This window comes from Burkholderia sp. JKS000303, from assembly GCF_002563755.1.
Lineage (GTDB): Bacteria > Pseudomonadota > Gammaproteobacteria > Burkholderiales > Burkholderiaceae > Burkholderia > Burkholderia anthina_B.
In genome coordinates, this window is sequence record NZ_PDBZ01000004.1 from 115,055 (window position 1) to 229,856 (window position 114,802).

Below are 114,802 nucleotides of genomic sequence, written 5' to 3' on the forward strand. Positions count from 1 at the left end.
CTACAAGGAATCGCAGACCGGCCAGATCCTGCAGGAAGGCATCAACGAAGCGGGCGGCATGTGCGACTGGATCGCGGCGGCGACGTCGTATTCGACGCACGGCGAGATCATGGTGCCGTTCTACATCTTCTACTCGATGTTCGGCTTCCAGCGGATCGGCGACCTGGCATGGGCGGCGGGCGACATGCGCTCGCGCGGCTTCCTGCTCGGCGGCACCGCAGGCCGCACGACGCTGAACGGCGAAGGCCTGCAGCACGAAGACGGTCACTCGCTCCTGTGGGCGGCATCGGTGCCGAACTGCGTGAGCTACGACCCGACGTTCGGCTACGAACTCGCCGTGATCATCCAGGACGGTCTGCGCCGCATGGTGCAGGACCAGGAAGACGTGTACTACTACGTCACGGTGATGAACGAGAACTACGAGCACCCGGCGATTCCGCAGGGCGAGCACGTGGCGGCCGACATCATCAAGGGCATGTACGCGTTCAAGAAGGCCGACGCCGACAAGAAGGCGCCGCGCGTTCAACTGCTGGGCGCAGGCACGATCTTCAACGAAGTGATCGCTGCCGCCGACCTGCTGAAGAACGACTGGGGCGTCGCGGCCGACCTGTGGAGCGTGCCGAGCTTCACCGAACTCGCGCGTGAAGGTCACGAAATCGAGCGCTGGAACCTGCTCCATCCGACCGAAGAGCGTCGCCTGTCGCACGTGCAGACGTGCCTGAAGGACACGCAAGGTCCGGTCATCGCGTCGACCGACTACGTACGTGCGCTGGTCGACCAGATCCGTGGTCAGATCGACCGCCGCTTCGTCGTGCTGGGCACGGACGGCTTCGGTCGTTCGGACACCCGCGAGAAGCTGCGTCACTTCTTCGAAGTCGACCGTCACTGGGTCACTGTCGCCGCGCTGAACGCGCTGGCCGACGAAGGCACGATCGAGCGCAAGGTGGTCGCGGAAGCGATCGCCAAGTACAACCTCGATCCGTCGAAGCCCAACCCGATGACCGTTTAACGCACACGCGCCGTGTGACGCCGCGCGCCGCTTCCGGGAGGGGCGCGCGCGGCCATGGAGACACAACAAGATGAGTCAAGCGATCGAAGTGAAGGTGCCGGATATCGGCGATTACAAGGACGTGCCCGTCATCGAGGTGCTGGTGAAGGTGGGCGACACGGTCGAGCCCGAGCAGTCGCTCGTCACGCTCGAGTCGGACAAGGCGACGATGGATGTCCCGAGCCCGGCAGCCGGCACGGTCAAGGAAGTGAAGATCAAGGTGGGCGATTCCGTGTCGGAAGGCTCGCTGATCATCCTGCTCGACGGCGGCGCCGCAGCGCAGGTGAACGGCGCAGCTGCACCGGCTCCGGCCCCGGCGGCAGCGCCCGCACCGGCCGCCGCCGCTCCGGCTGCGGCACCGGCTGCATCGGGCGGCACGCTCGAAGTGAAGGTGCCCGACATCGGCGACTACAAGGATGTCCCGGTGATCGAGATCGGCGTGAAGGTCGGCGATACGGTCGAGAAGGAGCAATCGCTCGTCACGCTCGAATCGGACAAGGCGACGATGGACGTGCCGAGCCCGGCCGCCGGCGTCGTGAAGGAAATCAAGGTCAAGGTGGGCGACTCGGTATCGGAAGGCACGCTGATCGTGCTGCTCGAAGCCGCAGGCGCACCGGCTGCCGCCGCACCGCAGGCAAGCGCTCCGGCGCCGGCCGCTGCGGCTCCGGCGCCCGCTGCCGCACCGGCACCCGCGAAGGCTGCACCGGCTCCGGCTGCTGCCGCGCCGGCCGCCGCTGCGTCGGGCGAATACCGCGCAAGCCACGCGTCGCCGTCGGTACGCAAGTTCGCGCGCGAACTCGGCGTCGAAGTCGCACGCGTGCAGGGTAGCGGTCCGAAGGGCCGTATCACGAAGGACGACATCACGGGCTTCGTGAAGGGCGTGATGACGGGGCAGCGCGCAGCGCCGGGCGCAGCAGCTGCGCCGGCAGGCGGCGGCGAGCTGAACCTGCTGCCGTGGCCGAAGGTCGACTTCTCGAAGTTCGGCCCGTTCGAGGCGAAGCCGCTGTCGCGCATCAAGAAGATCTCGGGCGCGAACCTGCATCGCAACTGGGTGATGATCCCGCACGTTACGAACAACGACGAAGCGGACATCACCGAGCTCGAAGCACTGCGCGTGCAGTTGAACAAGGAACACGAGAAGGCGGGCGTGAAGTTCACGATGCTCGCATTCGTGATCAAGGCGGTCGTCGCTGCGCTGAAGAAGTTCCCGACCTTCAACGCGAGCCTCGACGGCGACAACTTGGTGTTCAAGCAGTACTACCACGTTGGTTTCGCCGCGGACACGCCGAACGGTCTCGTCGTGCCGGTGATCCGCGATGCGGACAAGAAGGGCCTCGTCGATATCGCGAAGGAAATGGCCGAGCTGTCGAAGGCCGCGCGTGACGGCAAGCTGAAGCCGGACCAGATGCAGGGTGGTTGCTTCTCGATCTCGTCGCTCGGCGGGATCGGCGGTACCAACTTCACGCCGATCATCAACGCGCCGGAAGTGGCGATCCTCGGATTGTCGCGCGGCCAGATGAAGCCGGTGTGGGACGGCAAGCAGTTCGTGCCGCGCCTGACGCTGCCGCTGTCGCTGTCGTATGACCATCGCGTCATCGATGGCGCGGAAGCCGCGCGGTTCAATGCGTATCTCGGGGCGTTGCTCGGGGATTTCCGTCGCATCATTCTTTGATGAGCGTGGGAGTGGCTCGCGGGGGCGTGGGTTTTGTGTGTGTGGTCCGCGCCCTGTCGTTGAACCTGTATTGCTGACGGTCTATTAGCGTCGCCCCTGCGCGGGGCGGCGGTTACTTTTCTTTGTCTTCCAAAGAAAAGTAACCAAAAGAAAGGCGCGTCCTTGGGCGGACGGCAAAGGTGGTTCTGCCCGGGTTCGCGTTCTTTTGCCAGGCCTCGGTTAGGTTCTACGCGAGTCTCTCCCCCTCTCTGTCTGCAGCTAATCAAGAAGGGGACAGTAATGAGTCTCATCGAAGTCAAGGTTCCGGATATCGGCGATTTCAGCGGCGTCGATGTCATCGAAGTCAACGTGAAGCCGGGCGACGTGGTCGAAAAAGAGCAAACGCTCATCACGCTCGAATCGGACAAAGCCTCCATGGAAGTGCCCAGCGACGTCGCCGGCACGGTCAAGGAAGTCAAGGTCAAGGCCGGCGAGAAAGTCTCGCAAGGCACGGTCATCGCCATCGTCGAAGCATCGGCAGGCGCAGCCGCTCCCGCGAAAGCACCCGAAGCGGCGAAGCCCGCAGCCGCCGCACCGGCACCGGCCGCCGCCGCTCCGGCAGCAGCGCCGCAAGCCGGCAGCTACGCCGGCGCAGCCGACATCGAGTGCGACATGCTCGTGCTCGGCGCCGGCCCCGGCGGCTACTCGGCTGCCTTCCGCGCAGCCGACCTCGGCATGAAGACGGTGCTCGTCGAACGCTACTCGACGCTCGGCGGCGTGTGCCTGAACGTTGGTTGCATCCCGTCGAAAGCACTGCTGCACACGTCGCTCGTCGTTGAAGAAGCTGCTGCGCTCGCGTCGCACGGCATCACGTTCGGCGCGCCGCAAGTCGACCTCGACAAGCTGCGCGACTTCAAGGGCGGCGTCGTCAAGAAACTGACGACGGGCCTCGCCGGCATGGCGAAGGCGCGCAAGGTCGAAGTCGTGACCGGCGTCGGCGCGTTCGTCGATCCGTTCCACATGGAAGTGCAGGGCGAGAACGGCAAGAAGGTCGTCAAGTTCAAGCAGGCGATCATCGCCGCCGGCTCGCAAGCGGTGAAGCTGCCGTTCATGCCGGAAGACCCGCGCGTCGTCGATTCGACGGGCGCACTCGAACTGCGCCAGCTGCCGAAGCGCATGCTGGTGATCGGCGGCGGCATCATCGGCCTCGAAATGGCAACGGTGTACTCGACGCTCGGCGCCGAGATCGACGTGGTCGAAATGATGGACGGCCTGATGATGGGCGCGGACCGCGATCTCGTGAAGGTCTGGGAAAAGTACAACGCGAAGCGCTTCGGCAACGTGATGCTGAAGACCAAGACGGTTGGCGCGGAAGCGAAGGAAGACGGCATCTACGTGAAGTTCGAGGGCGAAAAGGCCCCGGCGGAAGCGCAGCGCTACGACCTCGTGCTGGTCGCGGTGGGTCGCAGCCCGAACGGCAAGAAGATCGGCGCCGACAAGGCCGGCGTCGCGGTTACCGACCGCGGCTTCATCGACGTCGACAAGCAGATGCGCACGAACGTCCCGCACATCTTCGCGATCGGTGACGTCGTCGGTCAGCCGATGCTCGCGCACAAGGCCGTGCATGAAGGCCACGTCGCAGCGGAAGCCGCACACGGCGAGAAGGCCTACTTCGACGCGCTGCAGATCCCGTCGGTAGCCTACACCGATCCGGAAGTGGCGTGGGCCGGCAAGACGGAAGACCAGTGCAAGGCCGAAGGCATCAAGTACGGCAAGGCGGTGTTCCCGTGGGCCGCATCGGGCCGCGCGATCGCGAACGGCCGCGACGAAGGCTTCACGAAGCTGATCTTCGATGAGGAAACCCATCGCGTGATCGGCGGCGCCATCGTCGGCCTGAACGCGGGCGACCTGATCAGCGAAGTGTGCCTCGCCGTCGAAATGGGCGCGGACGCGGAAGATATCGGCAAGACGATCCATCCGCACCCGACGCTCGGCGAATCGGTCGGCATGGCCGCCGAGCTGTACGAAGGCGTCTGTACGGACCTGCCGCCGCAACGCAAGAAGTAACGCGACCGGCACGGCCGGCTTCGCGCCGGCCAGGAAAAACGCCACGTCCCGAAAGGGACGTGGCGTTTTTTTTATCGGTGCGTAACCGGGAGCCGGGGAGGGCGGCCGATGCCGAGGGCGGGTACAGCGCGCCGTACGCGAAACGGCGCGAGCGACTTCCTGCTTCTCCGCCGAAACAAATGTCGGAACGGTGCCGGGTTTTTCACCGAGTCGCTTCGCAAATGAAAAAGCCGCGCAGTGCGCGGCTTTTTCAGGAGCAGGGGACGCTTACGCGGCCGGCTTGCTCGTGCGGCGCGATGCAGCAGCGCTTGCAGCCTTCGTCGCGACAGCGGCAGCCGCGTTGAAGTTCGTTTCAGCGATCTCGACGGCTTGCTTGGCAGCCTTCTGGACCGTTTCGTACGTCGTGTTCGCAGCGTTCAGTGCCGACTTCAGCGCGGCAACAGCCGTTTCCGAACCGGCCGGAGCGTTCTTCGCGACGTTGTCGACGAGTGCCTGGACCTTCTTGTTCTGCTCTTCGAATTGCGCTTCTGCAACCTTCGCGAATTCGGCTTGCGTCGACGATGCGATTTCATACAGGTGACGGCTGTACGACAGAACCTTTTCCGCGACCGGCTGCGACAGGCTGGCTTGCAGCGCGATCAGTTCTTGCGCGTCCTTCACCGACAGCAGGCGCTGTGCGTTTTCCTGGCTCTCCGTCAGCGTCGACTTCACGACCTGCAGGTTCAGTTCGATCAGCTTTTCGACGCCTTCGAACGCCTTGGTCGTCAGACCGAACAGGCTTTCGAGGTTGGCTTTCTGGGCGGCGGCGATTTGCTCGGGGGTCAGCAAGGACATGTCAAGCTCCTGAAAAGCGATCGCGTCGATCGCAGGGGTAAAGGGCACTACGCAGGGGAACCTCGGATCTGCGTGCTTTGTGCAACGCAGCAATGAGTCGTATTTTAGGGCAGAGAAAAGTCTTGTCAAGTATTTTTTGTGCGTTGCACAATCACGACAAATTATTGATAAAACAACAAGTTATCGTGGGCGTCCGGAATCGGTTTCAGGCGTGATCCCAGATGGTGCGCACCGGGGCGGGGCAGGCGCGCCGCACCATGATCATGCACAGGTAAACCTGACAGGCGTGTGGAACGTTATGCTTCTGTTCCTGTCGAAAACGCGTCGTTTCAATGCGCGTGCCGTGGCGACGTGCCGCCGCCGCAGCCAAGACCGGTGCTGATGGCACACCGAGCGCCGGATACGTACTTTCCCCGCTTTAATTCGTCGCCGAAGTGACGTTATCTCAATTAACCGAGTGGTAATCGAGAAACGGGTACTGTCGGGCAGCGCATCCCATGGATTTTTCCAATGGGAGCGGGAGGGTCGATCGATCACGGTCGAGTGACCCTTACATTCCGGTTTAACGACGATCGGTAAGTGCCTAATATTGCTCTTTTTTTCAGCTTTAACTACACTTGCGGAAACCTCCCGCCCGCTTTGTCCAGACCCCAATGAAAGCCGAATCGTTTTCACCGCGCAGATTGTTGCAGAGCATGACGCTCGGCACGGCTGTGTCGGTCGCCGTCGCCTTGCTGGCGACCACCGCGCCCGCTGACGCCTTTGCCGCCACTGCGAGCACTCACCACGCCGCCAAAAAGACTGCCTCCGCTTCGTCCGCGAAGAAGAAGTCGGTCAAGGCCGCGTCCGAAAAATCCGCCAAGGTCGCATCGGCCGAGGCGCCGCGTGCAAAGGCGTCGCGCAAGCGCGTGACGCTCGCGTCGAACGTGCACGGCCATCGTGGCGCGGTCCGCAAGGTCGCGTTCCAGCCGCGCCGGCCCACCGTCGGCCAGGCGTTCGGCCTGCACGACACGCCGGACGCGCTCGCGCTGCGCTCGAGCGTCGCGTACGTGGTCGACCAGAACACCGGCGAGCCGCTGTTCGACAAGAATTCGCACGCCGTCGTGCCGATCGCGTCGATCTCGAAGCTGATGACGTCGATGGTCGTCCTCGACTCGAAGGCGCCGATGAACGAGCAGATCGAAGTCACCGACGAAGATCGCGATTACGAGAAGAACACGGGCTCGCGCCTGTCGGTCGGCTCGATCCTGTCGCGCGAAGACATGCTGCACATCGCGCTGATGGCATCGGAAAACCGCGCGGCGGCTGCGTTGTCGCGTTACTACCCGGGCGGCCGTCCGGCATTCATCGCCGCGATGAACGCGAAGGCCAAGGCGCTCGGGATGAACGACACGCACTTCGAGAATTCGACCGGTCTGTCGAGTTCGAACGTGTCGAGCGCGCGCGACCTCGTGAAGATGGTCAACGCCGCGTATCAGTACCCGATGATTCGTCAGTTCTCGACCGATCGTACGTACGACGTGAACACAGGCAAGCGCAATCTGGTCTACAACAGCACGAACGCGCTGATCCGCGGCAATGGCTCGTGGGACATCGGTCTGCAGAAGACGGGCTTCATCAACGAAGCAGGCGAATGTCTCGTGATGCAGGCGACGATCCACGGCCGGCCGATGGTGATGGTGCTGCTCGATTCGTTTGGCAAGTACTCGCGCTTTGCCGATGCAGCGCGCCTGCGCAACTGGCTCGACGCCGGCGGCGGCGAGCGCCTGACGGCGGCCAATACGGCGAACGGCGGTACCTGATCAGGCTCCGGCGGCTTGCCGCCGTGTGCCGGTGTCGCCGCAATGAAAAAGCCCCGCAATCGCGGGGCTTTTTTTGTTCGGCTGCGGCGCAGCGGGTGGCAGGTGCCGAGGGCGGGCGCTTATGCGTGCCGCTGCAGCCCGTCCGTATCCTTCACGGGCGCGGGCCGGTAGCCGAGCGATTCCGAGATGGTGAGCGCGGTGCGACTCAACTGGCCGAGCCAGGCGTCCTGCAGGCGGTCGGCCGGGGCCGACAGCGACAGCCCGGCGACGAGCTTGCCCGAATCGTCGTAGATGCCGGCCGCGATACAGCGCACGCCGAGCTCCAGCTCCTCGTTGTCGCGTGCGCACGATTGCTGGCGAACGAGCGTCAGCTCGCGCTCGAGCTTCGCGATGTCGGTAATGCTGTTCTGCGTGTGGCCGGACAGTCCCGTGCGCGTTGCATAGGCGCGCACGCGCGAGGTTTCGTCGACCGCGAGAAACAGCTTGCCGACCGACGTGAGGTGCAGCGGCGCACGGCCACCGATCGCGCGGACGACCTGCATCCCCGAGCGCTCCGAATACGCACGCTCGATATAGACGATCTCGTCGCCCTGGCGTACCGACAGGTTCACGGTCTGGCCGGTGAGGCGGTGCAGCTCGCGCATCGGCATCAGCGCCGCGTCGCGCACCGACAGGCGCGCCTTCACGAGGTTGCCGAGCTCGAGCAGCCGCATGCCGAGCCGGTATGTACCGGGATCGGAGCGGTCGACGAGGCGGCAGGTCACCATGTCGTTGAGGATACGGTGCGCGGTCGATGGATGCAGATCCGTGCGCTGCGCTAGCTCCTTCAGGCTGACGGGGTCGCTGTGCGAGGCAAGCGCGTCCAGCAGCCGCATCATGCGTTCGATCACCTGGATCGACGTTTTGGAATCCGGGGTGGGTTGGCTCATGTCGGGGGGAGAATCGGTTGACGCGTCCAGCGGTGTTGCGTCGATTGTATCTCGTATTGTGAAAAAAGCGAACGCCGTTCGAGGAAGTCCTCACATCCGGCCGTATGCACTTGCGTGCGCGCCGGCGTTGGTCTTGCCGGCCAAACGGCGGATAATGAGAGCCGTTTTCTCGAAGGAGCGCGTATGCGAGTCGGTTTGTTCGTGACCTGCCTGGTCGACCTGATGCGTCCGGAAATCGGTTTTTCGGCGCTGAAACTGATTCGCGATGCCGGCTACGAGGTGTTCGTGCCGCCCGCGCAGACGTGCTGCGGCCAGCCGGCCTACAACTCGGGCGACCGCGTGCTTGCGCGGGATCTCGCGGAAAAGACCCTGCGCGAGTTCGAGCAATTCGATTACGTCGTCGCGCCGTCGGGTTCGTGCGGCGGGATGATCCGCGCGCACTACGGCGACCTGTTTCGCGACGACCCGGAACTGATGGGGCGCTATGCGCGGTTCCAGCAGAAAGTCTACGAACTGACCGATTTCCTGGTGAACGTCGCGAAGGTCACGCTCGTGCCCGGTGAATTCACGGGGCCCGTCACCTATCACGACTCGTGCTCGGGGTTGCGCGAACTCGGCGTGAAGGCGCAGCCGCGCGCGCTGCTCGCGCAGCGCGGCGTCGCCGTGACCGAAATGAAGGATTGCGAGCACTGCTGCGGCTTCGGCGGCACGTTCTCGGTGAAGTACGGCGATATCTCGGCGGCCATCGCGGACGAGAAATGCGCGAACGTGCGCGCATCGGGCACGGGCGCCGTCGTGCTCGGCGATCTCGGCTGCATGCTGAACATCGAAGGGCGGTTGCGCCGCACGGGCGACCGCGATACACGCGTGCTGCACGTCGCGCAGGTGCTGGCGGGCGACGTCTGACGCCCGGTTCCGCTCACTTTTCCCCGATACCGCGATGCAAGTCCAATCGATGCATTTCAAGGCGCGCGCCGGCCAGAAGCTGGCCGACCAGCGCCTGCAGCAGAACCTGAAGAAGCTGTCGACGAAGTTCGTGTCGGCACGTGCCGACGCGATGACCGCGATCGACTTCCAGGCGACCCGCGCCGCGCTGAAAGCGCGCCGCAACCGTGCGCTCGAGAACCTCGACGTATGGCTCGAGGCATTCGAGCGCGAGGCGACGCGGCGCGGCACGACGGTGCTGTTCGCGGAAACGACCGCCGACGCCGCGCGGCTCGTCGCCGACATCGCGCGCCGCCACGACGTGAAGAAGGTCATCAAGACGAAGTCGATGGTGTCCGAGGAAATGCGCCTGAACGCGGTGCTCGCGGAGATGGGCGTGCAGTCGATCGAGACGGACCTCGGCGAATACATCCTGCAGATCAACGACAACGAGCCGCCGAGCCACATCATTGCGCCCGTCGTGCACAAGGACAAGGACGAGATCGCCGACCTGTTCGCCCGCACACACCACCGCGAGCGGCTGACCGAGATTCCCGACATGACGCGCGAGGCGCGCGAAGTGCTGCGCCCGCATTTCATGTCGGCCGACATGGGCGTGACGGGCGGCAACTTCGTGATCGCCGAGACGGGTTCGGTCGCGGTCGTCACGAACGAAGGCAACGAAGGGATGTGCACGGTGATGCCGCGCGTGCACGTCGCGGTGACGGGCATCGAGAAGGTGCTGCCGACGCTCGAGGATCTCGCGACCGCGATGCGCCTGCTGCCGCGCTCGGCGACCGGGCAGAAGACGTCGAACTACTTCTCGCTGCTCACCGGCCCGCGCGGCCCCGGCGACGAGGACGGCCCGGAACACAATTACGTGGTGCTCGTCGACGGCGGCCGCACCGGCCTGATCGGCGGCGAGTTCCAGGAGATGCTGCGCTGCATTCGCTGCGGCGCGTGCATGAACCATTGCCCGGTCTACCAGAAGGTCGGCGGCCACGCGTATGGCTGGGTCTATCCGGGGCCGATGGGCTCGGTGCTGACGCCGAGCTACGTCGGGGTCGAGCAGGCGCTGGACCTGCCGCAGGCCGCGACGCTGTGCGGCGAGTGCGACAGCGTGTGCCCGGCCGGGATTCCGTTGTCGCATCTGCTGCGCACGCTGCGCGAGAAGCAGGTCGAGCGGCACCTGCGGCCGTGGCGCGAGCGCGCCGGGCTGGCCGCGTGGGGCTTTTTCGCGCGCCGGCCGGTGCTCTACGCGCTGACGACCAAGCTCGCGGTGCGCATCCTCGAGCGGCTGGGCAGCGGCGGCACGCTGCGGCGCCTGCCGATGATGGGCGGCTGGATGGACACGCGCGACATGCCGACGCCGACCGGGCGCACGTTCCGCGAGCTGTACGCGGCGTCGAAGAGCCACCTCGGCTGACGACTGTTCATCGGGTCGCAACAGTGCGTTCGCTATTCGTGTATTTATCTCGATAGATGAGGTCTATAGAATCTTGCCTATAGTCCCCGAAATTGGGTTTCGGGGAATCAGGTCAAGGAGCCGCATCATGAAAAAGACAATATCGATGTACTGGCCGCTGGCAATCGTCGTCCCGCTCGCGGCGGCCGCCTATCTGTACGCGATGGCCGACGCGCCGTCGCGTGGCCCGCTGGCCGTTCATCAGGCATCGGCCGAGCTGGCGCGCGCGGTGTCGTTCGGTCTGGTCGACGACGCGACGAAGTCGTTGCCGCCCGCATCCAGCGACGTCGCGCTCGCCGCACCGAAGGCGCTGTAACGCATGCCGCCGTCGCTTTGCGCGACGGCGCGATTCCGGGCGCCTTTGTATAATGGCGTGCTCTGCTCCCACGCGGTTCGCCGCGGCTTTCCGATAGTGCGATGAACCGCGTTGCGATCTGTTTCGTCTGTCTTGGCAATATCTGCCGTTCGCCTACGGCAGAAGGCGTGATGCGCCACCAGGTAGGCGCGGCCGGGCTGGCCGACCGGATCGCGATCGATTCGGCCGGCACCGGCGACTGGCATGTCGGCGAGCCGCCCGACACGCGCGCGCAGGCTGCCGCGCATACGCGCGGCTACGACCTGTCTGCGCTGCGGGCGCGGCAGGTGAGTGCGGCGGACTTCGAGCGTTTCGACCTGCTGCTCGCGATGGACGAGGCCAATCTCGCGGAACTGCGCCGGCGCTGCCCGCCGGAGTATCGCGACAAGGTGCGCCTGTTGATGGAATTCGCGCCGGGCACGGCCGAGACCGAAGTCGCCGATCCCTATTTCGGCGGCGCGCAGGGTTTCGAGCAGGTGCTCGATCAGGTCGAGCGCGCATGCGCGGGCCTGCTGGACACCCTCAAGGCGTGCACCGCGCGCTGATCGCGGCAGGGAATTCAGTGGTCAGCGAATACCCTGTCAAAGACATGGATACTTGACTAAAAACGTCAAATATTTATACTTGACCAAAATCGTCAAGATTGCAGTCCCCTAGACACCATGAGACTCACCACCAAAGGCCGTTTCGCCGTCACGGCGATGATTGACTTGGCACTGCGCCAGGAGCAGGGCCCGGTGACGCTTGCAGGCATCAGCCAGCGCCAGCGGATTTCGCTCTCGTATCTCGAACAGCTGTTCGGCAAGCTGCGCAGGCATGAAATCGTCGAATCCGTGCGCGGCCCGGGCGGCGGCTACAACCTCGCGCGCCGCGCGCAGGACGTCACCGTCGCCGACATCATCATCGCGGTCGATGAACCGCTTGACGCCACGCAGTGCGGCGGCAAAGGCACGTGCGACGGCTCGAAGCAGCCCGACGGCCATTGCATGACGCACGAGCTGTGGTCGACCCTGAATCAGAAGATGGTCGAATACCTCGATTCGGTGTCGCTGCAGGATCTCGTCGATCAGCAGCGCGCGAGAGAGGGCGCCCCGGCGGTATTGCGCGACCGACGCGCGCCGGAGCCCGCCGCGGCACCGGCCGAACCGGTGCGCACGATGCCCCTCGGCCCCAATTCGGTGTTCAACATCGCGAGTTCGTGAGCGCGTACGCGCCGCACACCCCATAACGCACACAGTCCCTGCACAGAATACCCGGAGCGACAGATGACCCAAGAGACTCTCCACCTGCCCATCTACATGGATTACAGCGCGACGACGCCGGTCGATCCGCGCGTGGTCGACAAGATGGTGCCGTACCTGCGCGAACAGTTCGGCAATCCGGCATCGCGCAGCCACGCGTACGGCTGGGATGCGGAACGCGCGGTCGAAGAAGCGCGCGAGCAGGTGGCCGCGCTCGTGAACGCGGATCCGCGCGAGATCATCTGGACGTCCGGCGCAACGGAGTCGGACAACCTCGCGATCAAGGGTGCCGCGAACTTCTACAAGGGCAAGGGCAAGCACATCATCACGGTGAAGACCGAGCACAAGGCCGTGCTCGACACCTGCCGTGAGCTCGAGCGCGACGGCTTCGAAGTCACCTATCTCGACGTGAAGGAAGACGGGCTGATCGACCTCGACGTGTTCAAGGCCGCACTGCGCCCGGACACGATCCTCGTATCGGTGATGCACGTGAACAACGAGATCGGCGTGATCCAGGACATCGAGACGATCGGCGAGATCTGCCGCGAGAAGGGCATCGTGTTCCACGTCGACGCCGCACAATCGACCGGCAAGGTCGAGATCGACCTCGCGAAGCTGAAGGTCGACCTGATGTCGTTCTCGGCGCACAAGACCTACGGCCCGAAGGGCATCGGCGCGCTGTACGTGCGTCGCAAGCCGCGCGTGCGCATCGAAGCGCAGATGCACGGCGGCGGTCACGAGCGCGGGATGCGTTCGGGCACGCTGGCGACGCACCAGATCGCCGGCATGGGCGAAGCGTTCCGCATCGCACGCGAAGAAATGGCGACCGAGAACGAGCGCATCCGCATGCTGCGCGACAAGCTGCTGCGCGGCCTGTCGCAGATCGAGGAAACGTACGTGAACGGCGACATGGAGCACCGTGTCCCGCACAACCTGAACATCAGCTTCAATTTCGTCGAAGGCGAGTCGCTGATCATGGCGATCAAGGACGTCGCTGTGTCGTCGGGTTCGGCGTGCACGTCGGCGTCGCTGGAGCCGTCGTACGTGCTGCGTGCGCTCGGCCGCAACGACGAACTGGCCCACAGCTCGATCCGCTTCACGGTCGGCCGCTTCACGACGGAGCAGGACGTCGACTTCGTGATCGACCTGCTGAACAGCAAGATCGCGAAGCTGCGCGAGCTGTCGCCGCTCTGGGAAATGCACCAGGAAGGCGTCGATCTGTCGACGATCGAATGGGCCGCACACTGAGCGCCGCATCCAATACATTCGCGGGCGCATTCACGCACGCAGACGTAACGAGTCAAGGAGTCTGAGTCATGTCTTACAGCAACAAGGTTCTGGATCACTACGAAAACCCGCGTAACGTCGGTTCGTTCGCGAAAGACGACGACGCGGTCGGCACGGGTATGGTCGGCGCGCCGGCCTGCGGCGACGTGATGAAGCTGCAGATCCGCGTCGGCGCGGACGGCGTGATCGAAGACGCGAAGTTCAAGACGTATGGCTGCGGTTCGGCCATCGCGTCGAGCTCGCTCGTGACCGAGTGGGTGAAGGGCAAGACGCTCGACGAAGCACTGTCGATCAAGAACACGCAGATCGCCGAAGAGCTGGCCCTGCCGCCGGTGAAGATTCACTGCTCGATTCTCGCGGAAGACGCGATCAAGGCAGCCGTGGCCGACTACAAGAAGCGCCACGACACCAAGGAAGGCGATCAGGCAGCAGCCTGAGCGGCATCGAGCGGCTTGTGAAGGAACGCGGCAGCCCTGTGGGGCGCGCCGCGGCAAGGACATCATGGCAATTACACTGACCGAAAAAGCAGCACAGCACGTCCAGAAATACCTCGTCCGTCGCGGCAAGGGTGTGGGCCTGCGGCTTGGCGTTCGCACGACCGGGTGCTCGGGGCTCGCGTACAAGCTCGAGTATGTCGACGAGCTGGCCCCCGAGGATCAGGTGTTCGAGAGCCATGGCGTGAAGGTCATCGTCGACCCGAAAAGCCTCGCCTACATCGACGGCACCGAACTGGACTTCGCTCGAGAAGGCCTGAACGAAGGGTTCAAGTTCAACAACCCGAACGTGAAGGACGAGTGCGGCTGCGGCGAATCGTTCCGCGTGTGACGCGGGTTTCCGCGCGATGCGGGCAAGAGGCGGCACGGGCCGCCTTTTTAATGTGCGGCGTTTGCCGCGCGACGAACCGGAATTGAACGCGACGATGGTTTCGCTGAAAGACAGCCACTTCGACCTGTTTCACCTGCCGGCGCAATTCGCGCTCGACGACGCGGCGCTCGACAGCGCCTATCGCACCGTGCAGACGCAGGTGCACCCGGACCGCTTCGCGGCGGCCGGCGACGCGCAAAAGCGTATCGCGATGCAATGGGCGACCCGTGCGAACGAGGCGTACCGCACGCTGCGCGATCCGCTGAAGCGCGCGACCTATCTGCTGTCGCTGCGCGGCGTCGACATCGGCGCCGAGAACAACACCGCGATGGAGCCCGCGTTCCTGATGCAGCAGATGGAGTGGCGCGAAGGCATCGAGGATGCCGCGGCTGCTCGCAACGTCGACGCGCTCGATGCGCTGCTCGCCGAACTGCGTGGCGAAAAGCGCGTGCGTCTCGAACGCCTCGGTACGCTGCTCGACAGCGGTGCCGATCAGGCGGCCGCGGAGGCCGTGCGCCAGCTGATGTTCATCGAGCGGGTCGCGTCGGAAGTGGGCGCACAGATCGAGCGTCTCGAAACTTAACCGCGTGCCTCGCGGCACGCGCAGCAAACGGGCCGAGCGCCCGAACGAACCAAGATGGCTTTACTGCAAATTTCCGAACCGGGCATGGCGCCGGCGCCGCATCAGCGGCGACTCGCTGTCGGGATCGATCTCGGCACGACGAACTCGCTCGTCGCCGCGGTGCGCAGCGGCGTGCCCGAAGTGCTGCCCGACGAAGCGGGCCGCGCGCTGCTGCCGTCGGTGGTCCGTTACCTGGAGAAGGGCGGCCGCCGCATCGGTCACGAAGCGAAGGAACAGGCCGCGACCGATCCGCGCAACACGATCGTGTCGGTCAAGCGCTTCATGGGCCGCGGCAAGGCCGAGGTCGAAGGCGCGGCCAACGCGCCGTACGAGTTCGTCGATGCGCCGGGCATGGTGCAGATTCGCACGATCGACGGCGTGAAGAGCCCGGTCGAAGTGTCGGCCGAGATTCTCGCGACGCTGCGTTACCGCGCGGAAGATACGCTCGGCGACGAACTGGTCGGCGCGGTGATCACGGTGCCAGCGTACTTCGACGACGCGCAGCGTCAGGCGACCAAGGACGCCGCGCGTCTCGCGGGCCTGAACGTGCTGCGCCTGCTGAACGAACCGACTGCGGCCGCGATCGCCTACGGTCTCGACAACGGGGCCGAGGGCCTCTACGCGGTGTATGACCTCGGTGGCGGCACGTTCGACCTGTCGATCCTGAAGCTGACGAAGGGCGTGTTCGAAGTGCTGGCCGCAGGCGGCGATTCCGCGCTCGGCGGCGACGATTTCGACCATGTGCTGTTCGGCCATGTGCTCGCGCAGGCCGGTATCGACGCGCAGACGCTCGCGCCCGAGGACGTACGCCTGCTGCTCGACCGCGTGCGCGTGCTGAAGGAAGCGCTGTCGTCCGCGCCGCAGGCGTCGCTCGACGTGACGCTGTCGAGCGGCGCGCATCTCGTGCAGACGATCTCGCACGACACGTTCGCCGCGCTCGTCGAGCCGCTCGTCCAGCGTACGCTGACGCCGACCCGCAAGGCCTTGCGCGATGCGCAGGTGAGCGCGGCCGACATCAAGGGCGTCGTGCTCGTCGGCGGCGCGACGCGCATGCCGGTGATCCGCGACGCCGTCGCGAAGCATTTCGGCCAGCCGCCGCTCGTGAACCTCGATCCGGATCAGGTTGTCGCGCTCGGCGCGGCGATCCAGGCCGACTTGCTCGCCGGCAATCGCGGCAGCGGCGACGACTGGCTGCTGCTCGACGTGATCCCGCTGTCGCTTGGTGTCGAGACGATGGGTGGCCTCGTCGAGAAGATCATTCCGCGCAACTCGACGATTCCGATCGCGCGCGCGCAGGAATTCACGACCTTCAAGGACGGCCAGACCGCGATGGCGATCCACGTCGTGCAGGGCGAGCGCGAACTCGTCGCCGACTGCCGGTCGCTCGCGCGCTTCGAGCTGCGCGGCATCCCGCCGATGACGGCCGGTGCGGCGCGTATTCGCGTGACCTATCAGGTCGATGCGGACGGGCTGCTGTCGGTGTTCGCGCGCGAGCAGCACTCGGGCGTCGAGGCGTCGGTCGTGGTGAAGCCGTCGTACGGCCTCGCCGACGACGACATCGCGCAGATGCTCGAGGACAGCTTCAAGACCGCCGAGATCGACATGCGCGCCCGCGCGCTGCGCGAAGCGCAGGTCGAAGCCCAGCGGATGATCGAGGCGACGCAGGCGGCGCTCGCGGCCGACGGCGAACTGCTCGACGCGGCAGAACGGACGCAGGTCGACGCGCTCGTCGCGGTGCTGGGCACGATCGCGCAGGGTGACGATGCGAGCGCGATCGAAACCGCGACCAAGGCGCTGGCCGACGGCACCGACGAATTCGCGGCGCGCCGGATGGACAAGAGCATCAAGCGCGCACTGTCGGGCCGACGGCTCGACGAAATCTGAACGAACGACCTGCATGCGGGCCGGCGACGGCCCGCGCGATATTGAACCGTGCGGCGCCCGCCGCCGCACCCTGACTGACGGAACGGACATGCCTCAACTGGTGGTGCTGCCTCACGTCGAACTGTGCCCGGACGGCGCAGTGATCGACGCGACGCCCGGCAAGAGTATTTGCGACAACCTGCTCGACAACGGGATCGAGATCGAGCATGCATGCGAGAAGTCGTGCGCGTGCACGACCTGCCACGTGGTGATCCGCGAGGGCTTCAACGCGCTCGAGGCGTCCGACGAGGACGAGGACGACTTGCTCGACAAGGCGTGGGGCCTCGAGCCGACGTCGCGCCTGTCGTGCCAGGCGATCGTGAAGGAAGATTCGGACCTGGTGGTCGAGATCCCGAAGTACTCGATCAACCACGCGAAGGAAAATCACTGACGGATCGGTGGGTCGGGCGGCGCGCGGCATGGTCGCTGCGCCCGGCGGACCCGCTACCTACACGGGAGAGCAGGCCATGAAATGGACCGATTCGCGCGACATCGCCATCGCGCTGGCAGACAAGCATCCGGACATCGATCCGCAGCGGATCAATTTCGTCGACCTGCGCCAATGGGTGATCGAACTCGACGGCTTCACCGACGACCCGGCACACTCGGGCGAGAAGATTCTCGAAGCGATCCAGGCCCACTGGATCGACGAATCCGACTTCGACGACGAAGACTGAGATTCGCGCCGGCATCGGCGCTCGCGTGGCTCCCGCAACAAGAAAAGGCTCGTGATGCTTCACGAGCCTTTTTCGTTTCCGCGCGGTGCGTTATGCGCCGACCAGCGTGCCGTTCTCGATCCGTACGCGCTGGCCCTGGCCGAACGGCGGCGCGTTGTGGTACGTGAACGTGCGCGTCGCGCCGCTCTCCATCTGGACCTGCACCTGATAGTCGGTTTCCGCGCGCACCTGTTTTTCGACCTGGTTGCCGGCCAGGCCGCCGCCCAGCGCACCGATGATCGTCATCGCGGTACGGCCGTTGCCATGCCCGAACTGGTTGCCGAGCAGGCCGCCGGCCGCGGCGCCGCCGACCGCGCCGATCCCCGAGCTCTGGCCCGGCGTACGGCTCTCCGTGATCGCGACGATCGTGCCGCAAGACTGGCAATACGTCGGTTGCGCGGGCGCGTACGGCTGCTGCGCATATTGCGGCGGCTGCGGCGCCGGCGTGTGGCGATGATGCGTCGTCACCGGGCGCGGCGCGGGCTTCGGTGCGGCCTGCGCGGCAGCCTTTTGCTGCGCGGCCAGCTCGGCTGCCTGCTGCTGCGCCTGCGCGGCGAGGGCGGTGCTGGCTGCCGCGGCCGTGTCGACGGCCGGCTGCGACGCGTTCAGCGCGGCCTGGGTCTGGGCGTTCTGTTCGTTGCTGCTGGCCTTCGGGAAGATGCCCGTGATCGCGGCGGTCGCGGCGAGGCTGGCGACGATGACGGCACCGGCGGCGGTGGCGATGAGCGGGTGGAGGCGTTGTTTTTGCGGCGTGGTTTGATTCTGGTTGTCCATTTTTTTCTCCGGTGTCGACCCGGCCCCTGCACGTTGGCGTCGGGGCGGATCCCACGCTTCGGGATCGAGCAGACTCGGCGTTCCGGCGCTTCGTTCTGGTCCCGTGGTCATGCGTGGTGACGCAACGGGAGTGTCGTCGACCGGCGAGGCGGGCACCGTATCAAGGTGTAACGAATTGCAGCGGCGCGCAGGCGATCGCGACCGGGAAAACCCGGGGAAGGTCGCTGCGGCGTGAGAATAAAACGGGGGAGGATCAAAGGCCGGCGGGCGCCGGCAGGCGGGATTTACGCGTGGTTACAAAGCCGGCGCGTGCGCACCACGAGACGCGGCGCACACGCGAGGCAGGCCGTCAGTCTTCGCGGCGCAGGTGCGGGAACAGCAGCACGTCGCGGATCGTCGGGCTGTCGGTCAGCAGCATCACGAGACGGTCGATGCCGATCCCGCAGCCGCCCGTCGGAGGCATCCCGTGTTCGAGCGCGCGGATGTAGTCGGCGTCGAAGAACATCGCTTCCTCGTCGCCGGCATCCTTCTGCTCGACCTGCTTCTTGAAGCGCGCGGCCTGGTCTTCCGGATCGTTCAGCTCCGAGAAGCCGTTCGCGATCTCGCGGCCGGTCATGAACAGCTCGAAACGCTCGGTGATGCCCGGCACCGTGTCCGATGCGCGCGCCAGCGGCGACACCTCGACCGGGTAGTCGATGATGTAGGTCGGCTCCCACAGCTGCGCTTCGGCGGTTTCCTCGAACAGCGCGAGCTGCAGTGCGCCGATGCCGGCGTTCAGGAAGGCCGGTTGCGACACGTCGACGCCCAGGCGCTTCAGTTCGGTGCGCAGGAACGCGTCGTCCGACAGCTGGCCATCGGTGTACTGCGGCGCGTACTTCTGGATCGCCTGCGTGATCGTCAGGCGGTGGAACGGCTTCGCGAGGTCGAGCTCGCGGCCCTGGTACTGGATCGTCGCGGTGCCGAGCGCATCAATCGCCGCCTGGCGGATCAGTTGCTCGGTGAAGTCCATCAGCCAGCGGTAATCGGTGTACGCGGCGTAGAACTCCATCATCGTGAATTCCGGGTTGTGGCGCGGCGACACGCCTTCATTCCGGAAATTGCGGTTGATCTCGAACACGCGTTCGAAGCCGCCGACGATCAGGCGCTTCAGGTACAGCTCCGGCGCGATACGCAGGAACATCTGCATGTCGAGCGCGTTGTGATGCGTGACGAACGGCTTGGCCGCTGCGCCGCCCGGGATCGGGTGCAGCATCGGCGTCTCGACTTCCATGAACTCGGCGTTGTCCATGAACTTGCGGATCGACGCGATCGTGCGGGTACGCGCGCGGAACGTGTCGCGCGTTTCCGGCGTGACGATCAGATCAACGTAGCGCTGGCGATAGCGCATTTCCTGGTCGGCGAGGCCGTGGAACTTGTCCGGCAGCGGACGCAGCGCCTTCGACAGCAGACGCAGCTCCTTGCACTGGACCGACAGCTCGCCCTTGTTGGTGCGGAACAGCACGCCGCGCGCGGCGACGATGTCGCCGAGGTCCCACTTCTTGAATGCGTCGTAGGTTTCCGCGCCGACGTCGTTCGGCGTCACGAAGAACTGGATCTGGCCCGAGCCGTCCTGCACCGTCGCGAAGCTCGCCTTGCCCATCACGCGCTTGAGCATCATGCGGCCGGCGACCGACACCTCGACCTGGTCAACTTCGAGCGCGGCCTTGTCCGAGTCGGCGAATTTCACCTGGAGATCGGCGGCGTGATGCGTCGGCCGGAAATCGTTCGGATAGGCGATGCCTTGCTCGCGCAATGCGCGCAGCTTCTCGCGGCGCTCGGCGATGATCTGGTTTTCGTCCGCCGCGACGGCGGGCTGCGTTTGAGTCGGTTCGGTCATGATGGTCGGAATTCGGAGTGGGTGCGGCAACGCCAACGGGCAGGACAAGGACGGCGCGGCCTGACGGGCCGCGCCGCGGCGCTTACACGCCCTGTTTGAGGCTCGCGCTGATGAAGTCGTCGAGATCGCCGTCGAGGACAGCGCGCGTGTTGCTCATTTCGACGTTCGTGCGCAGGTCCTTCACGCGGCTCTGGTCGAGCACGTACGAGCGGATCTGATGGCCCCAGCCCACATCGGTCTTGCTCGATTCGAGCTTGTCCTGCTCGGCCTGGCGCTTGCGCATTTCGGCTTCGTACAGGCGCGATTTCAGCATCGCCATCGCTTCGGCGCGGTTGCGGTGCTGCGAGCGGTCGTTCTGGCACTGCACGACGATGCCGGTCGGCATGTGCGTGATCCGCACGGCCGAGTCGGTCTTGTTGATGTGCTGGCCGCCCGCGCCCGATGCGCGGTACGTGTCGATGCGCAGGTCGGCCGGGTTGACCTCGACTTCGATCGAGTCGTCGATTTCCGGATACACGAACACCGACGAGAACGACGTGTGGCGGCCGCCCGACGAGTCGAACGGCGACTTGCGCACGAGGCGGTGGATGCCCGTTTCGGTGCGCAGGAAGCCGTACGCGTATTCGCCCGTGACCTTGATCGACGCGTTCTTGATGCCGGCGACGTCGCCGTCGGACTCTTCGAGCACTTCGGCCTTGAAGCCCTTGCGTTCGCAGTAGCGCAGGTACTGGCGCAGCAGCATCGACGCCCAGTCGCACGCCTCGGTGCCGCCGGCGCCGGCCTGGATGTCGATGAAGCAGTTGTTCGGGTCGGCCGGGTTCGAGAACATCCGGCGGAATTCGATGTCGCCGACGCGCGCTTCGAGCTTCTGCGCATCGTCTTCGGACGCGACGAGGGTGTCTTCGTCGCCTTCCTCGCGTGCCAGCTCGAACAGATCGAGCGCGTCGCGCAGGTCGCTATCGAGCACCGTCAGCGTCGAGACGACGCCTTCGAGCAGCTTCTTCTCGCGGCCGAGTGCCTGGGCGTTCTTCGAATCGTTCCAGACGTTCGGGTCTTCGAGTTCCTTGTTGACTTCAGTCAGACGCGCAGCTTTGGCGTCGTAGTCAAAGATACCCCCGAAGCTCGCCCGCGCGATTGCGCAGGTCGAGCAGGGAGCTTTCGATCGCGTTGAGACGTTCCGCTTCCATGATCGTTCGCTTTTCTTGCTTCGTAAAAAAGCGGAATTATAGCCGATCGGCGGGGTTCTCCGGTGACGCGGACTGTGCTGGCATGCATGCCGCGGCCCCGTCCGGCGCGGCGTGCATGCGTTTGGTGCGGGGCCGTGGGGCCGTGGGCCGCCGCGCCGGCGTTCAGCCGGCTGCGTGCTCGACGATCAGCTGGACGCGCGTCACGCCGTTCCACGTGTCGGCCACGAGGCGGTACGCGATCAGCGCGCTCGCCGGCAGCGGCTCGGTGTGGTTGAACCAGATCGCGTTGAAGCGCTGGCGCCCGCGCGCCAGCTGCAGCTTCAGGTGCTTTTCCTTCACGAGCGACTGCGACACGACGTCGAATTCGCCGGAGAAAAGCGGGGCCGGAAAGCCCTGGCCCCACACGGCCTCGTCGAGCAGCCCGACGAACTGCGGCGTGAAATACGCTTCCTCGAGCTCGCCGTCGGTCTCGATCACGCGCGCCAGCGCGTCGTCGGACAGCCATTCGCGCGCGACCGCCTCGAACGCGGCCGCGAAGCGCGGCACGTTGTCGGTGTCGAGCGTGAGGCCGGCCGCCATCGCGTGACCGCCGAACGCGACGATCAGGTCGGGCTCGCGCTTCGACACGAGATCGAGCGCATCGCGCAGGTGGAACCCGGGAATCGACCGGCCCGAGCCCTTGACCCGCGTGCCGGCTTCGTCCGCATGCGCGAACGTGAACGACGGGCGGTGGAATTTCTCCTTGAGCCGGCCGGCGACGATCCCGATCACGCCCTGATGCCATTCGGGATTGAACAGCGTGATGGTGCACGCGTCGGCCGGGTCGACGTCGGCGAGATCGGCGAGCGCCTGCTGCTGCATGCCGGCCTCGATCTCGCGGCGCTCGCGGTTCATCACGTCGAGCTGCTGCGCGAGGTCCCACGCGCGACCGATGTCGTCCGTGATCAGGCACTCGATGCCGAGCGACATGTCGGAGAGCCGGCCGGCGGCGTTCAGGCGCGGGCCGAGACCGAAGCCGAGATCGAAACCGGAGGCGGTGCGCGCCTCGCGCGCGGCGGCGCGGAACAGCGCGGCGATGCCCGGCTGCATGCGGCCGTTGCGGATGCGCTGCAGGCCCTGCGCGACGAGCACACGGTTGTTGCCGTCGAGCCGCACGACGTCGGCGACGGTGCCGAGCGCGACGAGGTCGAGCAGCCCGTCCAGGCGCGGCTCGGCCTCCTTGCTCGCGAATGCGCCGCGGCGGCGCAGTTCGGCGCGCAGCGCGAGCAGCACGTAGAACATCACGCCGACCCCGGCGAGGTGCTTGCTCGGGAACGCGCAGCCGGGCTGGTTCGGGTTGACGATCGCGCGTGCGGCGGGCAGTGCGTCTCCGGGCAGGTGATGGTCGGTCACGAGCACGTCGATGCCGCGCGCATTCGCGGCTTCGACGCCCGTGACGCTTGCGATCCCGTTGTCGACGGTGATCAGCAGGTCGGGCTTGCGGGCGGCCGCGAGTTCGACGATCTCGGGCGTGAGCCCGTAGCCGTATTCGAAGCGGTTCGGTACGAGATAGTCGATCTGCGCGCCGAACATCCGCAGGCCGCGCACCGCGACCGCGCAGGCAGTCGCGCCGTCGCAGTCGTAGTCGGCGACGACCAGCAGGCGCCGCTTGTCGGCGATCGCGTCGGCGAGCAGCGATGCGGCATCCGCGCAGCCTTTCAGTTCGGTGGGCGGGACGAGGCGCGCGAGCGCCGTTTCGATGTCGGCGGGCGACTGCACGCCGCGCGACGCGTACAGGCGCGCGAGGACGGGATGCAGGCCGTGGCGCGCGAGCACTTCTGCGTCGGCGGGGGCGACGGGGCGGGTAACGATCCGGGTCATACAGGTCTGGTTATTCGAACAGGGACGCCAGCGCGCGGCGGCGCCAGAACTTACGCAGGTCGCCGCGCGTCGCGTGCAGCGTCACGGAGCTCGTGTCGCCGCCCAGCGTGAAATCGACGCTCGCCAGCTCGCCGTTCTGCAGCGCGGCCAGCGCCGGCGCGAACCAGTCGCGCTCGAGCGTGGCGAGCGCGTCATGCCAGCGTGCCCAGTCCTGTTCGATGAACGGGGTGGTCAGCGCCGGCAGCTCGACGAGCGTCGCGCCGGCGGCAGCGGGCAGCGCGCCGAACGCGGCCGGCGGCGCACCCGCGTCGGCTTGCGCCGCGCGCGCGAGGCCGAGCGCCGCGGGCGACGCGGACAGCACGCGCGCGAACGGCTTGCCGACCGGCTTCAGCGTGCCTTGCGCGTGGAACCAGATCGTATTGACGGCGGGCAGGCCGCGCGCTTCGCGGGCTTCGTTGACCGGATGCTGGAACCAGGCCATCTGCACCTCGTTCTGCAGCTTCATCCACATCCGCGAGCGTTCGCCGGTGTGCGCCTCGTGCGGCAGCCAGATCTCGATGTTGCGGCCGCTCGCGCGCAGCGGCGCGGCGCCGGCCAGGCGGGCGAGCTGCTCGCTCGACAGATACCAGCGCGTCGGCTGCGGCGCTTCGAGCCGCACGCCGAGCTCCTCGATCAGCGGGCGCGCGACGGCCAGCAGCGCGGCCGCGTCGCCGTCGTCGAGCGCGAGGCTCGACGGATCGACGAGCACGAGGTGATCGTGCGCGATTTCGACGTGCACGGGTTCCACGCAGGCCCAGGCTTGCGTGCCCGGGGCGCCGCCGTCCGCCAGCAGCATGTAGGGCGCGAGCGGCGCCTCGTCGGCGGCGTTGCCCTGGGTCGCGCCGAACTGGCGGGCCAGCCAGCGCTCGTGCGGCAGCGTGCGCTGGAAGTCTTCGCCGGTCACGCGCTCGACAAGGCTCGCGCGGGCGAGCAACTTTTCGAGCGCGGGACTGTCCAGGGTGTGCAGGGACGAGGCCGCATCGGCCGCTGACGGCAGCGCGAACGGAACGAGAAAATGGAGGCGTCGGTCGTGCATGATGGTGCGCATTGTATGGCAAACTGCGCGCGTGATCGGGCCGGCTGACGGCCCGATTGCGTCCGGCGACCGTTTTTTCGACCACGCCCGGTCGGCGGGGCGCCGCCGGACGGCGGTCCGGCCGCGGGCCGCCTCCCCGCCGTAACCAGCAGAAAGGATTCGCTTGAAACTTCCGTACGAATGGCAGATCGGCTGGCGCTACACGCGCGCCGGCAAACGCACGACCGGCAACGGCTTCATTTCCTTCATCGCGCTCGTTTCGATGCTCGGGATCGCGCTCGGCGTCGCGGCGCTGATCGTCGTGCTGTCGGTGATGAACGGCTTCCAGAAGGAAGTGCGTGACCGCATGCTGTCGGTGCTCGCGCACGTCGAGGTGTTCTCGCCGACCGGCTCGATGCCCGACTGGCAACTGACCGCGCAGGAAGCGCGCCGCAATCACGAGGTGATCGGCGCCGCGCCGTACGTCGACGCGCAGGCGCTGCTCACGCGCCAGGACGCTGTGAGCGGCGTGATGCTGCGCGGCGTCGAGCCGTCGCTCGAGCCGCAGGTGTCGGACATCGGCAAGGACATGAAGGCGGGCCAGTTGAGCGCGCTCGTCCCCGGCCAGTTCGGCATCGTGCTCGGCGACGCGCTCGCCGGCAACCTCGGCGTGACGGTCGGCGACAAGGTCACGCTCGTCGCGCCCGAAGGCACGATCACGCCGGCCGGCATGATGCCGCGGCTCAAGCAGTTCACTGTCGTCGGCGTGTTCGAGTCGGGGCACTACGAATACGACAGCACGCTCGCGATGATCAACATCCGCGACGCGGAGGCGCTGTTCCGGATGACGGCGCCGACCGGCGTGCGGCTGCGGCTCACCGACATGCAGAAGGCGCCGCAGGTCGCGGTCGAGCTGTCGCATACGCTGTCGGGCAGCCTGTACATCCGCGACTGGACCCAGCAGAACAAGACGTGGTTCTCGGCAGTCCAGATCGAGAAGCGGATGATGTTCATCATCCTCACGCTGATCATCGCGGTGGCCGCATTCAACCTCGTGTCGTCGCTCGTGATGACCGTGACCAACAAGCAGGCCGACATCGCGATCCTGCGCACGCTCGGCGCGCAGCCGGGCTCGATCATGAAGATCTTCGTCGTGCAGGGCGTGACGATCGGCTTCGTCGGCACCGCGACGGGCGTCGCGCTCGGCTGCCTGATCGCGTGGAGCATTCCGTGGCTGATCCCGATGATCGAGCATCTGTTCGGCGTGCAGTTCCTGCCGCCGTCGGTGTACTTCATCAGCGAGCTGCCGTCCGAGCTCGTCGCGAGCGACGTGATCAAGATCGGCCTCATCGCGTTCGTGCTGTCGGCCGTCGCGACGCTCTATCCGAGCTGGCGCGGCGCGAAGGTGAAGCCGGCGGAGGCGCTCCGCTATGAATGACCGTGCGACCGCATTCGCGGATTCACGACAACCCCTCAGACAGGATTCGGCAGGTATGCAGGAATACGTGCTTCAGGCGCGCGGGATCACGAAGGCGTTCGTGCAGGGCGGCTTCAACGTGCAGGTGCTCAACAACACCGAGCTGACGGTGCGACGCGGCGAGAAGCTCGCGGTCGTGGGCGCGTCCGGCTCGGGCAAGAGCACGCTGCTGCACGTGCTGGGTGGCCTCGACGAGCCGAGCGCGGGCGAGGTGTCGCTGCTCGGCAAGCCGTTTACGCAGCTCGCCGAGCGTGAGCGCAACGAGTTGCGCAACCGCGCGCTCGGCTTCGTCTACCAGTTCCATCACCTGCTGCCGGAATTCACCGCGCTCGACAACGTCGCGATGCCGCTGCGCATCCGCCGGATGACCACCGAGGACGCGCGCGCGCAGGCACAGACGATGCTCGAGCGTGTCGGTCTCGGCCCGCGTGCGAAACACCGGCCGGGCGAGCTGTCGGGTGGCGAACGCCAGCGGGTCGCGATCGCGCGCGCGCTGGTGACGAAGCCGGCATGCGTGCTCGCCGACGAACCGACCGGGAACCTCGACGGCGGGACGGCCGATACGGTGTTCAACCTGATGCTCGAATTGTCCGAGACGCTCGAAACGAGCTTCGTGATCGTCACGCACGATCCCGAGCTCGCCGCGCGCTGCGACCGCATCATGCGTTTGCGCGACGGCGTGCTGTACGAGGAGCCGGCGCTGCCGGTGTAAACGAACGTCTTTGCCGCGCTGCCGGGTCGTCCCGGCGCGGCGGTGAGGGCGCAGGACAGCCGACATGTGGATCGATACGCATTGCCATCTCGATGCCGCCGAATTCGACGCCGACCGCGACGCGGTCGCGCAGGCGGCGCGCGCGGCCGGCGTGTCACGCATCGTGATCCCGAGCGTCGGGCGCGACAATTTCACGACGGTGCGTGAGCTGGCACAGCGCACGCCGGGCGCGGTTTATGCGCTCGGCATCCATCCGATGTTCACGCCGCACGCGCGCGACGAGGATCTCGACCGGCTGCGCATGGAGATCGAGGCGAGCCTCGACGATCCGCGCTTCGTCGCGATCGGTGAAATCGGCCTCGACTACTTCGTGCCGGGCCTCGACGAAGCGCGGCAGCAATTCTTCTATCAGGGGCAGCTCAAGCTCGCCCGTGAATTCGACCTGCCGGTGCTGTGCCACGTGCGCAAGTCGCAGGACCGCGTGCTCGCCGGGCTGCGCCGCTTCGGCGTGCGGCGCGGCATCGCGCATGCGTTCAACGGCAGTTTCCAGCAGGCCGACGCGTATCTCGCGCAAGGGCTGCATCTCGGCTTCGGTGGCAACGTGACCTTCGCGCGTGCGTTGCAGATTCGCCGGCTCGCGATGCAATTGCCGGCCGAAGCGATCGTCGTCGAGACCGACGCCCCCGACATCGCGCCCGAATGGGCGTACCAATCCCGCAACGCGCCCGACCAGGTGCCGCGCATCGGCGACGTGCTCGCCGAGCTGCGCGGGGTCGACGCGCACGCACTGTCCCTATCCACAACGGCTAACGCGTTCGCCGCGCTGCCGCGCCTCGCACTTTCGTCCGCATAATCGTTGCCGGCAGGCGCCGGATTGACAACGACGGCGCCGAATGGACGAGGAGGCGCGATGCGCGTGTGGTGGATCGCGTTTGCGCTCGGCGTCGTCGTGCTGCAGCGGCAGGCGGCGTTACCGGGTGCGGGCGTCTGGGTGGCCGGCGCGGCCGTGCTCGTCGTGTGCGGCGCGTCGTTCGCATGGTGTGTGCGGCGGCGTCGGACACGCGCGATCAGCGCGCTGCGCTGGATGCTCTGCGCGAGCGCGGCGTGTGCGATCGGCTTCGGCTATGCGGCCGCCCGCGCCGAGTGGCGGCTGCGCGATAGCCTTCCCGTCGAGCGGGAAGGGCGCGACATCGTCGTCACGGGCGTCATCAGCGGGTTGCCGGTGATCGACGACACGGGCGCGCGGCTGCTGTTCGCGGTCGAATCCAACGATGCGGGGCTGGCCCGTTTCCCACCGCTGATCCGGTTGTCTTGGGGGCAGCCCGCGGCACGCGATGCGATGCCAGCGTTGCGCGCCGCGCAGCGCTGGCGCCTGGTCGTGCGTCTGAAGCGTCCGCATGCCGAGGCCAATCCCGGCGTGCGCGACAGCGAGGCGGCATGGCTGGCCGCCGGCATTCGTGCGGTCGGCTACGTCGTGGCGCCGCAGCGCTCGGTGTTGCTCGATGCGCGCGCAGCGGGGTGGCGCGCATCGATCAATCGGCTGCGCGACGCGCTGCGTACGCGTATCGGCGCAGTGCTGGGCAGCGATGCGCGTCATCGCGGCATCGTCACCGCGCTCGCGGTCGGCGATCAATCGGGCATTGGCGACGACGACTGGCGCGTGCTGCGCAATACGGGCACGAGCCATCTGGTCGCGATCTCGGGCCTGCATGTCGGGCTCGTCGGCGCGATCGCGGGCGGGATCGTGTCGATGGTCTGGCGTCGCTTGCGCTGGCGCGGACGAGCCGCGGTGCTCATGATGCCGGCACCCTACGTGGCGTCCGTCGCGGCGCTGACGGCGGCCGCGGGCTACGCGGCGCTCGCCGGCTTCAACGTGCCGGCGCAGCGCGCGTGGTGGATGATCGCGGCTGGTGCGGCGGCGTTTCTCGCCGGCCGCAGCGTGCCGACCTCCGCGGTGCTGTGCGCGGCGCTCGGTGGCGTGCTGCTGGCCGATCCGTGGGCCGTGCTGTCGGCCGGGTTCTGGCTGTCGTTCGGGGCGGTCGCGGTGATCCTGATGGCCGTGGCGGGCTGGCGTGCGGTGCGCGAATTCGATGGCGACGGCGGCGGCGATGGCGATGACGGCACGCTCGATGGCACCGCAGCGACCGGTCGCCGAGGTCGGCTGCGCGCATGGTGCGTGCGCGCCATGCGCCGTATCAGCGACGCGACGCGCGTGCAGTACGCGGTGACGATCGGCCTCGCGCCGCTGACGGCCGCGTGGTTCGCGCAGATGTCGGTCTCGGGCCCGGTCGGCAATGCGTTTGCGATTCCGTGGGTCAGCTCGGTCGTGACACCGATCGTGCTGGCCGGTATCGGCTTGCCCGCACCGCTCGACGTCTATGCGTTCCGGCTCGCGCACGCGGCGCTCGAACCGATGATGGCGCTGCTCGGGTACCTCGCCGACTGGCCGGCGGGTGTGTTCTGGCTGCGCATGCCCGACTGGCCGGTGCTGGCGCTCGCATGCGTGGGCGTCGCCTGGGTGCTGATGCCGCGCGGCTGGCCGCTGCGCTGGGCGGCGCCGCTCACCTGGCTGCCGCTCGTCGCGCCGGCACCCGATGCGCCGCCGCCGGGCGGCTTCCGGCTGACCGTGCTGGATGTCGGGCAGGGCGCGGCGGTGCTGGTCGAGACCGCGCGCCGGGTCTTGCTGTTCGATGCGGGGCCGGGGGCGGAGTCGACCCATGCCGGCACGCGGATCGTCGCGCCAGCGTTGCGGGCGCGCGCGATCCGGACGCTCGATTCGCTCGTGCTCAGCCATGCGGACGCCGATCACACGGGCGGCGCGGCGGCTGTTTATGCGGCGACCGAGGTCCGCCAGGTGCTCGCCGGCATTGCGTCGCAACACCGACTGTGGCGCGACGCAGAAGCGGCCGGCGTGACCGATCGCCTGCGTTGCGCGGCCGGGCAGCGCTGGATATGGGACGGTGTCGTCTTCACGATGCTCTGGCCGCCGGGCGAGGTGCGTGCGGGCTCGTCGAACGGGCAGTCGTGCGTGCTGCGCGTCGACGCGGGCGGCACATCCGCGCTGCTGACGGGCGACATCGAGGCGAGCGCCGAGCGCCGGCTCGTGGCCGGCGCCCACGACGCACTGGCCGCGCAGATCCTCGTCGTTGCGCACCACGGCAGCCGCACGTCGTCGGTCGAGCCTTTCCTCGATTCGGTCGGGCCGCGCGTCGCGGTATTTCCTGTAGGCTATCGCAATCGCTTCGGGCATCCGCACCGGACGGTCCTGGCGCGCTACGAAGCGCGCGGGATCCCGCTGCCGCGTACCGACCGCGACGGGGCCGTACGGTTCGACGTCGCGCCCGATGGCGGCGGCTTCGTGTTCGAGCGTTATCGCGATGCGCAGCGGCGGTACTGGATGGATCGGTGACGGTGCGTGTCGGGAAGAACATGGCGCCGCGCGGCGAAGCACGGCTTCGGCCGGATGCGAAGCACGGGACCGGGGCATGCGCCGAAGCCCCCGCGCCGGTCGATAAAGGAGACATCGGCTTTTGAAGGACATCCTCCATTTCTCGCATGCGAACGGTTTTCCGGCATCGACGTACCGGACGATCTTCGCCGAACTGGCCGACGACTACGAACTGCGCTACATCGAGCGCATCGGCCACGATCGCCGCTACCCGGTGACGCGCGACTGGCCGCATCTCGTCGAGCAACTGCTCGACGACATCGGCAGCCGCTACGAGCGCCCGGTGTGGCTCGTCGGCCATTCGCTCGGCGGTTACCTGTCGCTGATGGCTGCGCTGAAAAAGCCGCAATGGGTGCGTGGCGTGGTGATGATCGATTCCCCGATCATCGCGGGCTGGCGCGCCGGTGCGTTGCGCGCGAGCCAGTGGGCGGGGCTCGACGAGCGGCTGTCGCCGGCCGCGGCGACCCGCAACCGGCGCACGCACTGGGTCAGCCGCGATGACGTGTGGCGGCACTTTCACGGCAAGCCGGCGTTTGCGCGCTGGGACGAACGGATGCTGTCCGACTACATCGACCACGGCATTCCGCAGGCGGGCGCCGACGGCGAACGCGCGCTCGCGTTCGACCGGCAGGTCGAATACCTGATCTACCGGACGTTGCCGCACACGCTCGGCCCGCGGCTCGCGCGCGGCTCGCCGGTGCCGCTGGGCTTTCTCGCCGGCACGCGCTCGCGCGAAGTGCGGCAGGTCGGGCTCGATGCGACGCGCCGCGCGGCGCGCGGGCGCATCGAATGGCTCGAGGGCAGCCACCTGTTCCCGATGGAGCGGCCGATCGAGACGGCCCGCGCATTGCAGCGGATGCTGAATTCGCTGAAAGCGGAGGAGGGCGGCCTGCCGCGCGACGGCGTGGCGCTCGCGAAGCGCGCCTGACGCATCGTCCGGCGCACCGCGTTTCGCGGGTGCGGTTGCACCGACCGGCCGGCCGGTTCGCCCGGGCGCGCACGGCTGATGCGGCGCCGCGCGAAGGGGCGGGATCATCGCGTCAATTGCTGAGAGAAGGGCGGGCTTTACGGTATAATCCGTTTTTCCCGCGAGCATCCAGCGATGACCAAATATGTTTTCGTCACCGGCGGCGTAGTTTCTTCCCTCGGCAAGGGTATTGCCGCCGCCTCTCTCGCCGCGATCCTCGAATCGCGCGGTCTGAAAGTCACCCTCCTCAAACTCGATCCCTACATCAACGTCGACCCCGGCACGATGAGCCCGTTTCAGCACGGCGAAGTGTTCGTGACGGAAGATGGAGCGGAGACTGACCTCGACCTCGGCCACTACGAGCGCTTCATCAGCACGAAGATGCGCAAGGCCAACAACTTCACGACCGGCCAGATCTACGAATCGGTGATCCGCAAGGAACGCCGCGGCGACTATCTCGGCAAGACCGTGCAGGTGATTCCGCACATCACGAACGAAATCCAGGCGTTCATCGAGCGCGGGGCGGCATCGGCCACCTGCGGCGAACCGGACGTCGCGATCGTCGAGATCGGCGGCACGGTCGGCGACATCGAGTCGCTGCCGTTCCTCGAAGCCGCGCGCCAGATGAGCCTGCGCCTCGGCCGCAACAGCGCGTGCTTCGTGCACCTGACGCTCGTGCCGTACGTCGCGACGGCTGGCGAGCTGAAGACGAAGCCGACCCAGCACAGCGTGCAGAAGCTGCGCGAGATCGGCATCCTGCCGCACGTGCTGCTGTGCCGTGCGGACCGCCGCATCCCCGACGACGAATCGAAGAAGATCTCGATGTTCTCGAACGTGCCCGAAGACGCCGTGATCTCGGTGTGGGACGCCGACAGCATCTACAAGATTCCGCAGATGCTGCACGACCAGGGCCTCGACCGGATCATCTGCGAAGAGCTGAAGCTGTCGCCGAAGGACGCCGATCTGAGCATGTGGGCGGAACTCGTCGAGAAGCTCGAGAACCCGAAGCACGAAGTGACGATCGGCATGGTCGGCAAGTACGTCGATCTGACCGAATCGTACAAGTCGCTGATCGAAGCGCTGCGCCACGCGTCGCTGCACACGGCGACCAAGGTCAACATCGAGTACATCGATTCGGAAGAAGTCGAGTCGAACGGTGTCGACAGCCTGAAGCATCTCGACGCCGTGCTGGTGCCGGGCGGTTTCGGCCGTCGCGGCACGGAAGGCAAGATCGCGGCGATCCGCTATGCGCGTGAAGCGAAGGTGCCGTACCTCGGCATCTGCCTCGGCATGCAGCTCGCGGTGATCGAGTTCGCGCGCGACGTCGTCGGCCTGAAGCAGGCGAACAGCACGGAATTCGATCCGGACACGCCGGAACGCGTGGTCGCGCTGATCACCGAGTGGTACGACCGCGAAGGCAAGGTCGAGATGCGCACCGAAGAGTCCGATCTGGGCGGCACGATGCGCCTCGGTTCGCAACGTTGCCCGATCAAGCCCGGCACGATGGCCGAAGAGATCTATGGCAAGGATGTGAACGAGCGTCATCGCCACCGTTATGAAGTCAATAACCGCTTCGTGCCCCAGCTCGAAGCCGGCGGCCTTATCATCAGCGCCCGTACCCCGAGCGAGGACCTGCCGGAAATGATGGAGCTGCCGCGTTCGATGCACCCGTGGTTCGTCGGCGTCCAGTTCCACCCGGAATTCACGTCCACGCCACGTGATGGCCATCCTCTGTTCAAGTCGTTCGTCGAAGCTGCGCTCGCCAACAAGCAAGCGCACGGAGTGAAAGCATGAAGCTGTGCGATTTCGAGGTCGGTCTCGACCAGCCTTTCTTCCTGATCGCGGGTACCTGCGTTGTCGAATCGGAGCAAATGACGATCGACACGGCTGGCCGCCTGAAGGAAATCTGCGAGAAGCTGAACGTTCCGTTCATCTACAAGTCGTCCTACGACAAGGCGAATCGCAGTTCGGGCAAGTCGTTTCGCGGCCTCGGAATGGACGAGGGTCTGCGGATCCTCGGCGAGGTGAAGCGCCAGCTCGGCCTGCCGGTGCTGACCGACGTGCACTCGATCGACGAGATCGAGCAGGTCGCGTCGGTCGTCGACGTGCTGCAGACGCCGGCGTTCCTGTGCCGCCAGACCGACTTCATCCATGCGTGCGCGCGCTCGGGCAAGCCCGTCAACATCAAGAAGGGCCAGTTCCTCGCGCCGCACGACATGAAGAACGTGATCGACAAGGCGCGCGACGCCGCACGTGAAGCCGGTCTGTCGGAAGACCGCTTCATGGCGTGCGAGCGCGGCGTTTCGTTCGGCTACAACAACCTCGTGTCCGACATGCGTTCGCTCGCGATCATGCGCGAGACGAGCGCGCCGGTCGTGTTCGATGCGACCCATTCGGTGCAGTTGCCGGGCGGGCAGGGCACGAGCTCGGGCGGCCAGCGCGAATTCGTGCCGGTGCTCGCACGTGCGGCGGTCGCAACGGGCGTCGCGGGCCTGTTCATGGAGACGCACCCGAATCCGGCCGAAGCGAAGTCGGACGGCCCGAACGCGGTGCCGCTGAACCGGATGAGCGCGTTGCTGGAGACCCTCGTCACGCTCGACCAGGCGGTGAAGCGCAATCCGTTCCTGGAAAACGATTTCAATTAAAGATCGAATGAACCTTGCGGCGGCTTCGCGCGTCTGTAGCGAAAGCGCTTCCGGCGTGCGCGCCGTCGCAGTTTGAAGAATCCATCGTCATTCTCAGAGGAAACCCATGAGTGCAATCGTAGATATCATCGGCCGCGAGATTCTGGATTCGCGCGGCAACCCCACCGTCGAATGCGACGTGCTGCTCGAATCGGGCACGATGGGCCGCGCGGCGGTCCCGTCGGGTGCGTCCACGGGCTCGCGTGAAGCCATCGAACTGCGCGACGGCGAAGCCGGCCGCTACAACGGCAAGGGCGTGCTGAAGGCAGTCGAGCACATCAACACCGAAATCTCCGAAGCCATCATGGGCCTCGACGCGTCGGAACAGGCGTTCCTCGACAAGACGCTGCTCGAGCTGGACGGCACCGACAACAAGTCGCGCCTCGGCGCGAACGCGATGCTGGCCGTGTCGATGGCCGTCGCGAAGGCTGCTGCCGAAGAGGCAGGCCTGCCGCTGTACCGCTATTTCGGCGGCTCGGGCGCCATGCAACTGCCGGTGCCGATGATGAACATCGTCAACGGCGGCGCGCACGCGAACAACAGCCTCGATATCCAGGAATTCATGATCGTTCCGGTCAGCCAGCCGACGTTCCGTGAAGCACTGCGTTGCGGCGCGGAAGTGTTCCACGCGCTGAAGAAGATCCTGAGCGACCGCGGTATGAGCACGGCAGTCGGCGACGAAGGCGGTTTCGCACCGAACTTCGGCAGCAACGACGAGTGCCTGTCGACGATCCTGCAGGCGATCGAGAAGGCAGGCTACCGTGCGGGCGAAGACGTGCTGCTCGCGCTCGACTGCGCGGCGTCCGAGTTCTACCACGACGGCAAGTACCAGCTCGCGGGCGAAGGCCTGCAGCTGTCGTCGGCCGAATTCACCGACTACCTCGCGACGCTCGCCGACAAGTTTCCGATCGTGTCGATCGAAGACGGCATGCACGAAAGCGACTGGGACGGCTGGAAGCTGCTGACCGACCGCCTCGGCAAGAAGGTGCAGCTGGTCGGCGACGACCTGTTCGTCACGAACACGCGCATCCTGAAGGAAGGTATCGAGAAGGGCATCGCCAATTCGATCCTGATCAAGATCAACCAGATCGGCACGCTGACCGAAACGTTCGCAGCCATCGAGATGGCGAAGCGCGCGGGCTACACGGCCGTGATCTCGCACCGCTCGGGCGAAACGGAAGATTCGACGATCGCGGACATCGCGGTTGGCCTGAACGCCGGTCAGATCAAGACGGGTTCGCTGTCGCGTAGCGACCGCATCTCGAAGTACAACCAGCTGCTGCGTATCGAGGAAGATCTCGGCGATATCGCGAGCTACCCGGGCAAATCGGCTTTCTATAACCTGCGCTAACGCGCTACTATCGGGTTCGTCATCTCGACGCCGCTCTGTGCATGTCGCGCGGAGCGGCGCTTCTTATATCTGCTTTCCTACATGCGGCTTGTCACTGTCGTCCTGATTGCCTTGCTGGCGCTCATTCAGTACCCCCTATGGTGGGGACACGGCGGCTGGCTGCGGGTGCACGAATTGCGTCAGCAGCTTGACGACCAGCTCCAGAAGAATGCGGACGAGAAATTGCGCAACGAGCGGATCGCCGGCGAAGTGCAGGATCTGCAAAGCGGCACCGCGGCCATCGAGGAGCGTGCGCGCTACGAGATGGGCATGGTGAAGGACGGCGAAGTATTCGTGCAGTTCGTGTCGCCGAATGCGCCGGCCGGCCCGCTGAACAACACGCCGGCGAGTACCGCGATACGCGCAGACATATCCGCGGCGCCCGTGCGGATCGTGCCGAATCCTCCGCCGATGGCGAGATCGTCGCGGCATCACGGCGAGAAGGGCAAGGCCGCGCATCACTGAGCGCAGCAGTCCGAACCATTGAAAAAGCGCGGGAAATACCGCGCTTTTTTATTTCCTGGCAGTCGTCAATCGACCCGGCGCACCATTACCACCACCAGCCCGGATAGCCATAGCCGTAGCCGACGCCGGTTCCCCACCGGTTGCCCCAGCCGCCGTAATAGCCGCCATAGACGGTCACGGGCGGCGGCGCGTAATACGCCCACGCGCGTGCGGCCGCTTCGGCCGCCATCGCGTTGTTCTGGTCTCGCAGCACCTGCTTGTCGATCTCGTCGTAGCGCTTGCGCTCGGCGCTCGACAGCGCGGGCGGCTGGCCGCCCGATGCGCCCGGCTCGGGCAGGCGGCTCAGGATCGTGGACGTGGGCTGGACCGCGCAGCCGGCGAGCGCGAGCGTGCCGGCGACGACACCGGTCAGGACGACGGAGCGGAACGGGTAATCCATGGGTTTCTCCAGCAGCGCGCCGACGGCGGGAAGCGGCTTGCGCCGAAGGGCAGGCCTGCGGCGCCTGAGCCGTGCGTGCGACGCTCGTGCGTCATTATGCGCCCGCACCCGCATCGCGGGCGCAGGCGCGCGCGTCAGTGACGCTGCCCGGTCGCGGGCGTGATGCCGGTCGCGACCTCCGGTGCGGCGAACAACTGCGCGACGTCGACCGGATCGAACTCGTAGCGCTGGTTGCAGAACTCGCAGTGGATTTCGACGTGGCCGCGCTCGACGATCACGCTGTCGACTTCGTCGCGGCCGAGCATGCGCAGCATCGCGCCGACCTTCTCGCGCGAGCACGAGCACTGGAAGCGTGCGCCGGTCGGCTCGAAGTGCTGCACGTTTTCCTGCCAGAACAGCCGCCGGAACACGACTTCCGGTTCGACCTCGAGCAGTTCCTTCGCGGACAGCGTGCTGCCGAGCGTGCAGACGCGCTCCCACGTGTCGACGTCCGTCTCGGCGTTGCGCGGCACGATGCCGCCGTCGCCCGGCAGCTTCTGCAGCAGCATGCCGACGGCCCGATCGCGATCCGCGGCGAGCCACAGCCGCGTGTCGAGCTGCTCCGAGTGATGCATGTAATGCTCGAGCACCTGCGAAACCGATTCGTGCGGGCCGTCGACGCCGTTCAGCGGCACGATGCCCTGGTACGGTTGCTGGCCCGGCAGCTTGTCGGCCGGGTCGAGCGTGATCACGCAGCGGCCGTGGCCGCTCGCGTTGACGAGCGACGCGAAGCTCGTGTCGTCGCCGATCGTCTGGGCCGAGTCACCGGCGAACTTGGCCGTGGCCCGTATCGACAGATCCGAACTGCACTGGACGACCAGCATCTGGACCGGCCCGTCGCCGAAGATCTGCATGATCAGGGTGCCGTGAAATTTCAGGTTCGCGGACAGCAGCGCGCACGCGGCCATCATCTCGCCGAGCACGTTGCGCACCGGGGCAGGGTAGTCGCGGCGCGCGAGCACCTCTTGCCACGTGTTGCGCAGCGAAACGATCTCGCCGCGCACCGGTGCCGAATTGAACATGAATTTCTGTAACTGGTCGCTCACTCTTCTTCCTTGAAATCCGTGCGAATCACCCGATCCGCACGAGTTGCTCCTTGAAATGCGCACGCCGCTCGACGTACGTCTTCGCATTTGCGCGCAGCCGCGCGATGTCGTCTGCCGACAGCTCGCGCACGACTTTCGCCGGTGCGCCGAGAATCAGCGAGTTGTCCGGGAACGTCTTGCCTTCCGTCACGACCGCGCCGGCGCCTACCAGACAGTTGCGGCCGATGACCGCTCCATTCAAGACCACCGCCTGAATACCGATCAGCGAACCTTCGCCGATCGTGCACCCGTGCAGCATTGCCTGGTGCCCGATCGTCACGTTTTCGGCAATCGTCAGGGGAAAGCCGGGGTCCGTATGCAGTACCGCGCCTTCCTGGACGTTGCTGCCGACGCCGACGGTGATCGTCTCGTTGTCGCCGCGAATCGTCGCGCCGAACCATACGCTCGCATTTTCCTCGAGCACGACCTTGCCGATGATGGCCGCCGTATCGGCGACGAATACGCTTTCGTGGATCGTCGGGGCCGTATCGCCCAGTTTGTAGATCGTCACGGAGTCTCCTGGTCTCTTCGATGATGGGCGCCGGTAGAATGGCGCGTCTGGCGTGCCCGGCGCGTTGCGTCGCGGCACAAACGCATATTGTAAACCGTCGCGTGCATACGCTCCCGCGATGCACTCGGGCGGTGTCCCGGTTTGATGAACATGGCGTCTTCTTCTTTTGCTGCTGCGCCGGCCTGCGTGCGCCGCGCCGCGCTCGACGCGCTGCAGATCTCCGAGCCGGCCACCAAGGCCGCGCAGGTCCACGCGCTGTACGACGCATTGCTGGCCGGACGGGCCGCGATCTCGCCGTCGCTCGACCTGGGCGAGCCGGCCGGGCTGCCCGGCCGCCCGGCGCGCCCGCCGCTCGTCGAGCCGCGCCAGCTCGAGCGGCGCAGCATGCGCTCGCCTGCCGGGCGCGCGGTGTTGCTGCACGCGCTCGCCCATATCGAATTCAACGCGATCAACCTTGCGCTCGACGCCGTGTGGCGCTTTCGCGGGCTGCCGGAGGCGTTTTATGCGGACTGGCTGAAGGTCGCGGCCGAGGAGGCCTATCACTTCACGCTGCTGTCCGACCGGCTCGTCGCTTTCGGGCACGCGTACGGCGACTTTCCTGCCCACAACGGACTGTGGGACATGTGCGAACGGACCCGGGCCGACGTGCTCGCGCGGATGGCGCTCGTGCCGCGCACGCTCGAGGCGCGCGGGCTCGACGCGTCACCGCCCATTCGCGCGCGGCTCGTGCAGGCGGGCGACGATGCATCGGCGGCGATCCTCGACGTGATCCTGCGCGACGAAATCGGCCATGTCGCGATCGGGAACCGCTGGTTCCGGCACCTGTGCGACGAGGCCGGTCTCGATCCGGTGCCGGCCTACCGCGAACTCGCCGCGCAATACCATGCGCCGCGGCTGCGCGGCCCGTTCAATTTCGACGCGCGCCGTACCGCGGGATTCGAGCAGGCGGAGCTGGACGAACTGGCCGCGCAGGACGGCGCGGAGGCGGGCGTCGGGAAGGCCGCGGACTAGCGCGGTCGCAGGCACGCCCGACGGCAATCGCCGGCGCCTGGGCGCCAACGATTGCGCCCTGGGCGCGTTGCCGCTAGAGACCCGCCTCCACTGCCGCGTGCCGGAACGAAAGCGCCGCCGCTATAATCGAACGATCATTCTTTTTTTTGGCGGCTGCAATGAATGCCTCGAGTTCTGTTTCCGATTTCGTCACGGTCCGCGGCGTCCGGCTGCATGTGCGGCGCTGGGGCCGGCCCGACGCGCCGACGCTGTTCATGCTGCACGGCTGGATGGACGTCGCGGCATCGTTCCAGTTCGTCGTCGACGCGCTCGCCGGCGACTGGCAGGTGATCGCACCGGATGCGCGCGGCTTCGGCCTGTCCGACTGGCCGGTCGCGCGGCAGGGTGGCGGCCATTACTGGTTCCACGAGTACCTGGGCGATCTCGACGCGCTCGTCGACCACTATGCGCCGACCGGCGAAGTCAACCTGGTCGGGCACAGCATGGGCGCGAACGTCGTATGCCTGTACGCGGGCGCGCGGCCGGAGCGGGTGCGGCGGGTGGTCGATCTCGAAGGGTTCGGGCTTGCACCGGCGCGCGCCGAGCAGGCACCGCGCCGGCTGCGCGGCTGGCTCGACGAACTGCGCGAGCCGCCGGTGCTGCGCCCGTACGCGTCGCTCGACGAGGTGGCGGCCCGGCTGACCAAGACCAACCCGCAGCTCGATCCGCGTCGCGCCGCGTTTCTCGCCGCGCACTGGTCGAAGCGTGGTGACGACGGCCTGTATCACCTGCTGGCGGATCCGGCGCACAAGATGGCGGGCCCGATGCTGTACCGGCTCGACGAGGTGATGGCCGTCTGGACGAAGGTGCGCGCGAAGGTGCTGCACGTCGAGGCCGTCAATTCGCCGACGCTCGCATACCTTGCAGGCGACATTCCGCTGCCGGAGTTCAAGGCGCGCTTCAGCGCGTTCGCGGACTGGCGCGAAAAGCTCGTCGAAGATGCCGGCCACATGGTCCATCACGACCAGCCCGAGCAGATCGCGGCGCTGATCGAAGCGTTCTGCGCATAGGCCGGCGGCGGCAGTGGCGGGGCAGGCGGGCGGCGGAATTGTCGCGTTGCAGTAGAATGAAGCTTCACCTGCCATACCGACAATGAACGCTGATCTCCACTGCCATTCGAATGTTTCCGACGGGTTGCTGTCGCCTACCGATGTCGCGCGCCGCGCCCATGCCGGCGGCGTGACCCTGTGGGCGCTGACCGACCACGACGAAATCGGCGGTCAGGCGGCGGCGCGCAGCGAGGCGGAAGCGCTCGGGATGCGTTATCTGAGCGGCGTCGAGATTTCGGTCACGTGGGCGTCGCGCACCGTGCACATCGTCGGGCTGAATATCGACCCTTCGAACCCGACACTCGTCGACGGCCTCTATCGCACGCGCCACGGCCGTGCCGCGCGTGCGAAGGCGATCGCCGCGCAGCTCGAGACGCTCGGCATTCCGGGCGCGTACGAAGGCGCGCTGAAGTACGTATCGAATCCCGACCTGATCTCGCGCACCCACTTCGCGCGCTTTCTCGTCGAGAACGGCCATGCCGCATCGACCTCCGACGTATTCGACCGCCTGCTCGGCGACGGCAAGCCCGGTTTCGTCCCGCACCGCTGGGCGGCGCTGCCCGACGCGGTTGCCTGGATCCGCGCCGCGGGCGGCGAGGCCGTGGTCGCGCACCCCGGCCGCTACCGCTATACGCCGGTCGAATTCGACGCATTCTTCGGCGAGTTCATCGATCTCGGCGGCCGCGCGATCGAGGTCATCACGGGCAGCCACACGCCCGACCAGTACCGCGAATATGCGGACGTTGCCCGCCGCTTCGGCTTCGAGGTGTCGCGCGGCTCGGATTTTCATGCGCCGGGCGAGGGCCGTATCGAGCTCGGCAGCCTGCCGCCGTTGCCGCCCGACCTGAAACCGGTCTGGGAGCGCTGGCTCTGACGCGAATCGGCCGTCCGCCGTTCGTGTTGCCGCCGTCGCGCGCATCCGATTCTTCCCTCTTTACGTGTTCCCATGTCCCAGTTCTTCAGGATTCATCCGGATAATCCGCAGCCGCGCCTGATCAATCAGGCCGCGGAGATCGTCAGCAAGGGCGGCGTCATCGCGATGCCGACCGATTCGAGCTATGCGCTCGCGTGCCATCTCGACGACAAGGATGCGGTCGAGCGCGTGCGCCGCATCCGCGGTCTCGACGAGAAGCAGCACCTGTCGCTGCTCGTGCGCGACCTGTCGGAGCTGGCCAATTTCGCGATGGTGGATAACCGCCAGTACCGGCAGATCAAGTCGGTGACGCCGGGCCCGTACGTGTTCATCCTGCAGGCGACGAAGGAAGTGCCGCGCCGGCTGTCGCACCCGTCGCGCAAGACGATCGGGCTGCGTGTGCCCGATCACGCGATCACGCTCGCGTTGCTCGAGTCGCTCGGCCAGCCGCTGCTCGGTACGACGCTGATCCTGCCGCCCGACGACGAGCCGCTCAACGACCCCGACGACATCCGCGCGCGGCTCGAGAAGCAGGTCGATCTCGTGATCGACGGCGGCGCGTGTCCGCGCGAGCCGTCGACGGTGATCGACCTGACGGGCGACGAGCCGCAACTCGTGCGCGCGGGGCGCGGCGCACTCGAACCGTTCGACCTCTCGGCCGCGTAAGCGCGCCATTCATTTTTTGCGCGAGTGCGCTTGTTACAATAACGCGATATGGATGCTTCCCTGATACAGACCATCGCCGTCTACGCGCTGCCCGTGATCTTCGCGATCACGCTGCACGAGGCCGCGCACGGCTACGCCGCCCGCCTGCTCGGCGACAACACCGCCTACATGATGGGGCGCGTGTCGTTCAACCCGATGCGTCACATCGATCCGATCGGCACGATCGCGATCCCGCTCGCGATGTATTTCCTGACCGGCGGCGCCTTCCTGTTCGGCTATGCGAAGCCGGTGCCGGTGTCGTTCCGCAACCTGCGCGATCCGCGCTGGGGCAGCCTGTGGGTGTCGCTCGCCGGTCCCGCCTGCAATTTCGTGCAGGCGCTGATCTGGGGCGTGCTGAGCGTCGTGCTTGCCGCGACCGGTATCGACGAGCCGTTCTTCACGCGGATGGCCTACGCCGGCGTCAGCGCCAACCTCGTGCTCGGCGTGCTGAACCTGTTCCCGCTGCCGCCACTCGACGGCGGCCGCATTCTGGCGGCGCTGCTGCCGCCGAGGCAATCGATCGCGCTGTCGCGCATCGAGCCGTACGGTTTCATCATCGTCCTCGTGCTGGTCGCGACGGGCGTGCTGACGAACTTCTGGCTGCGTCCGCTCGTGAACGCCGCGGCCGGCATCCTGAGTGCCATCCTGTCTCCACTCGCCTCGCTTTTCTAACGACAACCATGTTCCCTGATCGTATTTTCTCCGGCATGCGACCCACCGGGTCGCTGCACCTCGGCCACTACCACGGCGTGCTGAAAAACTGGGTGAAGCTGCAGTCCGAGTACCCGTGTTTCTTCTGCGTGGTCGACTGGCATGCGCTGACGACGCACTACGAAACGCCCGAGGTCATCGAGAAGAACGTGTGGGACGTGCTGATCGACTGGCTCGCGTCCGGCATCGACCCGGCGCAGGCGACGCTGTTCATCCAGAGCAAGGTGCCCGAGCATGCAGAGCTCGCGCTGCTGCTGGGCATGAGCACGCCGCTCGGCTGGCTCGAACGCGTGCCGACCTACAAGGAGCAGATGGAGAAGCTGAAGGACAAGGACCTGTCGACCTACGGCTTCCTCGGCTACCCGGTCCTGATGGCGGCCGACATCCTGCTGTATCGCGGCTCGCTCGTGCCGGTCGGTGAAGACCAGGTGCCGCACGTCGAGATGACGCGCGAGATCGCGCGCCGCTTCAACTACCTGTACGGCCGCGAGCCGGGCTTCGAGGAGAAGGCGCTCGAAGCCGCGAAGAAGCTCGGCGGCAAGCGCGCGAAGCTCTATCACGAGCTGCGCAACGCATACCAGCAGGAGGGCGACGACGAGGCGCTCGAACAGGCGCGCGCGATGCTGCAGGAATCGCAGAGCCTGTCGATGAGCGACCGCGAGCGCCTGTTCGGCTACCTCGAAGGCGCGCGCAAGATCATCCTGGTCGAGCCGCAGGCACTACTGACCGAAGCATCGCGGATGCCGGGCCTCGATGGCCAGAAGATGTCGAAGTCGTACGGCAACACGATCGGCCTGCGCGAAGACGCGGAGACGATCACGAAGAAGGTCCGCACGATGCCGACCGATCCGGCGCGCGTGCGCCGCACCGATCCGGGCGACCCCGACAAGTGCCCGGTGTGGCAGCTCCATCAGGTCTATACCGACGAAGCGACGCACGACTGGGTGCAGAAGGGCTGCCGCTCGGCGGGCATCGGCTGCCTCGACTGCAAGCAGCCGGTCGTCGAAGGGATCCTGCGCGAACAGCAGCCGATGCTCGAACGCGCGCAGAAGTACATGGACGATCCGTCGCTGCTGCGCGCGATCGTCGCGGACGGCTGCGACAAGGCGCGCAAGCACGCGGTCGAGACGATGCGCGACGTGCGCGATGCGATGGGTTTGTCGTACACCTGAGCTGACGGCATGCGCGAACCCGTCATTGCCGCCGCGGGCGGCCACGTCGCCCAGACCGAGCCGTCGCGCTGGGTCGCCCGGTGGTCCGGGCTCGTCGCGGCAGGCGGCGCGGTGCTCGACGTCGCGGCAGGCGGCGGCCGCCACGCACGCTGGTTCGCGTCGCGCGGGCATCCGGTCGTCGCAGTCGACCGCGACCCGGCCGCGCTCGCCGCATTGCGCGCGATTCCCGGCGTCGACGTGTGCGACGCCGATCTCGAGGGCGCGCCATGGCCGCTGCCGGCCGAGCAGTCGTTCTCGGCCGTGATCGTCACCCATTATCTGCATCGCCCGCTCTGGCCCCATCTGCTTGACGCACTGGCGCCGGGCGGCGTGCTGATCTACGAAACTTTCGCGCAAGGAAACGAAACGGTCGGCAAACCGTCCAATCCCGCGTTCCTGCTCGCTCCTGGCGAGTTGCTGGACGCGGTGCGAGGCCGCCTGCGGGTGGTCGCGTACGAGGACGGTTTCGTCGCCGCGCCGCGCGAGGCATTCGTTCAGCGCATCTGCGCAGTACGCGAGGGCGCGACCCCGACGGCGGGGGCGGGAATTCCACGTTACGAACTGCCCGGCTAATCCGCTACAATCTCAACGTTTACCGGTACATCAATCAATCGCGTTTCATGGCTAACGGCACCCAAGACGGCATTCAAATCCGCGGCAGCATCCCCGCGATCGTCACTCCGATGCTCGAAGACGGCAGTCTCGATCTGCCGGCGTTCCGCAAACTGGTCGACTGGCATATCGCGGAAGGCACCGACGGACTCGTCGTGGTCGGCACGAGCGGCGAGTCGGCAACGCTCAGCGTCGAAGAGCACATCCTGATGATCCGCACGGCGGTCGAGCATGCGGCAAAGCGCATCCCGATCATCGCCGGTGCGGGCGGCAACTCGACTGCGGAGGCAATCGAGCTGACGAAGCACGCGAAGGCCGTCGGCGCCGACGCGACGCTCCAGGTCGTGCCTTACTACAACAAGCCCACGCAGGAAGGGATGTACCGGCACTTCAGGACGATCGCCGAAGCGGTCGACCTGCCGGTGATCCTGTACAACGTGCCGGGCCGTACGGTCGCCGATATGGCGCACGAGACGACGCTGCGCCTCGCACAGGTGCCGGGCATCATCGGCGTGAAGGAAGCGACGGGCAACATCGATCGCGCCGCGCACCTGATCAAGGCCGCGCCGAAGCATTTCGCGATCTACAGCGGTGACGATCCGACCGCGATCGCGCTGATGCTGCTCGGCGGCCACGGCAACATTTCGGTGACGGCCAACGTCGCGCCGCGCGCGATGAGCGACCTGTGCCGCGCGGCACTGGCCGGCGACGTCGCCACGGCGCGCGAGCTGCACATGAAGCTGCTGTCGCTGCACAAGAACCTGTTCATCGAGGCGAACCCGATTCCGGTGAAGTGGGCGCTGCAGGCGATGGGCAAGATGCAGGGTGGCATTCGCCTGCCGCTCACGCCGCTCGACGAACGCTGCCACGATGTCGTGCGTTCGGCCCTCGTCGAGGCCGGCGTCCTCGCCTGATGCAGAGGCGGCCGCGTCCTGCGGCCGCCGGCTCGACCCCTCATCAACCCGCACCGGCCGGCTCCGTCCGGCGCCGCTCCTGACGAGCGTTCTAGCAAGACGAAGGATTTCATGAAACGTTTCGCCTTTTCCTCTCGCGCCATCCAGGTTTCGGTGGTGGCGCTGGCGCTGGGCGCGCTCGCCGGCTGCGATACGCTGAACGATTACCTGGCCCCTGATCGGGTCAACTACAAGAACACGGGTTCGGCGCCGCCGCTCGCGGTGCCGAGCGACCTGAAGCCGGTGCCGACGACGCAGCAGTTCATCGCGCCGCCGACCAACGCCGGCCTCGGCACGCTGCCGCCGCGGGCGACGACGACCGCCGGTAACGCCACCGACGGCGTCCCGAGCGCGCAGGATCCGCTCGGCATGCACATCGAGCGCGATGGCGACCACCGCTGGCTCGTCGTGGACGGGCGCACGCCCGAGCAGTTGTGGCCGATCCTGAAGGAATTCTGGCAGGAAAACGGCTTCTCGCTGAAGACCGACGCGCCGTCGACCGGCATCATGGCCACCGACTGGGCCGAGAACCGCGGGAACATTCCTGACGACTGGTTCCGCCGCACGATCGGCAAGGTCATCGACTTCGCCTACTCGTCCGGCACGCGCGACCGTTTCCGTACGCTCGTGACCCGCACGCCGAACGGCAACACCGACATCTCGATCACGCACAGCGCGATGGAGGAAATGATGGTCGGCCCGCAGGGCGGCACGTCGTCGCGCTGGGAAGAGCGTCCGCGCAATCCGGTGCTCGAGGCCGTGTTCCTGTCGAAGCTGATGCAGAAGTTCGGCCTGACCGATGCGCAGGCGAAGCAACTGCTGGCCGACGCGCATCCGGCGACGGCGCAGGCGCAGGTCAGCGACGCGAGCAACGGCGCGGCGACGCTGCAGCTGGCCGAATCGTTCGATCGTGCGTGGCTGCGAGTCGGTCTCGCACTCGACCGCACCAACTTCGCGGTCGACAATCGCGATCGCGAGAAGGGCCTGTATACCGTCCGCTACGCGAATACGATGGAAGAGCTCAAGCGTGACGGGCTGTTCGGCAAGCTGTTCTACGGCGGCCCGACGGCAGCCAAGCCCGGCAAGGAATACCTGGTCAACGTGCGCGCGCAGGGCAATGGCGGCACGCAGGTCGCGGTGGTCGACGCAAACGGCCAGATCGACAACTCGTCGGATGCGCAGCGGATCATCTCGCTGCTCCACGCGCAGCTGAACTGACGCGTGCGCTTCGCCAGCCTCGGTAGCGGCAGCGAAGGCAACGCGCTGGTCGTCGAGGCCTCGAGCGGCACGACGACCACCCGCGTCCTGCTCGACTGCGGCTTTTCAGCGAAGGAGGTCGAGCGCCGGCTCGGCCGCCTGAATCTCGGCATCGACGATCTCGATGCGATCCTCATCACCCACGAACACAGCGACCACGTCGGCAGCGCGCTGACGCTCGCGCGGCGCGGCTCGCTGCCGCTCTACATGAGCTGGGGCACGGCACGCGCGGTGGGCGCGGACGAGGCCGATGTCGATCTCCACGTGCTGTGGGGTGACGAGACGGCTTCGATACGCGATCTGGCCGTGATGCCCTATACGGTGCCTCACGACGCGCGGGAACCGCTCCAGTTCGTCTTTATGGACGGCTGCAGCCGGCTCGGCGTGCTGACCGATGTCGGGATGGCCACGCCGCACATCACGACCGTCCTGAGCGGCTGCGACGCGCTAGTGCTCGAATCCAACCACGATACCGCGATGCTCGCGGGCAGCCGCTATCCGCAGTCGCTGAAGGCGCGGATCGGCGGCAATCACGGCCACCTGAGCAACGATGCGGCGGCCGGTATCCTCGCGTCGCTCGAACGCAGCCGCCTGCGGCATCTGGTTGCGGCGCACTTGAGCCAGCAGAACAATCGGCCGGAGCTGGCCCGCCAGGCGTTGGCCGGCGTGCTGGGAACGGACGGGGAGGAGGTGGTGGTGGCCACGCAGGACGCGGGCTTCGACTGGCTGATGCTCGGCTGAGCGGGGGCGGGCGGCGGCGCCTGACCCGATCGGACGGTTGCCCGGCGCGCTGCGCGGAACCGACGGACGTAAAAAAACCGGCCCCTCGGGCCGGTTTTTTTTCAGCTGACGCTGAGGCTTACTGGCTTGCGCCCGAAGCCGGAGCAGCCGTAGCAGCCGAAGCGTCCGACGCTGCAGCAGCCGTTGCGTCGCTCGCAGCAGCCGTTGCCGACGAAGCAGCAGCAGCTGCGTCGCTCGCAGCACCAGCAACTGCCGAAGCAGCCGACGAAGCAGCAGCCGATGCGTCGCTAGCAGCCGACGAAGCAGCTTGATCAGCGCTCTTGTTGCAAGCAGCCAGTGCAACAGCAGCCAACAGGGAAGCTACGAGGAGGGATTTCTTCATGATCACGTCCTTTTATGGTTAAAGGTAAGCAACAGCGCGAAACAATACCGGTAATGTGCTCCAACACCGACCTGGGCCGCTGGTGGAGACGCACTTCTAGAGCGTGAATCTTCCCTACGGCTTGGGCGGAAATTATATGCACTTTCCTATCGACCGTCGACAAATGCGGGGTCAATACGTTGTCTTTCCCATACAGAATTTGATCTGCACGGGCATACGGGGCGGCCCACTAAATCCGGTTTCCGACCCGTAGCCAGCCCGCACAATACCATTCGTGCAGCAAGGCTGTCATTGAGGGAACCCGGGATAGTGTTACAAACCGTTTCGCCTCCATCCGGCGCAGATTGGCCAGTTCGGGCAGCCATTCACCGGCCTGCTCGAGCGGTTCTTCCTCGCCGTTAATGAAGTACGAGCGCGCGTTATACATCAATGCGGCGCGTCTGTCGAGATACACGCCACGGCGTGACGCCTGGACAACGAACGCGGCCTCGGACAGCGGGCGTGCCGGCGGCTCGAATACGACGTTCGATTTCGGCTCGCTCAGGTAGCAGCCGAGGAATTCCGCGACGTCGCGTTTGCGCCAGCGGATCGAATCGACGATCTCGGCGACGCGTTCGACCATGGCCGGCGGCAGTTCGGCGGGCGAGCCGACCGCGGGCTGCTTCGGATCGCGGTAGAGCGCGTCGCCATGCTCGTCGCGCAGGCCGCCGCGTTCCGCGAGGTAGTACAGGAACTGCGCGCCCAGCTCCCCGGCGGACGGTGCCCGGAAGCCGATCGAGCAGGTCATGCATTCGCCTTCGGCCACGCCGTCGTGCGCGATGTGCGGCGGCAGGTACAGCATGTCGCCCGGTTCCAGCACCCATTCGTCGCTCGGCTCGAAATGCTCGAGGATCTTCAGCGGCACGTCCGGCTGCAGCGACAGATCCTGCTGGGCGCCGATGCGCCAGCGGCGCCGGCCTTCGACCTGCAGCAGGAACACGTCGTACGAGTCGAAGTGCGGGCCGACGCCGCCGCCGTCCGTCGCATACGAGATCATCAGGTCGTCGAGGCGTGCATCGGGGACGAAGCGGAAGCGGTCGAGCAGCGCGCGTGCCGCGTCGACGTGCAGGTCCAGCCCTTGCACGAGCAAGGACCAGGACTTGCGCGAAACGGCAGGCAGCGAACCTGGTTCGAACGGGCCGTGCGCCAGTTGCCACTTGTTACGAAAATGCGTGACCAGTCGCGATTCCGCGTCATAGTCGGCAGCCAGCTCGAACAGCGCATCGCGCGTGACCGGCGCTTTCACGCCAGGCATCGCCTGGCGGATCAGCAGCGGCTTTTTCTGCCAGTAGCGGCGCATGAATTGCGCCGGCGTGAGACCGCCGAGCAACGGCGTGGGAAGATCGGGAGGCGGCGCGCCGAGCGCGGCGTCAGCGGCATCCCGCGGTTCGGCTTGAGACCGGTTGCGCATCGTATAATGAGACTTGTATTTGGGAGAATTGGATGAAAATCGCAAAAAACACCGTCGTGTCGGTCACTTACAAGCTGTCGGATGCACAGGGCAATCTGATCGAGGAGAGCGACGAGCCGATGGTCTATCTGCACGGCGGCTATGATGGCACGTTCCCCAAGATCGAGGAACAGCTCGACGGCCAGGAGCCGGGTTATCAGGCGCAGGTTCAGCTCGAACCGCAGGACGCATTCGGCGACTACGATCCCGAACTCGTGAAGATCGAGCCGCGCGATCGTTTTCCCGAGCCGCTCGAAGTGGGCATGCAGTTCGAAGGCACGCCGGAAGACGGCGACGAGGAAGTCGATTCGCTGATCTACACGGTCACCGACGTCGCCGAAGACAAGGTCGTGCTCGACGGCAACCACCCGCTCGCGGGCATGGCGCTGCGTTTTGCGCTCACCGTGAAGGACGTGCGCGAAGCGACCGAAGACGAGATCGAGCATGAGCACGCGCACGGCGCGGAAGGGCTGGAAATCGTCGACGAGGACGAAGACGAGGACGGCGACGCGCCGTCAGGGCGTACCCTGCACTGAACTGTCCGGCAGGCCCGGCGCCGGCCCTGAAGCAGCGGGCGGCGCGGGCCACGACGCACCGCCCGGCAGCGTGCCGTCGCCTTGCAGCGGCGGCGCGACCGACGACGAGTCGGGCAGGGCCGGCAACGCCGGAATTTCCGGCATCTGGGGCAACGGGACATCGTCGTGCGGCACGAGCGGTAGCGCGGGCGGAATCGGCAGGTTCTTCGGCACGTCCTGCAGGCTCACGTTGAAGATCGTCTGCCGGGCCGGCGACACGCTCACCTTCACCCATTGACTCGTCGGATGGCGCAGTCCGATCGCGACGCGCGTCACATTTCCCACCAGCGCACCGTCGTCCGCATGCAGCGGGCGATCGATCAGGAATCCGTTCGCGAGCGGCTCGCTGCTTGCGTGCATCACCAGGATCGGGCCGCGGAATGCCGCTGCCGCCTTCACCAGCGTTCGTTTCAGCTCACGGAAGCCGTCGCGCACGCGCGGCCGGTTGAAACGCAACCATGCAAACCGTTCCGAGCGATCGTAGCGATCGAACTGCGGATCGCCTTCGAAAATCACCACCATTGCACGCGCTTCGCGCCGTTTTGCAAATTCGGCCGCATGGTCGATCCAGAAGTTGTTCGCGATGATGCGGTCTTCGAATTCGCCGTTGCGGCCGCCGGCCGTCAGGAAGTGGTTGTTCGGCGCCGGTGCATTCAGCGCGACATAGACGACGTCGTCGTGTATCCAGCGCGCGTTCTCGCGATACGGCCGGAACCGGGCGACTTCGCTTTCGCGCGTGATCGGCAGCGCGCCGGCCTCGGGCAGCGCTGCATCGGCGAGCAGTGTCTGACGGAGGAAGTCCAGGCGTTCGACGGGATCGTAGCTGCCGCCTGCCGCGGTGCTGCACGTCACCCAGTCGTCGTGGCCGGGGATGAATACCAGCGGCACGCGTGACGTGTCCAGGATCGCGCCGCGCTGCGTATAGAGCGAGTCGCGGCACGCTTCCTTCGCGCCCTTGAGGTCGCCTGCATAGACGACGAAGGCCAGGTTGCGCTCGCGCGCGATCGAATCGAGCAGTCGTTGCGCCGCCGGCTCGTCGGCGGGCACGCTGATGACGCCCGAGATGACCGCGAACGAATAGGGCGGGGCCGCGCGCCTGGGCGGCGCGGCCAGCGCGCCGGCCTGCGCCAGTACGAGCACCGCCGCGGCCAGCGCGGCGGCGGCGCGGGCCGGCCGGCCCGACCGGATGCGGTCAGGCGTGCCCGTCGGCATCGTGCGAACGGACCAGCGTGCGCAGTTCGTACAGCAGGTCGAGCGCGTCGCGCGGCTTGAGATCGTCGGGGTCGATGTCGCGCAGCTTTTCGAGTGCCGGATGCGGGACGTCGGACGGGGCCGGCGCATCCGCGCATTCGAATTCGTCGGCTGCCGCGGGCGGCGCGCTGAACAGGTCGAGCTGCGGCGTGTGCTGCGTGGCGGATTGCTGTTCGAGATACGCGAGATGCTTGCGCGCGGCGCGAATCACGGGTGCCGGAACGCCTGCGAGCTGCGCGACCTGCAGCCCGTAGCTCTGGTTCGCCGGCCCTTCGTTGACGGCGTGCAGGAACACGATGCCATGACCATGCTCGACGGCCGACAGGTGGACGTTGGCCGCTTGCGGGAATTCGGCAGGCAGTTGCGTCAGCTCGAAGTAGTGTGTCGCGAACAGCGTGTAGCAGCCGTTTTGCGCGAGCAGATGGCGTGCGATGGCCCAGGCGAGTGCGAGGCCGTCGAACGTCGACGTGCCGCGACCGATTTCGTCCATCAGCACGAGGCTTTGCGGCGTCGCGTCGTTGAGGATTGCCGCGGCTTCCGTCATCTCGACCATGAACGTCGAGCGGCCGCCGGCGAGGTCGTCGGCCGCGCCGATTCGCGTGAAGATGCGGTCGATCGGGCCGAAGCAGGCCGATTTCGCGGGCACGTAGCTGCCGACGTACGCCATCAGCGCGATCAGCGCGGTCTGCCGCATGAACGTCGACTTACCGCCCATGTTCGGGCCGGTGATCAGCAGTAGCTTGCGTTCGGTGCCGAACCGGCAGTCGTTCGCGATGAACTGCTCGACCTGCGCTTCCACGACCGGGTGACGCCCCTGTTCGATCTCGATGCCGATTTCGTCGGTGAAGGTGGGCGCGACCCAGTCGAGCGTGCGGGCGCGCTCGGCGAACGCGGCGAGCACGTCGAGCTCCGCGAGCGCCGACGCGACGCGCTGGCACTCGGGAATGAACGGCAGCAACGCTTGCAGCACGCCGTCGTACAGCGCGCGTTCGCGTGCCAGCGCACGTTCCTGGGCGGACAGCGCCTTGTCCTCGAAAGTCTTCAGTTCGGGCGTGATGTAGCGCTCGGCGTTCTTCAGCGTCTGGCGACGGCGATAGTCGTCGGGCACCTTGTCCGTCTGGCCGCGCGTGACCTCGATGTAGAAGCCGTGCACCTTGTTGTATTCGACCCGCAGGTTCGCGATGCCGGTGCGCGCGCGCTCGCGTGCTTCGAGATCGATCAGGAACTGTCCGCAGTTCTCGGAAATGTCGCGCAGTTCGTCGAGTTCCGCGTCGTAGCCGCGTGCGATCACGCCGCCGTCGCGCACCATCGCGGCCGGCTCGGGCGCGATCGCGCTCGTCAGCAGGTCCAGACATTCGGCTGGCGGTGCGAGTGCTGCATCGACGCGCGTGAGTGCATCCGCGTTCGCGACGATCGCGCTGATGCGCTCGCGCAATGCCGGCAGGGCCGCGAACGTGTCGCGCAGGCTCGACAGGTCGCGCGGCCGCGCGGACAGCAGGGCGAGGCGCCCGGTGATCCGCTCGACGTCGGCGATCTGGCGCAGCGCGCTGCGCAGGGCATCCAGGCTCGCGTTCGCGGGCGCATCGAGCAGTGCACCGATCGCCTGCTGGCGCGACTGCGCGGCGACCGACGCGCGCGGGGGATGATGCAGCCAGTGACGCAGCAGGCGGCTGCCCATCGTCGTGCAGCAGGTGTCGAGCAGCGAATACAGCGTCGGCGATTCGGTGCCGCGCAGCGTTTCGGTCAGTTCGAGGTTGCGGCGCGTCGCCGGATCGAGGCCGATGTATTCCGTTTCGCTCTCGACTTTCAAGCTGCGCACGTGGCGCAACTGCTGACCTTGCGTCGCGGCCGCGTACAGCAACAGCGCGCCCGCCGCGCCGCATGCGCTCGTCAGCGAGTGTGCGCCGAAGCCGTCGAGCCCGGCGACGTCGAGCTGGTCGCACAGGCGTTGCGTGCCCGACGCGATATCGAAGTGCCACGCGGGCACGCGCTTGATCGCACCGGCGCCCGCCGGCACCGCGTCGGTCGCGCCGTCCGCCGTCAGGATCTCGGCCGGACGGATTCGTTCGAGTGCGGCGCCGAGCTGGTCCGGTTCGATTTCGGCGAGCCGCAGCGCGCCGCTCGCGAGGTTCAGCCAGGCGAGGCCGATATTGACCGCGACGCCGCGCTTGTTGTGGCCGGAGCACATCGCGAGCAGGTAGACGTCGTTCTTGTCGGACAGCAGTGCGGCATCGGTCAGCGTGCCGGGTGTGACGACGCGCACGACCTTGCGCTCGACCGGCCCTTTCGACGTGGCCGGGTCGCCGATCTGCTCGCAGAGCGCGACCGATTCGCCCATCTTCACGAGCTTCGCCAGATACTGTTCGACCGCGTGATGCGGGACGCCGGCCATCCTGATCGGTGTGCCGGCCGATGCGCCGCGCTGCGTGAGGGTCAGGTCCAGCAGGCGCGCGGCCTTCTCCGCATCGTCGAAGAACAGTTCGTAGAAGTCGCCCATCCGATAGAAGACGAGCGTGTCGGGATGATCGGCCTTGATGCGCAGGTATTGCTGCATCATCGGGGTGTGGCCGGCGAAGGCTTCGGGCGACAGCGTGGTCATAGGTCAGGCGTGAAGTTGTTGCTTTGGTTGCCCGAGTTTACCAGTGGCTACGCCGTGCACGCGCGAAGTTCGCCGTTTGGCCAGATGCCTGAGATCACGACGGCCTGTTGCCGACCACGGCAGGAAGTTTCATGTCTGTGAGGGGCGGATATGAAACTTCTCTGGGCAACCTCATTATTGGCGGTCGTTAGCCCCGTGTGGCCGCACCGTAGCGCAACCCGTCGACAAACAGAGCCACCAGACGCCTCGCGTCAGGTGGCTCGGGACATTCGAGCGGGGCACAAAGGGCTGCCACGGCGCACAAAAGTTCGTCGGATTCGACGTCCGTGCGAATGTAGCCTGCAGCGGCTGCAGTATCGAGAAGGCTGCGCACGACCGGACGCAGTCGGTCAAGAAAATATGCTGGCAAAGCCTTGAGGGCCGGGTCGGCTGAATTGAGGGCTGCTGCCAGGCCGCGCCTCGTCGTCACGAAGTCGACATAGCATTCGATCCATTCCTCCAACGCGTTGCCAGCGGCACGCGTCGCCGCGAGAGCTGCTCCCTTGTTTGCACAAGCGTCAACTTCGCTGCGCAACGCTGCTACAACCAAATCAGCGCGTTTCGGAAAGTGACGATAAATCGTGCCGATTCCCACTCCAGCCTTTTTCGCGATCTCGCGCACTGGCGCATCAACCCCGGATGAGTCGAATACCTCAAGCGCGGTTCGCAGAAGCGACTCGATGTTCCGCTGTGCGTCGGCTCGAACCGGGCGCAACACATTGTCGGTTGTGGACTTGTTTGTCTCGTTGCTCAAAGCACTGTTCCTGTTGATAAACGGAACATTGTTCCGTATAGTCGTAACCGGATCGATGTTCCGGTTATATTCTACCGTCCGTGCATCGGTTATTGCCATCCATCTCGAACGGAGCAAACATGCATAGCATTCCCGTCGCGCTCGTCACAGGCGCAAACAAGGGTATCGGCCTTCAAATCGCCAAGGATCTGGCAGCGAAGGGGTTCAAGGTACTCATCGGAGCACGCAACATTGAGTTGGGTCGGGCGGCTGCAACGGCAGTCGGATCCGAAGCGCAGGCGATTCAACTCGACGTGACAGATCAGAAGTCGATCAGCGCGGCGGCATTGCACATCGAAGATACGATGGGGCGCCTTGATGTACTGGTAAATAACGCAGGAGTCTCTCGGCCGATCAAGCCGGGCACGCCAATCGAAGAAATGCGCGAGGCGGACAAGGTGGGTCGTGTAACGGTGGACGACTTGCGTTTCGTGTTCGAGACGAACGTGTTCGGGGTAGTCGCGGTTACACAAGCAATGTTACCGCTCCTGCGCAACGCACCCGCCGGGCGTATCGTCAATGTATCGAGTGCGGGCGGGTCGCTCACGCTCAAGGACAACCCGTCGGACTACTCGCGGCAGTACGTCGGGGTCTATCAGGCGTCGAAAACGGCACTCAACGCGGTTACGCAGGCATTTGCCATCGAGCTTGAAGGCACGAACGTCAAGGTCAATGCGGCGTGTCCGGGCTTCACGGCAACGGACCTGAGCAACTTCGCCCCTGGCGCTGGCTCGGTAGAGGACGCCGCGCGTGAACCGGTTCGCTTGGCTCTTCTCGATGCGAACGGGCCTACCGGCACCTTCTCGAACGCGGATGGTCGTCTGCCGTGGTGAACTTGAACCGCTTCGCATTTCACCTGCATCGTGGCGTGCGATGAATTGCTTGGCGAGTGCCGTATCGACGATAGGGCGCTTGCCGGCTCACGTTTTTCTGGGCATGCCGGAATCAGGGTATCGATAAATCGGCGTAGGTTGTAGCGTAGCTTTGTCGCCAATGCCTCGTCCGATAAGGCCCAGGTACTGCTGCATCATCGGGGTGTGACCTGCAAAGGCCTCGGGCGACAGCGTGGTCATGGATCCGGCGTAAAGTTGGTGCTTGAGTTGCCCGAGATTTACCAGTGGCCCCGGTCATTACGGCCGATGTTCGCCGATCGGACGGTTTCGGCCCGCGATTCGAAGGTCGTCGAGTATTGTATTTCGGTGTGATGCGGGGCGAGTCGCGGGGCGTCTTTATCTTTTTCAGCGGCGCGCTGAATGGGGCGGCGGATGACGCTGCGCCAGAAACCCGACGTGCAGGGACGGATGTAAAGGGCGCTGGTCGTTCCGGGGGGCGAGGGAAGGGCGCAATGGACACGCGGGTCCTCGTTCAGTACTCCAACGCCAGGATTGGCGCCGAATAGACTGGCGGCGGCGCGGTGTTTCCGATGCCCCGGCAAGGGATGACGCGGAACGCATCCTGAATGCCGGCGACATCGAATCAGCCTTCAGGTCATTCGGTCGGCGTCGCGGCTGCCCGTGCCGCCAGATACGCCGTGAAATCACTTCCGACCTCGGGGTGGCGGAGCGCGAAATCGACCGTCGCTTTCAGGTAGCCGAGCTTGCTGCCGCAATCGTATCGGGTCCCGGCATACCGATAGGCGAGAACCTGCTCTTCCGCGAGCAGCGCCTGAATCCCGTCCGTCAATTGAAGCTCGCCACCCGCGCCGGGTTTCAGTCCGCGCAGATGTTTGAAAATCCGCGGTTTGAGAATATAGCGGCCGACGACGCCAAGATTGGACGGCGCAACATCGGGTGCCGGCTTTTCGACAATCCCGGACATCTTGATGATCGATTCTTCCCACTCTTTACCGTCGACCACCCCATACGATTTCGTATCGGACGGCGGGATTTCTTCGACGCCGATGATCGAGCTATGGTAATGATCGAATACATCGACCATTTGCTTCATGACGGGCGGCTCACCGTCGAGCAGGTCGTCGGCCAGAATGACGGCGAATGGATGATCGCCGACGAGTTTTTCAGCGCAGAGCACGGCATGCCCGAGACCAAGCGCTTCGGGCTGGCGTACGTAAAAGCAGTCCACGTTGCGCGGCTTGATGCTGCGCACGAGATTCAGCAGTTTTTCTTTGCCGCGGGCTTCGAGTTCAGCCTCGACCTCGTACGATTTATCGAAATGATCTTCAATGGCACGCTTGCTTCGGCCAGTGACAAAAATCATTTCGGTGATCCCGGCGGCGATCGCTTCCTCGACGGCGTACTGAATCAGCGGTTTATCGACGACGGGCAGCATTTCTTTCGGGCTGGCCTTGGTTGCCGGCAGAAAGCGTGTGCCTAAACCGGCTACGGGGAAAACTGCTTTCGTTACTCTTAGCATTGCATTTTCCTGATAGGAGGCGTCGCGGCTCCGGCGAATTGCAGAAGCAATGCATCCGACCGTCTTTCGTCTACCCAAATGATTGGTCTGTCGGGTTTTATTATGAAGCGGGATTTTCAACCGGCGCGCGAATACCGCGCCAACGGAAACGGGAGTCTACTGAAGTGTCGCGCCATTGAAAAGCCGGCAGGCAACCTGGCTGGATCAAACGGATACTGGAATCCACCTGTTCTGCAATGACCATTCAATAACCCCCGGTCGTCGTGAACAGGCGCCAGTCCCACCCGGATTTTCGTGCGGGAGCGAGGGCGGCGCATGACCGGCGCTGCCCCGCATACACGCAAGGCGGTCGCGCGGCATCGGGCCGCCGTCGGCCGGATGCCCGCGACCCGAAGCACGTCGTCGATCACGGCGTCGACTGTTGCGCGCGGCGTGCGTCGGCTGGCGCATGCGCCCGGCTCGCCATCATGTGCAGCGCGTCGAAACAGCCCCGTTCGCTCAGCGCAAGCAGCATGTTTTTGCCGGTCAGGCGCTTGCCGTCCATGATCATCGGCAGCAGGCGCAGCGCGACGTGCGGCCTGACGCGCGTCTCGGGCCGGTGCTTGATGTAGAAGCCGATGTCGTGCGTGGCATACGCCATCACGGCCTCCGGATCGTCTGCATCGGGAAGGTCGCGGCGCAGTTCCCGCTCCCAGCGGACCGTGTCCTCGATCACCTGCGGCTTGTACGTTTCTTCCGGAATGGTGAAGAGCTTGCGTGCCTGGATCCCGTCGATGGACAGGCTGGTAAAGCGCGCAATCCAGACGCTGCCCGTGAACCCGGCCAGGATCGGAAAGAACCAGAGCATGATGTCGTTCGGCGTCACCCACTTGCCGGACAGCGCTTCGATGACGAGCGCGCGACTGCTCGAGATGCCGTCCACGGCATAGGCCATCGACGCCCAGCAGACGACGCCGATCACGCTGATCCAGCCGAAGTGCCGGAAACAGTCGGACCAGGGGAGCGGCTCGTCGTCGCGCTGCTGGGTTCCCCACGAGATGCTCTTCCGCTTGAGCCATAGCCACACGAACCGCGTGACGTAGATCATCATGATCGGCGAGAAGAAGAACGAGAACAGCGTTTCGAGCAGCAGCGACCACGCGAGCTTGTCCTTGCCGCCGAACCCGCGGGCGCGATCGCGCTTCACGTGCACGATGAACGCCAGGATGCGCGGCATGAACAGGAATACCAGCGACGAGATCAGCAGCATCATCATCGGCATTTCGAGCAGCCGGATGGACCCGATCACGAGGAGCCCCTTGCTCAGGAAATGCACCATCCCGTAGGCCGACACGACGAGGAACATCGCCCACAGCGGCGCGGCCAGATAGCCCACCGACCCGTTCAGGAAAGTCTCCCGGTGAACTGAGCGAAGCCCGTCGATGAACAGGAAGCGAAGATGCTGCATGTTGCCCTGCATCCACCGGCGTTCGCGGATCAGGAATCCCAGCAGATTGGCGGGGATCTCTTCGTAGCTGCCTTCGAGCTCGGGAAGGAACCAGACCTCATAGCCGGCGCGCGCCATCATCGCGGATTCGATGATGTCGTGACTGAGCGGCTTGCCGCCCCACGGCGCCTTGCCCGGTAGCTCGGGAAGAATGCAGTACTTGATGAACGGCTTCATCCGGATCATCGCGTTGTGCCCGATGTAGGATGCGTGCCCCATGAACATGGCCTGCAGACTGTACGAAAAGACCGAGCCGTACAGCCGGGCGGCGAACTGCTGCATCCGGCCGAACAAGCTGCGGCGCATCACGGGCTTGGGGTTGGTCTGCAGGATACCGATCCGTTGATTGCCCTCCATCATCCTGAGGAGTTCGACGATCGCCTTGCCGTCCATGATGCTGTCCGCGTCCATGACGAGCATGTATTCGTACTTTTTCCCCCACCGACGGCAAAAATCGGTGACGTTGCCCAGCTTCGCGTTCAGGTTGACGGGGCGACGGCGGTAGAAGAAGCGCGCTTGCGGAAAGCGTTCGCGCAGCTTGTGCACGGCGCTTTGCTCGACGACGTTGTACTCGAGCTTGCGGCTGTCCGACAGCAGGAAGTTGTCGAAATGGTGGGAGTATTCCGGAAAGTCGCGCGCGATCGATTCCCACGTCGCGGCGATGCCGGCGGCAACGCGCGGCACGTCTTCGTGATAGACCGGATAAACGATGGCGACCTTCGCTTCCTTGCGCGGCTCGCGCGCCGACTTCGACGGGTGCCACGGGTTGTTGCCCGGGCCCCGAAGCGTGTGCCAGGTGCCGAGTAACAGCTTGAAGAAGTTCGACGCGAGGAACCAGGTCATGATCCCGTAGATCACGAGGTAGATCTTGATCGTGATCTCGGGCATCTCCTGCGCGCGCAGCGTGTAATCCGACAGCATCAGAATGATCACCGTCGTGACGAGGGTCAGCGCAAGCGTCACCCTGCGCCGATACTCGACGACCTGCTCCCAGCCCGGCGCTTCGCCGATCGGTGCGTGCAGGTCGTGCGAGCGCCGGAATCGGCGCCACACGTTGTGCTTCCACGAGACGTTCAGCGGCGGCGGGGCGACGGTGATCCGCTCCGGCTTCGGCTGGATCACCGACTCCTGTTTGGCTTCAAGCCACGCATGGAGGTCGTCCCACGTGTGAACTGACGAGCGAAGTCGATCGGCTTCTTCGGCGGGCAGGCCGAGCCGATCAATGTAGGCGTCGAACGTCATATCACCTGGCGGCCTGGACCGGGACCGCAAGCTGGAACAGGATGTTCACCGCGCGCTCGACAGGGACGATCGGCGCTTCCGCGACGTAGACCATGTCGCCGTCCTTGAGCGGGAATCGATGAGACGCGACGAGCCCTTCGAGTTTGTTCCATGCGAAGTCGTACAGAACGGGGCGCTCACCGTGCGGCGCTTCTTCGAGGACGAACACCGCGTGATCGTCGGCGGCGTTGGCATCCAGGCCGGACGCCGACGCGAGCACTTCGGCCAGCGTGGGCGCGCGCGCGAAATCCAGCTCGCCGTTCTTGTGCACGCCGCCGCCCACCACGGTCACGCGCACGAGCGGTGCGCGCTTGACCAGGACCCGGTCGCCGGGGGCCAGCGCGATCTGCCGGGCCAATGCTTCGTCGAGCGGCAACGTGACGGATGCGTCTTTTCGAAGCACGGTGACCTGCGTGGCGACGCCGTCATCGCTGTGTGCGGGGGTCGATCCGATGAGATCGGCGCCGTTCCCCAGTGCCTGCGTCAGGGCCGACGCGAGCGAGAGGCCGGCCGGCGTCCAAGGCAGGATCCTGGGCGCACCGATCGCGCCGGTGACGAGGATGCTGTCTTGCGGCAACGCAGTCACGGAAATCTTTGCGGACGGGCTCTGCAGGATGCCAAGCGATGCATAACGATGCGCGATCGCGGTTTGCGCGGCATCGAGCGTCAGGCCTCGAATCGACGTTGCGCCGACGTACGGGAGGTCGATCATCCCGGTCTCGGAGACCGTGTAGTCGCCGAGATCGATCGGCGACGGGACGTTCGAGGCGCCCTGTTGCGAATCCGAGCCGGGCCACGGTGAAATCGTCCACATCTGAAGATGCAATGCATCGCCGGGCGCGAACGTGAATTCCCCGTGCTGCGTCCCGCCGGACAGCGATGCCAGCGATTGCTGAAGGGTGGTCTGACGGTACGCTGCCTCGGTCGTTGCGCGTCGCTGGGCGAGCACCGGCGTGACGTTCACGATATCGACGTCCTGGCTCGACTTCACGGAAGACACCGAAGGGCCGGCGGACGGCAGGGTGCCGCACGCCGAGAGCGCGAACGCCGTGCAGACGAGGCCAACGCGCGTGGCGCGAGAGAAATGTTTCATCGGAGCAGTCCCCACAGAACGAGAGTGGCAAGCAATACACCGCCGATCCATTCCAGTCGTCGCGGCAATTCAGGTGAGTGGGGGCTCGAGGGCGCACTGATGATGTTCAGGTAATACTTGTTCTTCATCGCGTTCAGTTGCGCCTGCTGGACCGCGGTTTCGACTTCGTGCAACAGGGAGATATCGTTGTCACGCGCGACCGTCAACTCGTCATAATGCGCGGCCTGTCGTGAAAGCGTTTTACCGTCGTTTTCCGTGCTCGCGATCTTTTCTTGAACGGCGGCCATCGCCGACATCATGTTTTTGGCGACCGGGTTATTGGGCGTCGCTTTCGAAATCGCATCGTACTGTGCGGACATCCGGGTCTTTTGCTCGGTCAGCGAGTTCAGCAGCGCCAGGTTGGCGTTGTACAACTCGGACGGGTCGTGCATGCCGGTCGACGTGCGGTAGGCCGCGAGTGCGGCCTCGTCGCTCTTCAGTTTGGCCTCGATCGAGGTTCGCCGGTCCACCGCATTCTTGATGTAGTCGGTTTCCTGCTGCTGGTTCATATCGTCGATATGATGCACCGCATCGCCCAGGATTTTTTGCGCAATCGCAGCGGCAAGAACCGGGGAATAACCTTCAATCGACAACGAAACGATTCCGCTGTTCTGGTCGATTGCGGCATTTACGCGACTCTGGTAGTAATGCCAAAGCGTGACGTCGTTTTTTCTGAAGATTGTAGAAAATCCGCCGAATCGGCTGACGAAGTCGCCTTGACCAAAATGGTCGTAAAGATTAATCGTCTTCGCTACGTTCCGGTATTCGTCCCATGAGCCGACATAATCCTTGACGATATATGCGCCTTCAGTCGAACTGCCGCCACCGGCACCCGAGAGCATCGACGAAAGACTTTCCGATGCCTGGACGGGTTTGTAGACGATGAGGGACGCCGTCGAGACGTAGACGGGCGACGCGATCAGCAGGAAGTAGATGATGCAGAGAAGGTTTGGGATCCCGACAATGACCCAAAAGAGTGGCTGGCGAAACGCTTTCATAATCCCCGACGGTCTGTAAAAACTTGTCCGCATTGAGGGGGCTTGCATCTCAATGCGCGCAGAAAGATAAATTAATTTATGCTTTCTGCATCTTTATAAGCTGATAAATTAGTCTTTCTAAATGATTGTGTAAGAATTGTATTTGTCTTTCTGATTGTTTTCAGAAATGTTCGATGGTCTTTCTAAAATATTGCGGGTGGGGTTTCCCTGTTTTCACAGTGGGCGCGCTGCAATCGCAGGTGCTCGATCGTGAATCATGCGAGATGATGAGGGTGCTGAATTAAACGAATAATTATTGAGGGAAATCCCTCATGGTGTCAAAGAGCATGCGTCCGCGCTGTGGCGTGCGCGTGACGACAGGTTGTTGTCAGTAATCGGGAGACCAGTCGAGACGCCCGGATTGGGTGGAGTTCGGGCGACGCATGGATGGCTCGATGAATACCGTGTTGCCGCGCCCGATCGCCATGCGCGCGATGGCCGTGCGCGGGTTATCGAGGTCGTGGCAGGCAGGCGCGAACGCGCGCGAAGTTCAGCTGCGGAGGGGGATCGTGCGCGGTGATGACCGGGAGGTCGTCTGGTGCGCGAGCCAGGAGGAGGGTATTTGCAGCCGGAGGAGTTGACACGAAGGCGAGTGTGCTCGGGCCGGGAAGATCCGCAATGGCGCGGTCGGCTTTTCGTTCAGCTCACTGCTTTCCGATGGTTTTAACGAGGCGACCGCTACGCGCGGTTCGCCTCGCGGGCGTGATGACGCCACGCAGGCGCCCCATGTCGTGTTGTCAGGTTCGGCTCGGCACGCGAACAACGTGTGCCGAGCCTTTCCGGCAACTCAGGACGTGAGCGTCGACATCAGGTCGAGCGCCACGGCCTGCGCGACTTCGATGCCGTCGATGGCCGCCGAATAGATGCCGCCCGCATAGCCAGCGCCTTCGCCGGCCGGGTAGAGCCCTGCGGTGTTCACGCTCTGGTAGTCGTCCTTGCGGCGAATCCGGATCGGTGACGACGTGCGCGTCTCCACGCCGGTGAGCACCGCATCGTGCATCGCGAAGCCGGCGATCTTCTTGTCGATCTGCGGCAACGCTTCACGAATGGCTTCGATCACGTAGTCGGGCAGTGCGGTGCTGAGATCGGTCGGATGCACGCCGGGTTTGTACGACGGCACCACGGAACCCAGCGACGTCGATGGCCGGCCCGCGATGAAATCGCCGACCAGCTGCCCCGGTGCGCTGTAGTCGCCGCCACCGAGTTCGAACGCGCGCTCTTCCCATTTGCGCTGGAACGCGATGCCCGCCAGCGGGCCGCCGGGATAGTCTTCCGGCGTGATGCCGACGACGATACCCGCGTTCGCGTTACGCTCCGCGCGCGAATACTGGCTCATCCCGTTGGTGACCACGCGACCCGGCTCGGAGGTCGCCGCGACCACCGTGCCGCCGGGGCACATGCAGAAGCTGTAGACCGCCCGTCCGTTGCTGCAGTGGTGGACGACCTTGTAGTCGGCCGCACCGAGTTGCTTGTGGCCCGCAAACTTGCCGAAGCGGCTGCGATCGATCAGCCCCTGCGGGTGTTCGATCCGAAAACCGAGCGAAAACGGCTTCGCTTCGACGTAGACGCCGCGATCATGCAGCATCTCGAACGTGTCGCGCGCGCTGTGGCCGACGGCCAGCACCACGTGGTCGCATTGCAGCGTTTCGCCGTTCGACAGCTTGAGCGCGCGCACCTTGCCCTGCTCGATTTCGATGTCCTCGACCCGGGTTTCGAAGCGTACTTCGCCGCCCAGTTCGTGGATGGTCGCGCGCATCTTTTCCACCATGCTGACGAGGCGGAACGTGCCGATGTGCGGCCGGCTCAGATACAGGATGTCCTCCGGTGCGCCGGCCTTGACGAATTCGTCGAGCACCTTGCGACCGTAGTGGTTCGGATCCTTGATCTGGCTGTACAGCTTGCCGTCGGAGAACGTGCCGGCCCCGCCTTCGCCGAACTGCACGTTGGACTCGGGGTTGAGCACGCTCTTGCGCCACAGGCCGAACGTGTCCTTGGTGCGCTCGCGCACGGCCTTGCCGCGTTCGAGGATGATCGGACGAAAGCCCATCTGCGCGAGGATCAGTCCTGCAAAGAGGCCGCACGGCCCCATGCCGATGACGACCGGGCGCAGGAAGTTGCCGTGTTCGGGAGCCTTCGCGACGAAGTGGTACGCCATGTCGGGCGTCACGCCGCAATGCGGCGTGCCGGCGAGTCGCGGCAGCACGGCCGCTTCGTCCTTGACCTCGACGTCGACGATATACGTGAGCTTGATGTCGGAACGCTTGCGTGCATCGTGCGCGCGGCGAAACACCGTGTAACGGAGGAGCCCGTCCGCCGCCACGCCCAGTTCCGCGAGGCGCGCGTGAATCGCGGCTTCGAGAGCGCTTTCGGGGTGGTCGAGAGGGAGTTTAAGTTCGCTTAGCCGTAACATGAGTATTCGGATACGGTTGCCACGAAGTCGTGGCGGTGTTGAGACGGGCGGGGGCCGGCATGCCGATGACGGCGTGATTCGCTGCGCGGGCATTCCGCAGACAACCCGGCGGGTGCCGGGAAAAGCGCGGCGAGCTGCAGCATGCTGACCAGGCCGGACGACTCGCGCAATGTCAGGATAGGCGCCTGAAGCGGTTCTTGCGTGGGGAACATCGTTATCCCTCGGCGCAATCGAACGGCGGCAGGCGCTCCATCATGACGGTACCGGCGAGTGGTTCGCGCGAAAGCCGCGCCGCACGGGCGCGGCTCGGGCTTACTCCGCTGCCGGGTGCAGGCGGCTGTAGCGGTTCAGGAGCGGGATCATTTGCGCGTAGATCTTCGGGTTCGCGGCGACGATCTCATGGCGATGCAGGAAATCGGCGTCGCCCGTGTAGTTGCCGACGAGGCCGCCGGCCTCGGTGATCAGCAGGCTGCCCGCTGCCATGTCCCACACGTTGATGCCTTGCTCGAAGAATGCATCGAGACGGCCGGCCGCGACGTTCGCGAGGTCGAGTGCCGCGGCGCCCGGGCGGCGCAGGCCCGTGCATGCTTGCGTCATTTCGGTGAACAGGCGCGCATAGGCGTCGAGGCCGTCCTTCTCGCGGAACGGGAAGCCCGTGCCGACCAGCGCGTCCGACAGGCGGTCGCGGCGGCCGACGCGGATGCGGCGGTCGTTCAGGTAGGCGCCGCGGCCGCGGGTGGCCGTAAACAGGTCGTTCTTGTTCGGATCGTAGACGACGGCCTGCGTGATGACGCCCTTGTGCTCGAGCGCGATCGATACGCAGTAGTACGGGAAGCCGTGGATGAAGTTGGTCGTGCCGTCGAGCGGATCGATGATCCACTTGAATTCGGATTCGTTCTCCGATTCGCCCGATTCTTCCGCGAGGATCGCGTGGTCGGGGTAGGCGGTCTTCAGCGTCTCGATGATCGCCTCTTCGGCGGCCTTGTCCACTTCGGTGACGAAGTCGTTCTGCTGCTTCTTGCGGATCTCGATCAGGTCGAGATCGAGGGAGGCACGATTGATGATCTGTCCGGCGCGGCGCGCAGCCTTGACAGCAATGTTGAGCATGGGATGCATGAGCCTGAATCCTGTAGCCGGCGGCACGAGCCGCCACGAAGTGGAACAACCCGCCCGGAACGGCGCAAACGTGCCTGGCGAGATGAGACGCAAATTGACAAAGAGCGGGGTACGACCCGCGTCGCACGAGATGCGACGCGTAAACGCATGATTTTACCCGATTTTCGAGAGTTTCAGGTGACCGGAATGCGGGGAAACCCCACTGTCCGTCCGGACGAGTGGGTTTGCAGGGGCGATGGCGATACCATACTGCCATTCTGATGAACCGAATCGTATCGTAGTGGAAACTCCGCAGAACACCGCCGCACCGTCCGAATCGGGCGCGGCCACGTCCCCGCCGCCGTCGGGCGGCTTCACGTCCACCCGCTTCGTGCTCGTCGAGCCAAGCCATCCCGGCAACGTCGGGGCGGCCGCCCGTGCGCTGAAGACGATGGGTTTTTCGCGACTCGTGCTGGTCGCGCCGCGCGTGCCGCACGTGCAGAGCGACCCGGAGGCGGTCGCGATGGCGAGCGGCGCGGACGACGTCCTCGCGTCCGCGCATGTCGTGCCCACGCTCGGCGACGCGCTGTCCGGCGTTCACTGGTCGATTGCGCTGACGGCCCGCACGCGCGAATACGGGCCGCCGCGCCTTGCGCCGCGCGCCGCCGCCGAGCAGGCCTGCATGCAGGTCGGCGCCGGCGACATCGCGCTCGTGTTCGGCAACGAGCGCACGGGTCTCGCGAACGAGCACGTCGAGCAGTGCAGCGCACTCGCGCATATCCCGGCGAACCCGGCCTACAGTTCGCTGAACCTCGCGCAGGCGATCCAGGTGCTCGCGTACGAATTGCGCGTCGCGTTCCTGGGGCAGAGCAGCGAGTCGTCGCAGCCGGCGCAGGCCGAGGTCGGCACGCTCGCGCAGAGCGACGAGATCGAGCGGATGTACGCGCATCTCGAGAACGCGCTGATCGCGCTCGATTTTCTCGACCCGCGCAATCCGAAGAAGCTGATGCCGCGGCTGCGGCGGCTGTTCGCGCGCACGAGCCTCGAGCGCGAGGAGGTCAACATCCTGCGCGGCATCGCGAAGCACATCCTGCTGAAGTCCGGTACGCACGACGGCGACGCTTGAGCGGTTGGCGCGCATGCCGGACGCCGCGAACATGGCGTTTCCGGCCCGCGCCGGTTCGCTGCCCGGTCCGGGAGCGCCTTCGCCGCAAGCGTCCGGCGCGAATACCCGCGCCGGCGGCGGGGTGAACGCGCGAGGCTGTGCGGCCGCGCGCGACTGGCCCTACAATCGCCGAACGTCATAAGCAAATTACCCGGTGCGATAACGGCCGGCCATCGCCGGCGGGGCACGCCGGCCTTTTCCCCGATCAGATCATGTTCACTAGACTGCGCGAAGACGTTGCGACGATTCGCGAGCGGGATCCCGCCGCTCGCAGTGCCTGGGAAGTGCTGACCTGTTATCCGGGGCTGCATGCGCTCGTCCTGCATCGTTTCGCGCACGCGTGCTGGCGCGCAAAGCGCTACTGGCTCGGACGCTTCGCGTCGCAGGCCGGGCGCTTCCTGACCGGTATCGAGATCCATCCGGGCGCAACCATCGGCCGGCGCGTGTTCATCGATCACGGGATGGGTGTCGTGATCGGCGAGACGGCGATCATCGGCGACGACTGCACGATCTATCAGGGCGTGACGCTCGGCGGCACGTCGCTCACGCGCGGCGCGAAGCGCCATCCGACACTCGAGGCCGGCGTGATCGTCGGCGCGGGCGCGAAGGTGCTCGGCGGTTTCACGGTCGGCGCGGGCGCGAAGATCGGTTCGAACGCAGTCGTCGTGAAGCCGGTGCCGGCAGGTGGCACGGCGGTCGGCAATCCGGCGCGCATCGTGATGCCGGCTCAGCCGAAGCCGCAACCGGAGCGCGCCGCGTTCTGCGCATACGGGATCACGCCGAATGCCGACGATCCGATGTCGCTCGCGGTTCACGGCCTGATCGATCACGCGGCGAAGGAAAGCCGGCGCGTCGACGAAATCGTCGCGGCGCTCGAGCAACTCGGCACGCATCTGGAAACGTTGCAGGGTGCGGATGCGGCGCGTCTGGACCTGCGCCGGCTGTCGGCGGTGCTGGAAGGCAAGACGGTCGAGCGCCAGTCGGTCGAGCAGCAGTCGTAACGCCGCGCATGTCGGCGGCGCCGGCATGCGCGGTTTGCATCAGTCGAGCGGCATCGCTTGGATGCCTTCCGCATCGACGCGCAGATAGCCGCCGCGCGGCGTGCCGTGGTCGAGATCCCAGTCGGGCAGCACCCAGCGAATTCCCTCTGGTTCGACGTGCCGCGCAGGGCGGTGCGTATGGCCGTGGATGATCACGTTTGCCCGGCTTTTCCGGAACAGGGCGGCCACGCCTTCACGTGTGACGTCATAGATCGACAAAGCGGGGCGCATCCGGCCCGCTTCGCTGTTCGAGCGCATCCGCTGCGCGAGCGCGCGGCGCCAGCGGAACGGCCATGCGAGAAACAGCCACTGCGCGACGCGATTGCGGGCGAACCGCCGGAATACCTGATAGCCGCGATCGGCCGTGCATTGCGCATCGCCATGGGCGAGCACGATGCGCTGGCCGAATGCCATGATCAGCGCCGGATCAGGCAACAGCATCGCGCCGGCCGTCTTCATGAAGCGCCGGCCGAGCAGGAAATCGCGGTTGCCGTGCATCACGTAGAGCGCGATCCCGCGCTCCGAGAACGTATGCATCAGCGCGGCCATGCGTGCCGCGAACGGATCGTCGTCGAGTATGTCGTCGCCGATCCAGTATTCGAACAGGTCGCCGAGGATGAACACCGAATCGGCGTTGTCGGCTGTGTATTTCACGAAATGCTCGAACGCGGCGACCGTCTTCGGAGTCGCTTCGCTCAGATGCAGATCGGAGAGAAACAGGAACGGGCGTGCGGCTTGCGCGTATTCGCGCTCGCCGGGCACGCCCGCGGAGACGCTTCGCGGCGGACTTTCCTGCAACATCGAAGTGCCTCCGTTACCGCGCGTCAGACCACGACGGCCTTTTCGATCACGACGTCGTCAGCCGGCACGTCCTGATGGAAGCCTGCGTTGCCCGTCTTGACGCCCTTGATCTTGTCGACCACGTCCTGACCTTCGACGACCTTGCCGAACACCGCGTAGCCCCAGCCCTGCGGCGTCGGCGACGAGTGGTTCAGGAAGTCGTTGTCGTTCACGTTGATGAAGAACTGTGCGGTTGCCGAATGCGGATCGTTCGTGCGCGCCATCGCGACCGTGTAGTTGTTGTTCTTCAGGCCGTTGTTCGCTTCGTTGTCGATCGGCGCGTCGGTCGGCTTCTGCTTCAGGCCCGGCTCGAAGCCGCCGCCCTGGATCATGAAGCCGTTGATCACGCGGTGGAACACCGTGCCGTCGTAGTGGCCTTTCTTCACGTAGTTCAGGAAGTTCTCGACCGTCTTCGGTGCCTTCGCGGCGTCGAGCTCGAGCTTGATCACGCCGTGGTTCGTGTGCAGTTCAACCATGATGAATTCCTTCGGTAAGGCGGTTTAAATGGCACGCGGCCGGTCGTGCGACGCGGCCGCGTGTGGCGCCGGACGTGCCGGCAGGTGCTTATTTCGAGACGATGCTGGCCGATTCGATCACGACCGGCTGAGCCGGCACGTCCTGCATCGGGCCGCGCGAGGTCGTCGCGACGCCTTCGATCTTCTTCACGACGTCGAGGCCCGACACGACCTTGCCGAACACGGCATAGCCGTTGCCGTCCGGGTTCGGGTAGTCGAGGCCGCTGTTGTCGACCGTGTTGATGAAGAACTGCGCGGTGGCCGAATTCGGATCGCTCGTGCGTGCCATCGCGATCGTGCCGGTCAGGTTCTTCAGACCATTGCGGCTTTCCAGCGGGATCGGCGCGCGGGTCGGCTTCTCCTCGAAGTTGGTCTTGTAGCCGCCGCCCTGGATCATGAAGCCCTTGATCACGCGATGGAAGATCGTGCCGTTGTACTGGCCGGCCTTCACGTAATCGAGGAAGTTGGCGACCGTCTTCGGTGCCTTCTCCGGGTAGAGCTCGACGCGGATGTCGCCCTGCGAGGTCTTCAGCTGCACGACGGGGTGCGCGGTAGCCGATTGCGCGAACGCGGGCGCGGTCGCGAGAAGGGCGGCGCCGCCAAGCGCCAGCAACAGACGTTTCATTGCGATCCTCAGGTTGGGAGGGAAGAAAGGGCGCGCCGCTTACTGCGACGGCGCGACATACGGCGCCGCCAGCGCCCCCGACGGCCCGTTGAACTGGAACGTCGGCGACATCGGCAGCGTGGTGGTGCCTACGTTCGCGGCGGCGCGGTCGGTGTAATCGCGCGTTGCCGGCGTGATGGCGCGCGCGTTCGCGGCGGGCTTCGGCGGCGAGATGATCTTCTGCAGATCGGCGAGGCGCTGGGCCGTCGCGCCGCTCGTGTGGCCGAGCGCTTGTGCGCGCTTGTACGATGCGGCCGCGAGGCGCAGGTACAGGTCGCCGAGGTTCTCGTACGCGAGCGTGTAGCTCGGGTTCGATTGCGTCGCGGTGACGAGCGCGCTGCGCGCTTCGTCGTAGCGCCCGTGCTTCGCGTAGAGCGCCGCGAGGTTGTTGTAGGGCTCGGGCAGTTCGGGATACGCCTGCGTGATCGCGACGAATTGCTGGATCGCGTCGTCATCGCGGTTCAGGCGCGCGAGCACGGTGCCGCGCTTGAACTGCGCCTGCACGTCGTGCGGGTTCGACGCGATGCGGGCGTCGAGCTGCGCGAGCGCCTGTTGCCACTGCTTGCCGGCGATCGACGCGTCGATTTCAGGGGTACCGTCGGCGACGGCCGGGGCCTTTTGCGCATATGCCGCAGGGGCTGCGAAAAGCGCCAGCGCGACGCCCATGACGGCGGTCGCAACGAGGGTCGCAGCGCTCGGCGCGCGGCCGCGATGAGGTTTCATAGGCGTAAATCGGAATGTTATACTCCGAGCCATTCTAACAAAACGTCTGCGCGTTCCGGCGAGCCGCAGACAGTCTTTCTTTTGCCTCTCGTGGCCGTCACCGCTGTGCTTGCAGCCTGACCGCCCCATGTGATATCGAGGACGCGCGGCGTCGTGCCGCAGCAGGTGGTCCGTCCGTTTCGCATGCTGGGCGAGCTTCGCCAGGGCGGTTTCCTTCGGCTCACGGTTCATCTCTATGGAATCACTGCGCATCTACAACACGCTCGCGCGTGACAAGCAAGTTTTCGTGCCGCGCCATTCCGGCGAAGTGCGGATGTACGTATGCGGGATCACCGTCTACGACTATTGTCACGTGGGCCACGCGCGCATGCTGGTCGTGTTCGATCTCGTCCAGCGCTGGTTGCGTGCGATCGGCTATCGGGTCACGTACGTGCGCAACATCACCGACATCGACGACAAGATCATCCGTCGCGCGGTCGAGAACGGCGAGACGATCAAGTCGCTGACCGACCGGTTCATCGGCGCGATGCACGAGGATGAGGCGGCGCTCGGCATCCAGCGGCCCGACATCGAGCCGCGCGCGACGCAGTTCATTCCGCAGATGCTCGGGATGATCGAGAAGCTCGAGACGAACGGCTACGCCTATCAGGCGAGCGACGGCGACGTCAATTATTCGGTGCGCAAGTTCGCGAACTACGGGAAGCTGTCGGGCAAGTCGCTCGACGACCTGCGCGCGGGCGAACGCGTCGCCGCGAACGATGCGAAGGAAGATCCGCTCGATTTCGTGCTGTGGAAGCGTGCGAAGGCCGACGATCCGGACGGCACGTCGTGGACGTCGAAGTACGGGATGGGCCGGCCGGGCTGGCACATCGAGTGCTCGGCGATGGGCTGCACGCTGCTCGGCGAGCATTTCGACATCCACGGTGGCGGGCAGGATCTGCAATTCCCGCACCATGAGAACGAGATTGCGCAGAGCGAAGGCGCGACCGGCACGACGTTCGTCAATTACTGGATGCACAACGGCTTCGTGCAGGTCGACAACGAGAAGATGTCGAAATCGCTCGGCAACTTCTTCACGATCCGCGAAGTGCTCGAACGGTACGACGCCGAGGTCATGCGCTTTTTCATCGTGCGCACGCACTACCGGTCGCCGCTCAACTACAGCGACGTGCATCTCGACGATGCGCGCGCGTCGCTCACGCGCCTGTACACGGCGCTGAAGGACGTCGAGCCCGACGCGCTCGCGCTCGACTGGAGCGAGCCGCATGCGCAGCGTTTCGCGGCGGCGATGAACGACGACATCAACACGCCGGTCGCAGTGGCGACGCTGTTCGAGCTGGCGGGTGAAGTCAACCGCACGCGCGATGCGTCGCTCGCGCGGCAACTGAAACAGCTCGCAGGCCTGCTGGGTCTGCTCGGCCGCGAACCGCGCGCGTTCCTGCAGCAGGGCGCTGGCGCCGCGCAGGCGGGCGGACTCGCAGCCGACGAGATCGAAGCGAAGATCGCTGCGCGTGTCGCGGCGAAACAAGCGAAGGACTATGCCGAAGCGGACCGGATTCGGGCGGAACTGCTCGAGGCCGGGATCGCTCTTGAAGACAAACCGGGCGGATCGACCGAATGGCGTCGCGTATGAGCGCGGTGCGTTCCACTGACCGATCCGTCAGGTAGGAGGCAAGATGGCAACGGCCAGAAAAGCGCCGGTCAGGCGTGCGACTCCGGTCGCCGCGCGTCCGGCAGCCAAGCGCGCGCCAGCGGCGAAGGCGGACGCGACGCGCGCCGTGCCGAACGGCGCGCTCAACGGTCATGCGAAGCCCGCGCGCGCGAAAGGCGCGGACGCGGGGCAGCCGGAGGCCGTGATGGCGGCCGCCGACGCGGCCCGCAAGACGCGTGCGTCCGAGGCGGCAGCCGACGGCGTCGATGGTGTCGTGCGTCCCGCATACTGGGACAAGGCGTGCGCCGATCTCGTCAAGCGCGACCGGATCATGAAGAAGCTGATTCCGAAGTTCGGTCCCGCGCATCTCGTGAAGCGCGGCGATCCGTTCGTCACGCTCGCGCGTTCGGTCGTCGGCCAGCAGATTTCGGTGCCGTCCGCGCAGGCGCTGTGGGCGCGCATCGAGGATGCGTGTCCGAAACTCGCGCCGCAGCCGGTCATCCGGCTCGGCGCGGACAAGCTGATTGCGTGCGGGTTGTCCAAGCGCAAGACGGAATACATTCTCGATCTCGCGCAACACTTCGTGTCCGGCGCGCTGCACGTCGACAAATGGACGTCGATGGACGACGAGGACGTGATCGCGGAACTCACGCAGATCCGCGGCATCAGTCGCTGGACGGCCGAGATGTTCCTGATCTTCAACCTGTCGCGGCCGGACGTGCTGCCGCTCGACGATCCGGGCCTGATCCGCGCGATCAGCGTCAATTACTTCAGCGGAGAACCCGTCACGCGCAGCGAGGCGCGGGAGGTGGCCGCCAACTGGGAACCGTGGCGCACCGTCGCGACCTGGTACATGTGGCGCAGCCTCGACGCGCCAGACGCCGACGCCTGATTGACGGCTATCGGGTTTTAAACATCAATAGTTGAGAGCCGGTCTTGCGTATCGCCTGCGCGGGTAGAATACGCGCTGCCGCAAGACCCAAGGATTCGAACACATGAAGACCACGTTTCTGGATTTCGAACAGCCGATCGCCGAACTCGAGGCCAAGATCGAAGAGCTGCGATTCGTGCAGGACGACTCGGCTGTCGATATTTCGGAAGAAATCGAGCGGCTGTCGAAGAAAAGCCAGCAACTGACGAAGGACCTCTACGCGAACCTGTCGCCGTGGCAGGTTTCGCAGATCGCGCGGCATCCGCAGCGTCCGTACACACTCGATTACGTTGCGGAACTGTTTACCGATTTTCACGAGCTGCATGGCGACCGCGCATTCGCGGACGACGTGTCGATCGTCGGCGGCCTCGCGCGCTTCGGCGGCCACCCGTGCATGGTGATCGGCCATCAGAAGGGCCGCGACACGAAGGAGCGCGCTGCGCGCAACTTCGGGATGCCGCGTCCGGAAGGCTATCGCAAGGCTGAACGCCTGATGCGTCTCGCCGAGAAGTTCGGGCTGCCGATCTTCACGTTCGTCGACACGCCGGGCGCGTACCCGGGCATCGGCGCGGAAGAGCGCGGCCAGTCGGAAGCGATCGGCCGCAACCTGTACGTGATGGCCGAATTGAAGACGCCGATCATCACGACCGTGATCGGCGAGGGCGGTTCGGGCGGCGCGCTCGCGATCGCCGTGGCCGACACCGTGATGATGCTGCAGTTCTCGACCTACTCGGTGATCTCGCCGGAAGGCTGCGCATCGATTCTGTGGAAGAGCGCCGCGAAGGCGCCCGAAGCCGCGGAAGCGCTGGGCCTGACCGCGCATCGACTGAAAGCGCTCGGCCTGATCGACAAGATCATCAACGAGCCGCTCGGCGGCGCACATCGCGATCCGAAGGGCATGGCCGCGCTGCTGCGCCGCGCGCTTGCCGATTCGCTGCGCCAGTTCCAGGGCATGAGCATCGATGCGGTGCGCGAGCGTCGCTTCGAGCGGTTGATGGCCTACGGCAAGTTCAAGGAAACCACGCCCGGCGCATGACCGGCGTGCTCACATCGCGTGCCGTGCGGCGCGCGCATCTCTCGTGATTCCCCCGACCGAATTCTCCGCCGACCGTGTCGTACTCGATGCGGTCGGCGTTGCGCTTTCCGACGTCCCGCCCGATGCATGCATCGCGATCGCGTACAGCGGCGGCCTCGACTCGACGGTGCTGCTCGATGCGGCCGTGCGCGTCGCGGGCGCTGCGCGTTGCGTGGCGCTGCATGTGCATCACGGCCTGAGCGAGAACGCCGACGCGTGGGTTGCGCATGCGCAAGCGACGGCCGACCGGCTCGGTGTCGCGTTCGAAGCGGAGCGTGTCGACGTGCCGCGCGACAGCGGCCTCGGTATCGAGGCGACGGCGCGCGAGCGTCGTTACGCGGTGCTCGACACGATGTGCGAACGTCACGGCGCGGTCGCGCTGTGGGTTGCGCAGCATGCGGACGACCAGGCCGAGACGGTGCTGCTGCAGTTGCTGCGCGGCGCGGGGATCGCCGGCCTGGCCGCGATGGCGCCGCGCTATCGCCCGGACGGCGCGAGTGTCGAGCGCGTGCGCCCGCTGCTGCGATTGTTGCGCGCGCAACTGGAGCGCTACGCGGCGCAGCGCGAGCTCACGTGGATCGACGACGAATCGAACGGCGACACGCGTTATGCGCGCAATGCGCTGCGCATCGACGTGCTGCCGACGCTTGCCGTGCATTTCCCGGGTTTTCGCGATGCACTGGGCCGCGCGGCCCAGCATGCGGCCGCCGCGCAGCGGCTGCTCGATGATCTGGCCGAACTGGATTTCGCGACCGCCGCGCGCGACGACGGACACGCGCTGTCGCGCGACGCGCTGGTCGCGTTCGACGACACGCGCGGCGCGAACCTGCTGCGTTTCTGGATGCGTCGGCGCGGCTTGCCGAGTGCGTCCGCCGGCCGGCTCGCGAACATGATGCGGCAGTTGCGTGCCGCGCATGACGCGCATGCGCTGCGTGTCGATCATGCGGGCCAGTGCCTGCGGCTGTATCGCGATGTCGTGTACTGGGAGGCGGGCGACAGTGCCGAGCCGGCCGATGACGGCACCGGGACGCCGCATCCCGAATCGGTGCTCGGCTGGGACGGACAGGACATCTGGCGCCTGCCGGCGTGGCGCGGCACGTTCGTGTTCGCGCCGGCCGAAGCCGGCAGCGACGGAGCGGTGCCGGAGGCGCTGCTGCGCGCCGCGGCGCTCGCCGCGCGCGCTCGCGCAGGCGGCGAGCGGATGCGCACATCGCCCGGCGGCCCGGGCCGCACGTTGAAGAACCTGTTCCAGGAGCGTGGCGTGCCGGCATGGCAGCGCGACGTGCCGCTGCTGTTCGCGGGCGACCGGCTCGTGTACGTGCCGCGGCTCGGCGTCAATCATGGCGACGGGTTGTCCGGCGACGGCGCATGGCGCCGGATCGAGTGGCGTCCCGACCTGCTGATCGCGTAGCCGCGGCAGGTTTCCGGCGGCGCGATCGCTGGCCGGTTTTCACCATTTGGTAAACAGCGCCGGAACGCCTGCCGGCGCGGCGAGCGGCTTGTCAAGCGGGCATCTATCGGGTACGCTCGGTCGTTTGCTCGGCTCGATTTTTGAGCGATTTGTGCAGGTTTTCCGCGTGACGTACCCGGTTTGCGCGGCCTGATCGGCCTTCCGGGCAAAATCCGTCACGCTTGCGTGTTGCGTCCCAGCCGTCCCTCTCGTCGTCCGTCCACAGCCACAAGCCGCGTGACCGAACGGCAACGCGGCCTGCCCAGCGCGCCCGTGCGGTTTCTCCTCAAGTTCAGAACGACAATGGCACTCATCGTACACAAATACGGCGGCACTTCGATGGGCTCGGTCGAGCGCATCAAGAACGTCGCGAAACGCGTCGCAAAATGGCATCAGGCCGGGCACCAGATGGTGGTCGTGCCGTCCGCGATGTCCGGCGAAACCAACCGTCTGCTCGGTCTCGCGAAAGAGATTTCGAGCCAGCCGAGCCCGCGTGAGCTCGACATGATCGCGTCGACCGGCGAGCAGGTCAGCGTCGGCCTGCTGTCGATCGCGCTGCAGGAAATCGGCGTCGAAGCCGTGAGCTATGCAGGCTGGCAAGTGCCGATCAAGACGGACAGCGCCTTCACGAAAGCGCGCATCCACTCGATCGACGACGAACGCGTGAAGGGCGATCTGAACGCCGGCAAGGTCGTGATCATCACGGGCTTCCAGGGCGTCGATCCGGACGGCCACATCACGACGCTGGGCCGCGGCGGCTCGGACACGTCGGCGGTGGCGGTGGCGGCTGCGCTGAGTGCCGAAGAGTGCCTCATCTACACGGACGTCGACGGCGTCTACACGACCGATCCGCGCGTGGTCGAAGAGGCGCGACGCCTCGATCGCGTGACGTTCGAGGAAATGCTGGAAATGGCGAGCCTCGGCTCGAAGGTCCTGCAGATCCGCTCGGTCGAATTCGCCGGCAAATTCCAGGTGAAGACGCGTGTGCTGTCGAGCCTGACCGATCCGATGATTGCGCTCGACGAAGAAATGCGCTCGGGCACCCTGATTACTTTTGAAGAAGACGAGACCATGGAAAAGGCAGTCATTTCCGGCATCGCGTTCCAGCGCGACGAAGCACGCATTGCTGTGATGGGCGTGCCCGACAAGCCCGGCATCGCGTATCAGATCCTCGGCCCGGTCGCCGACGCGAATGTCGACGTCGACATGATCATCCAGAACCAGAGCGTCGAAGGGAAGACGGACTTCACGTTCACGGTCGGTCGCGGCGACTACCAGAAGGCGATGGACATCCTGACCAACCAGGTGCAGGGCCATGTGAGCGCCGAGCGCGTGCAGGGCGACCCGAAGGTGTCGAAGGTGTCGGTCGTCGGCGTCGGCATGCGTTCACACGTGGGCGTCGCGAGCAAGATGTTCCGCACGCTGTCGGAAGAGGGCATCAACATCCAGATGATCTCGACGTCCGAAATCAAGATTTCGGTGCTGATCGACGAGAAATACATGGAGCTGGCCGTCCGCGCGCTGCACAAGGCATTCGAACTCGATCAGCCGGCGTGAATTTTTTGTGATGCATTGAAGAAAATGCATCACGGAAATTGACGGCCGGTTCGAAACCCTATATTATTTTGTTCTCGTCGCACTGCCTCCCTGGTGCGAGCGAAAGTTTGGGAGACGTGGCCGAGAGGTCGAAGGCACTCCCCTGCTAAGGGAGCATCTGGGCCAAAACCTGGATCGAGGGTTCGAATCCCTCCGTCTCCGCCAAAAGCGGTGACAAGCCCCGCAAGTTCTCGGACTTGCGGGGCTTTTCTTTTTCCGCCTTCGTTTTTTTCGGGCTCGCCGATCGGCGCATGCTTGGTCCGGACAGCCAATCAATGCTCGACTTGAGCGATGCACATGCGCTAAATAGGCGTATCGCCCGTCGCGCCCCAAGGTGGAGTCCTGGCACGCATGCATTCCGTACTGACGTTTCTTTCTCATCGGCCCGTCGACGGGCTCGTTGCCAACCACGCGCATTACGCCGGACGCCACGGTTATCGGCATGCGATCGTCGACGGCATGCATGTGTACGGCGAGCGCCAGCAGGTGCTGCACAAGTACCACGCGATCATCGCGCAGCTCGTCGCGATGGAGCAGGGGGCGTTGCTGCTCGTGCTCGATCCGTTCTCGGTCGTATTCGGCCAGCATGCGCTGCCGGATGTCGCGAACGGCTACGACGCGATCGTCACGACGCAGACGTCGCAATCGCCGCTGCCCGCGGCAAGCGGCATGATCTTTCGCAACGTGCCCGACGTGCGCGAGCGCTTGCGCAAGCTCGCGGTCGAACTGGGCGAGTGGGCGATGCGCCTGCCGGCGCGGCGGCACGCATGCGAAGCGACGCTGCTTGCCGCGCACTTCCCGCCGCTGCCGTTCGATCAGCCGCTCGCGAGCGGCTATTTCGCGTCGGCCCAGACGGTGTGGGCCGATGCGTTTGCCATCGACGCGGTCGTCGTCGCCGATCCGCTCGTCGCGCATCATGCGCCCGAATGGCGGCAGACGGACGGCGAGTGGACGGCGCCGCCGGACTACGACTTTCGCTACGTGGTCGCACTCGTCGACGATGCGGCGCGCGCCCGGCGCGGCGAGAAGCCGCGCGCGATGGACGACTGGCGTGCCGCGCAGCAGCGGCCGCGCGAGCCGGCGCGACACGTGAATCCGCATGCGCGCATTGCGTTCGTGAGCCTGCACACGTCGCACATCGCCGGCTACGGCGATCTGCACGAGGAGAACTTCGTGCGTTACTGCACGCGTCACGGCTATGCGTACCATGCGTATCGCGAGCCGCCGGCGTTCCTGCCGGCCGGCATCGACGCGAACTGGGCGAAGCTGCATCTGATTCGCGAACATCTGCAGGATCATGCGTTCGTGTTCTGGGTCGACGCGGACATCCTCGCGATCGACCAGAGTCAAACGGTCGACGGCGTGATCGACGGGCGCGATTTCGTGATCGGCACCGACCACACGGCCTGGGCGATCAACTCGTGCATGATCGGCGTGCGCAACGTCGCGCCGATGCGCGAACTGGTCGAACGCATGTGCGCACGCATCGAGAGCTTCGAGGACCGGTCGTCCGTCTACGCGAGCGGCGGCGACCAGCAGGCGATCTATGTCGAGTTGCTGCAGGCGGGCATGATCGACGCGCGCTACATCGTCGACGCGATCACGCTTGCGACTTCGCCGGTTTATGCGACGCGCGACAGCCGCTTCGTGCATTTCCCCGCGCAACACAACCACTATCGCGCGGTGGCGATGCGCATATGGGACCGGCTGAGCCATCAGCGTTAGCCGGAAGGGCTGCGACGCGCGGCATCGCGCGCTGTCGGCGACGCTTTGATGACGGGAAAATGTAAGTAAAATGAAAGTGTTGCTGTAAGGTTTCTGCCGGTCACAGTCATCGTTCCCTGCATCCTGTTCAGGCACACCAAAACAGCGGTCTGAGGGCAAAAATGCGGCATCGCACCGATTCGCGCGCGTCGCGGCCTCTGATAATACAAAAAATTACATATAAAAATCAGATGGTTGCAAACGTGTCAAAGAACTAGAGTCTGTTGCGATGCAAAATTTCTCCGTTCGATTTATCCTCGTTAACCCGATTGCGCTTGAGCCGCGTCAAACTTCGTTCTGACGTTGCTTTACATTTCGCCAACAAGGGTGATTTGCGAAATCTATCTTACGATTTGATTTCGATTCTTTCGTCACGCCTGTCTCGATGCAGTGCGCGACCCTCTCTAGGTTTGTTGACATGCATGATTTTCCCTTTCTGAGCCTGGCGATCTGGGCTCCGATCCTGGTCGGCGTGTGCCTGCTACGTGCCGGCAGCGACCATCATCCCAATCGCACGAGGTTGATCGCGCTCATCGGCGCACTGATCGGGCTGGCAGCGGTCGTCCCGCTCGTCACCGGTTTCGATTCGCACTCGGCTGCGATGCAGTTTGTCGAAACCCGTGACTGGCTTGCGGCATTCAACTCGGGCTGGCGTGTGGGCATCGACGGCGCATCGCTCTGGCTCGTCGTGCTGACCGCGTTCACGACGCTCATCGTGGTGATCGCATCGTGGGAAGCGATCACGGTTCGCATCGCGCAGTATTACGCGTCGTTCCTGATCCTGTCGGGGCTGATGGTCGGCGTGTTCGTCGCGCAGGACGGGTTGCTGTTCTTCATTTTCTTCGAGGCGACGCTGATTCCGCTGTACCTGCTGATTGGTACGTGGGGCCGTGAGCATCGTGTGTACGCGGCGGTGAAGTTCTTCTTCATCTCGTTCGCGGGCTCGCTGCTGCTGCTGATGGCGATGCTCTACCTGTATGCGAAGTCGCATACGTTCGACATGAGCGTATGGCGCACGCTGGAGCTCGGCTTCTCGCCGCAGCTGCTGGTGTTCCTCGGCTTCTTCGCGGCGTTCGCGGTCAAGGTGCCGATGTGGCCGGTTCACACGTGGCTGCGCGACGTCTACACGGACGGCCCGACGGGCGCCGCGCTGATGCTCGCGATGCTGAAGCTCGGCGGTTACGGCTTCCTGCGCTTCGCGCTGCCGATCACGCCGGACGCCGCCCACTTCTTCGCGCCGGCCGTAATCGCACTGTCGCTGTTCGCGATCGTCTACGCGAGCCTGGTCGCGCTCGCGCAGACCGACCTCACCAAGCTGCTCGCGTACTCGACGGTCGCGCACATGGGGATCGTCACGCTCGGCCTGTTCCTGTTCAACCAGATCGGCGTCGCCGGCGCGATCGTGCAACTCGTGTCGTACGGCTTCGTCGCGGGTGCGATGCTGCTTTGCGTGAGCGTGCTGGTCGATCGCACCAAGCAGCGCGAGATCGCCGCATACGGCGGCGTGGCCGGCGTGATGCCGCGCTTCGCGATGTTCGCGGTGCTGTTCGCGATGGCCAATGTCGGCTTGCCGGGCACGTCGGGATTCGTCGGCGAGTTCATGGTCATCATGGGCGCGATCCGTTTCAACTTCTGGATCGGCGCCATCGCGGCGCTCACGCTGATCCTCAGCGCGTCGTACACGCTGTGGATGATCAAGCGCGTCGTGTTCGGCAAGGTCGATAACGCACGTGTCGCCAAGCTCTCCGACCTCAGCCGTCGCGAGATCGTGGTGTTCGCATCGTTCGCGCTGATCGTGCTGGGCGTCGGCATCTATCCGAAGCCGTTCACCGACGCGATCGATCCGACCGTCGCGCAACTGATCGAAGACGCCAGCCGCTCGAAGATTCCGGCAGGGGACGGCATCACGCCGCCGCAGCCGGCCTACATGGCCTCGGCACGCAACTGACGCAGTACCCGCGCGCAACGGCCGCATCGCACGACGATGCGGCCGTTGCGCGCACATCCATCGGAGCAGGTGCCGAGCGCACCTGCCAACTTCCGGCTGCGCGAAATCGCCCCGCGACAATCTGTCTCACGGCAGATTTTGCAATGATGATTTGCCGCATCCACCGGTTTTTCATCATGATCGCGCGACGTATGATTCGGCCACTTTCGTGGATCGAATGCGCATCGGGCATACGCTACGGATTCAATGACCCCTCGGGCTGTGTGATGAAAAGAAAAGCTTCAAAAGGCTGGACGGCGCTGATGTCAATCGGCGCGGCGCTGAGCCTGTCAGGCTGTAATTTAGATGTACTAAATCCGAAAGGAGGCGTCGGTGCCGCCGAAAAGGCACTGATCGCAACTTCGACGTGGGCGATGCTGATCGTCGTCGTGCCGGTGATCCTGCTCACGCTGTGGTTCGCGTGGCGTTATCGCGCGTCGAATCGCAACGCCACCTACGCGCCGAACTGGTCGCACTCGACCGCGATCGAAGTCGTGATCTGGACGGTGCCGACGTTGATCATCCTGTTCCTCGGCGTGCTCACGTGGAAGACCACGCACGAGCTCGATCCGTACAAGCCGCTCGAGTCGTCGGTGAAGCCGATCGACGTCGAGGTCGTCGCGCTCGACTGGAAGTGGCTGTTCATCTATCCGGAACTCGGCATCGCGTCGGTGAATCAGCTGGCGATTCCGGTCGGTACGCCGGTGAACTTCCGCATCACGTCGGATTCGGTGATGAACTCGTTCTTCATTCCGCAGCTCGGCGGCCAGGTCTACGCGATGGCCGGCATGCAGACGCGCCTGCACCTGATCGCCGACGAAGCCGGCGACTACGCGGGCACGTCGGCCAACTTCAGCGGTCGCGGCTTCTCCGACATGAAGTTCCGCACGCTCGCCGAGCCGCGCGAGCAGTTCGATGCATGGGTGCAGAAGGTCAAGGCATCGCCTGATCGTCTCGACGCGACCGTGTACGGCTCGGTCGCGCAGCCGAGCGAGAAGGCGCCGGTGCGCTACTTCTCGTCGGTCGATCCGCGGCTCTTCCACAACATCATCGCGAAATACAACGATGGCCACGTCCTCGATCTGAAGGACGCCGCCTGCGGCACGAAGGGGTAACGCATGTTCGGCAAACTCACACTATCGGCGATCCCGTTCGATCAGCCCATCATCATGGTGGCCGGTGCCTTCATGGGGCTGGCCGTGCTGGGCGTTCTCGCCGGCCTGACGATCACCGGCCGCTGGAAATGGCTGTGGACGGAATGGCTGACGACGGTCGACCACAAGAAACTCGGCGTGATGTACATCATCGTCGCGCTGATCATGCTGCTGCGCGGCTTCGCCGACGCGATCATGATGCGCATGCAGCTGGCGCTCGCGTACAACGCGCCCGGCTACCTGCCGCCGCACCACTATGACCAGATCTTCACGGCACACGGCGTGATCATGATCTTCTTCATGGCGATGGTGTTCATGGTCGGCCTGATGAACCTCGTCGTGCCGCTGCAGATCGGCGCGCGCGACGTCGCATTCCCGTTCATCAACTCGCTGTCGTTCTGGATGACGGCGGTCAGCGCGATCCTGATCAACATCTCGCTCGTGATCGGCGAATTCGCACAGACGGGCTGGCTCGCCTACCCGCCGCTGTCGGAGCTGCAGTTCAGTCCTGGGGTAGGGGTCGACTACTACCTGTGGGCGCTGCAGATCTCGGGTATCGGCACGCTGCTGACCGGCGTGAACTTCTTCGTGACCATCATCAAGATGCGCGCGCCCGGCATGACGCTGATGAAGATGCCGGTGTTCACGTGGACGGCCCTGTGCACGAACGTGCTGATCATGGCGTCGTTCCCGATCCTGACCGCGACGCTCGCGCTGCTCGGTCTCGACCGTTACCTCGGCATGCACTTCTTCACGAACGAAGCCGGCGGCAACGCGATGCTGTACCTGAACCTGATCTGGGCGTGGGGCCATCCTGAGGTCTACATCCTGATCCTGCCGGCGTTCGGCGTTTTTTCGGAAGTCATCTCGACGTTCTCGAAGAAGCCGCTGTTCGGCTACAAGACGATGGTGTACGCGACCTGCGCGATCATGGTGCTGTCGTTCCTCGTGTGGCTGCATCACTTCTTCACGATGGGCTCCGGCGCGAACGTGAACGCGTTCTTCGGCATCATGACGATGATCATCGCGATCCCGACCGGCGTGAAGGTGTTCAACTGGCTGTTTACGATGTATCGCGGCCGGATCGAATTCACGACGCCCGTGCTGTGGACGATCGGCTTCATGGTCACGTTCACGATCGGCGGGATGACCGGCGTGATGATGGCGATTCCGGGTGCGGACTTCGTGCTGCACAACAGCCTGTTCCTGATCGCGCACTTCCATAACGTGATCATCGGCGGCGTGCTGTTCGGCTATCTCGCTGGCTTCAACTACTGGTTCCCGAAGGCATTCGGCTTCAAGCTGAACGAGACGCTCGGCAAGGCTGCGTTCTGGTTCTGGCAGGTCGGCTTCTATGTCGCATTCGTGCCGCTGTACGTGCTCGGCTTCATGGGCATGACGCGTCGTCTGAACCACTACGACAACCCGGCGTGGCATCCGTGGCTGCTGATCGCCGCATTCGGCGCCGTGCTGATCGCGATCGGCATCGCATGCCAGCTGCTGCAACTGGTCGTCAGCATCCGCAACCGCAACCTGCCGGAGTACCGCGATACCACGGGCGATCCGTGGGGCGGCCGCACGCTCGAGTGGGCCACCACGTCGCCGCCGGCGGACTACAACTTCGCGGTGATCCCGCAAGTGCGCACGCTGGACGCGTACGCGGACATGAAGGCACGTGGCGATGCCCGTCCCGACCCGGCGTCGATCCGCGACATCCACATGCCGTCGAATACGTGTGCGGGTCTCGTGGTCGCGATCTTCAGCCTCGTGCTGGGCTTCGCGCTGGTGTGGCACATCTGGTGGATGGCGATCGGCGGCCTGGTCGGAATCGTCGCAACGCTCGTGATCTATAGCTCGCGTGACAACGACGGCTACTACATCCCGGCGACCAAGGTGCGCAAGATCGAAGAGAAGCAACCGGCGGTGCGCGTGGCCACGCGCGTCGACGACGTGGAACTGGAGGCCAACTGATGTTGCAGAAAACCTTGAGCGCAACCCTGCTCGAGCACGACGACCATCCGCCGTCGCACTCGGTGTTCGGCTTCTGGCTGTATCTGATGACCGACTGCGTGATCTTCGCGGCGCTGTTCGGGACGTTCGCCGTGCTGGGCAACCAGTACGCGGGCGGTCCGACCGCGAAGGACCTGTTCGACATTCCGGGCGTCGCGGTGGAAACCGCCGCGCTGCTGCTGTCGAGCATCACCTACGGCTTCGCGATGCTGGCCGCGTACAAGAAGCGCCGCGGCGCGATGCTCGCATGGCTGGCGGTGACGTTCCTGCTCGGCGCGGCGTTCCTCACGATGGAACTGCGCGAGTTCTCGCACCTGATCGCGGAAGGCGCAGGCCCGCAACGCAGCGCGTTCCTGTCGGCGTTCTTCACGCTGGTCGGCACGCACGGCCTGCACGTGACGGCCGGCCTGCTGTGGATGGTCGTGCTCGCCGGGCAGATCGTGCTGCGCGGCGGCGACCTGACCGATCGCGACCTGCGTCGTCTGACGTGCCTGAGCCTCTTCTGGCACTTCCTCGACATCGTGTGGATCTGCGTGTTTTCCTTTGTCTATCTTGCGAGCGTGATCTAAATGGCCCATTCGCATTCGTCTCAACTCGAAGAAGGCCACGGCAGCGTCGGCGGCTATGTCGCCGGCTTCATCCTGTCGGTGCTGCTCACGGCCGCATCGTTCGGCCTGGTGATGGAAGGCGTGCTGTCGCCGCACGCGTCGCTGATCGCGCTTGCCGCGCTCGCGCTCGTGCAGATCGTCGTGCACCTTGTATACTTCCTGCACATGAACGGTTCGTCGGGCCAGCGCTGGAACGTGATGGCGTTCAGCTATACCGTGCTGACCGCGGCGATCCTGATCGTCGGCACGTTGTGGGTGATGCACAACGTCAGCATGAACATGATGTCGCGCTGAGCGACGTCGCGGCGCAACGCGCCGGCCATGAAGAAGCGGCACGCGAGTGCCGCTTTTTTTTCGCCCGCGAAATCCGCACGCATCATTTCAATTGCATTTGCACGGTGAATCAGCGCCCGGACGCAGTATGATTCGACGCGAGTCCGGGCGAGATGCCCGGCGAGAAGCCCGGCGGGCGGGTTGGAGCGGTGCGCAGGGCGGTCGTCGGGCCGTCAATTGTTACAAGACGTTAGCGGGCGCTTCGCGTTGCGATGCCGCGCATCAGTTCTTACAAACTTGAAATATGCCGGGACGGCGCTTGCCGTTATAGTCGAATCACACATGACACAACTCAAAGAGGAATCCATGAAGACTTTGCGTGTTGCCTCGCTCTTGACCGGTATGACGGCCTTGCTCGTGTCGGGCGCAGCAATGGCGGGAGTCAATGTCGGGATCAACGTCGGCGTGCCGGCTCCGGTCTACGTCGCTCCCGCGCCCGTATATGCGCCGCCGCCGCCGGTCGTCTATCAGCCGGCGCCCATGTATGCTCCCGCGCCGGCGATCGTGATCGGCTGGCACGGCGACCGCTACTGGGATGGCCGCCGCTACTGGGGCCGCGACGAGTGGAATCGTCATCATGGCCGCGGCTGGGGCGGCGATCGCGGTCACGGGGACCACGGCCGTCACGGCTGGCACTGATCGACATGCCGCACGCGCGCGACGCGTGCGCGCTCGAGAAAAACCGCCTGTATGGCGGTTTTCTTTTGTCCGCGCGAATCGTGCGCGGGCGCTGCGGACGCGGTGGCTGCAGGCAAGAACTGCCGCGGGATGGCTCGACGTCGAATTGAATGGGTAGAATCGACCCTCGTTACACCCCTCAATCGACCGACAGGGCCTCTATGACGAAGGGTTCGCCCCGGACTGTCGCCGCGCGCATCCGCTTCGGCGCCGCTCATGCCGTACGGGTTGCCGGACGCACGGCGGCAGTATTGACAATGCAGGCGGTGCTGGCCGCGACGGCCGCGCACGCCGCGTATGCGATCGCGCAATACGGCGAGCCGAAATATCCGCCGGGCTTCAAGCATTTCGACTACGTCAATCCGGACGCGCCGAAGGGCGGCACGCTCGTGCTCGCCAACCCGAACCGGCTCACGTCGTTCGACAAGTTCAATCCGTTCACGATGCGCGGCAACGCCGCGCCGGGCATCGACATGCTGTTCGAGAGCCTCGCGACCGGCAGCCTCGACGAACCGGCGTCCGCGTACGGGCTGCTCGCCGACGACATCGCGATCGCGCCGGACCGCCGCTCGGTCACCTTCCATCTGAACCCGCGCGCACGCTTTTCCAACGGCGACCCGGTCACGGCCGACGACGTCAAGTATTCGTTCGACACGCTGAAGAGCAAGCTCGCCGCGCCGCAGTTCGGCGCGTATTTCGCAGACATCGCGAAGGCCGTGGTGGTCGACCCGGCGACCGTGCGCTTCGAGTTCCGCAGTGCGAATCGAGAGTTGCCGCTGATCGCCGGCGGCGTGCCGGTGTTCTCGCACAAGTGGGGCTTGCGCGCGGACGGCTCGCGCATCCCGTTCGACCAGCTCGCCTTCGAGCAGCCGATCGGCAGCGGGCCATACCTGATCGAGCGGTACGACAACGGCCGCACGATCACGTACCGGCGCAACCCGGCGTACTGGGGCGCCGACCTGCCGGTGCGGGTCGGCACCAACAACTTCGCGCGCATCGTCTACAAGCTGTACGGCGACGGCGTCGCGCGGCTCGAGGCGTTCAAGGCCGGCGAATACGACGTGCTCGTCGAGTACATCGCGCGCAATTGGGCGCGGCGCGACGTCGGCAAGCGCTTCGACAGCGGCGAGCTCGTGAAGCGCGAATTCCGCCAGCACAACGGTGCGGGCATGCAGGGTTTCTTCATGAACCTGCGCCGGCCGCTGTTTCGCGACGTGCGCGTGCGCCAGGCGCTCGACCTGGCGTTCGATTTCGAATGGCTGAACCGGCAGTTGTTCTACGGCGCGTACACGCGCCTCGACAGTTATTTCGCCGACACCGACCTGCAGGCGAGCGGCACGCCGGGCCCGGGCGAGCTGAAGCTGCTCGCGCCGTTGCGCGCGCAACTCGATCCGGCCGTGTTCGGCCCGATGGTCACGCAGCCCGACACCAATCCGCCGGGCTCGCTGCGCACGAACCTGCTGAAGGCCCGTGCGCTGCTCGCGCAAGCGGGCTGGACCTATCGCGACGGCGCGCTGCGCAATGCGAAGGGCGAGCCGTTCACGTTCGAGATCCTCGACGACTCGGGCGCGGCGATGGAAGGCGTCGTGACGGCCTACCAGCGCAATCTCGCGAAGCTCGGCATCGACGTGCGTTTTCGTACGGCCGACTATGCGCTGCTGCAAAAGCGGCTCGACGCGTTCGACTACGACATGACGACGGTCCGCTATCCGGGCGTGCAGGTGCCTGGTGCAGAACAGTTCTCGCGCTTCGACAGCAAGTTCGCCGACGAGCCGGGCTCCGACAACATCATCGGCCTGAAGTCGCCGGCCGTCGACGCGCTGCTGCATGCGCTCGGCGCCGCGCAGACCCGCGACGAACTGCTCGATGCGACACATGCGCTCGACCGCGTGCTGATGCACGGCTATTACGCGGTGCCGCAGTGGTACAGCGCCACGCACCGGATCGCGTACAAGCGCACGCTCGGCTATCCGCAAACGCTGCCGCTGTACTATTCGGCCGAGGGCTGGGTCGTGTCGACCTGGTGGGCCAAGCCCGATCACTGAAGCCTGCCGGCCCTTCGTTCAACCCAGCCTATCGTTCGCGAGTCGACGCCCTATGTGGAGCTACATCCTCAAACGCCTGCTGCTGATGATCCCGACGCTCGTCGGCGTGCTCACGCTCACGTTCGCGGTGATCCAGTTCGTGCCCGGCGGCCCCGTCGAGCAGGCCGTGCAGGAGCTGCGCAAGGGCGCGACGGAGCAGGGGGCGGCGCCGTTCGGCATGCGCGCGCATACGGGCGTCGACGCGCAGCAGCTTGCGCAACTGAAGGCACTGTACGGCTTCGACAAGCCGCCGCTCGAGCGCTACTGGCTGATGCTGAAGCGCTTCGCGCGCTTCGATCTCGGCGACAGCTACTTCCGGCACCAGAGCGTGTGGTCGCTGATCGTGCAGAAGCTGCCGGTGTCGATCAGCATCGGGCTGTGGACGTTCTTCATCACTTACCTGATCTCCGTGCCGCTCGGCATCGCGAAGGCCGTGCGCAACGGCTCGCCGTTCGATGTCGCGACGAGCCTCGTCGTGCTGATCGGCTATGCGATTCCCGGTTTCGTGCTCGGCGTGCTGCTGCTCGTGCTGTTCGGCGGCGGCTCGTTCTGGCAGCTGTTCCCGCTGCGCGGGCTCACGTCGGACAACTTCGACCAGTTGTCGCTGATCGGCAAGGTGCTCGATTATCTGTGGCACATCGCGCTGCCGATCACGGCGTCGGTCGTCGGCAGCTTCGCCGTCGTCACGATGCTCACGAAGAACGCGTTTCTCGACGAGATCCGCAAGCAGTACGTGCTGACCGCGCGGGCGAAAGGGCTCGCCGAGCGCACCGTGCTGTGGAAGCACGTGTTCCGCAACGCGATGCTGCCGCTGATCGTCGGCTTTCCGGCCGCGTTCATCGGCGCGTTCTTCACGGGCAGCCTGCTGATCGAGACGCTGTTCTCGCTCGACGGCCTCGGGCTGCTGTCGTACGAGTCGGTCGTGCGGCGCGATTATCCGGTCGTGCTCGGCACGCTGTACCTGTTCACGCTGATCGGGCTCGCGACCAAGCTGATCTCCGATCTTTGCTACGTGTGGGTCGACCCGCGCATTCAATTCGACAACCTGGAGCGCTGACATGAAACCGTCCGTTCGCACGCCGCTTGCCGGCGCGCCTGCCTGCATGCCCGGCGTCGCCGGGCGAGGTGCGCGATGAGTCGGGTCGCCATGTCGTCCCGCATCGACGCGGCGCGCGCACGCGTGTCGCCGTCTCCCGCGCGCCGCGTGTGGCAGCGCTTTCGCCAGCAGCGTCTCGGCTACTGGAGCTTCGTGATCTTCGTCATCGCGTTCGCCGCGAGCCTCGCGGCGCCGCTGTGGTCGAACGACAAGCCGCTCGTCGTCCGTTACGACGGCCACTACTATTTCCCGATGTTCCATGCGTACCCGGAGACGACCTTCGGCGGCGACTTCCCGACGCCGGCCGACTATCTCGATCCGTACGTGCGCAAGCGGATCGAGGCGCCGGGCAACTTCGTCGTCTATCCGCCGAACCGCTATTACTACGACACGCTGAACTATTTTTCGACCGTGCCGAATCCGGCTCCGCCGTCGCGCGAGAACTGGCTCGGCACCGATGCGCAGGGGCGCGACCTGCTCGCGCGGCTCGTGTACGGGTTTCGCGTGTCGGTCGAGTTCGGGCTGATCCTGACCGTGATCGGTACGCTGCTCGGGATTGCCGCGGGCGCCGTGCAGGGCTTCTTCGGCGGCCGCATCGACATCGTCGGGCAGCGGCTGATCGAGATCTGGAGTTCGCTGCCCGAGCTTTACCTGCTGATCATCTTCGCGTCGATCTTCGAGCCGAGTTTCCTGCTGCTGATCGTGCTGCTGTCGCTGTTCGGCTGGATCGTGCTGGCCGACTACGTGCGCGCGGAGTTCCTGCGCAACCGCACGCAGGACTACGTGCGCGCGGCCCGCGCGATGGGGCTCTCGAACTGGCAGATCATCTGGCGTCACGTGCTGCCGAACAGCCTCACGTCGGTGATCACGTTCCTGCCGTTCCGGATGAGCGGTGCGATCCTCGCGCTCACGAGCCTCGATTTCCTCGGGCTCGGCGTGCCGCCGCCGACGCCGAGCCTCGGCGAACTGCTCGCGCAGGGCAAGGGCAACCTCGACGCGTGGTGGATCTCGCTGTCGACGTTCGGCGTGCTGGTCGCGACGCTCCTGTTGCTGACCTTCATGGGCGATGCATTGCGCAACGCGCTCGACACACGGATCGCCGACTCGGTGCGCGCGGCGGGAGGCCAGCGATGAGCGATACGGCCGTATCGAAGCCGGGCGAACCGCTGCTGTCGCTCGAGCATCTGCATGTACGCTTCGGCGACACGGTGGCCGTCGACGACGTGACGTTCGCGATCGGCCGCGGCGAGCGCGTCGCGCTGGTCGGCGAATCGGGGTCGGGCAAGAGCGTGACCGCGCTGTCGATCCTGCGGCTGCTGCGCGATGCCGACGTGAGCGGCACGATCCGCTTCGCGGGGCAGGATCTCGCCGGCAAGAGCGAGCGCCAGATGCGCGGATTGCGCGGCTCGGACATCGCGATGATCTTCCAGGAGCCGATGACGGCGCTCAACCCGCTGTATACGATCGGCGCGCAGATCGGCGAGACGATCGTGCTGCACGACGGCGTGACGGCGAGAGAAGCGCGCAAGCGCGCGATCGCGCTGCTCGCGCGCACGGGCATCACCGAGCCGGAGAAGCGCGTCGACAGCTACCCGCACCAGTTGTCGGGCGGCCAGCGCCAGCGCGCGATGATCGCGATGGCGCTCGCCTGCCGGCCGCGGCTGCTGCTTGCCGACGAGCCGACCACCGCGCTCGACGTGACGATCCGCGCACAGATCGTCGACCTGCTGCTCGAACTGCAGCGCGAGGAGGCCGAAAAGCGCGGAATGGCGATCCTGCTGATCACGCACGACCTGAATCTGGTGCGGCACTTCGCCGAGCGGGTCGCGGTGATGGAGCACGGCAAGCTGGTCGAAAGCGGGCCGGTCGAGCGGATTTTCGCGGAGCCGGAGCATCCGTACACGCGGCGTTTGCTGAACAGCCGGCCGCAGCGCGCGGTCGCGCCGGTGATGCCGATCGCGCCGGTCGTGCTCGATGCGCGCCACGTCAGTGTGCAGTTCGCGCGCAAGCGGCCGGGCTTCGCGGGCTGGTTCGGCACGATGCCGGTGACGGCGGTCTCGGACGTCTCGGTGTCGGTGCGGCAGGGCGAGACGCTCGGCATCGTCGGCGAATCCGGCTCCGGGAAATCGACGCTCGCGATGGCGCTGCTCGGGCTGCAGAAGACGGCGCACGGCGAAATCGAATTCCAGGGGCGTGCGCTGTCGTCCTATCGCGGCCGCGAGCAGACCGCGCTGCGCTCGAACATGCAGGTTGTCTTTCAGGATCCATTCAGTTCGCTGTCGCCACGCCACACGATCGAGCGGATCGTCGGCGAGGGGCTCACGCTGCATCGCCCGGAATTGACGCCGGACGCGCGCCGCGCGAAGTCGCTTGCGGTGCTGCGCGAAGTCGGCTTGGACCGCACGGTGCTGCACCGCTATCCGCACGAGTTCTCGGGCGGGCAGCGCCAGCGGATCGCGATCGCGCGCGCGCTCGTGCTGGAGCCGCGCATCCTGATCCTCGACGAGCCGACTTCCGCGCTCGACGTGTCGATCCAGCAGCAGGTGCTGAAGCTGCTTGCGAATTTGCAACAGAAATACAACCTTGGCTATGTATTCATCAGCCACGACTTGGAAGTGATCGGCGCGATGGCGCATCGGGTCGCGGTGATGCAGGGCGGGGCGGTCGTGGAGTCCGGCGACGTCGTCGACATCTTCACGAAACCGTCACATCCTTACACACAAAAACTATTGAAAGCGGTCTGGAAAGCGTGATACCCGTCCAATGGTCTGACCATCTCGATTGTATTTTTTAATTTGTTTTGACAAACGATTACGCGCTGGCTAGTATCGACCGAAATTTTCCGCCAATCAGCTGATTTTTAAGCAAATTCCATCGACCAATGCAGCATCGATCCCTGACCCAGGCATGCGCGCGCACCATCGCCGGGCTGTTCATCGGCGCCCTGTTCGCAGCAGCTCCCGGCGCGTTCGCCGACGAAGTCAGCAGTTTTAGTCAAAATGTCACGAATTCGACCCAAATCGGCTCGAATTCCTCCCTCCAGCAGGCCAGTGCACAGCCGTCGAGCGGCGGCGCGAAGTCGTTCCTGTCCGGCATGGCGGGCAAGGCAGGCGACGTCGTCGTCAGCGCGCTCAACATGATCGGCGTGCGCTATCGCTGGGGCGGCAACTCCCCGGATTCCGGCCTTGATTGCAGCGGCTTCGTGCGCTACGTGTTCCAGGACACGCTTGGCATGTCGTTGCCGCGTCGCGCGGAAGAGATGAGCCGCGTCGGCGAGAAGGTCAGCATGAGCAACCTGAAGCCGGGCGACCTCGTGTTCTTCAACACGATGCGCCGTACGTTCTCGCACGTCGGCATCTACATCGGCGACAACAAGTTCGTGCATTCGCCGTCGACCGGCAGCACCATCCGCGTCGACGATCTCGACAACGGCTACTGGGAAAAGCGGTTCACCGGCGCGCGCCGGATCGAATCGGAGTTTCCGATGAAGGCTGACGATCTGCGCCAGCGCGTGCGCGCGACGATCGGCGACGATACCGCGAACGGCAACAACTGACGCTCGCCGGCAAACCGCCGGATCAAAAAAACCCTGTCACCGAAAGGCGGCAGGGTTTTTTGTTTTGGTGCGTGCGACGCGCGCCGCGCGGGGCGGCGCGCGTCGTCGCGTTACGCGGCAGCGACGCCGCGGGCCGCCGCGAGCTTGCGCTGCAGCTCGGGCATGATGCGCGCGACGGCTTCCTCGCCCGCGAGGATCGCCGCGTTGCGCTGATTGAAGTCGCTGCCGCCCATCGCCGCGAGGTTCGGGCGGATCACGACGTCCGCGTACTTGTCGAGCTCGTAGGTCTTGATCGTCTGCCCCATGATCGTGAAGGTCTGCAGCAGCATCTCGATCGGGTTGTTGGTCGCGGCGCCGTCCGGGCGCGCCGAGATGTCGACCGCGATCACGAAGTTCGCGCCCATCTTGTGCGCGAACGACGCGGGCACGGGGCTCACGAGACCGCCGTCGACGTACTCCCGGTTGCCGATCTTCACGGGTTCGAACACCGACGGCACGCTGCACGACGCGCGCACCGCGAGTCCCGTGTTGCCCTGCTGGAACAGGATCGGCTGGCCGCTCTGCAGATCGGTCGCGACGACGCCGAGCGGCCGGGTCATCTTTTCGATCGGCCGGTTGTTGAGCGCCTTGTTCAGGAAGTTCTGCAGCGCGACGCCCTGCAGCAGCCCGCGCGAGCGGAACGGCAGCGCCCAGTCGCTGATCGACGCCTGATCCATGTCGAGCGCGATCTTGTTGATCTGCAGGCCGCTCATTCCGGACGCGTACAACGCGCCGACCACCGAGCCCGCGCTCGTGCCTGCGACGATTTCGATCGGGATGCCGCGCGCCTCGAGCGCCTTCAGCACGCCGATGTGCGAGAAGCCGCGGGCGGCGCCGCCGCCGAGGGCGATGCCGATCTTCACGGGCTTCTCGTGCGATTGGGTGGTGTTCGCGGCGTTGTCAGGGCGGGACTTGTCGCCGAACGACGTGCAGGCGGCGAGGCTGGCGGACGCGCACGCGATCGTGAAGTGGCGGCGCGACAGGCGAGGGGACGACATCGAATGGTTCTCCGGCGGCTTGGCGGCGGGCCGTGCGGCCCGCGGCGGCGATTGGTTCCGAGCGGCCGTGCGGCGGGATCCGGGCGGCCGGCGCGGCGCCGGCTGGCGGCCGCGGCGCGCACATCATAAAGCAAGCGGTGCGCTTGGCGCGATGACCGGCGCGAGTATAATTCCGGCTTCTTTCCCGTTCCGGGCGCGGCCGGCCCCATTGCTGTCCGGGCTGTCGTCGTCGATCCCGCGTCGAATCATTCATGCGCCCCAGGCGTTCGAGTTACCGTTTATGACCCGTCCTGTCCGTACCCGCTTCGCGCCGAGTCCCACCGGCTTCATTCACCTCGGCAACATCCGCTCCGCACTCTATCCGTGGGCATTCGCTCGCAAGATGAAAGGCACGTTCGTGCTGCGTATCGAGGATACCGACGTCGAGCGTTCGTCGCAGGAAGCCGTCGATGCGATCCTCGAGGGGATGCAGTGGCTCGGCCTGGATTTCGACGAAGGCCCGATCTACCAGATGCAGCGGATGGACCGCTATCGCGAGGTGCTCGCGCAGATGCTCGAGAAGGGCCTCGCGTACCCGTGCTACATGTCGGCCGAGGAACTCGACGCGCTGCGCGAGCGCCAGCGCGAAGCCGGCCTGAAGCCGCGCTACGACGGCACGTGGCGTCCGGAGCCGGGCAAGGTGCTGCCCGAGCCGCCGGCCGGCGTGAAGCCGGTGCTGCGTTTCCGCAACCCGCTGACCGGCACCGTCGCGTGGGACGACGCGGTGAAGGGGCGTGTCGAGATCTCGAACGAGGAGCTCGACGACCTCGTGATCGCGCGTCCGGACGGCACGCCGATCTACAACTTCTGCGTGGTCGTGGACGACATGGACATGAACATCACGCACGTGATCCGTGGCGACGACCACGTGAACAACACGCCGCGCCAGATCAACATCCTGCACGCGCTCGGCGGCGAGCCGCCCGTCTATGCGCACCTGCCGACCGTGCTGAACGAGCAGGGCGAGAAGATGAGCAAGCGGCATGGCGCGATGAGCGTGATGGCGTATCGCGATGCGGGCTTCCTGCCGGAGGCCGTCGTCAACTATCTGGCCCGTCTGGGCTGGTCGCACGGCGACGCTGAAATCTTCTCGCGCGAACAGTTCGTCGAATGGTTCAATCTCGAGCACCTTGGCAAGTCGCCCGCGCAGTACGACCACAGTAAGCTGAGCTGGCTCAATGCCCACTACATCAAGGAAGCCGATAACGCGCGCCTCGCCGCGCTGGCGAAGCCGTTCCTCGACGCGCTCGGCATCGACGATGCGGTCATCGCGACGGGTCCGGCGCTCGACGCAGTGGTCGGCCTGATGAAGGACCGTGCAACGACGGTCAAGGAAATCGCGGAGGGCGCCGCAATGTTCTACCGTGTGCCGGCACCGGACGCCGATGCGCTCGCGCAGCACGTGACCGAGGCCGTGCGACCGGCGCTGGCCGATCTCGTCGCCGCGCTGAAGGCGGCCGACTGGACGAAGGAAGCGGTGTCCGCCGCGCTGAAGGCGACGCTCGGCGCGCACAAGCTGAAGATGCCGCAGCTCGCAATGCCGGTGCGTCTGCTGGTGGCAGGTACGACGCATACGCCGTCGATCGACGCGGTGCTGGTGCTGTTCGGTCGCGACATCGTCGTGTCGCGCATCGAGGCGGCGCTGGCCTGAGGTTCGGGCGTGCGCGAAGCCGTCGGCACGTGATGTCGCGGCGGCTTCGCAAAAATTTCGCTCGAATCGCAAAAAGGGTATTTACAAGTTCGAATTCGGTCCATATAATCTCATTTCTGTTCTGCAAGGGGGTATAGCTCAGCTGGGAGAGCGCTTGCATGGCATGCAAGAGGTCAGCGGTTCGATCCCGCTTACCTCCACCATCAGAACAAAAGATTGATTTGCGAAGCAGTGGTAGTAGTAATAAATGCTTCACAAAACGATTTAAAGCAGTTAGAATTTCGGCCTTCGCTGTTGACGATAAGTGAATAGCGAAAGTCAGACAGATCTGAAAAGATCATGTCCCCTTCGTCTAGAGGCCTAGGACATCACCCTTTCACGGTGAGTACAGGGGTTCGAATCCCCTAGGGGACGCCAGATTCAGCGGCGTTTCGTAGAAGTGTCGCAGCGCTGGCAGGACGTAATTGACGTCCTGTCGGTGACGGAGCAGAAAGCTGGAGCGGTAGTTCAGTTGGTTAGAATACCGGCCTGTCACGCCGGGGGTCGCGGGTTCGAGTCCCGTCCGCTCCGCCAGAACGAAGCCCGTTCAAGACGTTTTTGAGCGGGCTTTTGTATTAAAGATGTAAGCAGTACGTAGTCCCCTTCGTCTAGAGGCCTAGGACATCACCCTTTCACGGTGAGTACAGGGGTTCGAATCCCCTAGGGGACGCCAGGATTCAGCGGCGTTTCGTAGAAGTGTCGCAACGCTTGCAGGGCGTGAACGTGGTCCTGCAGGTGACGGAGCAGAAAGCTGGAGCGGTAGTTCAGTTGGTTAGAATACCGGCCTGTCACGCCGGGGGTCGCGGGTTCGAGTCCCGTCCGCTCCGCCAGAACAAGCCCGTTCAAATGAACGCTTTGAACGGGCTTTTGTATTAAAGATGTAAGCAGTACGTAGTCCCCTTCGTCTAGAGGCCTAGGACATCACCCTTTCACGGTGAGTACAGGGGTTCGAATCCCCTAGGGGACGCCAGATTCAGCGGCGTTTCGTAGAAGTGTCGCAGCGCTGGCAGGACGTAATTGGCGTCCTGTCGGTGACGGAGCAGAAAGCTGGAGCGGTAGTTCAGTTGGTTAGAATACCGGCCTGTCACGCCGGGGGTCGCGGGTTCGAGTCCCGTCCGCTCCGCCAGAAAATGAAAAAGCCCGCCTTGTGCGGGCTTTTTCATTTGCATCGTCCGTTGCGCTCGCTTGCGAGCGTGTGACTGCGGAGTGGAGGAAACCGCCTGCGCGGCTTCCGGCGGGACTCGAAGGGCTGCGCGTGCACGCGCAGCCGCGGCCTGCAGGATGTAGGCGAGTCCCGTCCGCTCCGCCAGAAATAAAGAAGCCCGCCCTGTGCGGGCTTTTTTATTTGTGCTTCAACGCGAGCGCCACCGTTGGCACCGCTACGAGAAATTCGCGATTGCATCCGCCGGCGACTGCGCTATCGTGGCGGGATGCGTTCTTGACCCCTGCGCGATGCTCGATCCGACCGACCTGCGATTGTTGTACCAGCTCCGGCCCGCGGAGCCTGGCGATTTCCCGTTTGCCGAAGCGCTGACGCACGGCAACATGGGCGGCTATTACAAGCGCCACGGGCTCGTCTGGCGCAGCGACCTGTTCTATGCGAGTTGGCGCGAATCCGAGAATTTCATTCTGGAGGCCGACGGCGAGCGTATCGGCGTGCTGCGCGTGACCGAGGAAGGCGATTCGCTGCATATCCGCGACGTGCAGATTGCGGCCGGCCATCGCGGGCAGGGCGCCGGCACCTACATGCTCGACATGTCGCATCGCTGGGCGCGTGCCCGCGGGCTGCACGAACTGCAGTTGCGCGTGTTCGTCGACAATCCCGCCGCACGGCTCTACCAGCGCATGGGCTACCGCGTCACCGGGCCGAGGCTGGCCCAGCTCGGGTCGATCCGTCACATGGTGCGCGCGGTCTGAGCGCGCCAGGATTCGGCGCGCTGCTCAGCGCCCGGTGCCGATCGCATCGTCGTCGGGCACTTCGTCGTCCGCAGCGATGCTGCCTTCCGGGCCGCGGTGTTCGTAGCCGCGCAGCATGAACGCGCGCGGGCTTTCGCCGAACGCGCGTCGGAACATCGCCGAAAACGCACTCTGGCTTTGGTAGCCGAGCTCGCGCGCGATATGCGACAGCGGCCGGCCCTGGTTCAACAGCGGGATCGCGCGCGCGAGCAGCGCCTGCTGTCGCCATTGCGAGAAGCTCACACCGAGTTCCTGTTTGAACAGTCGCGAGATCGTGCGGGTGCTCGCGCCGACCTCGCTCGCCCAGTGTTCGAGCGACTCCGCATGCGCAGGTTGTGCGAGCACCGATTCGCACAGCGTGCGCAGCCGTTTCTCGTCGGGCATCGGCACCGCGAGCGGCAGCGGTTCGGCGTGGCTCAGTTCGTCGAGCACGAGCCCGCACAGCAGCCGCTCGCGGGTGCTGCCGAGATCGCGCGCATCGAGCGCGACGATCAACTCGCGCAGCAAGCCCGTCACTTCGACGACCCGGCATGCGTCGAGCCCGTCCGGCACGATCGACTCGTCGATATACAGCGTGCGCAAATACGCCTCCTCGACGATCACGACCTCGTGCGTAATGTGCGGCGGCACCCAGATCGCACGGGACGGCGGCACCATCCACGTCGTCCCGGTCGTCGCGACGCGCAGCACGCCACGCGACGCGTAAGCGAGCTGCGCCCACGCGTGCGTGTGCAGCGGGATCCGGCGGCCGGCATCCACCTGCCGCGCGCGAACGCGCATCGGGTGAACGCGCGTGGGCGCGAACTCGGGCGGGATGTCGATCACGTCGTAGGGATTCGATGCGTCGGCTTGGACAGGCGGATTCATGGACGACTCGGGCGGCGCGGCGGCGATGCCGTTATTTTAGAAGGCGCCGCGCAGGCGCATGCGGCGGTTTTTCGGCCGATAATGCACCGTTCAAATGAACTTTGTATGGGGCCGCGCGAATTCGGGCGCGCAGCACGAGCCGGTGCCGGGCAGCGCCGCCCGTCGAAAAGAACCTTCGGGCCGCTGCGGCGGTCTATCGAGGTGGACGCATTTCGTGCGTTTTACGGGCGAGCGACGTGCACGCAGCGTCCGGCCCGGCAACACCTGAATCGAAGAGGAGAACCAGATGCGCTACGTATTCGTCTACGGCACGTTGAGAGCGGGAGAAGCCAACGACATCGGCCATGCGGCCACGCGGCACGGGATCGACGCGCCGACGCTGCTCGGTGCGGTCGCGCTGCCGGGCGCACTGTACGATTTCGGCACGTACCCGGGGATGATTGCCGGCTCGGCCGACCAGTCGCTCGTATGGGGCGACGTCTACGAGATCGACGAGCAGTTGATGCCCGTGCTCGACGAGATCGAGCGCGTCTATCCGGGCGTCGACACGCTGTTCCGTCAGGAACCGGTGAGCGTCGTACTCGGCGGCCGCGAGTACGCGTGCGTCTATTATCCGGTGGCCGCGCATGCGGTGGCCGACCGTCCGCGCATCGCGTCGGGCGACTGGGTCCAGCATCGGCGCGAACGGGCAGCCGCCTGAGCCTCGGTACGGCCGGCAACCAACCGCGCCGCAAAAAGAAAAAGCGCCCCGCGGGGCGCTTTTTTCATGCCGCCGCGCTGTACGGCCGGCGGGTCAAACGGCGAAGACCAGGCCCGGCAGGGCCCGGTCCGGCCGTCAGATTTCCTCGTACAGCGGCAGCGTCAGGAATTCGGTGAAGCCTTCCGACGTCGACATCTGTTCGAAGATCGCCGCGGCACGCTCGTACGGCTGCGTGTTGCCGCCGACCGAGCGCTTCACGTTGTCGAGCTCGACCTTCGCGTATTCGCGCACGAGTTCCGCCGTGACCTTGCGGCCGTCGTCGAGCACGCCCTTCGGCGAACGGATCCACTGCCACACCTGCGAGCGGGAGATCTCGGCCGTGGCCGCATCTTCCATCAGGTTGTGGATCGGCACGCAGCCGTTGCCGTCGAGCCATGCGCCGAGATAGTGGATGCCGACGTTGATGTTGTTGCGCAGGCCGGCTTCGGTGATCGGCGCTTCAGGCTGGAAGTCGAGCAGGTTCTTGCCTTCGACTTGCACGTCGTCGCGCTGCTTCGCGATCTGGTTCGGCCGGTCGCCGAGCACCTTGACGAATTCTTCCATCGCGATCGGCACGAGGCCCGGGTGCGCGACCCAGCCGCCGTCGTAGCCATCGGTCGCATCGCGCTGCTTGTCCGAGCGCACGCCGCCCATCGCCTTGTCGTTCGCTTCCGGATCGTTCTTGATCGGAATCAGCGCGCTCATCCCGCCGATCGCCGGCGCGTTGCGCTTGTGGCAGGTCTTCAGCAGCAGCAGCGCGTACGCGCGCATGAACGGCACCGTCATCGTGATCTTCGAACGGTCGGCCAGGCAGAAATCGCGGTCGTTCTTGAACTTCTTGATCGCGGAGAAGATGTAGTCCCAGCGGCCGGCGTTCAGACCCGAGCTGTGTTCGCGCAGTTCGTACAGGATCTCGTCCATCTCGAACGCAGCGAGGATCGTTTCGATCAGCACGGTCGCGCGGATCGTGCCGCGCGGCACGCCGACACCTTCCTGCGCGGCGACGAAGATGTCGTTCCACAGGCGCGCCTCGAGATGGCTTTCCATCTTCGGCAGGTAGAAGTACGGGCCCGAGCCGCGCGCGATCAGTTCCTTCGCGTTGTGGAACAGGAACAGCGCGAAATCGAAGATGCCGCCGGACACGCGCTGGCCGTCGACCGTCACGTGCTTCTCGTCGAGGTGCCAGCCGCGCGGACGCACGATCAGCGTCGCGACCTTGTCGTTCAGCTGGTACGACTTGCCGTTCTGCTCGAGCGAGATCGTGCGGCGCACCGCGTCCTTCAGGTTGATCTGGCCGTCGATCTGGTTCGTCCAGCTCGGCGCGTTCGAATCCTCGAAGTCCGTCATGTACGAATCGGCGCCCGAGTTCAGCGCGTTGATGATCATCTTGCGCTCGACGGGGCCGGTGATCTCGACACGGCGGCATTGCAGGTCGGCCGGCAGCGGCGCGACCTTCCAGTCGCCTTCGCGGATCGCCTTCGTATCGGCCAGGAAGTCGGGGCGCTCGCCGGCATCGAGGCGCTTGGTGCGCTCGACGCGGGCCTGCAGCAGCGCCTGGCGGCGCGGCTCGAACGTACGGTGCAGCGCTGCGACGAGTGCGAGCGCTTCAGGCGTCAGGATTGCTTCGTAACCCGGCTTGATTTCGCCGGTGATCGCCATGCCTTGCGGTAGCGTGATCGGGGTGCTCATGAGTCTCATCTCCTTGGTCGGTCAGTTGCGGTTTCGGTGAAGGGGGAAGGCGGCAGCGCTGCGAACGTCATGCGCCCGGGCTGGGGCGCGCGCGGTTTGCGGGCTTGCCGGACGGAGCCGGGGTGGCGAGGAATGCGAGCAGGTCGGCCATGCCGGTGCCGGTGCCGTCGGGCGGCGTGCCGAGTTCCTCGGCGGGCGCACCCGTGCGGTTGAGCCAGAACGTCGTGTAGCCGAACCACACGGCCCCCGCGACGTCCCACGCGTTCGACGACACGAACACGATGTCGCGCGGGTTCGCGCCGAACGCGGCCGTGCCGAGTGCGTACGCGACGGGGCTCGGCTTGTACGCGCGGACTGCATCGGCGGACAGCACGCGATCGAACAGGCCGTTCATGCCGGCGCTCTTGATCGCGATGTCGAGCATCTGCGGGGTGCCGTTCGACAGGATCGCGAGCGGCGGGCGCGGTTCGAGCGCGCGCAGCTTGCGCAGCGCGGGCACCGTGTCGGGATAGGTGGACAGGCACGCGTAGTCGTCCATCAGCCGCTTTTCGGCCGCGCTGTTCAGCGCGAGCCCGAGCCGGCGCGCGGCAAACCGCAGCGCGTCGAGCGTGATGTCGCGGAACGGGCGATAGTGCGCGCCGGCCGGATCGGCCAGCGTGCGCAACTGCGAGTATTCGATTTGCTTGCGTCGCCACAGCTGCGACAACCGTTCCCCGTGTCCGGGAAACATCTGCTCCGCAGCGGCCAGCACCGCACGCACGTCGAACAACGTGCCGAATGCGTCGAAGATGATTGCGTCGGGAAAGGAGGGTGTCGTTGTGGCCGACATAGCCTTGCGCTCCAGTTTCAGAGGTCGGGTCGATTCTATTCGTGATCGTAGGTGCTAAAAAAGACGCTAATCATCACTTGATCTTTTACTTTCATATACCTAATCTTGAGCGGCTTCAGTCATATGAAGGGCGGAAACGCCGCCTTTTCGAGTCATGGACCGGTTCAAACAGATCGAAACGTTCGCCGCAGTCGCGGCGAAGGGCAGCCTGTCGGCGGCCGCGCACGCGGAAGGTGTCGCGCCGGCCATCATTGGCCGCCGCCTCGACGCGCTCGAGGAGCGGCTCGGCGTCAAGCTGCTGGTGCGCACCACGCGCAAGCTCACGCTGACCTTCGAGGGTTCGGCCTTCCTCGAGGATTGCCAGCGGGTCATCAACGACATGCAGAACGCCGAGGCGAGCGTGTCCGCCGGCGGCGTGAAGGCGAGCGGTCACCTGCGCATTTCGGCGCCGGCTGGGTTCGGGCGGCGTCACGTCGCGCCGCTCGTACCCGAATTCAGCGGCGCGCATCCGGATGTGTCGGTCACGCTGGATCTGTCCGACCGGATGGTCGACCTCGTCAACGAGGGGTTCGATTGCGCGGTGCGGCTCGGCGAGCTGCCCGACTCGTCCCTCGTGTCGCTCAAGCTCGGCGAGAACCGTCGCGTGTGCGTGGCGTCGCCCGCGTATCTTGCGCGGCGCGGCACGCCGGTCACGCTCGCTGAGCTGGCGCGCCACAACTGTCTCGCGCTTGCCGCGAACGCGAACCAGCAGCGCGGCTGGGCGTTCCAGGAGGACGACAAGGTCGTGTCGATCCGCGTGAGCGGCACGATGGAGTGCTCGGACGGCGCGGTGCTGCACGAGTGGTGCCTCGCCGGTTACGGCCTCGCCTGGCGATCGTGGTGGGAGGTCGGCGAGGACATCGCGGCCGGCCACCTCGTCAGCGTGCTCGATGCGTTCGCGGCGCCGCCGATCGGTATTCACGCGGTGTTTCCGCAGCGCCGCCACCTGCCGCTGCGCGTGCGTCTTTTTCTCGATTGCCTGAAACATACGTACGAACGGCCCGGGTACTGGGGCGAGTAGGGTGTCTGCCGCGTGAGCCGGTGCCGGCGGCGAGCCGTGCCGGCCCGCGTGTTTCCGATATGAGGGCGAACCCGCTGCCGGCGCCGGTCGCGCCGTTTCGCGCACTACAATCGAAGCTGGCATGTGCGACGCGTCGCGGCCGGATCGCACGGATTCGCGGCGCACGCGGTGCGACTGACGCAGGAGGGCGCGATGTTCCGGCACATCCTCGTTCCAACCGACGGTTCCGAACTGTCGCAAAAGGCGATCGACGGCGCGATCGATCTGGCGCGTGCGGTCGGCGCGCAGGTCACGGCCTATGCGTGTCTGCCGCAATATCCGTACTCGCCGTTTTCCGAAGTGATCATCGAGCCGCCCGCCGATTTCCGGGCGCGTAGCGAGCGCGAGGCGCGTACCCATCTCGACGACGTGCAGGCGGCCGCGCGGGAGGCCGGCGTCGTCTGCGACAGCTGGACGAGCGTGCATCCGTCGCCATACCTCGGCATCATCGAGGCGGCCGAACGCGGCGGCTGCGACGTGATTTTCATGGCGTCCCACGGACGTCGCGGGCTCGGCAGCCTGTTGATCGGCAGCGAAACGCAGCGCGTGCTGACCCATACGAAAATTCCGGTGATCGTCTATCGGTAGAGTGGGCGGCCGTTTTCGCCGCGCGGGCGGCAGCACGGCAGCGCCGCAGAAAAAGGGCGCGCCGGACCAAACCGGCGCGCGTTACGACTGGCGGCACGAGGCCGCGCGGCCGGTCGCGCGAATCATCGCGCGCCTGCCGTCTCCTCCCTGATTTTTATTCGGTACTACCCGATGCCGCGCCGTCGCGTGACGGGCGGGCACCGGTGCGACGCTTGGGCGCGTCAGGCGACCTTCTTGCCGTCGAAGAACTGTTCGTCTTCGGTCGAGCCGTGCAGCGCGGTCGTCGATGCTTCGCGCTCGACCGTCTGCGTCACTGCGTCGAAGTAGCCGGTGCCGACTTCGCGCTGGTGCTTGACGGCCGTGAAGCCCTTGTCGGCCGCCGCGAACTCGGCTTGCTGCAACTCGACGAACGCGCTCATTTGCGTGCGGGCATAGCCGTGCGCGAGGTTGAACATCGAGTAGTTCAGCGCATGGAAGCCGGCCAGCGTGATGAACTGGAACTTGTAGCCCATTGCGCCGAGCTCCTTCTGGAACTTCGCGATCGTCGCGTCGTCGAGGTTCTTCTTCCAGTTGAACGACGGCGAGCAGTTGTACGACAGCATCTTGCCCGGGAACTGCTTGTGGATCGCTTCCGCGAACTTCTTCGCGTACTCGAGATCCGGCTTGCCGGTTTCGCACCAGACGAGGTCGGCGTACGGCGCATAGGCGAGGCCGCGCGAGATCGCCTGCTCGATGCCCGGCTTCGTGCGGAAGAAGCCTTCGACCGTGCGCTCGCCCGTCAGGAACAGCTTGTCGTTGTCGTCGACGTCGGACGTGATCAGGTCGGCGGCTTCCGCGTCGGTCCGCGCGACCAGCACGGTCGGCGTGCCCATCACGTCGGCCGCGAGACGCGCCGCCGACAGCTTCGCGACCGCCTCGCGCGTCGGCACGAGCACCTTGCCGCCCATGTGGCCGCACTTCTTCACGGAAGCGAGCTGGTCTTCGAAGTGGACGCCCGATGCGCCGGCCTCGATCATCGCCTTCATCAGCTCGAACGCGTTCAGCACGCCGCCGAAGCCGGCTTCCGCGTCTGCGACGATCGGTGCGAAGAAGTCGACGTAGCCTTCGTCACCCGGGTTCTTGCCTTCCGACCACTGGATCTGATCGGCACGCGTCAGCGTGTTGTTGATGCGCTTGACGACGAGCGGCACCGAATTGGCCGGGTACAGTGACTGGTCCGGGTACATCTCGCCGGCGACGTTCGCGTCCCCCGCCACTTGCCAGCCGGACAGGTAGATCGCCTTCAGGCCGGCTTTCACCTGCTGCATGGCCTGGTTGCCGGTCAGCGCACCGAGGGCGTTGACGAACGGCTCTTCATTGACGAGGCTCCACAGCTTTTCGGCGCCGCGCTTGGCGAGCGTGTGTTCGACCGCGATCGAGCCACGCAGGCGGACCACGTCCTCAGCCGTGTAGCTGCGCTTGATGCCCTTCCAGCGCGAATCGGTTTCCCATTGCTTTTGCAGTTCCAGTGCCTGTTGCTGACGCGACATGATGCGCTCCTTGATGTGCGTGTTGCCTAATGGGTCAAAACGGACGGTGGCGATGCGGTTCTCGAAGCGGGCGGGTGCTGCGTTCCGGTTCGTGAAGTCTTGTATAAGAGTCTAGGCAAATCGACCGGAGCGAGACAGGGACTTTTTCGGGATGGGTGGAAAATTTTAATTTTTATAAATCAATGACTTGAGATGCGCGTTTCGTAATGAGGAACGTATTTTTCCATCCCGCAATTGTAAGGTTGTGCCACGCAGCATGATTTTTTACGACACAAAAAAATTTTCCGCATCGTGAAATCTGGCGCGGGACGAAAAAAAACCGGCGCGGATGCGCCGGTCTGTCGGATGGGGGCCAACCGTGGGGCGGCCGAGAGGCCGCCCGTGCGAGCTTACGACGCGGAATTGCTGCGACGCGGGCCGCTGCTGCGCTGGCCGTCGCGACGCGGGCCGCCGTCACGGCTGCCGCTCGGCTTGCCGCTCCAGCTGCCGCCATTGCCGCCGCCGTAGCTGCGGCCGCCGTTGCCACCACCGTTGCCGCCGTAACCGCCGCCCGGCTTGCCGCCGAAACGACGACCGCCGTTACCGCCGCCCGGACGGCCGCGGCCGCCGGTGCCGCGATCGTTGCGCGGGGGTGCCTTGCGCGGTTCGAAGCCTTCGATCACGTTGACCGGCAGCGGCGAGCGCACGAAGCGCTCGATGCGCTTGAGCGCGCCTTGCTCGGCGTGGTGCACGAGGCTCACCGCGGTGCCCGAACGGCCGGCACGGCCCGTACGGCCGATACGGTGCACGTAGTCTTCCGCGAACTTCGGCAGGTCGTAGTTGAACACGTGCGTGATGCCCGGGATGTCGATACCGCGTGCTGCGACGTCGGTCGCAACCAGCACGCGCACGCGACGCTCGCGCAGTGCACGGATCGTGCGGTTACGCGCGCCCTGCGGCAGGTCGCCGTGCAGTGCAGCCGATTCGAAGCCTGCGTCGGCGAGACGGCCGGCGAGCTGGTCGGCGTCGATCTTGGTCGCCGTGAAGATGATCGCCTGATCGAGCGCGTCGTCGCGCAGCAGGTGATCGAGCAGGCGATCCTTGTGGTCGCGGTCGTCGACGTAGTGCACGGTCTGCGCGATGTTCGCGCGCGATTCGAGGCGCTGCTGGATTTCGATGCGCTCCGGATCCTTCAGCAGGCGGCCCGTCAGCGAACCGATCTTGCCGTCGAGCGTGGCCGAGAACAGCATCGTCTGGCGCGACTCGGGCGTGGCGGCGACGATCGTTTCGATGTCGTCGATGAAGCCCATGTCGAGCATGCGGTCGGCTTCGTCGAGCACGAGCATCTTCAGCTCGGACAGGTCGATGCGGCCACGCTCGAGGTGGTCGAGCAGACGGCCCGGCGTCGCAACCAGGATTTCCGGGTTCTTCGCGAGCAGCATCAGTTGCTGGCCGTAAGCGACGCCGCCGAGGATGCTGACGGTGCGCAGGCGCTTCAGGTGCTTGCCGTAGGTCGACGCGGCCGTGGTGACCTGCATTGCGAGTTCACGGGTCGGCGTCAGCACGAGCAGGCCCGGGCGGGCGACGGGCTGCGGGCGGCGCACACGGCGGTCGCCCTGGTTCGATTCACGCGGCGCGCGCGGTTGCTGCGCCAGCGTCTTCTGGAGTTGCGCGAAGCGTTCGATCGCGGGCAGCATGAAGGCAGCGGTCTTGCCCGAACCGGTCGGGCTCGATACCAGCAGATCCCGACCGGCGATGCCGGCCGGGATCGCGCGCTGCTGGACCGGCGTCGGCTTGGCGTAGCCGGCGGCCTGCAGCGCGGAGACGATCTCCGGCGACAGCCCGAGCGACGCGAAAGTCGGCTCGTCCGACGTCGGTTCGACCGCGGCCGGTGCGGCGGCGTCGTCGAGACCGAGCGCCTGGTCGGCGATCGCGTTGAGCGGGCTGGTGTTGATGCTCGAAGTCATAACAATCCTTGAAACACAGTGGGTGAAACGTCGGCGCCAATCGCGCATACCCAAGTCGTCGGATTCAGCGAGCAAATCGGGAAACGGGTGCAATCCGCCGAACCTTCGGCGGATGAGGCATTAGAAGCTGTTTTGGGTGCGGCGCGCTTCTGGAGCGAGGCCGCCAGCCTAGTTGACGACCGCGAGGGTCGAAGCAGGAGGGGACAGGTTCTAAACCGGATTGGAGCTTAACGCTACGAGGCGTCAGGCCGGAACGGCTTACGAGCCGAGCGCGGGAGGTGACGCAGGCCGCATTATAAAGACTTTTGCTGCGCTGCGCCACTGATTTGATTGCCTATTGCGTTGCCTGCCGCAGGCGGGGACGGAACGATCAGGATGCCGTGCCGTTCTTCAGCGATTCGACCAGTTCGATGTACTGCTGCTTCGCCGCATCCTGCGACGTGCCTTTCAGCGCGTCCCACGCATCGTACTTGTACTTGCCGACGATGTCGGTGAAGCCCGGCTTGTCGCCGTGCGCGTCGCCGTCGGTGGCCTGCTTGAAGAGCGCGTACAGGCGCAGCAGCGTCAGGTTGCCCGGACGCTCGGTCAGTTGCTTGACGTCGACCTGGGCCTGGTCGAATTGGGCGGTGAGTTCGCTCATCGTGAGTCTCCGTAAGGGTTTCAAGTCGGGCGATCTTAACAAGCGAAGCGCCGCGCGGGGTCGAGCGATTCTTCCAAACCGCCGGCGGCGCGGGCGCATGGGGCGGAATCGGCCCCGATCGCCCGTGGGAGCGGGGCGCGGCATTACAATGTCGGCCATGACGCAAACAGTGCTCCTCGCCATCGATACGTCGACCGAATACTGCTCGGTCGCGCTGCTGCGCTCGGCTCAGGCCGATGACGCCGTTTCCACCCCGCAAACCTGGGTCCGCCACGAACTGACGGGCGCCGTGTCGAGCACGCGCGTGCTGCCGGCGATCCAGGCGCTTTTCGCCGAATCGGGCCTGACGCTCGCCGACTGCGACGCGATCGCGTTCGGCGCGGGCCCCGGCTCGTTTACCGGACTGCGTACCGCGACCGGCATTACCCAGGGGCTCGCGTTCGGGGGCGGGCTGCCGGTCGTGCCGATCGGCACGCTGCTCGCGTGCGCCGAGCATGCGCGGCTGCGTGCGCCCGGCACGACGCGTGTGCTGGCTGCGCTCGACGCGCGGATGGACGAAGCGTACTGGGCCGACTTCGCGTGGGACGACAGTACGGGCGACTGGCGCACGCTGCATCCGGCCTCGCTCGATGCGCCGGACGCGGTCGGCGTACCCGATGCGCCGTTTACGCTCGCGGGCAACGCGGCGGCGGCATTCGGCGCGCAGTTGCCGGCCGCGGCTCGCGCGGCCGTGATCGACGGCGAAGCGCTGCCGCATGCGCTGGCGGTCGCGCATGCCGCGCTGCGGGCGTTTCGCGCCGGCCGTATGGTGCCGGCCGACCAGGCTGCACCCGAATACGTGCGCGACAAGGTTGCGCAGACCACCGCAGAGCGGATCGCGGCGCGGGCCGCGCAGGCGGGCGGAGCGAAAGGATGACCGGCGTACTGCTGAGCGACCGCTATCTGTCGCCGATGACCGATACGGATCTCGACGAGGTCGTCGCGATCGAGCAGGTCGCGTACGAATTTCCGTGGAGCCGCGGCAATTTCGAGGATTCGCTGCGCAACGGCTATTTCGGCGTGTGCCTGCGGCACGTGACGGGTGCGCTCGTCGGCTACTGCGTGCTGATGCCGGTGATCGACGAGATGCATCTGCTGAACCTGTGTGTCGCGCCGGCCGCTCAGCAATCGGGCGCGGGTCTCGCGCTGCTGCGTGAAGCCGTGCGCGTTTCTCGCGCGGAAGGGCTCGACGGCGTGCTGCTCGAGGTGCGGCCGTCCAATTTGCGCGCGGTCCATCTGTACGAGCGCTTCGGCTTCGCCACGATCGGCCGGCGCAAGAACTACTATCCGGCGCGGCATCGCAGCCGGGAGGACGCGATCGTGATGCGTCTGACGCTGAACAAGGATGAAGGGGACGCGCATGGCGTGGGCTGAAGCAGCGCTCGAGGAACTGGGGCTCGCGCAGCGCTGGGTGCGGCGCGGGCAACGCGTGGAAAGCGCGGCGGCGACCGACGCGCCCGCTGCGGTGGACGAGCCGTCTGCCGTTGCGGCTGCAACCGTCGCGCAAGCGCCGCAGCCGGTGGTTGAGCAGGCGCGCGACGCGCGGGCTCCGGCAGCCCGTGAACAAGCACGCGACGACGCGCCGCCGGTTGGCGGGCCCGCGCGCGATGCGGTGCCGGCCGACGACGCCGGCACCGCTGCCCGTGAGGCGATCGCTGAAGGTCGTGCGCCGGTGCAGCGCATGCCGGCTGCTGCCGTGGACGACATGCCGCCGATCACCGAAGACGATTTCGCGTGGTTCGACGCCGCGCCGCCGGGTGATCCCCTGCCGGTCGCGGAGTCGCGTCCTGCCGCCGCGCCGATTGCGGCGCTCGACTGGGAGACGCTCGCCGCGCGCGTGGCGAATTGCACGAGCTGCCGTTTGTGCGAAAAACGCACCAACACCGTGTTCGGCGTGGGCGATCGCGATGCGGACTGGATGCTGGTCGGCGAAGCGCCGGGCGAGAACGAGGACAAGCAGGGCGAGCCATTCGTCGGCCAGGCCGGCAAGCTGCTCGACAACATGCTGCAGTCGCTGTCGCTCAAGCGCGACGAGAACGTCTACATCGCGAACGTGATCAAGTGCCGCCCGCCCGGCAACCGCAATCCGGAACCCGACGAGGTCGCGCGTTGCGAGCCGTACCTGCAGCGCCAGGTCGCGCTCGTGAAGCCGAAGCTGATCGTTGCGCTCGGCCGTTTCGCCGCGCAGACGCTGTTGAAGACCGACGCGAGCATCGCGTCGCTGCGCGGGCGCGTGCATCAGTACGAGGGCGTGCCGGTGATCGTCACCTACCACCCCGCGTATCTGCTGCGCAGCTTGCAGGACAAGTCGAAGGCCTGGGCCGACCTGTGCCTCGCCCGCGACACGTTCCTGCGCGCAGGCAGCGCCGACGTGAACGAGCCGTCCGGACAATGACGACCGGCGCGGCGTTCGCGTTCGTCGATACGTTGCGCGATGTCGCGGTTCGCGACCTGGGCTGGCTCCTCGCGAGCCCGGACCTGCTCACCGCGGCGCCCGGCGCGCCGCTCGCGCATCCGTGGTCGGATGCGGTCGAACGAGTGGCCGTCGAAGCGTGGCTCGTCGCGCTCGACGCCGCGCCCGAGCCGCTGCACCGTGCGCTCGACGGGTTGCGTCCGGTACGGCTCGGCCGCTATGCCGAATGCCTGCTCGAATATTTCCTCACGCACGGGCCGTCGCTGCGGCTCGTCGCCGCCAATCTGCCGCTGCGCAGCAACGGCAAGACGCTCGGCGAAGTCGACTTCCTCGTCGATGCGCCCGGCGGGCAGCGCCTGCACTGGGAACTCGCGGTGAAGTGCTATCTGTGCGCGCCGGTGCACGGAGACGCATCGCTCGCGGATTTCGTCGGGCCGAATCTCGTCGACCGCCTCGACCGCAAGCGCAGCCGGCTGCTCGACCATCAACTGAGGTTGAGCGATCGCCACGGATTTGCGTTGCTCGGCTACGGTGCGCCGTCCGATGCGCAGATGTTCGTCAAGGGATGGTTGTTCTATCCGCAGGGAGCGCCGCTGCCGCCGGTGTCCGCCGAAATCGCGGCGGATCATTCTCGCGGCTTCTGGCTCACGCATGCGCAGTGGCCGGAGTGGGCGGCCGCGCAACCCGACGGCGCGGCCTGGAATGTACTGGCGCGGCTCGCATGGCTTGCGCCGCGGTATGGTGCGACCGACGCCGCGCCCGAGCCGCTGTCAAACGCGCTCGCGCTGCCGCCGGTATTGACGGCACGTCAGGCCCCCGCGTTGATCGGTGTTCATCGACAGGATGGCGACGGCGCATGGTGCGAGATATCGCGCGGCTTCATCGTGCCGGACGACTGGCCCGTACGCGCGCAGGCGTTCGCGGCAGAAGACGACTGACGCCGCGTCACGCGGCGCTTACCACCAGCGATGGAAGTGATGGACGGGGCCGACGCCGTGGCCGACGTCGAGCTGGCCGCTCGCGACGATCGCGCCGGTGAGATACGCCTTCGCTTCGCGTACTGCGCTCTCGAGATCGGGTTGCTGCGGTAGCAGCGCCGCGATCGCCGACGATAGCGTGCAGCCCGTGCCGTGCGTGTTGCTGACGGGCACGCGTGTGCCGTCGAGCCGCACGTCATGCGCTGCATCGACGAGCCAGTCGGGGCTCGCGGCCGCGTCGGGCAGGTGACCGCCTTTCATCAGCACGGCGCGCGCGCCGGTCTTCAGCAGCGCGCGGCCTTGCCGGACCATCTCGTCCTCGGTCGTCGCGGGCGCGTCGCCGAGCAGCGCGGCCGCTTCGGGCAGGTTCGGCGTGACGACGGTGGCGAGCGGCAGCAGGACGTCGCGCAACGCGTCGACGGCATCGGGCGCGAGCAGCGCATGCGAACTCTTCGAGATCATCACCGTGTCGAGCACGACGAAGCGCGGCGCGTAACGCCGCAGCGCATCGGCGACCGCGTGCACGATCGCCGCGTTCGCGAGCATGCCGATCTTGACCGCGTCGATGCGGATGTCGTCGAACACGGCGTCGAGCTGCGCGGTGACGAACGACGCGTCCGGCGCGTGGACGCCGGTCACGCCGCGCGTGTTCTGCGCGGTCAGCGCGGTGATCACGCTCGCGCCGTACGCGCCGAGCGCGGAAAACGTCTTCAGGTCGGCCTGGATGCCTGCGCCGCCACCGGAGTCGGAGCCGGCGATCGTCAGGACGTTGGGTATCGGGTGCGTCATGATGGCAAGGCGCCGGTTCGAAGACCGGCGCCGACGGACGGAAACGGGGAGTGTAGCGTCAGTGCCGCGATTCGCCGATCAGCGCGACCGAATCGAACTGACGCTGGTTCGCCTGGTGGCGGCGCATCACGAGCCACATCGTCAGGCACACGAACGTGCCGAACAGCACGATCACGACGCCGACCGGCACGTCGAGCCAGACCAGCACCGCGTACAGGCACAGCATCACGAGCACCGACAGGTTCTCGTTGAAGTTCTGGACCGCGATCGAGTGGCCGGCCGACAGCAGCACGTGGCCGCGATGCTGCAGCAGCGCATTCATCGGAACCACGAAATAGCCGGACAGGGCGCCGACGGCGATCAGGAACAGGTACGCGACGATCAGGTACACCGGCAGCCGCAGGTGGCCGAGGTGCAGCGCCCAGTGCGACGGGAACAGGTCGCGCGTATAGAACGCCATCAGCATGACGGCGATGCCCATGATGATGCCGACGGGCAGCACGGTGAGCGACTTCTTCAGCGGGATGCGCGCGGCGGCCGCGATCGCGCCGCCCGCGACGCCGACCGCCACCACGGCCTGCAGGATCGCGCCTTCGGACAGCGACATGTTGAGCGAAACTTCGGCCCACTTCAGCACGATGAACTGCAGCGTCGCGCCCGCGCCCCAGAACAGCGTCGTGACCGCGAGCGAGATCTGGCCGAGCTTGTCGCGCCAGAGCACCGTAAAACAGTCGGCGAAATCGGTGAGAAGCCTGACCGGGCCGCGCTGCTGTTTCGGATAGCGCGCGCCGGTGTCGGGAATCCGCAGGTTGAAGATCGCGGCGATCACGTAGATCGCCATGATGATCGCCATCGCTGCTTCGGCGGGCGTGCTGATCCAGGCGGGTGTGTGCGCGATGACGTGCGACGCGATGTGCGGGCTGATCAGCGCGCCGCCGAGCACGGTGCCGAGAATGATCGAGCTGACGGTCGTGCCTTCGATCCAGCCGTTCGCGGCGACGAGCCGGTCGGCCGGCAGCAGCTCGGTCAGAATGCCGTATTTCGCGGGTGAATAGGCTGCGGCGCCGAACCCGACGATGCCATACGCGATCAGCGGGTGGGCGCCGAACAGCATGATCATGCAGCCGACCACCTTGATCGTGTTGGTGATGAACATCACGCGGCCCTTCGGGCGGGAATCGGCGAACGCACCGACATACGCCGCCAGCACCACATAGGACAACACGAAGAACAGCTTGAGCAGCGGTGTCATCCAGTTGGGGGCGTGTAAGTCTTTCAGCAGGGCGATGGCGGCGATGAGGAGCGCATTGTCGGCCAACGACGAGAAAAACTGCGCGGCCATGATGGTGTAAAAACCTTTTTTCATCTGATGCGATGCTTTCGTCGCTGCGGCAGGGCCGCGTAGGCCGCCTGGTATGCGATCGGCTTATTCCGTTCGAAATGGGTTGTGCGCACGGCTTTATAACACGAAAATACGGCAATTCGGACTAGCAAGATTCCCCGATCGTTCCGCAAATTGTCGGCTTCGGTGCTCAAAAGGCGCGGTAAGCTGATGATTCGCAAGCGTCTTTACGTAAATTTCCCATGCCGCGCCCGATCTCCGCCACCATCCATACCGCCGCTCTCGCGAACAATCTCTCCGTCGTCCGCCGATTTGCCGGCCCGTCCAAGGTCTGGGCGGTCGTCAAGGCCAACGCGTACGGCCACGGTCTCGCACGTGCGTTTCCCGGCCTGCGCGGCACCGACGGCTTCGGCCTGCTCGATCTCGACGAGGCCGTGAAGCTGCGCGAGCTCGGCTGGGCCGGCCCGATTCTGCTGCTCGAAGGGTTCTTCCGCTCGACCGACATCGACGTGATCGACCGCTACAGCCTGACGACCACCGTCCACAACGACGAGCAGATGCGGATGCTGGAGACGGCGCGACTGTCGAAGCCCGTCAACGTGCAGCTCAAGATGAACAGCGGGATGAACCGGCTCGGTTACGTGCCGGAGAAATACCGTGCCGCGTGGGAACGCGCGCGTGCGTGTCCCGGCATCGGCCAGATTACGTTGATGACCCATTTTTCGGATGCCGACAACGAGCGCGGCGTCGCCGAGCAGCTCGCGACGTTCGAGCGCGGCGCGCACAGCATTGCCGGCGCGCGCAGCCTCGCGAATTCGGCGGCCGTGCTGTGGCATCCGGATACGCACTTCGACTGGGTGCGCCCGGGGATCATGCTGTACGGCGCGTCGCCGTCGGGGCTGTCGGCCGATATCGCCGATACCGGGCTGAAGCCCGCGATGACGCTGGCGTCCGAGCTGATCGCGGTGCAGACGATCGCGAAGGGCCAGGCGATCGGCTACGGCTCGACGTTCTCCGCGCAAGCGCAAATGCGCGTCGGCGTCGTCGCGTGCGGCTATGCGGACGGCTATCCGCGCGTCGCGCCCGAAGGCACGCCGGTGATCGTCGACGGCATCCGCACGCGGATCGTCGGTCGCGTGTCGATGGACATGATCACCGTCGACCTGACGCCGTGCCCGCAGGCCGGTGTCGGTGCGCGGGTCGAGCTGTGGGGCAATGCGCTGCCGATCGACGATGTCGCGCGCCATTGCGGGACCATCGGCTATGAACTGATGTGCGCGGTCGCCGGTCGCGTCCCGGTGCGCGCGGAATAAGGGCAGCACGCGTGGCCAAACAGAAAACCGTCTACGTCTGCAGCGAGTGCGGCGGACAAACGCCGAAGTGGCAGGGGCAATGCCCGTCGTGCCAGGCCTGGAACACCCTCGTCGAATCGGTTGCCGAGTCGCCGGCGGCCCATCGCTTCCAGTCGCTCGCGAAGCGGGCGCCCGTGCAGCGTCTCGCCGACATCGAGGCGGCCGACGTGCCGCGCTTCTCGACCGGGATCGGTGAATTCGACCGCGTGCTCGGCGGTGGGCTGGTGCCGGGCGGCGTCGTGCTGATCGGCGGCGATCCGGGCATCGGCAAGTCGACGCTGCTGCTGCAGTCGCTCGCGGACATCGCGAGCGAGCGGCGCGCCCTCTATATCAGTGGCGAGGAATCGGCCGCGCAGATCGCGTTGCGCGCGCAACGGCTCGCGCTGCTCGACGGCGGCGCGCCGGCGGCCGAACTGCAACTGCTCGCGGAGATCCAGCTCGAGAAGATCCAGGCGGCGATCGATGCCGAGCGGCCGGACGTCGCCGTGATCGACTCGATCCAGACCGTCTATTCGGAGGCGCTGACGTCGGCGCCCGGGTCGGTCGCACAGGTGCGCGAATGCGCGGCGCAGCTCACGCGCATTGCGAAGCAGTCAGGCACCGCGATCATCATGGTCGGGCACGTGACGAAGGAGGGCAACCTCGCCGGCCCGCGCGTGCTCGAGCACATCGTCGACACGGTGCTGTACTTCGAAGGCGACACCCATTCGTCGTTTCGGCTCGTGCGCGCGTTCAAGAACCGCTTCGGCGCGGTCAACGAGCTCGGCGTGTTCGCGATGACCGAGCGCGGGCTGCGCGGTGTCGCGAACCCGTCCGCGTTGTTCCTGTCGCAGCACGAGCAGGTCGTGCCGGGGTCGTGCGTGCTCGTCACGCAGGAAGGCACGCGCCCGCTGCTCGTCGAAATCCAGGCGCTCGTCGATACGGCGCACGTGCCCAACCCGCGCCGGCTGGCGGTCGGCCTCGAGCAGAACCGGCTCGCGATGCTGCTCGCGGTGCTGCACCGGCACGCGGGCATCGCGTGTTTCGATCAGGACGTGTTCCTGAACGCGGTGGGCGGCGTGAAGATCACGGAGCCGGCCGCCGACCTGGCGGTGCTGCTCGCGATCCATTCGTCGATGCGCAACAAGGCGCTGCCGAAGGGGCTGATCGTGTTCGGCGAAGTGGGGCTGGCGGGCGAGATCCGGCCGTCCCCGCGCGGGCAGGAGCGGTTGCGCGAAGCCGCGAAGCTCGGGTTCACGGTCGCGCTGATTCCGAAGGCGAACGCACCGAAGCAGCCGATCGAAGGGCTGAACGTGATGGCCGTCGAGCGGATCGAGCAGGCGATCGACCGCGTACGCGATCTCGAATGACCGCACGTGGCCGGCGCCATCGCACGCCGGCCCGCGATGATCTGTCGCGTAATTCCGTGTAAAGAATATGTAGGCTTCTGTAACCCGCCGGACATTGCATTTCCCTATCCTTTGCCGGATTGTCGAACCGCGC

Annotated in this window: 101 protein-coding genes, 8 tRNA genes and 1 pseudogene (1 of these 110 only partly in view); 75 read left to right on the forward strand and 35 right to left on the reverse strand. The window is 65.7% G+C overall.

Features of this window, described 5'->3' with window-relative positions; all coding sequences use genetic code 11:
* The 3 genes from aceE to lpdA all read left to right on the forward strand — a co-directional run.
* On the forward strand, nt 1-1,009 hold the 3' portion of the coding sequence (aceE, locus tag BX604_RS33710) for a pyruvate dehydrogenase (acetyl-transferring), homodimeric type (RefSeq protein ID WP_098556537.1). The gene continues 1,688 nt to the left of window position 1, outside the view; 1,009 of the gene's 2,697 nt are visible here — the last part of the coding sequence; the start codon falls outside the window, past its left edge; its stop codon occupies nt 1,007-1,009.
* Nucleotides 1,010-1,079: 70 nt separating this feature from the next.
* On the forward strand, nt 1,080-2,720 hold the full coding sequence (aceF, locus tag BX604_RS33715) for a dihydrolipoyllysine-residue acetyltransferase (protein ID WP_098555495.1): 1,641 nt from the start codon (nt 1,080-1,082) through the stop codon (nt 2,718-2,720).
* 279 nt (nt 2,721-2,999) lie between these two features.
* The gene (gene lpdA / locus BX604_RS33720; RefSeq protein ID WP_098555498.1) at nt 3,000-4,766 is read left to right on the forward strand and encodes a dihydrolipoyl dehydrogenase; all 1,767 of its coding nucleotides are present in this window, start codon (nt 3,000-3,002) and stop codon (nt 4,764-4,766) included.
* Nucleotides 4,767-5,033: 267 nt separating this feature from the next.
* Here the strand turns inward: lpdA and BX604_RS33725 are convergent, their stop codons facing one another.
* Entirely contained in the window at nt 5,034-5,600 is a 567-nt protein-coding gene (locus BX604_RS33725) for a phasin family protein (RefSeq protein ID WP_096507232.1), read from the reverse strand.
* A gap of 653 nt (nt 5,601-6,253) precedes the next feature.
* On the opposite strand from BX604_RS33725, the gene pbpG reads away from it, so the two are divergent.
* Nucleotides 6,254-7,402 (forward strand): D-alanyl-D-alanine endopeptidase, encoded by a 1,149-nt coding sequence (pbpG, locus tag BX604_RS33730; protein ID WP_098555501.1) that lies wholly within the window; start codon nt 6,254-6,256, stop codon nt 7,400-7,402.
* A 119-nt stretch (nt 7,403-7,521) separates the two neighbouring features.
* Here pbpG and BX604_RS33735 read toward each other — a convergent pair whose 3' ends face one another.
* Nucleotides 7,522-8,331, reverse strand: a complete 810-nt coding sequence (locus BX604_RS33735) for an IclR family transcriptional regulator (RefSeq protein WP_098555503.1) — start codon at nt 8,329-8,331, stop codon at nt 7,522-7,524.
* A 183-nt stretch (nt 8,332-8,514) separates the two neighbouring features.
* Here BX604_RS33735 and BX604_RS33745 point away from each other — a divergent pair, with 183 nt between their 5' ends.
* The 12 genes from BX604_RS33745 to iscX all read left to right on the forward strand — a co-directional run bounded on the left by BX604_RS33745 (nt 8,515) and on the right by iscX (nt 17,689).
* Nucleotides 8,515-9,237, forward strand: a complete 723-nt coding sequence (locus BX604_RS33745) for a (Fe-S)-binding protein (RefSeq protein ID WP_098555509.1) — start codon at nt 8,515-8,517, stop codon at nt 9,235-9,237.
* 34 nt (nt 9,238-9,271) lie between these two features.
* Nucleotides 9,272-10,681 (forward strand): lactate utilization protein B, encoded by a 1,410-nt coding sequence (locus tag BX604_RS33750; RefSeq protein WP_098555512.1) that lies wholly within the window; start codon nt 9,272-9,274, stop codon nt 10,679-10,681.
* 127 nt (nt 10,682-10,808) lie between these two features.
* A complete protein-coding gene (locus BX604_RS33755; protein ID WP_098555515.1) occupies nt 10,809-11,036 on the forward strand; it encodes a hypothetical protein in 228 nt (75 codons plus the stop codon).
* Between the two features lie 101 nt (nt 11,037-11,137).
* A complete protein-coding gene (locus BX604_RS33760) occupies nt 11,138-11,620 on the forward strand; it encodes a low molecular weight protein-tyrosine-phosphatase (protein ID WP_098555517.1) in 483 nt (160 codons plus the stop codon).
* A gap of 117 nt (nt 11,621-11,737) precedes the next feature.
* Entirely contained in the window at nt 11,738-12,277 is a 540-nt protein-coding gene (gene iscR / locus BX604_RS33765) for a Fe-S cluster assembly transcriptional regulator IscR (RefSeq protein ID WP_006760276.1), read from the forward strand.
* Between the two features lie 63 nt (nt 12,278-12,340).
* Complete coding sequence (locus BX604_RS33770) at nt 12,341-13,564, forward strand: IscS subfamily cysteine desulfurase (protein ID WP_098555520.1); 1,224 nt, start codon at nt 12,341-12,343, stop codon at nt 13,562-13,564.
* A gap of 68 nt (nt 13,565-13,632) precedes the next feature.
* Nucleotides 13,633-14,040, forward strand: coding sequence for a Fe-S cluster assembly scaffold IscU (iscU, locus tag BX604_RS33775; protein WP_009691729.1), 408 nt, complete (start codon nt 13,633-13,635; stop codon nt 14,038-14,040).
* A 64-nt stretch (nt 14,041-14,104) separates the two neighbouring features.
* The gene (iscA, locus tag BX604_RS33780; protein ID WP_014896627.1) at nt 14,105-14,428 is read left to right on the forward strand and encodes an iron-sulfur cluster assembly protein IscA; all 324 of its coding nucleotides are present in this window, start codon (nt 14,105-14,107) and stop codon (nt 14,426-14,428) included.
* 94 nt (nt 14,429-14,522) lie between these two features.
* Nucleotides 14,523-15,050, forward strand: coding sequence for a Fe-S protein assembly co-chaperone HscB (gene hscB / locus BX604_RS33785; protein ID WP_098556539.1), 528 nt, complete (start codon nt 14,523-14,525; stop codon nt 15,048-15,050).
* A gap of 54 nt (nt 15,051-15,104) precedes the next feature.
* Nucleotides 15,105-16,973 (forward strand): Fe-S protein assembly chaperone HscA, encoded by a 1,869-nt coding sequence (hscA, locus tag BX604_RS33790; RefSeq protein ID WP_098555523.1) that lies wholly within the window; start codon nt 15,105-15,107, stop codon nt 16,971-16,973.
* Between the two features lie 88 nt (nt 16,974-17,061).
* A complete protein-coding gene (fdx, locus tag BX604_RS33795; RefSeq protein WP_098556542.1) occupies nt 17,062-17,403 on the forward strand; it encodes an ISC system 2Fe-2S type ferredoxin in 342 nt (113 codons plus the stop codon).
* Between the two features lie 76 nt (nt 17,404-17,479).
* Nucleotides 17,480-17,689: a Fe-S cluster assembly protein IscX gene (gene iscX / locus BX604_RS33800; RefSeq protein WP_098555526.1), complete on the forward strand. Its 210-nt coding sequence runs from the start codon at nt 17,480-17,482 to the stop codon at nt 17,687-17,689.
* A gap of 90 nt (nt 17,690-17,779) precedes the next feature.
* Here the strand turns inward: iscX and BX604_RS33805 are convergent, their stop codons facing one another.
* The 5 genes from BX604_RS33805 to BX604_RS33825 form a co-directional block, all read right to left on the reverse strand.
* Nucleotides 17,780-18,502: a glycine zipper 2TM domain-containing protein gene (locus BX604_RS33805; RefSeq protein ID WP_098555529.1), complete on the reverse strand. Its 723-nt coding sequence runs from the start codon at nt 18,500-18,502 to the stop codon at nt 17,780-17,782.
* Nucleotides 18,503-18,851: 349 nt separating this feature from the next.
* On the reverse strand, nt 18,852-20,378 hold the full coding sequence (gene lysS, locus BX604_RS33810; RefSeq protein ID WP_098555532.1) for a lysine--tRNA ligase: 1,527 nt from the start codon (nt 20,376-20,378) through the stop codon (nt 18,852-18,854).
* A gap of 82 nt (nt 20,379-20,460) precedes the next feature.
* Nucleotides 20,461-21,565, reverse strand: a protein-coding gene (gene prfB / locus BX604_RS33815) for a peptide chain release factor 2 (protein ID WP_098555534.1) whose coding sequence is annotated in 2 segments (ribosomal slippage) — nt 20,461-21,483 and nt 21,485-21,565 — 1,104 coding nt in all. Because the reading frame shifts where the segments join, the coding sequence is not laid out codon by codon here.
* 162 nt (nt 21,566-21,727) lie between these two features.
* Nucleotides 21,728-23,425, reverse strand: coding sequence for a single-stranded-DNA-specific exonuclease RecJ (gene recJ, locus BX604_RS33820; protein WP_098555537.1), 1,698 nt, complete (start codon nt 23,423-23,425; stop codon nt 21,728-21,730).
* Between the two features lie 10 nt (nt 23,426-23,435).
* Entirely contained in the window at nt 23,436-24,512 is a 1,077-nt protein-coding gene (locus BX604_RS33825; RefSeq protein ID WP_179894941.1) for a regulator, read from the reverse strand.
* A 151-nt stretch (nt 24,513-24,663) separates the two neighbouring features.
* Here BX604_RS33825 and BX604_RS33830 point away from each other — a divergent pair, with 151 nt between their 5' ends.
* From BX604_RS33830 to ftsB, 9 genes are all read left to right on the forward strand, one after another.
* Nucleotides 24,664-25,917, forward strand: coding sequence for a lipoprotein-releasing ABC transporter permease subunit (locus BX604_RS33830; RefSeq protein WP_098555540.1), 1,254 nt, complete (start codon nt 24,664-24,666; stop codon nt 25,915-25,917).
* Nucleotides 25,910-26,668, forward strand: a complete 759-nt coding sequence (lolD, locus tag BX604_RS33835) for a lipoprotein-releasing ABC transporter ATP-binding protein LolD (protein ID WP_373562454.1) — start codon at nt 25,910-25,912, stop codon at nt 26,666-26,668. The genes BX604_RS33830 and lolD overlap by 8 nt, the downstream gene beginning before the upstream one ends.
* A gap of 64 nt (nt 26,669-26,732) precedes the next feature.
* A complete protein-coding gene (locus BX604_RS33840) occupies nt 26,733-27,521 on the forward strand; it encodes a TatD family hydrolase (protein ID WP_098555545.1) in 789 nt (262 codons plus the stop codon).
* A gap of 57 nt (nt 27,522-27,578) precedes the next feature.
* Nucleotides 27,579-30,077, forward strand: coding sequence for a DNA internalization-related competence protein ComEC/Rec2 (locus BX604_RS33845; protein WP_098555548.1), 2,499 nt, complete (start codon nt 27,579-27,581; stop codon nt 30,075-30,077).
* A 121-nt stretch (nt 30,078-30,198) separates the two neighbouring features.
* Nucleotides 30,199-31,044 (forward strand): alpha/beta fold hydrolase, encoded by an 846-nt coding sequence (locus BX604_RS33850; protein WP_098555551.1) that lies wholly within the window; start codon nt 30,199-30,201, stop codon nt 31,042-31,044.
* A gap of 174 nt (nt 31,045-31,218) precedes the next feature.
* The gene (locus tag BX604_RS33855; RefSeq protein WP_098555554.1) at nt 31,219-32,877 is read left to right on the forward strand and encodes a CTP synthase; all 1,659 of its coding nucleotides are present in this window, start codon (nt 31,219-31,221) and stop codon (nt 32,875-32,877) included.
* Complete coding sequence (kdsA, locus tag BX604_RS33860) at nt 32,874-33,728, forward strand: 3-deoxy-8-phosphooctulonate synthase (protein ID WP_096507254.1); 855 nt, start codon at nt 32,874-32,876, stop codon at nt 33,726-33,728. Before BX604_RS33855 ends, kdsA begins: the two co-directional genes overlap by 4 nt.
* Nucleotides 33,729-33,834: 106 nt before the next feature.
* Nucleotides 33,835-35,118 (forward strand): phosphopyruvate hydratase, encoded by a 1,284-nt coding sequence (gene eno, locus BX604_RS33865; protein ID WP_006478406.1) that lies wholly within the window; start codon nt 33,835-33,837, stop codon nt 35,116-35,118.
* A gap of 81 nt (nt 35,119-35,199) precedes the next feature.
* On the forward strand, nt 35,200-35,622 hold the full coding sequence (gene ftsB, locus BX604_RS33870) for a cell division protein FtsB (protein WP_098555557.1): 423 nt from the start codon (nt 35,200-35,202) through the stop codon (nt 35,620-35,622).
* A gap of 85 nt (nt 35,623-35,707) precedes the next feature.
* Here ftsB and BX604_RS33875 read toward each other — a convergent pair whose 3' ends face one another.
* The 3 genes from BX604_RS33875 to BX604_RS33885 all read right to left on the reverse strand — a co-directional run bounded on the left by BX604_RS33875 (nt 35,708) and on the right by BX604_RS33885 (nt 37,696).
* A complete protein-coding gene (locus tag BX604_RS33875; RefSeq protein WP_098555560.1) occupies nt 35,708-36,061 on the reverse strand; it encodes a hypothetical protein in 354 nt (117 codons plus the stop codon).
* Nucleotides 36,062-36,195: 134 nt separating this feature from the next.
* Nucleotides 36,196-37,146 carry an Hsp33 family molecular chaperone HslO gene (gene hslO, locus BX604_RS33880; protein ID WP_098555563.1) on the reverse strand — a complete coding sequence of 317 codons (951 nt, stop codon included), beginning with the start codon at nt 37,144-37,146 and terminating at the stop codon, nt 36,196-36,198.
* 25 nt (nt 37,147-37,171) lie between these two features.
* The gene (locus tag BX604_RS33885) at nt 37,172-37,696 is read right to left on the reverse strand and encodes a gamma carbonic anhydrase family protein (RefSeq protein ID WP_096507258.1); all 525 of its coding nucleotides are present in this window, start codon (nt 37,694-37,696) and stop codon (nt 37,172-37,174) included.
* A gap of 144 nt (nt 37,697-37,840) precedes the next feature.
* Between BX604_RS33885 and BX604_RS33890 the strand changes: the two genes are divergently transcribed.
* The 10 genes from BX604_RS33890 to BX604_RS33935 all read left to right on the forward strand — a co-directional run bounded on the left by BX604_RS33890 (nt 37,841) and on the right by BX604_RS33935 (nt 46,898).
* Nucleotides 37,841-38,707, forward strand: coding sequence for a ferritin-like domain-containing protein (locus BX604_RS33890; protein ID WP_098555566.1), 867 nt, complete (start codon nt 37,841-37,843; stop codon nt 38,705-38,707).
* 158 nt (nt 38,708-38,865) lie between these two features.
* Nucleotides 38,866-39,756 carry an alpha/beta fold hydrolase gene (locus tag BX604_RS33895; protein ID WP_098555569.1) on the forward strand — a complete coding sequence of 297 codons (891 nt, stop codon included), beginning with the start codon at nt 38,866-38,868 and terminating at the stop codon, nt 39,754-39,756.
* A gap of 82 nt (nt 39,757-39,838) precedes the next feature.
* The gene (locus BX604_RS33900; protein WP_098555572.1) at nt 39,839-40,669 is read left to right on the forward strand and encodes a 3',5'-nucleoside bisphosphate phosphatase; all 831 of its coding nucleotides are present in this window, start codon (nt 39,839-39,841) and stop codon (nt 40,667-40,669) included.
* Between the two features lie 72 nt (nt 40,670-40,741).
* A complete protein-coding gene (locus BX604_RS33905; RefSeq protein WP_098555575.1) occupies nt 40,742-41,374 on the forward strand; it encodes an L-threonylcarbamoyladenylate synthase in 633 nt (210 codons plus the stop codon).
* Nucleotides 41,375-41,422: 48 nt separating this feature from the next.
* Nucleotides 41,423-42,085, forward strand: a complete 663-nt coding sequence (locus tag BX604_RS33910) for a site-2 protease family protein (protein WP_098555578.1) — start codon at nt 41,423-41,425, stop codon at nt 42,083-42,085.
* An 8-nt stretch (nt 42,086-42,093) separates the two neighbouring features.
* On the forward strand, nt 42,094-43,296 hold the full coding sequence (locus BX604_RS33915) for a tryptophan--tRNA ligase (RefSeq protein WP_096507264.1): 1,203 nt from the start codon (nt 42,094-42,096) through the stop codon (nt 43,294-43,296).
* Between the two features lie 9 nt (nt 43,297-43,305).
* Nucleotides 43,306-43,908, forward strand: coding sequence for a class I SAM-dependent methyltransferase (locus BX604_RS33920; protein WP_098555581.1), 603 nt, complete (start codon nt 43,306-43,308; stop codon nt 43,906-43,908).
* Nucleotides 43,909-43,955: 47 nt separating this feature from the next.
* Entirely contained in the window at nt 43,956-44,861 is a 906-nt protein-coding gene (dapA, locus tag BX604_RS33925; protein WP_098555584.1) for a 4-hydroxy-tetrahydrodipicolinate synthase, read from the forward strand.
* 111 nt (nt 44,862-44,972) lie between these two features.
* The gene (gene bamC, locus BX604_RS33930; RefSeq protein ID WP_098555587.1) at nt 44,973-46,118 is read left to right on the forward strand and encodes an outer membrane protein assembly factor BamC; all 1,146 of its coding nucleotides are present in this window, start codon (nt 44,973-44,975) and stop codon (nt 46,116-46,118) included.
* Nucleotides 46,119-46,121: 3 nt separating this feature from the next.
* Nucleotides 46,122-46,898, forward strand: coding sequence for an MBL fold metallo-hydrolase (locus BX604_RS33935; protein ID WP_098555590.1), 777 nt, complete (start codon nt 46,122-46,124; stop codon nt 46,896-46,898).
* A gap of 311 nt (nt 46,899-47,209) precedes the next feature.
* Here BX604_RS33935 and BX604_RS40055 read toward each other — a convergent pair whose 3' ends face one another.
* Nucleotides 47,210-47,455: a hypothetical protein gene (locus BX604_RS40055; protein WP_011657350.1), complete on the reverse strand. Its 246-nt coding sequence runs from the start codon at nt 47,453-47,455 to the stop codon at nt 47,210-47,212.
* 54 nt (nt 47,456-47,509) lie between these two features.
* On the reverse strand, nt 47,510-48,730 hold the full coding sequence (locus BX604_RS33950; RefSeq protein ID WP_098555595.1) for a cupin domain-containing protein: 1,221 nt from the start codon (nt 48,728-48,730) through the stop codon (nt 47,510-47,512).
* A gap of 32 nt (nt 48,731-48,762) precedes the next feature.
* Here BX604_RS33950 and BX604_RS33955 point away from each other — a divergent pair, with 32 nt between their 5' ends.
* Nucleotides 48,763-49,305, forward strand: coding sequence for an FKBP-type peptidyl-prolyl cis-trans isomerase (locus BX604_RS33955; protein ID WP_098555597.1), 543 nt, complete (start codon nt 48,763-48,765; stop codon nt 49,303-49,305).
* Here BX604_RS33955 and BX604_RS33960 read toward each other — a convergent pair.
* The 3 genes from BX604_RS33960 to BX604_RS33970 all read right to left on the reverse strand — a co-directional run bounded on the left by BX604_RS33960 (nt 49,285) and on the right by BX604_RS33970 (nt 54,086).
* Nucleotides 49,285-50,556, reverse strand: a complete 1,272-nt coding sequence (locus BX604_RS33960) for a hypothetical protein (RefSeq protein ID WP_098555600.1) — start codon at nt 50,554-50,556, stop codon at nt 49,285-49,287. The genes BX604_RS33955 and BX604_RS33960 overlap by 21 nt on opposite strands.
* Nucleotides 50,537-53,194: a DNA mismatch repair protein MutS gene (gene mutS / locus BX604_RS33965; RefSeq protein WP_098555602.1), complete on the reverse strand. Its 2,658-nt coding sequence runs from the start codon at nt 53,192-53,194 to the stop codon at nt 50,537-50,539. Before mutS ends, BX604_RS33960 begins: the two co-directional genes overlap by 20 nt.
* Before the next feature lie 187 nt (nt 53,195-53,381).
* The gene (locus tag BX604_RS33970; RefSeq protein ID WP_098555606.1) at nt 53,382-54,086 is read right to left on the reverse strand and encodes a TetR/AcrR family transcriptional regulator; all 705 of its coding nucleotides are present in this window, start codon (nt 54,084-54,086) and stop codon (nt 53,382-53,384) included.
* Between the two features lie 20 nt (nt 54,087-54,106).
* On the opposite strand from BX604_RS33970, the gene BX604_RS33975 reads away from it, so the two are divergent.
* Nucleotides 54,107-54,859, forward strand: coding sequence for an SDR family NAD(P)-dependent oxidoreductase (locus BX604_RS33975; RefSeq protein ID WP_098555609.1), 753 nt, complete (start codon nt 54,107-54,109; stop codon nt 54,857-54,859).
* Between the two features lie 655 nt (nt 54,860-55,514).
* On the opposite strand, the gene galU is transcribed toward BX604_RS33975, so the two are convergent.
* The 6 genes from galU to BX604_RS34015 form a co-directional block, all read right to left on the reverse strand.
* On the reverse strand, nt 55,515-56,399 hold the full coding sequence (gene galU / locus BX604_RS33985; RefSeq protein ID WP_098555614.1) for a UTP--glucose-1-phosphate uridylyltransferase GalU: 885 nt from the start codon (nt 56,397-56,399) through the stop codon (nt 55,515-55,517).
* A 406-nt stretch (nt 56,400-56,805) separates the two neighbouring features.
* Nucleotides 56,806-59,127: a glucans biosynthesis glucosyltransferase MdoH gene (gene mdoH, locus BX604_RS33990; protein ID WP_098555617.1), complete on the reverse strand. Its 2,322-nt coding sequence runs from the start codon at nt 59,125-59,127 to the stop codon at nt 56,806-56,808.
* A 1-nt stretch (nt 59,128) separates the two neighbouring features.
* The gene (locus BX604_RS33995; RefSeq protein WP_257146499.1) at nt 59,129-60,130 is read right to left on the reverse strand and encodes a polysaccharide biosynthesis/export family protein; all 1,002 of its coding nucleotides are present in this window, start codon (nt 60,128-60,130) and stop codon (nt 59,129-59,131) included.
* Nucleotides 60,131-60,255: 125 nt separating this feature from the next.
* The gene (locus BX604_RS34000) at nt 60,256-61,296 is read right to left on the reverse strand and encodes a lipopolysaccharide biosynthesis protein (protein ID WP_098555623.1); all 1,041 of its coding nucleotides are present in this window, start codon (nt 61,294-61,296) and stop codon (nt 60,256-60,258) included.
* A gap of 826 nt (nt 61,297-62,122) precedes the next feature.
* A complete protein-coding gene (locus BX604_RS34010) occupies nt 62,123-63,745 on the reverse strand; it encodes an NAD(P)/FAD-dependent oxidoreductase (protein ID WP_098555628.1) in 1,623 nt (540 codons plus the stop codon).
* A gap of 312 nt (nt 63,746-64,057) precedes the next feature.
* A complete protein-coding gene (locus BX604_RS34015; protein WP_098555631.1) occupies nt 64,058-64,861 on the reverse strand; it encodes an inositol monophosphatase family protein in 804 nt (267 codons plus the stop codon).
* A gap of 280 nt (nt 64,862-65,141) precedes the next feature.
* On the opposite strand from BX604_RS34015, the gene BX604_RS34020 reads away from it, so the two are divergent.
* Entirely contained in the window at nt 65,142-65,966 is an 825-nt protein-coding gene (locus BX604_RS34020; RefSeq protein ID WP_098555634.1) for an RNA methyltransferase, read from the forward strand.
* Between the two features lie 251 nt (nt 65,967-66,217).
* Nucleotides 66,218-67,006, forward strand: coding sequence for a serine O-acetyltransferase (gene cysE / locus BX604_RS34025; RefSeq protein ID WP_098555637.1), 789 nt, complete (start codon nt 66,218-66,220; stop codon nt 67,004-67,006).
* Nucleotides 67,007-67,045: 39 nt separating this feature from the next.
* Here the strand turns inward: cysE and BX604_RS34030 are convergent, their stop codons facing one another.
* The 4 genes from BX604_RS34030 to BX604_RS34045 all read right to left on the reverse strand — a co-directional run bounded on the left by BX604_RS34030 (nt 67,046) and on the right by BX604_RS34045 (nt 69,787).
* A complete protein-coding gene (locus tag BX604_RS34030; RefSeq protein ID WP_098555640.1) occupies nt 67,046-67,846 on the reverse strand; it encodes a UDP-2,3-diacylglucosamine diphosphatase in 801 nt (266 codons plus the stop codon).
* Between the two features lie 23 nt (nt 67,847-67,869).
* Nucleotides 67,870-68,361, reverse strand: a complete 492-nt coding sequence (locus tag BX604_RS34035) for a peptidylprolyl isomerase (protein WP_098555643.1) — start codon at nt 68,359-68,361, stop codon at nt 67,870-67,872.
* 88 nt (nt 68,362-68,449) lie between these two features.
* Nucleotides 68,450-69,025, reverse strand: a complete 576-nt coding sequence (locus BX604_RS34040; protein ID WP_059450416.1) for a peptidylprolyl isomerase — start codon at nt 69,023-69,025, stop codon at nt 68,450-68,452.
* Nucleotides 69,026-69,064: 39 nt separating this feature from the next.
* Complete coding sequence (locus tag BX604_RS34045) at nt 69,065-69,787, reverse strand: tetratricopeptide repeat protein (RefSeq protein WP_175800955.1); 723 nt, start codon at nt 69,785-69,787, stop codon at nt 69,065-69,067.
* Between the two features lie 235 nt (nt 69,788-70,022).
* Here BX604_RS34045 and cysS point away from each other — a divergent pair, with 235 nt between their 5' ends.
* From cysS to tilS, 4 genes are all read left to right on the forward strand, one after another.
* Nucleotides 70,023-71,420 (forward strand): cysteine--tRNA ligase, encoded by a 1,398-nt coding sequence (cysS, locus tag BX604_RS34055; protein ID WP_098555646.1) that lies wholly within the window; start codon nt 70,023-70,025, stop codon nt 71,418-71,420.
* Nucleotides 71,421-71,463: 43 nt separating this feature from the next.
* Complete coding sequence (locus BX604_RS34060) at nt 71,464-72,330, forward strand: DNA-3-methyladenine glycosylase family protein (RefSeq protein ID WP_098555649.1); 867 nt, start codon at nt 71,464-71,466, stop codon at nt 72,328-72,330.
* Between the two features lie 103 nt (nt 72,331-72,433).
* Nucleotides 72,434-73,405 carry an acetyl-CoA carboxylase carboxyltransferase subunit alpha gene (locus tag BX604_RS34065; protein WP_098555652.1) on the forward strand — a complete coding sequence of 324 codons (972 nt, stop codon included), beginning with the start codon at nt 72,434-72,436 and terminating at the stop codon, nt 73,403-73,405.
* Between the two features lie 43 nt (nt 73,406-73,448).
* The gene (gene tilS, locus BX604_RS34070; RefSeq protein ID WP_098555655.1) at nt 73,449-74,855 is read left to right on the forward strand and encodes a tRNA lysidine(34) synthetase TilS; all 1,407 of its coding nucleotides are present in this window, start codon (nt 73,449-73,451) and stop codon (nt 74,853-74,855) included.
* A gap of 122 nt (nt 74,856-74,977) precedes the next feature.
* Here tilS and BX604_RS40085 read toward each other — a convergent pair.
* Nucleotides 74,978-75,215: pseudogene (locus BX604_RS40085) on the reverse strand (hypothetical protein); the annotation flags it as partial.
* On the opposite strand from BX604_RS40085, the gene BX604_RS34080 reads away from it, so the two are divergent.
* The 14 genes from BX604_RS34080 (at nt 75,198) to BX604_RS34150 (ending at nt 91,760) form a co-directional block, all read left to right on the forward strand.
* On the forward strand, nt 75,198-76,451 hold the full coding sequence (locus tag BX604_RS34080) for an aspartate kinase (protein ID WP_098555658.1): 1,254 nt from the start codon (nt 75,198-75,200) through the stop codon (nt 76,449-76,451). The pseudogene BX604_RS40085 and the gene BX604_RS34080 sit on opposite strands and share 18 nt — an antisense overlap.
* A 110-nt stretch (nt 76,452-76,561) precedes the next feature.
* Nucleotides 76,562-76,655 (forward strand) — tRNA-Ser (locus BX604_RS34085).
* Between the two features lie 186 nt (nt 76,656-76,841).
* Nucleotides 76,842-78,215 (forward strand): hypothetical protein, encoded by a 1,374-nt coding sequence (locus BX604_RS34090; RefSeq protein WP_098555660.1) that lies wholly within the window; start codon nt 76,842-76,844, stop codon nt 78,213-78,215.
* A 457-nt stretch (nt 78,216-78,672) separates the two neighbouring features.
* Nucleotides 78,673-80,202, forward strand: a complete 1,530-nt coding sequence (locus BX604_RS34095; protein WP_098555663.1) for a complex I subunit 4 family protein — start codon at nt 78,673-78,675, stop codon at nt 80,200-80,202.
* 266 nt (nt 80,203-80,468) lie between these two features.
* A complete protein-coding gene (cyoA, locus tag BX604_RS34105; protein WP_098555666.1) occupies nt 80,469-81,356 on the forward strand; it encodes a ubiquinol oxidase subunit II in 888 nt (295 codons plus the stop codon).
* 3 nt (nt 81,357-81,359) lie between these two features.
* Nucleotides 81,360-83,366 (forward strand): cytochrome o ubiquinol oxidase subunit I, encoded by a 2,007-nt coding sequence (gene cyoB / locus BX604_RS34110; protein WP_098555669.1) that lies wholly within the window; start codon nt 81,360-81,362, stop codon nt 83,364-83,366.
* Entirely contained in the window at nt 83,366-83,974 is a 609-nt protein-coding gene (cyoC, locus tag BX604_RS34115) for a cytochrome o ubiquinol oxidase subunit III (protein ID WP_098555671.1), read from the forward strand. Before cyoB ends, cyoC begins: the two co-directional genes overlap by 1 nt.
* Nucleotides 83,975-84,307, forward strand: coding sequence for a cytochrome o ubiquinol oxidase subunit IV (gene cyoD / locus BX604_RS34120; protein WP_098555674.1), 333 nt, complete (start codon nt 83,975-83,977; stop codon nt 84,305-84,307). It abuts the gene before it with no gap.
* Nucleotides 84,308-84,652: 345 nt separating this feature from the next.
* Nucleotides 84,653-84,985, forward strand: coding sequence for a hypothetical protein (locus BX604_RS34125; protein WP_098555677.1), 333 nt, complete (start codon nt 84,653-84,655; stop codon nt 84,983-84,985).
* 200 nt (nt 84,986-85,185) lie between these two features.
* Entirely contained in the window at nt 85,186-87,069 is a 1,884-nt protein-coding gene (locus tag BX604_RS34130; RefSeq protein ID WP_098555681.1) for an extracellular solute-binding protein, read from the forward strand.
* A 52-nt stretch (nt 87,070-87,121) separates the two neighbouring features.
* Entirely contained in the window at nt 87,122-88,165 is a 1,044-nt protein-coding gene (locus tag BX604_RS34135) for a microcin C ABC transporter permease YejB (protein WP_098555683.1), read from the forward strand.
* Between the two features lie 75 nt (nt 88,166-88,240).
* Nucleotides 88,241-89,338 (forward strand): ABC transporter permease, encoded by a 1,098-nt coding sequence (locus tag BX604_RS34140; RefSeq protein WP_098555686.1) that lies wholly within the window; start codon nt 88,241-88,243, stop codon nt 89,336-89,338.
* On the forward strand, nt 89,335-90,957 hold the full coding sequence (locus BX604_RS34145; protein ID WP_098555689.1) for an ABC transporter ATP-binding protein: 1,623 nt from the start codon (nt 89,335-89,337) through the stop codon (nt 90,955-90,957). The genes BX604_RS34140 and BX604_RS34145 overlap by 4 nt, the downstream gene beginning before the upstream one ends.
* A 128-nt stretch (nt 90,958-91,085) precedes the next feature.
* The gene (locus BX604_RS34150; protein ID WP_098555691.1) at nt 91,086-91,760 is read left to right on the forward strand and encodes a C40 family peptidase; all 675 of its coding nucleotides are present in this window, start codon (nt 91,086-91,088) and stop codon (nt 91,758-91,760) included.
* A gap of 110 nt (nt 91,761-91,870) precedes the next feature.
* Here the strand turns inward: BX604_RS34150 and BX604_RS34155 are convergent, their stop codons facing one another.
* Nucleotides 91,871-92,797, reverse strand: a complete 927-nt coding sequence (locus BX604_RS34155; RefSeq protein ID WP_098555694.1) for a patatin-like phospholipase family protein — start codon at nt 92,795-92,797, stop codon at nt 91,871-91,873.
* A gap of 280 nt (nt 92,798-93,077) precedes the next feature.
* Here BX604_RS34155 and gltX point away from each other — a divergent pair, with 280 nt between their 5' ends.
* From gltX to BX604_RS34200, 9 genes are all read left to right on the forward strand, one after another.
* Nucleotides 93,078-94,487, forward strand: a complete 1,410-nt coding sequence (gene gltX / locus BX604_RS34160; protein WP_098555697.1) for a glutamate--tRNA ligase — start codon at nt 93,078-93,080, stop codon at nt 94,485-94,487.
* 127 nt (nt 94,488-94,614) lie between these two features.
* Nucleotides 94,615-94,690, forward strand: a tRNA-Ala gene (locus BX604_RS34165).
* 138 nt (nt 94,691-94,828) lie between these two features.
* Nucleotides 94,829-94,904, forward strand: a tRNA-Glu gene (locus tag BX604_RS34170).
* Nucleotides 94,905-94,983: 79 nt separating this feature from the next.
* A tRNA-Asp gene (locus BX604_RS34175) sits at nt 94,984-95,060 on the forward strand.
* A 63-nt stretch (nt 95,061-95,123) separates the two neighbouring features.
* Nucleotides 95,124-95,199 (forward strand) — tRNA-Glu (locus BX604_RS34180).
* Between the two features lie 80 nt (nt 95,200-95,279).
* A tRNA-Asp gene (locus BX604_RS34185) sits at nt 95,280-95,356 on the forward strand.
* A gap of 64 nt (nt 95,357-95,420) precedes the next feature.
* Nucleotides 95,421-95,496, forward strand: a tRNA-Glu gene (locus tag BX604_RS34190).
* Nucleotides 95,497-95,575: 79 nt separating this feature from the next.
* Nucleotides 95,576-95,652 (forward strand) — tRNA-Asp (locus tag BX604_RS34195).
* Nucleotides 95,653-95,978: 326 nt separating this feature from the next.
* Nucleotides 95,979-96,443, forward strand: a complete 465-nt coding sequence (locus tag BX604_RS34200; protein WP_098555701.1) for a GNAT family N-acetyltransferase — start codon at nt 95,979-95,981, stop codon at nt 96,441-96,443.
* A 24-nt stretch (nt 96,444-96,467) separates the two neighbouring features.
* Here BX604_RS34200 and BX604_RS34205 read toward each other — a convergent pair whose 3' ends face one another.
* Nucleotides 96,468-97,349 carry an AraC family transcriptional regulator gene (locus BX604_RS34205; protein ID WP_098555705.1) on the reverse strand — a complete coding sequence of 294 codons (882 nt, stop codon included), beginning with the start codon at nt 97,347-97,349 and terminating at the stop codon, nt 96,468-96,470.
* A gap of 286 nt (nt 97,350-97,635) precedes the next feature.
* Between BX604_RS34205 and BX604_RS34210 the strand changes: the two genes are divergently transcribed.
* A complete protein-coding gene (locus tag BX604_RS34210; RefSeq protein ID WP_098555708.1) occupies nt 97,636-98,049 on the forward strand; it encodes a gamma-glutamylcyclotransferase family protein in 414 nt (137 codons plus the stop codon).
* Nucleotides 98,050-98,184: 135 nt separating this feature from the next.
* On the opposite strand, the gene aceB is transcribed toward BX604_RS34210, so the two are convergent.
* Both aceB and BX604_RS34220 read right to left on the reverse strand, forming a co-directional pair.
* Nucleotides 98,185-99,777 (reverse strand): malate synthase A, encoded by a 1,593-nt coding sequence (gene aceB, locus BX604_RS34215; protein WP_098556550.1) that lies wholly within the window; start codon nt 99,775-99,777, stop codon nt 98,185-98,187.
* A 67-nt stretch (nt 99,778-99,844) separates the two neighbouring features.
* A complete protein-coding gene (locus tag BX604_RS34220; RefSeq protein ID WP_098555712.1) occupies nt 99,845-100,606 on the reverse strand; it encodes a haloacid dehalogenase type II in 762 nt (253 codons plus the stop codon).
* Between the two features lie 154 nt (nt 100,607-100,760).
* Between BX604_RS34220 and BX604_RS34225 the strand changes: the two genes are divergently transcribed.
* Both BX604_RS34225 and BX604_RS34230 read left to right on the forward strand, forming a co-directional pair.
* Nucleotides 100,761-101,666 (forward strand): LysR family transcriptional regulator, encoded by a 906-nt coding sequence (locus tag BX604_RS34225; RefSeq protein WP_098555715.1) that lies wholly within the window; start codon nt 100,761-100,763, stop codon nt 101,664-101,666.
* A gap of 192 nt (nt 101,667-101,858) precedes the next feature.
* The gene (locus tag BX604_RS34230) at nt 101,859-102,293 is read left to right on the forward strand and encodes a universal stress protein (RefSeq protein ID WP_098556552.1); all 435 of its coding nucleotides are present in this window, start codon (nt 101,859-101,861) and stop codon (nt 102,291-102,293) included.
* Nucleotides 102,294-102,514: 221 nt separating this feature from the next.
* Here BX604_RS34230 and aceA read toward each other — a convergent pair whose 3' ends face one another.
* The 3 genes from aceA to BX604_RS34245 form a co-directional block, all read right to left on the reverse strand.
* Nucleotides 102,515-103,822 carry an isocitrate lyase gene (gene aceA / locus BX604_RS34235; RefSeq protein ID WP_098555718.1) on the reverse strand — a complete coding sequence of 436 codons (1,308 nt, stop codon included), beginning with the start codon at nt 103,820-103,822 and terminating at the stop codon, nt 102,515-102,517.
* 389 nt (nt 103,823-104,211) lie between these two features.
* The gene (locus tag BX604_RS34240; RefSeq protein WP_098555721.1) at nt 104,212-105,768 is read right to left on the reverse strand and encodes a DEAD/DEAH box helicase; all 1,557 of its coding nucleotides are present in this window, start codon (nt 105,766-105,768) and stop codon (nt 104,212-104,214) included.
* A 370-nt stretch (nt 105,769-106,138) separates the two neighbouring features.
* The gene (locus BX604_RS34245) at nt 106,139-106,408 is read right to left on the reverse strand and encodes an acyl-CoA-binding protein (RefSeq protein WP_096507307.1); all 270 of its coding nucleotides are present in this window, start codon (nt 106,406-106,408) and stop codon (nt 106,139-106,141) included.
* A 148-nt stretch (nt 106,409-106,556) separates the two neighbouring features.
* Here BX604_RS34245 and tsaB point away from each other — a divergent pair, with 148 nt between their 5' ends.
* The 4 genes from tsaB to BX604_RS34265 are packed head-to-tail and all read left to right on the forward strand — an operon-like array spanning nt 106,557 to nt 109,798.
* Nucleotides 106,557-107,324: a tRNA (adenosine(37)-N6)-threonylcarbamoyltransferase complex dimerization subunit type 1 TsaB gene (tsaB, locus tag BX604_RS34250; protein ID WP_098555724.1), complete on the forward strand. Its 768-nt coding sequence runs from the start codon at nt 106,557-106,559 to the stop codon at nt 107,322-107,324.
* Entirely contained in the window at nt 107,321-107,821 is a 501-nt protein-coding gene (gene rimI, locus BX604_RS34255; protein ID WP_098555726.1) for a ribosomal protein S18-alanine N-acetyltransferase, read from the forward strand. Before tsaB ends, rimI begins: the two co-directional genes overlap by 4 nt.
* Entirely contained in the window at nt 107,808-108,842 is a 1,035-nt protein-coding gene (locus BX604_RS34260; RefSeq protein ID WP_098556554.1) for a uracil-DNA glycosylase, read from the forward strand. The genes rimI and BX604_RS34260 overlap by 14 nt, the downstream gene beginning before the upstream one ends.
* Nucleotides 108,839-109,798, forward strand: coding sequence for a DUF1853 family protein (locus BX604_RS34265; protein ID WP_098555729.1), 960 nt, complete (start codon nt 108,839-108,841; stop codon nt 109,796-109,798). Before BX604_RS34260 ends, BX604_RS34265 begins: the two co-directional genes overlap by 4 nt.
* A gap of 18 nt (nt 109,799-109,816) precedes the next feature.
* Here BX604_RS34265 and thiD read toward each other — a convergent pair whose 3' ends face one another.
* Both thiD and lplT read right to left on the reverse strand, forming a co-directional pair.
* Nucleotides 109,817-110,626 carry a bifunctional hydroxymethylpyrimidine kinase/phosphomethylpyrimidine kinase gene (gene thiD / locus BX604_RS34270; protein WP_098555732.1) on the reverse strand — a complete coding sequence of 270 codons (810 nt, stop codon included), beginning with the start codon at nt 110,624-110,626 and terminating at the stop codon, nt 109,817-109,819.
* A gap of 58 nt (nt 110,627-110,684) precedes the next feature.
* A complete protein-coding gene (gene lplT / locus BX604_RS34275) occupies nt 110,685-111,992 on the reverse strand; it encodes a lysophospholipid transporter LplT (RefSeq protein WP_098555734.1) in 1,308 nt (435 codons plus the stop codon).
* Nucleotides 111,993-112,210: 218 nt separating this feature from the next.
* On the opposite strand from lplT, the gene alr reads away from it, so the two are divergent.
* Both alr and radA read left to right on the forward strand, forming a co-directional pair.
* Nucleotides 112,211-113,281 (forward strand): alanine racemase, encoded by a 1,071-nt coding sequence (gene alr, locus BX604_RS34280; protein ID WP_098555737.1) that lies wholly within the window; start codon nt 112,211-112,213, stop codon nt 113,279-113,281.
* Nucleotides 113,282-113,292: 11 nt separating this feature from the next.
* On the forward strand, nt 113,293-114,669 hold the full coding sequence (gene radA, locus BX604_RS34285; RefSeq protein ID WP_098555740.1) for a DNA repair protein RadA: 1,377 nt from the start codon (nt 113,293-113,295) through the stop codon (nt 114,667-114,669).
* Nucleotides 114,670-114,802: the final 133 nt, after the last annotated feature.

Coding starts and splice junctions, on each gene's coding strand:
- aceF (WP_098555495.1), top strand. CDS start 1,080: ATGAGTCAAGCGATCGAAGTGAAGGTGCCGGATATCGGCGATTACAAG.
- lpdA (WP_098555498.1), top strand. CDS start 3,000: ATGAGTCTCATCGAAGTCAAGGTTCCGGATATCGGCGATTTCAGCGGC.
- BX604_RS33725 (WP_096507232.1), bottom strand. CDS start 5,600: ATGTCCTTGCTGACCCCCGAGCAAATCGCCGCCGCCCAGAAAGCCAAC.
- pbpG (WP_098555501.1), top strand. CDS start 6,254: ATGAAAGCCGAATCGTTTTCACCGCGCAGATTGTTGCAGAGCATGACG.
- BX604_RS33735 (WP_098555503.1), bottom strand. CDS start 8,331: ATGAGCCAACCCACCCCGGATTCCAAAACGTCGATCCAGGTGATCGAA.
- BX604_RS33745 (WP_098555509.1), top strand. CDS start 8,515: ATGCGAGTCGGTTTGTTCGTGACCTGCCTGGTCGACCTGATGCGTCCG.
- BX604_RS33750 (WP_098555512.1), top strand. CDS start 9,272: ATGCAAGTCCAATCGATGCATTTCAAGGCGCGCGCCGGCCAGAAGCTG.
- BX604_RS33755 (WP_098555515.1), top strand. CDS start 10,809: ATGAAAAAGACAATATCGATGTACTGGCCGCTGGCAATCGTCGTCCCG.
- BX604_RS33760 (WP_098555517.1), top strand. CDS start 11,138: ATGAACCGCGTTGCGATCTGTTTCGTCTGTCTTGGCAATATCTGCCGT.
- iscR (WP_006760276.1), top strand. CDS start 11,738: ATGAGACTCACCACCAAAGGCCGTTTCGCCGTCACGGCGATGATTGAC.
- BX604_RS33770 (WP_098555520.1), top strand. CDS start 12,341: ATGACCCAAGAGACTCTCCACCTGCCCATCTACATGGATTACAGCGCG.
- iscU (WP_009691729.1), top strand. CDS start 13,633: ATGTCTTACAGCAACAAGGTTCTGGATCACTACGAAAACCCGCGTAAC.
- iscA (WP_014896627.1), top strand. CDS start 14,105: ATGGCAATTACACTGACCGAAAAAGCAGCACAGCACGTCCAGAAATAC.
- hscB (WP_098556539.1), top strand. CDS start 14,523: ATGGTTTCGCTGAAAGACAGCCACTTCGACCTGTTTCACCTGCCGGCG.
- hscA (WP_098555523.1), top strand. CDS start 15,105: ATGGCTTTACTGCAAATTTCCGAACCGGGCATGGCGCCGGCGCCGCAT.
- fdx (WP_098556542.1), top strand. CDS start 17,062: ATGCCTCAACTGGTGGTGCTGCCTCACGTCGAACTGTGCCCGGACGGC.
- iscX (WP_098555526.1), top strand. CDS start 17,480: ATGAAATGGACCGATTCGCGCGACATCGCCATCGCGCTGGCAGACAAG.
- BX604_RS33805 (WP_098555529.1), bottom strand. CDS start 18,502: ATGGACAACCAGAATCAAACCACGCCGCAAAAACAACGCCTCCACCCG.
- lysS (WP_098555532.1), bottom strand. CDS start 20,378: ATGACCGAACCGACTCAAACGCAGCCCGCCGTCGCGGCGGACGAAAAC.
- recJ (WP_098555537.1), bottom strand. CDS start 23,425: ATGACCCGGATCGTTACCCGCCCCGTCGCCCCCGCCGACGCAGAAGTG.
- BX604_RS33825 (WP_179894941.1), bottom strand. CDS start 24,512: ATGCGCACCATCATGCACGACCGACGCCTCCATTTTCTCGTTCCGTTC.
- lolD (WP_373562454.1), top strand. CDS start 25,910: ATGAATGACCGTGCGACCGCATTCGCGGATTCACGACAACCCCTCAGA.
- BX604_RS33840 (WP_098555545.1), top strand. CDS start 26,733: ATGTGGATCGATACGCATTGCCATCTCGATGCCGCCGAATTCGACGCC.
- BX604_RS33845 (WP_098555548.1), top strand. CDS start 27,579: ATGCGCGTGTGGTGGATCGCGTTTGCGCTCGGCGTCGTCGTGCTGCAG.
- BX604_RS33855 (WP_098555554.1), top strand. CDS start 31,219: ATGACCAAATATGTTTTCGTCACCGGCGGCGTAGTTTCTTCCCTCGGC.
- kdsA (WP_096507254.1), top strand. CDS start 32,874: ATGAAGCTGTGCGATTTCGAGGTCGGTCTCGACCAGCCTTTCTTCCTG.
- eno (WP_006478406.1), top strand. CDS start 33,835: ATGAGTGCAATCGTAGATATCATCGGCCGCGAGATTCTGGATTCGCGC.
- ftsB (WP_098555557.1), top strand. CDS start 35,200: ATGCGGCTTGTCACTGTCGTCCTGATTGCCTTGCTGGCGCTCATTCAG.
- BX604_RS33875 (WP_098555560.1), bottom strand. CDS start 36,061: ATGGATTACCCGTTCCGCTCCGTCGTCCTGACCGGTGTCGTCGCCGGC.
- BX604_RS33890 (WP_098555566.1), top strand. CDS start 37,841: ATGAACATGGCGTCTTCTTCTTTTGCTGCTGCGCCGGCCTGCGTGCGC.
- BX604_RS33895 (WP_098555569.1), top strand. CDS start 38,866: ATGAATGCCTCGAGTTCTGTTTCCGATTTCGTCACGGTCCGCGGCGTC.
- BX604_RS33900 (WP_098555572.1), top strand. CDS start 39,839: ATGAACGCTGATCTCCACTGCCATTCGAATGTTTCCGACGGGTTGCTG.
- BX604_RS33905 (WP_098555575.1), top strand. CDS start 40,742: ATGTCCCAGTTCTTCAGGATTCATCCGGATAATCCGCAGCCGCGCCTG.
- BX604_RS33910 (WP_098555578.1), top strand. CDS start 41,423: ATGGATGCTTCCCTGATACAGACCATCGCCGTCTACGCGCTGCCCGTG.
- BX604_RS33915 (WP_096507264.1), top strand. CDS start 42,094: ATGTTCCCTGATCGTATTTTCTCCGGCATGCGACCCACCGGGTCGCTG.
- BX604_RS33920 (WP_098555581.1), top strand. CDS start 43,306: ATGCGCGAACCCGTCATTGCCGCCGCGGGCGGCCACGTCGCCCAGACC.
- dapA (WP_098555584.1), top strand. CDS start 43,956: ATGGCTAACGGCACCCAAGACGGCATTCAAATCCGCGGCAGCATCCCC.
- bamC (WP_098555587.1), top strand. CDS start 44,973: ATGAAACGTTTCGCCTTTTCCTCTCGCGCCATCCAGGTTTCGGTGGTG.
- BX604_RS33950 (WP_098555595.1), bottom strand. CDS start 48,730: ATGCGCAACCGGTCTCAAGCCGAACCGCGGGATGCCGCTGACGCCGCG.
- BX604_RS33955 (WP_098555597.1), top strand. CDS start 48,763: ATGAAAATCGCAAAAAACACCGTCGTGTCGGTCACTTACAAGCTGTCG.
- BX604_RS33960 (WP_098555600.1), bottom strand. CDS start 50,556: ATGCCGACGGGCACGCCTGACCGCATCCGGTCGGGCCGGCCGGCCCGC.
- mutS (WP_098555602.1), bottom strand. CDS start 53,194: ATGACCACGCTGTCGCCCGAAGCCTTCGCCGGCCACACCCCGATGATG.
- BX604_RS33970 (WP_098555606.1), bottom strand. CDS start 54,086: ATGGCAATAACCGATGCACGGACGGTAGAATATAACCGGAACATCGAT.
- BX604_RS33975 (WP_098555609.1), top strand. CDS start 54,107: ATGCATAGCATTCCCGTCGCGCTCGTCACAGGCGCAAACAAGGGTATC.
- galU (WP_098555614.1), bottom strand. CDS start 56,399: ATGCTAAGAGTAACGAAAGCAGTTTTCCCCGTAGCCGGTTTAGGCACA.
- mdoH (WP_098555617.1), bottom strand. CDS start 59,127: ATGACGTTCGACGCCTACATTGATCGGCTCGGCCTGCCCGCCGAAGAA.
- BX604_RS34000 (WP_098555623.1), bottom strand. CDS start 61,296: ATGAAAGCGTTTCGCCAGCCACTCTTTTGGGTCATTGTCGGGATCCCA.
- BX604_RS34010 (WP_098555628.1), bottom strand. CDS start 63,745: ATGTTACGGCTAAGCGAACTTAAACTCCCTCTCGACCACCCCGAAAGC.
- BX604_RS34015 (WP_098555631.1), bottom strand. CDS start 64,861: ATGCATCCCATGCTCAACATTGCTGTCAAGGCTGCGCGCCGCGCCGGA.
- cysE (WP_098555637.1), top strand. CDS start 66,218: ATGTTCACTAGACTGCGCGAAGACGTTGCGACGATTCGCGAGCGGGAT.
- BX604_RS34030 (WP_098555640.1), bottom strand. CDS start 67,846: ATGTTGCAGGAAAGTCCGCCGCGAAGCGTCTCCGCGGGCGTGCCCGGC.
- BX604_RS34035 (WP_098555643.1), bottom strand. CDS start 68,361: ATGGTTGAACTGCACACGAACCACGGCGTGATCAAGCTCGAGCTCGAC.
- BX604_RS34040 (WP_059450416.1), bottom strand. CDS start 69,025: ATGAAACGTCTGTTGCTGGCGCTTGGCGGCGCCGCCCTTCTCGCGACC.
- BX604_RS34045 (WP_175800955.1), bottom strand. CDS start 69,787: ATGAAACCTCATCGCGGCCGCGCGCCGAGCGCTGCGACCCTCGTTGCG.
- cysS (WP_098555646.1), top strand. CDS start 70,023: ATGGAATCACTGCGCATCTACAACACGCTCGCGCGTGACAAGCAAGTT.
- BX604_RS34060 (WP_098555649.1), top strand. CDS start 71,464: ATGGCAACGGCCAGAAAAGCGCCGGTCAGGCGTGCGACTCCGGTCGCC.
- BX604_RS34065 (WP_098555652.1), top strand. CDS start 72,434: ATGAAGACCACGTTTCTGGATTTCGAACAGCCGATCGCCGAACTCGAG.
- BX604_RS34080 (WP_098555658.1), top strand. CDS start 75,198: ATGGCACTCATCGTACACAAATACGGCGGCACTTCGATGGGCTCGGTC.
- BX604_RS34090 (WP_098555660.1), top strand. CDS start 76,842: ATGCATTCCGTACTGACGTTTCTTTCTCATCGGCCCGTCGACGGGCTC.
- BX604_RS34095 (WP_098555663.1), top strand. CDS start 78,673: ATGCATGATTTTCCCTTTCTGAGCCTGGCGATCTGGGCTCCGATCCTG.
- cyoA (WP_098555666.1), top strand. CDS start 80,469: ATGAAAAGAAAAGCTTCAAAAGGCTGGACGGCGCTGATGTCAATCGGC.
- cyoB (WP_098555669.1), top strand. CDS start 81,360: ATGTTCGGCAAACTCACACTATCGGCGATCCCGTTCGATCAGCCCATC.
- cyoC (WP_098555671.1), top strand. CDS start 83,366: ATGTTGCAGAAAACCTTGAGCGCAACCCTGCTCGAGCACGACGACCAT.
- cyoD (WP_098555674.1), top strand. CDS start 83,975: ATGGCCCATTCGCATTCGTCTCAACTCGAAGAAGGCCACGGCAGCGTC.
- BX604_RS34125 (WP_098555677.1), top strand. CDS start 84,653: ATGAAGACTTTGCGTGTTGCCTCGCTCTTGACCGGTATGACGGCCTTG.
- BX604_RS34130 (WP_098555681.1), top strand. CDS start 85,186: ATGACGAAGGGTTCGCCCCGGACTGTCGCCGCGCGCATCCGCTTCGGC.
- BX604_RS34135 (WP_098555683.1), top strand. CDS start 87,122: ATGTGGAGCTACATCCTCAAACGCCTGCTGCTGATGATCCCGACGCTC.
- BX604_RS34140 (WP_098555686.1), top strand. CDS start 88,241: ATGAGTCGGGTCGCCATGTCGTCCCGCATCGACGCGGCGCGCGCACGC.
- BX604_RS34145 (WP_098555689.1), top strand. CDS start 89,335: ATGAGCGATACGGCCGTATCGAAGCCGGGCGAACCGCTGCTGTCGCTC.
- BX604_RS34150 (WP_098555691.1), top strand. CDS start 91,086: ATGCAGCATCGATCCCTGACCCAGGCATGCGCGCGCACCATCGCCGGG.
- BX604_RS34155 (WP_098555694.1), bottom strand. CDS start 92,797: ATGTCGTCCCCTCGCCTGTCGCGCCGCCACTTCACGATCGCGTGCGCG.
- gltX (WP_098555697.1), top strand. CDS start 93,078: ATGACCCGTCCTGTCCGTACCCGCTTCGCGCCGAGTCCCACCGGCTTC.
- BX604_RS34200 (WP_098555701.1), top strand. CDS start 95,979: ATGCTCGATCCGACCGACCTGCGATTGTTGTACCAGCTCCGGCCCGCG.
- BX604_RS34205 (WP_098555705.1), bottom strand. CDS start 97,349: ATGAATCCGCCTGTCCAAGCCGACGCATCGAATCCCTACGACGTGATC.
- BX604_RS34210 (WP_098555708.1), top strand. CDS start 97,636: ATGCGCTACGTATTCGTCTACGGCACGTTGAGAGCGGGAGAAGCCAAC.
- aceB (WP_098556550.1), bottom strand. CDS start 99,777: ATGAGCACCCCGATCACGCTACCGCAAGGCATGGCGATCACCGGCGAA.
- BX604_RS34220 (WP_098555712.1), bottom strand. CDS start 100,606: ATGTCGGCCACAACGACACCCTCCTTTCCCGACGCAATCATCTTCGAC.
- BX604_RS34225 (WP_098555715.1), top strand. CDS start 100,761: ATGGACCGGTTCAAACAGATCGAAACGTTCGCCGCAGTCGCGGCGAAG.
- BX604_RS34230 (WP_098556552.1), top strand. CDS start 101,859: ATGTTCCGGCACATCCTCGTTCCAACCGACGGTTCCGAACTGTCGCAA.
- aceA (WP_098555718.1), bottom strand. CDS start 103,822: ATGTCGCGTCAGCAACAGGCACTGGAACTGCAAAAGCAATGGGAAACC.
- BX604_RS34240 (WP_098555721.1), bottom strand. CDS start 105,768: ATGACTTCGAGCATCAACACCAGCCCGCTCAACGCGATCGCCGACCAG.
- BX604_RS34245 (WP_096507307.1), bottom strand. CDS start 106,408: ATGAGCGAACTCACCGCCCAATTCGACCAGGCCCAGGTCGACGTCAAG.
- tsaB (WP_098555724.1), top strand. CDS start 106,557: ATGTCGGCCATGACGCAAACAGTGCTCCTCGCCATCGATACGTCGACC.
- rimI (WP_098555726.1), top strand. CDS start 107,321: ATGACCGGCGTACTGCTGAGCGACCGCTATCTGTCGCCGATGACCGAT.
- BX604_RS34260 (WP_098556554.1), top strand. CDS start 107,808: ATGGCGTGGGCTGAAGCAGCGCTCGAGGAACTGGGGCTCGCGCAGCGC.
- BX604_RS34265 (WP_098555729.1), top strand. CDS start 108,839: ATGACGACCGGCGCGGCGTTCGCGTTCGTCGATACGTTGCGCGATGTC.
- thiD (WP_098555732.1), bottom strand. CDS start 110,626: ATGACGCACCCGATACCCAACGTCCTGACGATCGCCGGCTCCGACTCC.
- lplT (WP_098555734.1), bottom strand. CDS start 111,992: ATGAAAAAAGGTTTTTACACCATCATGGCCGCGCAGTTTTTCTCGTCG.
- alr (WP_098555737.1), top strand. CDS start 112,211: ATGCCGCGCCCGATCTCCGCCACCATCCATACCGCCGCTCTCGCGAAC.